Origin of the sequence: Vibrio cincinnatiensis DSM 19608 (assembly GCF_900167345.1) — a bacterium.
Classification (GTDB): Bacteria; Pseudomonadota; Gammaproteobacteria; order Enterobacterales; family Vibrionaceae; genus Vibrio; species Vibrio cincinnatiensis.
On record NZ_FUXB01000015.1, the window covers coordinates 1 to 103,533 of the forward strand.

General features: G+C 45.4%; 95 protein-coding genes. 48 read left to right on the forward strand and 47 right to left on the reverse strand.

The features are described 5' to 3' along the window. From B5D54_RS13525 to frdD, 3 genes are all read left to right on the forward strand, one after another. Window positions 1–373 (forward strand): 4Fe-4S dicluster domain-containing protein (locus B5D54_RS13525; protein ID WP_139364788.1); only part of this gene is annotated, 373 nt, incomplete at its 5' end. Window positions 374–375: 2 nt separating this feature from the next. After that, a complete protein-coding gene (gene frdC, locus B5D54_RS13530) occupies window positions 376–759 on the forward strand; it encodes a fumarate reductase subunit FrdC (protein WP_078927091.1) in 384 nt (127 codons plus the stop codon). A 10-nt stretch (window positions 760–769) separates the two neighbouring features. Then, window positions 770–1,132, forward strand: a complete 363-nt coding sequence (gene frdD, locus B5D54_RS13535) for a fumarate reductase subunit FrdD (RefSeq protein ID WP_078927092.1) — start codon at window positions 770–772, stop codon at window positions 1,130–1,132. 103 nt (window positions 1,133–1,235) lie between these two features. Here frdD and efp read toward each other — a convergent pair whose 3' ends face one another. Next, window positions 1,236–1,802, reverse strand: a complete 567-nt coding sequence (gene efp, locus B5D54_RS13540; RefSeq protein ID WP_078927093.1) for an elongation factor P — start codon at window positions 1,800–1,802, stop codon at window positions 1,236–1,238. 32 nt (window positions 1,803–1,834) lie between these two features. Here efp and epmB point away from each other — a divergent pair, with 32 nt between their 5' ends. Both epmB and B5D54_RS13550 read left to right on the forward strand, forming a co-directional pair. Continuing rightward, window positions 1,835–2,857, forward strand: coding sequence for an EF-P beta-lysylation protein EpmB (gene epmB / locus B5D54_RS13545; protein ID WP_078927094.1), 1,023 nt, complete (start codon window positions 1,835–1,837; stop codon window positions 2,855–2,857). A 123-nt stretch (window positions 2,858–2,980) separates the two neighbouring features. Beyond that, window positions 2,981–3,454 carry an MgtC/SapB family protein gene (locus B5D54_RS13550; protein ID WP_078927095.1) on the forward strand — a complete coding sequence of 158 codons (474 nt, stop codon included), beginning with the start codon at window positions 2,981–2,983 and terminating at the stop codon, window positions 3,452–3,454. A gap of 17 nt (window positions 3,455–3,471) precedes the next feature. On the opposite strand, the gene B5D54_RS13555 is transcribed toward B5D54_RS13550, so the two are convergent. The 3 genes from B5D54_RS13555 to B5D54_RS13565 all read right to left on the reverse strand — a co-directional run bounded on the left by B5D54_RS13555 (window position 3,472) and on the right by B5D54_RS13565 (window position 7,054). After that, a complete protein-coding gene (locus B5D54_RS13555; RefSeq protein ID WP_078927096.1) occupies window positions 3,472–4,947 on the reverse strand; it encodes an ATP-binding cassette domain-containing protein in 1,476 nt (491 codons plus the stop codon). 127 nt (window positions 4,948–5,074) lie between these two features. Continuing rightward, entirely contained in the window at window positions 5,075–6,712 is a 1,638-nt protein-coding gene (gene groL, locus B5D54_RS13560; protein ID WP_078927097.1) for a chaperonin GroEL, read from the reverse strand. A gap of 51 nt (window positions 6,713–6,763) precedes the next feature. Beyond that, window positions 6,764–7,054 (reverse strand): co-chaperone GroES, encoded by a 291-nt coding sequence (locus B5D54_RS13565; RefSeq protein ID WP_078927098.1) that lies wholly within the window; start codon window positions 7,052–7,054, stop codon window positions 6,764–6,766. 243 nt (window positions 7,055–7,297) lie between these two features. On the opposite strand from B5D54_RS13565, the gene B5D54_RS13570 reads away from it, so the two are divergent. Together B5D54_RS13570 and B5D54_RS13575 are read left to right on the forward strand one after the other, a co-directional pair. After that, window positions 7,298–7,930 carry a helix-turn-helix transcriptional regulator gene (locus B5D54_RS13570; RefSeq protein WP_078927099.1) on the forward strand — a complete coding sequence of 211 codons (633 nt, stop codon included), beginning with the start codon at window positions 7,298–7,300 and terminating at the stop codon, window positions 7,928–7,930. Window positions 7,931–8,065: 135 nt separating this feature from the next. Further along, a complete protein-coding gene (locus B5D54_RS13575; RefSeq protein WP_078927100.1) occupies window positions 8,066–8,404 on the forward strand; it encodes a DUF3135 domain-containing protein in 339 nt (112 codons plus the stop codon). Here B5D54_RS13575 and B5D54_RS13580 read toward each other — a convergent pair. Beyond that, entirely contained in the window at window positions 8,401–8,832 is a 432-nt protein-coding gene (locus B5D54_RS13580) for a DUF805 domain-containing protein (RefSeq protein WP_078927101.1), read from the reverse strand. The two genes, B5D54_RS13575 and B5D54_RS13580, sit on opposite strands and share 4 nt — an antisense overlap. Window positions 8,833–8,876: 44 nt before the next feature. Beyond that, window positions 8,877–9,224 carry a 5-carboxymethyl-2-hydroxymuconate Delta-isomerase gene (locus B5D54_RS13585; RefSeq protein ID WP_078927102.1) on the reverse strand — a complete coding sequence of 116 codons (348 nt, stop codon included), beginning with the start codon at window positions 9,222–9,224 and terminating at the stop codon, window positions 8,877–8,879. Window positions 9,225–9,444: 220 nt separating this feature from the next. Here B5D54_RS13585 and tpiA point away from each other — a divergent pair, with 220 nt between their 5' ends. Continuing rightward, window positions 9,445–10,218 (forward strand): triose-phosphate isomerase, encoded by a 774-nt coding sequence (gene tpiA / locus B5D54_RS13590; protein ID WP_078927180.1) that lies wholly within the window; start codon window positions 9,445–9,447, stop codon window positions 10,216–10,218. 170 nt (window positions 10,219–10,388) lie between these two features. Beyond that, window positions 10,389–11,729, forward strand: a complete 1,341-nt coding sequence (locus tag B5D54_RS13595; RefSeq protein WP_078927103.1) for an MATE family efflux transporter — start codon at window positions 10,389–10,391, stop codon at window positions 11,727–11,729. An 80-nt stretch (window positions 11,730–11,809) separates the two neighbouring features. On the opposite strand, the gene rraA is transcribed toward B5D54_RS13595, so the two are convergent. From rraA to priA, 7 genes are all read right to left on the reverse strand, one after another. Continuing rightward, a complete protein-coding gene (rraA, locus tag B5D54_RS13600) occupies window positions 11,810–12,325 on the reverse strand; it encodes a ribonuclease E activity regulator RraA (protein WP_078927104.1) in 516 nt (171 codons plus the stop codon). 75 nt (window positions 12,326–12,400) lie between these two features. Further along, on the reverse strand, window positions 12,401–13,318 hold the full coding sequence (locus B5D54_RS13605; RefSeq protein WP_078927105.1) for a 1,4-dihydroxy-2-naphthoate polyprenyltransferase: 918 nt from the start codon (window positions 13,316–13,318) through the stop codon (window positions 12,401–12,403). A gap of 89 nt (window positions 13,319–13,407) precedes the next feature. Beyond that, window positions 13,408–14,739 carry an ATP-dependent protease ATPase subunit HslU gene (gene hslU / locus B5D54_RS13610; protein ID WP_078927106.1) on the reverse strand — a complete coding sequence of 444 codons (1,332 nt, stop codon included), beginning with the start codon at window positions 14,737–14,739 and terminating at the stop codon, window positions 13,408–13,410. Between the two features lie 38 nt (window positions 14,740–14,777). After that, entirely contained in the window at window positions 14,778–15,332 is a 555-nt protein-coding gene (gene hslV, locus B5D54_RS13615) for an ATP-dependent protease subunit HslV (RefSeq protein WP_078927107.1), read from the reverse strand. A 238-nt stretch (window positions 15,333–15,570) separates the two neighbouring features. Then, window positions 15,571–16,113, reverse strand: a complete 543-nt coding sequence (locus B5D54_RS13620) for an SPOR domain-containing protein (protein ID WP_078927108.1) — start codon at window positions 16,111–16,113, stop codon at window positions 15,571–15,573. A 125-nt stretch (window positions 16,114–16,238) separates the two neighbouring features. Then, window positions 16,239–17,246, reverse strand: a complete 1,008-nt coding sequence (cytR, locus tag B5D54_RS13625) for a DNA-binding transcriptional regulator CytR (RefSeq protein WP_078927109.1) — start codon at window positions 17,244–17,246, stop codon at window positions 16,239–16,241. Between the two features lie 288 nt (window positions 17,247–17,534). Beyond that, a complete protein-coding gene (gene priA, locus B5D54_RS13630) occupies window positions 17,535–19,736 on the reverse strand; it encodes a primosomal protein N' (protein ID WP_078927110.1) in 2,202 nt (733 codons plus the stop codon). Between the two features lie 243 nt (window positions 19,737–19,979). Here priA and rpmE point away from each other — a divergent pair, with 243 nt between their 5' ends. Then, complete coding sequence (rpmE, locus tag B5D54_RS13635) at window positions 19,980–20,198, forward strand: 50S ribosomal protein L31 (protein WP_078927111.1); 219 nt, start codon at window positions 19,980–19,982, stop codon at window positions 20,196–20,198. A gap of 254 nt (window positions 20,199–20,452) precedes the next feature. Next, window positions 20,453–21,730, forward strand: a complete 1,278-nt coding sequence (locus B5D54_RS13640; RefSeq protein ID WP_078927112.1) for a malic enzyme-like NAD(P)-binding protein — start codon at window positions 20,453–20,455, stop codon at window positions 21,728–21,730. Window positions 21,731–21,792: 62 nt separating this feature from the next. Here B5D54_RS13640 and metJ read toward each other — a convergent pair whose 3' ends face one another. Then, on the reverse strand, window positions 21,793–22,110 hold the full coding sequence (gene metJ, locus B5D54_RS13645) for a met regulon transcriptional regulator MetJ (RefSeq protein ID WP_078927113.1): 318 nt from the start codon (window positions 22,108–22,110) through the stop codon (window positions 21,793–21,795). A gap of 247 nt (window positions 22,111–22,357) precedes the next feature. Here metJ and B5D54_RS13650 point away from each other — a divergent pair, with 247 nt between their 5' ends. The 3 genes from B5D54_RS13650 (at window position 22,358) to metF (ending at window position 27,106) form a co-directional block, all read left to right on the forward strand. Then, window positions 22,358–23,524: an O-succinylhomoserine (thiol)-lyase gene (locus B5D54_RS13650; protein ID WP_078927114.1), complete on the forward strand. Its 1,167-nt coding sequence runs from the start codon at window positions 22,358–22,360 to the stop codon at window positions 23,522–23,524. Then, on the forward strand, window positions 23,518–25,929 hold the full coding sequence (locus B5D54_RS13655) for a bifunctional aspartate kinase/homoserine dehydrogenase II (protein WP_115173954.1): 2,412 nt from the start codon (window positions 23,518–23,520) through the stop codon (window positions 25,927–25,929). Before B5D54_RS13650 ends, B5D54_RS13655 begins: the two co-directional genes overlap by 7 nt. A 289-nt stretch (window positions 25,930–26,218) precedes the next feature. Beyond that, entirely contained in the window at window positions 26,219–27,106 is an 888-nt protein-coding gene (gene metF / locus B5D54_RS13660) for a methylenetetrahydrofolate reductase (protein WP_078927116.1), read from the forward strand. 74 nt (window positions 27,107–27,180) lie between these two features. On the opposite strand, the gene zapB is transcribed toward metF, so the two are convergent. Then, entirely contained in the window at window positions 27,181–27,423 is a 243-nt protein-coding gene (zapB, locus tag B5D54_RS13665) for a cell division protein ZapB (RefSeq protein WP_078927117.1), read from the reverse strand. 310 nt (window positions 27,424–27,733) lie between these two features. Here zapB and glpX point away from each other — a divergent pair, with 310 nt between their 5' ends. Further along, complete coding sequence (glpX, locus tag B5D54_RS13670; RefSeq protein ID WP_078927118.1) at window positions 27,734–28,741, forward strand: class II fructose-bisphosphatase; 1,008 nt, start codon at window positions 27,734–27,736, stop codon at window positions 28,739–28,741. A gap of 79 nt (window positions 28,742–28,820) precedes the next feature. Here glpX and pfkA read toward each other — a convergent pair whose 3' ends face one another. The 3 genes from pfkA to B5D54_RS13685 all read right to left on the reverse strand — a co-directional run bounded on the left by pfkA (window position 28,821) and on the right by B5D54_RS13685 (window position 31,677). Further along, complete coding sequence (pfkA, locus tag B5D54_RS13675) at window positions 28,821–29,783, reverse strand: 6-phosphofructokinase (RefSeq protein ID WP_078927119.1); 963 nt, start codon at window positions 29,781–29,783, stop codon at window positions 28,821–28,823. A 261-nt stretch (window positions 29,784–30,044) separates the two neighbouring features. Further along, entirely contained in the window at window positions 30,045–30,953 is a 909-nt protein-coding gene (gene fieF / locus B5D54_RS13680) for a CDF family cation-efflux transporter FieF (protein ID WP_078927120.1), read from the reverse strand. Window positions 30,954–31,143: 190 nt separating this feature from the next. After that, window positions 31,144–31,677 carry a CpxP family protein gene (locus tag B5D54_RS13685; protein WP_078927121.1) on the reverse strand — a complete coding sequence of 178 codons (534 nt, stop codon included), beginning with the start codon at window positions 31,675–31,677 and terminating at the stop codon, window positions 31,144–31,146. 231 nt (window positions 31,678–31,908) lie between these two features. Between B5D54_RS13685 and B5D54_RS13690 the strand changes: the two genes are divergently transcribed. From B5D54_RS13690 to B5D54_RS13700, 3 genes are read left to right on the forward strand one after another with little or no spacing between them, the layout of a single operon-like run. Beyond that, window positions 31,909–32,595 (forward strand): response regulator, encoded by a 687-nt coding sequence (locus B5D54_RS13690; protein ID WP_078927122.1) that lies wholly within the window; start codon window positions 31,909–31,911, stop codon window positions 32,593–32,595. Further along, window positions 32,595–33,974, forward strand: coding sequence for an envelope stress sensor histidine kinase CpxA (cpxA, locus tag B5D54_RS13695; protein WP_078927123.1), 1,380 nt, complete (start codon window positions 32,595–32,597; stop codon window positions 33,972–33,974). Before B5D54_RS13690 ends, cpxA begins: the two co-directional genes overlap by 1 nt. A gap of 42 nt (window positions 33,975–34,016) precedes the next feature. Then, window positions 34,017–34,490, forward strand: coding sequence for a tRNA (cytidine(34)-2'-O)-methyltransferase (locus B5D54_RS13700; RefSeq protein ID WP_078927124.1), 474 nt, complete (start codon window positions 34,017–34,019; stop codon window positions 34,488–34,490). 102 nt (window positions 34,491–34,592) lie between these two features. On the opposite strand, the gene B5D54_RS13705 is transcribed toward B5D54_RS13700, so the two are convergent. Further along, window positions 34,593–34,805: a cold-shock protein gene (locus B5D54_RS13705; protein ID WP_078927125.1), complete on the reverse strand. Its 213-nt coding sequence runs from the start codon at window positions 34,803–34,805 to the stop codon at window positions 34,593–34,595. A gap of 286 nt (window positions 34,806–35,091) precedes the next feature. Further along, window positions 35,092–35,577, reverse strand: coding sequence for an FxsA family protein (locus B5D54_RS13710; RefSeq protein WP_078927182.1), 486 nt, complete (start codon window positions 35,575–35,577; stop codon window positions 35,092–35,094). A gap of 479 nt (window positions 35,578–36,056) precedes the next feature. Between B5D54_RS13710 and aspA the strand changes: the two genes are divergently transcribed. Together aspA and B5D54_RS13720 are read left to right on the forward strand one after the other, a co-directional pair. Further along, complete coding sequence (aspA, locus tag B5D54_RS13715) at window positions 36,057–37,508, forward strand: aspartate ammonia-lyase (RefSeq protein WP_078927126.1); 1,452 nt, start codon at window positions 36,057–36,059, stop codon at window positions 37,506–37,508. 214 nt (window positions 37,509–37,722) lie between these two features. Beyond that, on the forward strand, window positions 37,723–39,036 hold the full coding sequence (locus B5D54_RS13720) for an anaerobic C4-dicarboxylate transporter family protein (protein WP_078927127.1): 1,314 nt from the start codon (window positions 37,723–37,725) through the stop codon (window positions 39,034–39,036). Between the two features lie 84 nt (window positions 39,037–39,120). Here B5D54_RS13720 and pdxY read toward each other — a convergent pair whose 3' ends face one another. Continuing rightward, window positions 39,121–39,993, reverse strand: coding sequence for a pyridoxal kinase PdxY (gene pdxY, locus B5D54_RS13725; RefSeq protein WP_078927128.1), 873 nt, complete (start codon window positions 39,991–39,993; stop codon window positions 39,121–39,123). A 190-nt stretch (window positions 39,994–40,183) separates the two neighbouring features. Here pdxY and B5D54_RS13730 point away from each other — a divergent pair, with 190 nt between their 5' ends. From B5D54_RS13730 to B5D54_RS13740, 3 genes are all read left to right on the forward strand, one after another. After that, the gene (locus tag B5D54_RS13730; RefSeq protein WP_078927129.1) at window positions 40,184–41,944 is read left to right on the forward strand and encodes a protein-disulfide reductase DsbD; all 1,761 of its coding nucleotides are present in this window, start codon (window positions 40,184–40,186) and stop codon (window positions 41,942–41,944) included. A 416-nt stretch (window positions 41,945–42,360) separates the two neighbouring features. Beyond that, window positions 42,361–45,915 (forward strand): pullulanase-type alpha-1,6-glucosidase, encoded by a 3,555-nt coding sequence (gene pulA / locus B5D54_RS13735; RefSeq protein WP_078927130.1) that lies wholly within the window; start codon window positions 42,361–42,363, stop codon window positions 45,913–45,915. 181 nt (window positions 45,916–46,096) lie between these two features. Continuing rightward, window positions 46,097–46,726, forward strand: a complete 630-nt coding sequence (locus B5D54_RS13740) for a response regulator transcription factor (RefSeq protein WP_078927131.1) — start codon at window positions 46,097–46,099, stop codon at window positions 46,724–46,726. Here the strand turns inward: B5D54_RS13740 and B5D54_RS13745 are convergent, their stop codons facing one another. Next, complete coding sequence (locus B5D54_RS13745; RefSeq protein WP_078927132.1) at window positions 46,727–48,472, reverse strand: potassium/proton antiporter; 1,746 nt, start codon at window positions 48,470–48,472, stop codon at window positions 46,727–46,729. 388 nt (window positions 48,473–48,860) lie between these two features. On the opposite strand from B5D54_RS13745, the gene B5D54_RS13750 reads away from it, so the two are divergent. Then, window positions 48,861–49,127, forward strand: a complete 267-nt coding sequence (locus B5D54_RS13750) for a DUF4212 domain-containing protein (RefSeq protein ID WP_078927133.1) — start codon at window positions 48,861–48,863, stop codon at window positions 49,125–49,127. Window positions 49,128–49,141: 14 nt separating this feature from the next. Continuing rightward, window positions 49,142–50,845, forward strand: coding sequence for a sodium:solute symporter family protein (locus tag B5D54_RS13755; RefSeq protein WP_078927134.1), 1,704 nt, complete (start codon window positions 49,142–49,144; stop codon window positions 50,843–50,845). 63 nt (window positions 50,846–50,908) lie between these two features. Here B5D54_RS13755 and B5D54_RS13760 read toward each other — a convergent pair whose 3' ends face one another. Further along, window positions 50,909–51,583, reverse strand: a complete 675-nt coding sequence (locus B5D54_RS13760) for a 7-cyano-7-deazaguanine/7-aminomethyl-7-deazaguanine transporter (protein ID WP_078927135.1) — start codon at window positions 51,581–51,583, stop codon at window positions 50,909–50,911. 354 nt (window positions 51,584–51,937) lie between these two features. Between B5D54_RS13760 and gmk the strand changes: the two genes are divergently transcribed. The 6 genes from gmk to B5D54_RS13790 all read left to right on the forward strand — a co-directional run bounded on the left by gmk (window position 51,938) and on the right by B5D54_RS13790 (window position 59,682). After that, on the forward strand, window positions 51,938–52,561 hold the full coding sequence (gene gmk, locus B5D54_RS13765; RefSeq protein ID WP_078927136.1) for a guanylate kinase: 624 nt from the start codon (window positions 51,938–51,940) through the stop codon (window positions 52,559–52,561). A 102-nt stretch (window positions 52,562–52,663) separates the two neighbouring features. After that, window positions 52,664–52,936, forward strand: coding sequence for a DNA-directed RNA polymerase subunit omega (gene rpoZ, locus B5D54_RS13770; protein WP_078927137.1), 273 nt, complete (start codon window positions 52,664–52,666; stop codon window positions 52,934–52,936). A 38-nt stretch (window positions 52,937–52,974) separates the two neighbouring features. Beyond that, the gene (spoT, locus tag B5D54_RS13775) at window positions 52,975–55,095 is read left to right on the forward strand and encodes a bifunctional GTP diphosphokinase/guanosine-3',5'-bis pyrophosphate 3'-pyrophosphohydrolase (protein WP_078927138.1); all 2,121 of its coding nucleotides are present in this window, start codon (window positions 52,975–52,977) and stop codon (window positions 55,093–55,095) included. A 121-nt stretch (window positions 55,096–55,216) separates the two neighbouring features. Continuing rightward, the gene (trmH, locus tag B5D54_RS13780; protein WP_078927139.1) at window positions 55,217–55,903 is read left to right on the forward strand and encodes a tRNA (guanosine(18)-2'-O)-methyltransferase TrmH; all 687 of its coding nucleotides are present in this window, start codon (window positions 55,217–55,219) and stop codon (window positions 55,901–55,903) included. Window positions 55,904–55,972: 69 nt separating this feature from the next. Next, window positions 55,973–58,051 (forward strand): ATP-dependent DNA helicase RecG, encoded by a 2,079-nt coding sequence (recG, locus tag B5D54_RS13785; RefSeq protein ID WP_078927183.1) that lies wholly within the window; start codon window positions 55,973–55,975, stop codon window positions 58,049–58,051. A 230-nt stretch (window positions 58,052–58,281) separates the two neighbouring features. Next, window positions 58,282–59,682: a uracil-xanthine permease family protein gene (locus B5D54_RS13790; protein ID WP_078927140.1), complete on the forward strand. Its 1,401-nt coding sequence runs from the start codon at window positions 58,282–58,284 to the stop codon at window positions 59,680–59,682. 217 nt (window positions 59,683–59,899) lie between these two features. Here B5D54_RS13790 and envZ read toward each other — a convergent pair whose 3' ends face one another. The 4 genes from envZ to B5D54_RS13810 form a co-directional block, all read right to left on the reverse strand. After that, window positions 59,900–61,201, reverse strand: coding sequence for a two-component system sensor histidine kinase EnvZ (gene envZ, locus B5D54_RS13795; RefSeq protein ID WP_078927141.1), 1,302 nt, complete (start codon window positions 61,199–61,201; stop codon window positions 59,900–59,902). An 85-nt stretch (window positions 61,202–61,286) separates the two neighbouring features. Next, on the reverse strand, window positions 61,287–62,009 hold the full coding sequence (gene ompR / locus B5D54_RS13800; protein WP_078927142.1) for an osmolarity response regulator transcription factor OmpR: 723 nt from the start codon (window positions 62,007–62,009) through the stop codon (window positions 61,287–61,289). A gap of 193 nt (window positions 62,010–62,202) precedes the next feature. Then, window positions 62,203–62,808: a bifunctional 4-hydroxy-2-oxoglutarate aldolase/2-dehydro-3-deoxy-phosphogluconate aldolase gene (locus B5D54_RS13805; RefSeq protein ID WP_172459891.1), complete on the reverse strand. Its 606-nt coding sequence runs from the start codon at window positions 62,806–62,808 to the stop codon at window positions 62,203–62,205. A 12-nt stretch (window positions 62,809–62,820) separates the two neighbouring features. After that, a complete protein-coding gene (locus B5D54_RS13810) occupies window positions 62,821–64,194 on the reverse strand; it encodes a GntP family permease (protein WP_078927144.1) in 1,374 nt (457 codons plus the stop codon). 158 nt (window positions 64,195–64,352) lie between these two features. On the opposite strand from B5D54_RS13810, the gene B5D54_RS13815 reads away from it, so the two are divergent. Beyond that, a complete protein-coding gene (locus B5D54_RS13815) occupies window positions 64,353–64,868 on the forward strand; it encodes a gluconokinase (protein ID WP_078927145.1) in 516 nt (171 codons plus the stop codon). 2 nt (window positions 64,869–64,870) lie between these two features. Continuing rightward, a complete protein-coding gene (gene edd, locus B5D54_RS13820) occupies window positions 64,871–66,682 on the forward strand; it encodes a phosphogluconate dehydratase (RefSeq protein WP_078927146.1) in 1,812 nt (603 codons plus the stop codon). Here the strand turns inward: edd and B5D54_RS13825 are convergent, their stop codons facing one another. Together B5D54_RS13825 and greB are read right to left on the reverse strand one after the other, a co-directional pair. Further along, window positions 66,683–67,681, reverse strand: coding sequence for a LacI family DNA-binding transcriptional regulator (locus B5D54_RS13825; RefSeq protein ID WP_078927147.1), 999 nt, complete (start codon window positions 67,679–67,681; stop codon window positions 66,683–66,685). It lies immediately after the preceding gene. A 34-nt stretch (window positions 67,682–67,715) separates the two neighbouring features. Then, window positions 67,716–68,195, reverse strand: a complete 480-nt coding sequence (gene greB, locus B5D54_RS13830; RefSeq protein WP_078927148.1) for a transcription elongation factor GreB — start codon at window positions 68,193–68,195, stop codon at window positions 67,716–67,718. Window positions 68,196–68,331: 136 nt separating this feature from the next. Between greB and B5D54_RS13835 the strand changes: the two genes are divergently transcribed. Beyond that, window positions 68,332–68,949 (forward strand): hypothetical protein, encoded by a 618-nt coding sequence (locus tag B5D54_RS13835; RefSeq protein ID WP_078927149.1) that lies wholly within the window; start codon window positions 68,332–68,334, stop codon window positions 68,947–68,949. 84 nt (window positions 68,950–69,033) lie between these two features. Continuing rightward, window positions 69,034–71,343, forward strand: coding sequence for a Tex family protein (locus tag B5D54_RS13840; protein ID WP_078927150.1), 2,310 nt, complete (start codon window positions 69,034–69,036; stop codon window positions 71,341–71,343). Window positions 71,344–71,438: 95 nt separating this feature from the next. On the opposite strand, the gene B5D54_RS13845 is transcribed toward B5D54_RS13840, so the two are convergent. Both B5D54_RS13845 and bioH read right to left on the reverse strand, forming a co-directional pair. Beyond that, entirely contained in the window at window positions 71,439–71,909 is a 471-nt protein-coding gene (locus B5D54_RS13845; RefSeq protein ID WP_078927151.1) for an ATP-dependent Lon protease, read from the reverse strand. Window positions 71,910–72,026: 117 nt separating this feature from the next. Next, window positions 72,027–72,809, reverse strand: coding sequence for a pimeloyl-ACP methyl ester esterase BioH (gene bioH / locus B5D54_RS13850; protein ID WP_078927152.1), 783 nt, complete (start codon window positions 72,807–72,809; stop codon window positions 72,027–72,029). 86 nt (window positions 72,810–72,895) lie between these two features. On the opposite strand from bioH, the gene B5D54_RS13855 reads away from it, so the two are divergent. From B5D54_RS13855 to cysQ, 4 genes are all read left to right on the forward strand, one after another. Then, window positions 72,896–73,621, forward strand: a complete 726-nt coding sequence (locus B5D54_RS13855) for a ComF family protein (protein ID WP_078927153.1) — start codon at window positions 72,896–72,898, stop codon at window positions 73,619–73,621. Window positions 73,622–73,696: 75 nt separating this feature from the next. Beyond that, entirely contained in the window at window positions 73,697–74,284 is a 588-nt protein-coding gene (nfuA, locus tag B5D54_RS13860; protein WP_078927154.1) for a Fe-S biogenesis protein NfuA, read from the forward strand. Between the two features lie 105 nt (window positions 74,285–74,389). Continuing rightward, complete coding sequence (gene nudE, locus B5D54_RS13865; protein ID WP_078927155.1) at window positions 74,390–74,953, forward strand: ADP compounds hydrolase NudE; 564 nt, start codon at window positions 74,390–74,392, stop codon at window positions 74,951–74,953. 8 nt (window positions 74,954–74,961) lie between these two features. Next, complete coding sequence (cysQ, locus tag B5D54_RS13870) at window positions 74,962–75,789, forward strand: 3'(2'),5'-bisphosphate nucleotidase CysQ (protein WP_078927156.1); 828 nt, start codon at window positions 74,962–74,964, stop codon at window positions 75,787–75,789. Window positions 75,790–75,817: 28 nt separating this feature from the next. On the opposite strand, the gene B5D54_RS13875 is transcribed toward cysQ, so the two are convergent. From B5D54_RS13875 to gspC, 12 genes are read right to left on the reverse strand one after another with little or no spacing between them, the layout of a single operon-like run. Continuing rightward, on the reverse strand, window positions 75,818–76,576 hold the full coding sequence (locus B5D54_RS13875; protein ID WP_078927157.1) for a type II secretion system protein N: 759 nt from the start codon (window positions 76,574–76,576) through the stop codon (window positions 75,818–75,820). A gap of 1 nt (window position 76,577) precedes the next feature. After that, window positions 76,578–77,072 (reverse strand): type II secretion system protein M, encoded by a 495-nt coding sequence (locus tag B5D54_RS13880; protein ID WP_078927158.1) that lies wholly within the window; start codon window positions 77,070–77,072, stop codon window positions 76,578–76,580. After that, window positions 77,069–78,298: a type II secretion system protein GspL gene (gene gspL, locus B5D54_RS13885; RefSeq protein ID WP_078927159.1), complete on the reverse strand. Its 1,230-nt coding sequence runs from the start codon at window positions 78,296–78,298 to the stop codon at window positions 77,069–77,071. Before gspL ends, B5D54_RS13880 begins: the two co-directional genes overlap by 4 nt. Then, window positions 78,267–79,280: a type II secretion system minor pseudopilin GspK gene (gspK, locus tag B5D54_RS13890; protein ID WP_078927160.1), complete on the reverse strand. Its 1,014-nt coding sequence runs from the start codon at window positions 79,278–79,280 to the stop codon at window positions 78,267–78,269. The genes gspL and gspK overlap by 32 nt, the downstream gene beginning before the upstream one ends. After that, window positions 79,264–79,902: a type II secretion system minor pseudopilin GspJ gene (gspJ, locus tag B5D54_RS13895; RefSeq protein ID WP_078927161.1), complete on the reverse strand. Its 639-nt coding sequence runs from the start codon at window positions 79,900–79,902 to the stop codon at window positions 79,264–79,266. The genes gspK and gspJ overlap by 17 nt, the downstream gene beginning before the upstream one ends. After that, window positions 79,889–80,242, reverse strand: coding sequence for a type II secretion system minor pseudopilin GspI (gspI, locus tag B5D54_RS13900; protein ID WP_172459890.1), 354 nt, complete (start codon window positions 80,240–80,242; stop codon window positions 79,889–79,891). Before gspI ends, gspJ begins: the two co-directional genes overlap by 14 nt. Further along, entirely contained in the window at window positions 80,232–80,813 is a 582-nt protein-coding gene (gene gspH / locus B5D54_RS13905) for a type II secretion system minor pseudopilin GspH (protein ID WP_078927163.1), read from the reverse strand. Before gspH ends, gspI begins: the two co-directional genes overlap by 11 nt. Window positions 80,814–80,866: 53 nt before the next feature. After that, window positions 80,867–81,310, reverse strand: a complete 444-nt coding sequence (gene gspG / locus B5D54_RS16970; protein ID WP_115173952.1) for a type II secretion system major pseudopilin GspG — start codon at window positions 81,308–81,310, stop codon at window positions 80,867–80,869. A 36-nt stretch (window positions 81,311–81,346) separates the two neighbouring features. Beyond that, on the reverse strand, window positions 81,347–82,567 hold the full coding sequence (gene gspF, locus B5D54_RS13910; RefSeq protein ID WP_115173951.1) for a type II secretion system inner membrane protein GspF: 1,221 nt from the start codon (window positions 82,565–82,567) through the stop codon (window positions 81,347–81,349). Then, complete coding sequence (gene gspE / locus B5D54_RS13915) at window positions 82,567–84,069, reverse strand: type II secretion system ATPase GspE (RefSeq protein ID WP_078927164.1); 1,503 nt, start codon at window positions 84,067–84,069, stop codon at window positions 82,567–82,569. The genes gspF and gspE overlap by 1 nt, the downstream gene beginning before the upstream one ends. Continuing rightward, a complete protein-coding gene (gspD, locus tag B5D54_RS13920; RefSeq protein ID WP_078927165.1) occupies window positions 84,066–86,105 on the reverse strand; it encodes a type II secretion system secretin GspD in 2,040 nt (679 codons plus the stop codon). Before gspD ends, gspE begins: the two co-directional genes overlap by 4 nt. Before the next feature lie 35 nt (window positions 86,106–86,140). Beyond that, window positions 86,141–87,019, reverse strand: coding sequence for a type II secretion system protein GspC (gspC, locus tag B5D54_RS13925; protein WP_115173950.1), 879 nt, complete (start codon window positions 87,017–87,019; stop codon window positions 86,141–86,143). A 276-nt stretch (window positions 87,020–87,295) separates the two neighbouring features. Here gspC and hslR point away from each other — a divergent pair, with 276 nt between their 5' ends. The 4 genes from hslR to B5D54_RS13945 all read left to right on the forward strand — a co-directional run bounded on the left by hslR (window position 87,296) and on the right by B5D54_RS13945 (window position 92,565). After that, window positions 87,296–87,682 (forward strand): ribosome-associated heat shock protein Hsp15, encoded by a 387-nt coding sequence (hslR, locus tag B5D54_RS13930; RefSeq protein ID WP_078927167.1) that lies wholly within the window; start codon window positions 87,296–87,298, stop codon window positions 87,680–87,682. 34 nt (window positions 87,683–87,716) lie between these two features. Continuing rightward, window positions 87,717–88,592, forward strand: a complete 876-nt coding sequence (gene hslO, locus B5D54_RS13935) for an Hsp33 family molecular chaperone HslO (protein ID WP_078927184.1) — start codon at window positions 87,717–87,719, stop codon at window positions 88,590–88,592. 339 nt (window positions 88,593–88,931) lie between these two features. After that, window positions 88,932–90,560, forward strand: coding sequence for a phosphoenolpyruvate carboxykinase (ATP) (pckA, locus tag B5D54_RS13940; protein ID WP_078927168.1), 1,629 nt, complete (start codon window positions 88,932–88,934; stop codon window positions 90,558–90,560). A 115-nt stretch (window positions 90,561–90,675) separates the two neighbouring features. Next, window positions 90,676–92,565, forward strand: a complete 1,890-nt coding sequence (locus B5D54_RS13945; RefSeq protein WP_078927169.1) for an AsmA family protein — start codon at window positions 90,676–90,678, stop codon at window positions 92,563–92,565. Here B5D54_RS13945 and B5D54_RS13950 read toward each other — a convergent pair. From B5D54_RS13950 to typA, 4 genes are all read right to left on the reverse strand, one after another. After that, on the reverse strand, window positions 92,555–93,487 hold the full coding sequence (locus B5D54_RS13950) for a bifunctional GNAT family N-acetyltransferase/hotdog fold thioesterase (RefSeq protein ID WP_078927170.1): 933 nt from the start codon (window positions 93,485–93,487) through the stop codon (window positions 92,555–92,557). The genes B5D54_RS13945 and B5D54_RS13950 overlap by 11 nt on opposite strands. A gap of 36 nt (window positions 93,488–93,523) precedes the next feature. After that, a complete protein-coding gene (gene dtd, locus B5D54_RS13955) occupies window positions 93,524–93,958 on the reverse strand; it encodes a D-aminoacyl-tRNA deacylase (RefSeq protein WP_078927171.1) in 435 nt (144 codons plus the stop codon). Continuing rightward, window positions 93,930–94,784 (reverse strand): virulence factor BrkB family protein, encoded by an 855-nt coding sequence (locus B5D54_RS13960; protein WP_407834909.1) that lies wholly within the window; start codon window positions 94,782–94,784, stop codon window positions 93,930–93,932. The genes dtd and B5D54_RS13960 overlap by 29 nt, the downstream gene beginning before the upstream one ends. A 206-nt stretch (window positions 94,785–94,990) precedes the next feature. Next, on the reverse strand, window positions 94,991–96,820 hold the full coding sequence (gene typA / locus B5D54_RS13965) for a translational GTPase TypA (protein ID WP_078927173.1): 1,830 nt from the start codon (window positions 96,818–96,820) through the stop codon (window positions 94,991–94,993). Window positions 96,821–97,323: 503 nt separating this feature from the next. Here typA and glnA point away from each other — a divergent pair. From glnA to add, 5 genes are all read left to right on the forward strand, one after another. Continuing rightward, window positions 97,324–98,733, forward strand: coding sequence for a glutamate--ammonia ligase (gene glnA / locus B5D54_RS13970; RefSeq protein WP_078927175.1), 1,410 nt, complete (start codon window positions 97,324–97,326; stop codon window positions 98,731–98,733). Window positions 98,734–98,909: 176 nt separating this feature from the next. Further along, complete coding sequence (locus tag B5D54_RS13975; protein WP_078927176.1) at window positions 98,910–99,452, forward strand: DUF4124 domain-containing protein; 543 nt, start codon at window positions 98,910–98,912, stop codon at window positions 99,450–99,452. 123 nt (window positions 99,453–99,575) lie between these two features. Continuing rightward, window positions 99,576–100,622, forward strand: coding sequence for a nitrogen regulation protein NR(II) (gene glnL / locus B5D54_RS13980; protein WP_078927177.1), 1,047 nt, complete (start codon window positions 99,576–99,578; stop codon window positions 100,620–100,622). Window positions 100,623–100,662: 40 nt separating this feature from the next. Beyond that, on the forward strand, window positions 100,663–102,066 hold the full coding sequence (gene glnG, locus B5D54_RS13985) for a nitrogen regulation protein NR(I) (RefSeq protein ID WP_078927178.1): 1,404 nt from the start codon (window positions 100,663–100,665) through the stop codon (window positions 102,064–102,066). 133 nt (window positions 102,067–102,199) lie between these two features. Continuing rightward, a complete protein-coding gene (add, locus tag B5D54_RS13990) occupies window positions 102,200–103,204 on the forward strand; it encodes an adenosine deaminase (protein WP_078927179.1) in 1,005 nt (334 codons plus the stop codon). Window positions 103,205–103,533: the final 329 nt, after the last annotated feature.

Below are 103,533 nucleotides of genomic sequence, written 5' to 3' on the forward strand. Positions count from 1 at the left end.
AGACGGGACCAACCTGCAAACCCCAGAGCAGATGGCTCGCTATAAGCAATTTGCTGGCTGTATTAACTGTGGTTTGTGCTATGCCGCGTGTCCTCAGTTTGGCTTAAATCCTGAGTTCATCGGCCCAGCAGCATTAACACTGGCGCACCGTTACAACCTTGATAGCCGTGATAACGGTAAAGCGGAACGTATGGCGCTGATCAATGGTGAAAATGGCGCTTGGGGCTGTACCTTTGTGGGTTACTGCTCAGAAGTGTGTCCAAAACACGTTGACCCCGCCGCTGCGGTTAACCAAGGCAAAGTGGAGTCGTCAATGGACTTTGTGATTGCCATGTTAAAACCTGACGGTTCACCTAAGAAAGTGGAGGCATAAGGATGACTAACCGTAAACCGTATGTACGTGAAATGAAACGTACTTGGTGGAAAGATCACCCGTTCTACCGTTTCTACATGGTGCGTGAAGCGACCGTACTTCCGCTCATTCTCTTTACCTTATTTTTAACCGTAGGCTTGGGCGCTCTGGTCAAAGGGCCAGAAGCTTGGAATGGCTGGCTGGCCTTTATGGCCAACCCACTGGTTGTGGCTATCAATATTGTGGCGCTAGCAGGGAGCCTGTTCCATGCTCAAACCTTCTTCAATATGTTGCCACAAGTGGTGCCGATTCGAATCAAAGGTAAATTGCTGGATAAAAGAATCATCGTTTTGACTCAGTGGGTGGCCGTGGCCGTGATTTCACTGATCGTTCTCATCGTGGTGTAAGGAGCTTATTGTGATTAATACCCATCCAAAACGTTCAGATGAACCTGTATGGTGGAGCCTATTTGGGGCGGGCGGCACTTGGTTTGCTATGATTACCCCGGTCACCATTCTTGTGCTTGGCATTCTTGTTCCTCTGGGGATTATTGATGCAGAAGCCATGAGCTACGAGCGAGTGGCTGAATTTGCCACCAGTATTATTGGTGCACTGTTTATCATTGCGACCCTTTCATTACCGATGTGGCATGCGATGCACCGTTTGCACCATGGCATGCATGACCTAAAATTCCATACTGGGCTTGCGGGTAAAATTGCGTGCTATGCATTTGCAGCATTAATTTCTATCTTATCCGTGGTGTTTATCTTCCTGATTTAACCCAAGTGTTAATGGATAGAAACGAAAAGAGCCAGCGTATGCTGGCTCTTTTTATTATGTCTTCAATCTATCAAGCCCCTATGAGTTATAGAGGCTGATTAGATTATTTTACGCGGCTAACGTATTCACTGCTACGAGTGTCGACTTTGATGACTTCACCAACCGCAATAAAGAGCGGAACACGAACCACAGCACCGGTTGATAATGTCGCGGGTTTACCGCCTGTTCCTTGCGTATCCCCTTTCAAGCCAGGATCGGTTTCCGTCACTTCCAATTCAACGAAGTTTGGTGGTGTTACCGAAATTGGGTTACCATTCCACAGGGTCAATGTACAGGTTGTATTTTCAACCAACCACTTAGCATTATCACCAACCGCTTTAAGGTCTGCTGCAATTTGCTCAAAGGTTTCGTTGTTCATAAAGTGATAGAATTCACCATCGTTGTACAGATAATCAAGATCGATATCGATAACATCTGCAACTTCTACGCTATCACCTGACTTAAAGGTTTTCTCGAGTACTTTGCCAGAAAGTAGTTTACGGATTCGTACTCGGTTGAACGCTTGACCTTTACCTGGTTTAACAAACTCGTTTTCGAGAATGACACAAGGCTCGTTATCAAGCATAATTTTGAGACCGCCTTTAAATTCATTCGTGCTAACAGTAGCCATTATTTCCTCTTACATTCTTCGAGTTAAATTCAATGCCGCACATAATAACCCGAAAAGTCCAATCTGTTGAGCAAAACTGGCTACAACAGCTAGCAAATGGGATATCGGATCCGGGTCAATTACTCACACAGCTTGACATTGATCCCACCCCTTGGCAAGCCGGCTTCCAAGCTCGTGACTTGTTTGCCCAGCGGGTGCCGCTCAGTTTTGTTGAGCGCATGGAGAAGGGCAACCCACACGATCCCCTACTGCGCCAAGTGTTACCGCTCAGTGCCGAGTTTGAGGTGCATGAAGGCTATTCAACCGATCCCTTAGCAGAACAAAAAAATCCGATTCCAGGTTTATTACATAAATACCGTAACCGTTGCTTACTGATCGTCAAAGGCGGTTGTGCGATTAACTGCCGCTACTGTTTTCGTCGCCATTTCCCTTACCAAGAAAACAAAGGTAATAAACATGCCTGGCAGCAAAGCTTAGATTATATTGCTCAGCACTCCGAGTTGAATGAAGTGATCCTCTCTGGCGGCGATCCTTTAATGGCGAAAGATCACGAACTTACTTGGCTGCTCGAACGTATTGCCACCATTCCACATATTAAACGGCTTCGTATTCACTCTCGCTTACCCGTCGTCATTCCTGCACGCATTACCGATGAGTTAGTTGCGCTATTTGCCAACACCACTTTACAAGTGTTATTGGTCACTCACATCAACCATGCTAATGAAATTAACCTTGAACTCAAACAGCAACTGGCTCGATTACGCGCCGTTAATGTCACACTACTCAATCAAGGTGTACTCCTTAAAGGAGTGAACGATTCTATTGAAGCTCAGGTTGCCTTGAGTGAAGCACTGTTTGATGCCGGCATTCTGCCTTACTACTTACACGTACTGGATAAAGTGCAAGGCGCGGCTCATTTCTACGTCAGCGATGAACAAGCAAGATCCATCATGTCAGGCGTTATAGAGCAAGTCTCCGGTTATCTGGTGCCGAAACTGACCCGTGAAATCGGTGGTCGCCCCAGTAAAACACCGTTGGACTTACACCTAGAGTAACGCCCTGTTTTGACCTATCGTCACGCTAAAAATTTTTTATCTTCCCTTATGGGTATTCGCCATTTACATCGTCAATGGCTAAGGCATACTGCTCGCTTCCCTAGTCATTTTCCGGAGAAGAACGTGGTGAGCTTAGATGTATTATTAGACCTTGGCCCTTTTCGTTGGCCAGCCCTCTTTTGCTGTGCGCTGAATGGGTTACTGGTTGGTGTGGAACGGCAAACCCGAGGAAAACCCGTCGGCATTCGAACGTCTATCTTAATCATTTCCGGTACTTACTGTTTTATGGCGATGGCGGTTTCTCTTTCGCCCAATACACTGGATCAAGCTCGCGTACTAGGACAAATCATTACCGGTGTCGGTTTTTTAGGTGCTGGGGTAATGATGACTCAAGATGGAAAAATTCATGGTGTTACCTCTGCGGCGGTGATCTGGGTACTGGCGGCACTAGGATTAATGATTGGCCTAGGTTATTGGAGACAATCGGTCGTCATCACCTTGCTAGCATTAAGTGTGCTCTATGGGGTAGATAAAGTCGAAAATACCTTTCAAAGCCTGCGTCGAGGCGTTCATCAGAGGTTACGTCGTCGTCACTAAGTACGAAGAGCGCGTCTTCATTGACGCGACTCACACGCCCCTGCTGGCGATGCTTGGTGTATCTGGACCTGATAACCGCGTTCATCCGGTCCGACAAAATCAACAAAGTGATGAATGGCCTCTAACGAATCTTCATCATAGTGAGTCACATACAACAACTGACTCAATTGGTTAGAAGCTATTCGATTGAGAGCATGGAAGATCAACTTACGATTAAGATAGTCAAGCCCTTGATAAGGCTCATCAAGAATCAATAATGCAGGCTGTTTGATCAAAGCTCGTCCAATCAGTAATAATCTCTGCTGACCATAATCCAGTTGACGGAAACCGACCTTTTCAAACTCACTCATCTCCAGAATACTCAACCACTCACGCGCCAACAAAATTTCTTTTTTACTGGGTTGTTGATAAAGACCAATTGAGTCATAAAAACCCGACACCAGCACTTCCAGTGCGCTACAGTTAACCCGATATTGGAGATGCAAAGCCGATGAAACGACGCCAATATGCCGTTTTACATCCCAAATGCTTTCTCCGCTGCCCCGTTTCATGCCAAGTACCGTGATATCGTTACTGTAACATTGTGGATGATCCCCCAAGATCAACCCCAATAAAGTACTTTTACCACACCCATTCGGTCCACGAATCTGCCAATGTTGCCCCTGCTCAATCTGCCAACTCACCCCATGAAAAATAGGCGCATCCACATACTCTACAGAAACCTCGTTCATCACCACCAGAGGATTAGGGTATGGATGAGGCGTTTGATGGGCATGAAGTAAGGCTAGCATCGCCTCACTTTTCTCCTGTGACAATGCTTTCATTTGTGCCATCACCGGATGGGTTAACCAAGCATCACGCGTCAGTGTCTGCGTCAGTTTTTGCTCATCAAACAGAGCAACATGGGTAATGAAGGGGGGCAGTTCTTCTTCACGAGAGGTGACGATCAACAGTGACAAAGATTGAGCAAGTTCATTCAGTAACTGGGTAAGTAATCTTCGATGTGCAGCATCCAAACCTGAATAGGGTTCGTCCAAGATCAGCAACTGCGGTTTGCATGCTATGGCCCGTGCTAGCATCACACGACGAGTTTCTCCGGTTGATAATTGACGAAAGCCCCGTCGACGAATCGCCAACAAGTCTGTTTTAGCCAGTAATTCATCAAGAACATCACTCTCACATCCCGCATTCATCACTAACTCTTCTACGGTTGAACCATAATCCATCTGATCCATAAAATCCGTTTCATCGTTCTCTAACTCAAAATCCAGCAAGCGCTGTTGCTCATGAAGAGAAACACAAGCAACCCCCTCCGGAAGCTCCGTTATTTCTCCCTGTTGTGGGGGGATCTCCCCACTGAGTATCTTAACGAGTAAAGAGGCCGCATGACTGTGAGTGGAAAAAATACCCCAATGCTGCCCTGCCGCCAAAGTCCACTGGTCAATACTCAAATCCACCGAGACGGTATGATGTTTAAGTTTTTGAATATGCATGCTATTCCTTCCTTAGATACGTCAATTTAGTGTGCAAAACTTAAGCCCACTTAGCTAGCCATTTTTTTGCCATAAAAAAACCGGAGTAAAAACTCCGGTTTTTTAAGAGGTAGAGGCTAAGCCCGCATCACATCATGCCGCCCATGCCACCCATTCCGCCCATATCAGGCATCGCTGGCGCATCTTTCTTTGGTAGGTCAGTGACCATCGCTTCTGTGGTGATCATCAAGCCAGCAATCGATGCCGCAAATTGTAGCGCGCTACGAGTCACTTTGGTTGGATCCAAAATACCCATATCGATCATGTCGCCGTATTCACCCGTAGCCGCGTTATAACCGTAGTTACCTTCACCCGCTTTTACATTGTTAGCCACGACAGAATCTTCATCACCGGCGTTTTTCGCAATTTGACGAATCGGAGCTTCCATCGCACGCAATGCAACACGAATACCGACGTTTTGCTCTTCGTTATCGCCCGTTAGCTCAGTCAGTTTGGAGGCTGCGCGGATTAATGCTACACCACCACCCGCAACGACACCTTCTTCAACCGCAGCACGCGTTGCATGCAATGCATCTTCTACGCGATCTTTTTTCTCTTTCATTTCAACTTCAGTCGCGGCGCCCACTTTGATAACAGCCACACCGCCAGCCAATTTCGCCACGCGCTCTTGCAGTTTTTCTTTATCGTAGTCAGACGTTGCTTCTTCGATTTGTTGACGAATTTGCGTCACACGACCTTTAATCGCCTCTTCTTCACCGGCACCATCGATAATGGTGGTATTTTCTTTGGTGATCGTGACACGTTTCGCTTGACCAAGATCTTCCAGAGCGGCTTTTTCTAGCTCCAGACCGATCTCTTCAGAGATAACCGTACCACCAGTTAAGACAGCGATATCTTGTAGCATGGCTTTACGGCGGTCACCAAAACCGGGAGCTTTCACTGCCGCAACTTTTACGATACCACGCATGTTGTTGACAACCAGTGTCGCTAAAGCTTCACCTTCCACATCTTCAGCAACGATCAGCAATGGACGAGAGGCTTTGGCCACGCCTTCTAGTACAGGCAGCAGTTCACGGATGTTAGAAACTTTTTTGTCCACCAATAGGATGAATGGGTTTTCTAGATCCACACTTCCAGCTTCTTGGTTGTTAATGAAGTAAGGAGATAAGTAACCACGGTCGAACTGCATACCTTCAACGACATCGAGCTCATCTTGTAACGCTTGACCTTCTTCAACCGTAATAACACCATCACGGCCTACTTTTTCCATCGCTTCAGCAATGATGTTACCCACACTTAAATCTGAGTTTGCTGAGATAGTACCGACCTGAGCAATCGCTTTGGTATCTGCACAGGGAACCGACAGCGCTTTTAGCTCTTCCACAGCGGCTAATACGGCTTTATCAATACCGCGTTTTAGGTCCATTGGGTTCATGCCCGCCGCTACCGCTTTTAGGCCTTCATTGACAATAGATTGCGCCAAAACCGTTGCGGTTGTCGTACCGTCACCCGCAGCATCGTTCGCTTGCGAAGCCACTTCTTTAACCATTTGTGCGCCCATGTTCTGGAATTTATCTTCCAGTTCAATTTCACGAGCCACAGAAACCCCATCTTTGGTGATCACAGGAGCACCAAAAGATTTATCTAATACGACGTTACGACCTTTAGGGCCCAATGTCACTTTTACTGCATCCGCTAGAACGTTAACCCCTTCTAGCATTTTTACTCGAGCGTCATTACCAAATTTTACGTCTTTAGCAGCCATTATGTATTTCCTCTAGAATGCGTTTTTTATCGATTAGTTTGCTGTGAGCAATTACTCAACGATTGCCAAAATGTCATTTTCAGACAAGATTAAAACTTCTTTACCGTCGATTTTTTCGGTCTTAGTACCATAACCTTCGGCAAAAATGACCGTATCACCGATTTTTACATCTAAGGGCAGCACGGTGCCATTTTCCAGAATACGACCTTTGCCTACGGCAAGTACGGTACCGCGAGTGGATTTCTCAGCCGCTGAACCAGTGAGAACAATGCCACCAGCAGATTTTGATTCAACTTCTTGGCGTTCAACGATAACTCGATCATGTAATGGACGAATATTCATCGGTCCTCTCTCCTGAATTGATTTCCGTTTGGTTAATAAAACGCTGATTGACCAGCTTGTGAGTGATATGTGGGGGAGACAATCCCATAACCCAAGGGGGAAACGCAAAAAAAACGTGATCTAATTAACAAATTTATTGGGAAGTTATCTTGAGAAGAGCGAGACGACTCCGTAACAAGATTGTAAATTCTTTGCTTTATTAAACGGTTTAACCATAATAGTCACAGCATTAAGAGGAAGATCATGAAGACCATCGAGCGAATATTACACACCATCAAGCGTGAAGGCGCGGTTACCGCTAAGCAGCTCGCCAACGATTTGGGAATAACCACGATGGGCGCTCGTCAGCATTTGCAAAGCTTAGAACAAGACGGCATTCTCGATTTTTATGATGTGAAGGTAAAAGTCGGACGCCCGACTCGCCACTGGTCACTCACCCAGAAGGGCCATAACCAATTTGCCGATCGCCATGGAGAACTAACCATTCAGGTCATTGAAGCGGTTGAACATCTTTTTGGCCAAGAAGGGTTAGCCCAAGTTACCGCTGAGCGTGAAATACAAACACTCTCTTATTATCGTTCAGCCTTACACGCCTGCCATTCATTAACCAGTAAATTACAAACCTTAGTGAAATTGCGAGAGCAAGAAGGTTATATGGCCGAGTTAGAACATACTGAATCCGGGTTTATGCTGTTTGAAAACCATTGCCCTATCTGTAAAGCAGCAAAACGCTGCCCAGCGTTGTGCCTGTCAGAGCTCAATATTTTCCAACAGCTACTGGGAGAGGACTGTGTGATTGAACGAAGCGAACACATTATCTCGGGGCAACATCGCTGCGCCTATCGAATTACACCACATCCGTTGACCACAAAGTAAATTTCCCCACACAGTTCGACCTTTTCTTATTATTAAGAATATCGATACTCCTTCCAGTTTAAGTCGCCGACCTCACCTATACTCAGATCAATGGTTTCCAGTTTCTACCACGTTATTGATTGCAAGGAGAGAAGGATGACTCCCCCTGACACCTCACAAGCACTTCCCTCATTTGATGAGCTGGTATCGCTTGCACAACAAGACCAACAGGCCTTTGTTCAATTGAAGCAGAGCTTGTGTAACGCCCTCATTGATGCTTCATCTTCCACGATGCAGGATAGGCTTCGAGCACAACAAAGCCATATTGATCGAGTACTCAGTCAATGTAAAAATCCCACCCATGCCAATGTCACATTGATGCGAGAACTCAGATTACAGATGGTTCGATTTCGTGACGTCTTAGAAGGTGAAATGGACGAGAGGCCGAATGCAGATATCATCCCTTTTCGCCCCCGAAGCACGCATTGGCGTTAACGCGACACGGGATTTTTACCAAATCGATTATCCCCTTGTGTCCCCGCAAGAAAGCCACACTCAACTAAAATCCAACTTCCACAGCTAAGCGCAGCTAAAGCAAGAAAGCTATCAAACCAACTGGGTGAAGTCGCAAGGCTTGCCTCTCCCACAGGAACGCTCATTCTGCCTAAAATAAGAGGAAGGTTGAGCAATAGCCACCAACTCGATTTGTCTCTGTCATGCCAACGTTTGGCCGTGACAGCGAGATCAGGTAGCAAGATCATCAACATAACCAAAGGTAATAACGAAGGAGCCCAGTGGGGAAACCAACGGTTTGCCGTTAAAATAAAGATGGCAATAAAGAGGTAGTAGCACCCATTCCAAATCCAAAAAGTTTGGCGACCAATTCGCCCATGAAAAGAAAAAAGGAGTTGCTGTAATGGCATTACGTTTCCTACCTACGATTGATGAAATACAGTGCTTCTATAATCTAATGAGTGATTTTTTGAAAACTCGCTCTGTCCATGTCACGAATATTCACGGTTAAAGAATAGACTTGACTGGCTTGCTCTGAAAGAACGTTAATGAGTTGCTGCGCTAACCGTTGTTTTTGCGACTCCGTTCGCCCATCCAGTAATTCGACATTAAGATGGATAAAATCCGCACTGTTTCCCAGCTCGCCAATGAGCCAATGATGGCAACGTAGCGTGCGAGATTTGACCGAAGATGCTTCAAACAACCCGCTTTGAAGCGCAATTTGATGTATATCTTCCAATAAACCTTGAATATTCACTCGCTCTTCCACCGAGTTCGAATACTCCAATACAAGATTAGGCATCACTGACTCCTTGTTTATTCACCAGCCTTCACTATACCCAAGTGAGACAAAAAGTCAGCGCCTTACACGATGATTCTGTCTAACGAATCACGGCTCAAGCTACGCAATAGAGAAAATAGGATCCTAGAAAGTCATGACCATAGTCATGATCTACGCGATTTTATCTGTTATATTCTTCGCCAGTCGATTTTTTTTATCAATTGAAATTGGAGATATTCCTATGCGTCGTCCTGTAGTGATGGGTAACTGGAAACTAAATGGCAGCAAAGCAATGGTGACTGAGCTGCTCACGGGTCTTAATGCAGAATTAGAAGGTGTGACTGGCGTTGATGTGGCCGTTGCCCCACCAGCACTTTACCTAGATCTTGCTGAGCGCCTAATTAAAGAAGGCGGTAACAAGATGATTCTTGGTGCACAAAACACTGACCTAAACAACAGTGGTGCATTCACAGGTGATATGTCTCCAGCAATGCTGAAAGATTTCGGCGCTTCTCACATCATCATCGGCCACTCTGAGCGTCGTGATTACCACAATGAATCCGATGAGTTCGTTGCGAAAAAATTTGCATTCCTAAAAGAGAATGGCCTAACCCCGGTTTTCTGTATTGGTGAAACCGAAGCGCAAAACGAAGCGGGTGAAACCGAAGCGGTATGTGCTCGCCAAATCAATGCAGTCATCGACGCATGTGGTGTTGAAGCATTCAATGGCGCGATCATCGCTTATGAACCCATCTGGGCAATCGGTACAGGTAAAGCCGCAACCGCAGACGATGCACAACGCATTCACGCCTCTATCCGTGCGCTTATCGCAGCCAAAGATGCCGCAGTCGCAGAGCAAGTGATCATCCAATACGGTGGCAGCGTAAAACCTGAAAATGCGGAAGCGTATTTCTCACAACCAGACATCGATGGTGCCTTGGTTGGTGGTGCATCTCTGGATGCGAAAAGCTTTGCCGCTATCGCTAAAGCAGCAGCAAAAATGAAAAATGCATAAACCGCTTTAGGTTATGGTGAATAAGGCCAGCATTGCTGGCCTTATTATTTCCCCACATCCACCTTCCCAAAGTGCCTCTGGCGTAGAAAGTATGAAAGAGGGTTTCGCCCTAGTCCCCTTTCATAAGATCAAGTATCCTTATCCCTTCATTCTTTACCTTGTTGTCCGCTATGCATGATAAACACGGCTTATTATCCGCTCCTATCCCTCAAGTATTACGTCAGATGACGCTTCCTATGACGGTTGGCATGGTCGCGGTGCTCATGTTTAACCTCGTGGATACTTTTTTTATCTCCCTACTTGGCACTCAATCTTTAGCCGCGATCAGCTATACCTTCCCTGTGACATTCGGCTTGAACTGCATCACCATGGGAATAGGCGTTGGTTTATCAACTTGTATCGGACGAGCCTTAGGCCGAGGAGAGACTCAACAAGCCGCTCGCTTAAGTAGCCACGGGCTCTTGTTAGCCGTGAGCTTAGTGATGTTGGCTGCTATGCTTGGGGTAATCACCATCGATATACTTTTTCCGTTACTCGGCGCACAAACGGAACTTATCCCACTCATCAAGCAATACATGCAAATTTGGTATTTTACGATTCCGTTATTGGTTATCCCCATGGCAGGCAGCAGCGCAATTCGAGCCACAGGAGATACCAAAACTCCAGCTAAAATTATGTTACTCGCCGGAATCATCAATGGGGGGTTAGATCCCTTGCTTATCTTTGGCTATGGGCCAATACCTGCGTTGGGTATTCAGGGAGCAGCTATCGCTAGTGCCTGTTCATGGTTTGGAGCTCTAGTTTGCTCGTTGTATATTTTAGTTAAGCGAGAAAAACTATTAGCTGTCCCCCAATTTGCTCTCATCTACCAAGATTGGTTACAAATCTTACGTATTGCAACTCCCGCCGCATTTTCCAGCGCCATGACCCCCATCAGCGGTGCACTCTTGATGATCATTCTTTCTCAACATGGAACAACCGCAGTTGCAGCCTTTGGAGCGGCTCAGCGTATTGAGTCGATACTACTATTAGTATTGATGTCTCTCACTTCTGCCTTAACTCCATTTATGGCACAAAACTTGGGCGCCAAACAACCTAAACGCAGCTTTGCTGGTTTATTTCTTGGCATGCGTTTTTCCATTCTGTTTCAAATGATGATCTTTATTATGATGGTGCCGCTCAGCATTCCACTGGCAGCGTTATTCTCTCAAGAACAGGCCGTACGTGATTTGCTCTGGCACTATTTGTTAGTCGTGCCAATCAGTTATGGCTTCCAAGGTATTGTCATGATGCTGGTTTCGGCGTTGAATGCCCTGCACTTACCGATTAAAGCCTTTCAGTGGAGTTTTATGCGTCTCTTTATTTTTACTTTGCCCTCCGCTTGGCTTGGCTCACATTGGTATGGCGTCGAGGGGCTGTTTATTGGGATAGCATTAGGGAATGTTTGTGGTGGAACATTGGGCTATCTTTATGCGCTGTGGCTGCGACGACGATATATCATCACACAATAAAAAAAACCAAGCCGAAAAAAACCAAGCCGATGCAGAACATCGGCTTGGTTTCAGTAAACACGCGATTTATGTGGGAAGTATTACAGTTCTTCTAACTCAACATCCACCTCTAAGTCCACATTAAGGGGCTCAGGTGAAAGAATAATGCCCGTGTTGTCTGCATACAGATAATCTTCCGGTAAGAAAGTGACACCAGCAAAGTTTACCGCCACATCCACTTCACCAATACCAAGAGAGATTGCGCCAACAGGTATCGAGGCCAGAGCCTGAATGCCAATGCTCATCTCTTCAAGTTCATCCACTTCACGGACGCTGCCGTAAACGACAATGCCTTCCCATTCGTTTTCTTCAGCTATCGCCGCAAGTTCTGCATCGATTAATGCACGGCGTAAAGAGCCACCACCATCAATCAGTAAAATACGTCCGACACCGTCTTGCTCCAATACTTCGCGGATTAAGCCGTTGTCTTCAAAACATTTAATGGTAGTCACTTGTCCAGCGAAGGATGCGCAGCCTCCAAAATTGCTAAACATGGGTTCTACCACATCAACTTGATCGAGATAGATATCGCATAGCGCAGAGGTGTTGTATTCCATAGCTTTACTCTCTTAACGAACCGTTATCCCACGAGTATATAGTGTCAGTAAGTCAATGCAATGATAGAACGCAAATTAACTGGTGAGAGTTTGAGCTATCACCACTCCAACAAATAAAAGGTTGGTGATCAGAGAACATTTCACCACAACCGGAAGCATCGGAGCTATCTGCGCAGGTTTATTGGTTGCCCATACCGCACGGCCATGTTGCAGAACAACAATGACACTCAACAGGAAGGGTAGACTTATCCAAAGCGGCTTATCTTGCATCAGTAAATAACTGGCAAACGAAAGCACCGCCCCCGACAGCAGTAAGAAATGGTACGTTTTAGCACGTTGTTGCCCCAAACGAACTGGAATCGTACGTTTGCCACATTCCGCATCATTTTCAATGTCGCGCATATTATTAACATTGAGTACGGCTACGGCCAATAAACCACAGCCAAGTGATGGCAAAAAGAGGCTCCACTCAATGTGGCCAGTATGCAGAAAATAACTGCCAGAAACCCCAAGTAAACCAAAAAAGAGGAATACGGAGAGGTCACCCAACCCAACGTAACCATACGGTTTATTACCGACGGTGTAAGCCACAGCCGCCAGCATGGCTAAAATCCCTAAGCCAATAAAAGCAAGAATACTGTGCAAGCTCTCTAGCGAATAAAATACCAACGCCAGACCAGCAAAAATCGTCAACACGATATTGATGACCATCGCCTGTTTCATATCCACCAAAGAGACCGCGCCCGACTGAATCGCCCGCATCGGCCCCAGACGTTTTTCGTTATCGGTCCCTTTTACCGCATCGCCATAATCATTGGCTAAATTCGACAGAATTTGCAGTAACGTCGCCGTTAATAACGCCAACAAAGTCACTGGCACAGAAAAATGCCCAGATGAAAATGCTAAGGCAGTACCAGTAAAAATAGAAACCAGCGCGAGAGGAAGCGTTTTTGGCCTTGCAGCATCCACCCAAATACGTAAAGAATTATTCATAACGATAATATATGACCGAACATGGAGGCCCAGTATACGCGTAAATGAGGCAGATAAAAAAGCCCACCAGATCAAGGTGGGCTAAGAAATTACAAGATAAAGCGGCTTAAATCTTCGTCTTCAACCAATTCACTTAAACGACTGCGAACATAAGCGGCGTCAATCGTGAACTCACTTCCCGACTTTTCTGTTGCATCATAAGAGATGTCATCCATCAAGCGTTCCATCACCGTATGCAAACGACGGGCTCCGATATTCTCCGTACTTTCATTTACTTGCCACGCAGCATCGGCAATTTGTTTAATGCCATCTTCAGTAAAAGCAATTTGCACATTTTCTGTTTTCATCAAGGCGATATATTGCTCAGTCAAAGACGCTTTGGGTTCAGTCAAAATACGTTTGAAATCATTGCTAGAGAGCGCCTCTAACTCAACTCGAATGGGAAGACGCCCTTGTAATTCAGGGATCAGGTCTGAGGGTTTAGCTACTTGGAAAGCCCCAGAAGCAATGAATAAAATGTGATCGGTTTTGACCATACCATGCTTAGTCGAAACGGTGCTGCCTTCAATCAACGGCAGAAGATCACGCTGCACCCCTTCACGAGAAACATCAGGGCCAGAACTTTCACCGCGCTTACAAATTTTGTCGATTTCATCAATAAAGACGATACCATTGTTTTCCACGTTGTAGATGGCCTGATCTTTTAACTCTTCCTGATTGACCAATTTCGCCGCTTCTTCTTCCACTAACGCTTTCAACGCATCTTTAATTTTCAACTTGCGTTTTTTCTTAGTATCACCCGCGAGGTTTTGGAATAAACCTTGTAGCTGGTTGGTCATCTCTTCCATACCGGGAGGAGCCATGATCTCAACCCCCATTTGTGGTACCGCGACATTGATTTCAATCTCTTTATCATCTAGCTTGCCTTCACGCAGTTTTTTTCGAAAAACTTGGCGAGTAGTAGAAGACTCATCACTCTGCTCTGATTGTCCCCAAGCATCACGAGCAGGTGGTAGCAACGCATCGAGCACTCGCTCTTCTGCCAGCTCTTCCGCTCGGAATTTCACTTTTTCCATGGCTTGTTGATGAGTCAGTTTTACGGCAACATCGGTTAAATCACGGATGATGGTTTCCACTTCCTTACCCACATACCCCACTTCGGTAAATTTGGTCGCTTCCACTTTAATAAAAGGGGCATTCGCCAATTTCGCCAGACGGCGAGCAATCTCCGTTTTACCAACCCCAGTTGGGCCAATCATCAAAATATTCTTAGGGGTCACTTCAACACGTAAACTTTCATCAAGCTGCATACGTCGCCAACGGTTACGCAGAGCAATGGCTACCGCACGTTTGGCTTTATCTTGACCGATAATATGACGGTTTAATTCGTGAACAATCTCACGAGGAGTCATTTCTGACATGATCGATTCCTTAACATTCGCTTTCGGTAGGCACCGAATTATTGGTTTTCCTGAGCGATCAACGCTTGAGGAATTTCTAGCTCTTCAATGGTGTGTTGATGGTTGGTAAATACGCAGATATCCCCGGCAATATTGAGTGCCTTTTCAGCAATCGCTCTTGCATCTAGCTCGGTATTTTCTAATAAAGCAATAGCCGCAGCCTGAGCAAAGTTACCGCCTGAGCCAATAGCAATCAAATCGTGTTCTGGCTGAACCACATCACCATTACCAGTAATAATCAACGATGCAGTTTCATCCGCAACGGCCAAAATCGCCTCTAAGCGGCGCAAAGCACGATCACTTCGCCAATCTTTCGCCAGTTCTACCGCAGCTTTGGTCAAATGGCCTTGGTGCATTTGTAATTTGCTTTCAAAGCGTTCAAATAAAGTAAAAGCATCCGCAGTGCCACCAGCGAATCCCGCGAGAACTTTATTGTTGTATAACCGACGGACTTTACGCGCATTGCCTTTCATGACGGTATTGCCCAATGAGACTTGCCCATCTCCGGCAATGACCACTTTATTATTACGACGTACAGATACGATGGTAGTCACGTGAGGACCTCTTTATGCTTTTCACTAGGATGTTAGAGAGTATATGAGGATAAGAAGAAAACATTTCAAGGGAAAAACCTTGTTTCTCATGATGAGATCGAGCCCTTAACGCTGATTGGCAAGCATATGACGGCCGAATCTCAGTGAGATTTAAATAGCCGCAAAGCGCTATTCGACTCTAGGGTGGATAAAAAAGAAGGCATCACCCTAGGGTTTTGCCTTCTCATACTGATTGATTTTATTGCTGTTCTTTCCAAATGGCGCAAGGCTCAATTTTAGCGCGCTGCAATTTATGTCGATCACGTTCTGCCTCACGCTTAAACGTATAAGGCCCTAAAACGACTCGATACCAGCTACTGTCTTCTTTCTTACGAATTTTGCTATTCAAGCCTTGAAAAGCGATATCCAACTTACGTGCTTCTGCCTGTTGCAGCGTCTTATAAGCTCCACACTGCATAATGTATGGAATCTCTGAAACCTCTTGCTCTTTGGCGATCACCTCAATCTCACGATTCGGTAACGACTCAACATAATCCCATTTCTCTGTAGGTGGCGGAGGGATTCTTTCGGTCGGTGTTACCTTCGGTTTGCTTGTCGACACCGCAGTGCTTTTCGGTGCGGCAGGCTCTGGTGCCAAGCTCAACCGATACAAACCGTAGATAAACCCACTCAATAGAATGAGTGCCAGCAACCCACTACGCCAAGGTTTACGGCGGGGAGGAGCTTTTCTGGTCGGCTTTTTTGGGCTACGACCACGCCTTACATAATCTTTATTCGCCACAGACAAATTCAAAGGTTGACAACTTTGCCCACATGGTAATGTAGTTTGCGTGCAGATAACAGCATCAAAATGTCAGCAAAAACGTAAATGTTTGTACAACATTGCAGTAAACCTTAAACCTCTTACTATAAGATTCTTGGTGGTGCCGCACTTTCTCTCACAACTAAATGCGTTTCCAACAAGCGAGAACCTGCTCTCACATCATGCCCACGCAGTAGTTCTAACATCATTAACATGGCTTGACGGCCAATCTCATAACGAGGCTGTGAAATGGTGGTTAGCGGTGGATCGCAATATTGGGCAAACTGAATGTCATCAAATCCCACTACCGATAAATCTTGTGGAACACGTAACCCCAATCGTTTGGCTTCTTGCATGGCACCAATGGCCATTGCATCGTTATGACAGAAAATTGCGGTCGGCGGCTCAGATAAAGCCAATAGCTGACGAACGGCTTTAGCACCAGAATCAAAGGTAAAATCCCCCACCACATGGTAACTAGGATTTTTTGTCAAACCAGCTCGACGTAACGCCTGCTGATATCCTTGCTGACGAAATTCACACAAAACAGCCCCTTCTGGACCACTGATCTGAGCGATACGTTTATGGCCCATTTGAGTTAAATAGTTAACCGCTTCAAACGCAGAGGTCAGGTTATCAATATGCACCGTCGGCAATTCAAGTTCAGGAGCATACTCACATGCCATCACCATGGGGGGCAGATTTTTTTGTTCTGATTTACTGACATCAAAAGGTAAGTCAGCCCCCAGCAATAACATCCCGTCCGCTTGTTTGGTGAACACCAAATTGACAAAGGAACTTTCTCTTTTTCGCTGTTGGCCACTATCTCCCAATAATACGAGGTAACCATGTTCCATCGCGGCATCTTCAATGCCACGGATGATCTCGGTATAATACGGATCGCAAATATCAGGAACAATTGCCACAATGGTTTTGGATTCATTACGTCGCAAATTACGCGCTAAAGAATTAGGGGAATAGCCAGCTTCCAAAACCGCCTCTTCCACTCGTTTACGAGTTGATGTGGAGACTTTTTCTGGGTTCATCAACGCTCGAGATACCGTAGCGGTAGAGACACCAGCAAGCTGGGCAACATCCTTCATTGTCGCCATGTTCAGTTTATCCTCTCTATGTTCTTCATCCTTTGGCCAGCCTTTCGATATTCATTCGTCGCAAGCGTGTAAAATGGCGTTCAGTAACAATAATGATGCTCCGCCATCTCACAAGCTCAGTTTCACAAGGATTCACGAAAACGATTCACTGACACTATCATGCTGATAGTGTATTGTTTTCTGTAGAGAAAGTTACGGCTTAATTAACAAATTTTGCATTACAAGTGTGATACCAGTCACGTTCAAAGAGTTTTCAATTTATCCCAAGATAAGTGATACCGGCTAGCCTCAACTTAAATCCTGAGGTTCAATATCCATACTCCAACGAACTTTACTGGCTAAAGGTAATAACTGAATAGCGGATTTTGAACTGGTCAACAAAGCTTGCATCATGCTGCGGGTTGGCGTTTGTAAGAGCAACTGCCAACGGTATTTCCCCGCTCGCTTCGCCAATGGTGCAGGCGTGGGCCCCAACACGGCCGCACCTTGCGCAAACAGTGGATGGACTTGCAATGTTTCTCGAACTTGCCTTAGAAAAGTTTCAACCATAGCGGATTGGTTCGCTTCTGCACGAAATAGCGTTAAATAGGTGTAAGGGGGAAGCTGAGCCATTTGCCGCTCAGCTAAGGCGGTATGCGCAAAATCGTCATACCCTTTATGCAGCAAAGCTTGCAGCAAGCGATGCTCTGGATGATGCGTTTGTAACACGACTTCCCCTGGTTTGCTGGCGCGCCCTGCACGCCCCGCAACTTGAATAAATAGCTGAGCTAAACGTTCAGCAGCACGAAAATCACTGCTGTAGAGTGAACCATCGACATCCAGTAGAGCGACTAAAGTAACGTTAGGGAAATGATGGCCTTTCGCCAGCATCTGCGTCCCAATCAATATTTGATACTGATTATCACGAATAGCCGTTAAAGCTGACTCTAAACTGCCTTTACGACGCGTGCTGTCTCGGTCAATACGAATGGTTCGATAGTCAGGAAAAACTTGGGCCAGCTGTTGTTCAAGCTGCTCAGTACCTACCCCAACGGTAACAAGGTGAGTGGAACCACAATGCTGACATTGCTGAATAGCCGCTCTTTGCGAACCACAGTGGTGGCAACGAATTTCGTTACTGTATTGATGATAAGTATAGTAAGCGTCGCAACGCTGACAATCCGCAATCCAGCCGCACTCATGACACATGAGTGCGGGGGAAAATCCTCGCCGATTCAAAAACAGCAGGACTTGATTCCCTTGCGATAAGTGACGACGCATTTCAGCAATCAAAGGCGCAGATAAGCCACTTTCTAGATACTCACCTTTAATGTCCAACACTCGGTTTTTCGTCGGCAGTGCCACTCCCGCCCGCTGGGTTAATTGCAGGTGGTGGTATTTACCAATCAACGCATTATGTAATGTTTCCAAGGCCGGAGTAGCGCTCCCTAAAACAATCGCCACTTGCTCAAGGTTTGCCCGCATCACTGCCACATCTCGCGCATGATAGCGCAAGCTATCTTGCTGTTTATAAGAGGTGTCATGCTCTTCATCAACGATGATAATGCCAAGATCCGAAAAAGGCGTCAGCAAGGCAGAGCGCGTACCAATGATGATTCCCGCCGCTTTATCTCGCGCCGACAACCATGCATTAAGACGCTCGGTTTCATTCAGTCCAGAATGAATGACCACAACCGGAACGGTAAAACGCTGACGAAAGCGCTGGATAGTTTGCGGAGTTAGCCCGATTTCGGGAACAAGCACCAACGCTTGTTTACCCTGCTCCAACACAGGCTTAATCAAATTAAGGTAAACTTCCGTTTTGCCCGCTCCCGTTACCCCTTGTAAAAGGTAACAAGCAAACCCCACTTGACTATTGACCGTGGCAATCGCAATCGCCTGTTCTTGATTTAACTGTGGTTTCTCAACGTTCGCTTCAATGTGTTCAGGCCAAGGCTCACATTGTGGTGCTTGCTCTTTAACGTCAATCCACTGCTTGTCCCGCAGAGCATTGAGCGTGTTACTGCTCACCCCTTCATCTAACAACATGTGATGAGAGAGTGGGCCCGCTTGCAGTAAATTCATCACTTGCGCTTGCTTAAACGCACGACCAAACCCTAGCATAAATTGGTTTCGCCCCAGTTCAGTTAAGCGCCACTCTTTGCTAACCGCAAATTCGGCCACTTTCCCTTTGCGCAAAGCGCTCGGCAACGAATTCGCTAACGTTTCGCCAAGCGGGTATTGGTAAAACTGACTGCACCACTGAAGTAGTGCGTACAGCTTATCTGGCCAAAGTGGTTGAACATCCAATACCGATTGAATCGACTTGAGTTGTGTCAGCGGGAAATCGGACTCAGACACCAACGCAGTGACAATTCCCACTAAGGTTTGAGGGCCAAAAGGCACTAACACTCGCCCTCCAACCAATGGAAAGAGGTGGGAAGGGATCAAATAGTCGAATTGCTTATCAAGAGGTACAGGTAAAGCAACACGAGCAATGGTTGGGCGCATAACTATCCGTCAGCTGTCAAAAAGGAGCAGAAAAGACAGTCTACTGGATGACGCAAAGAAATTCGACTAACAAAAGTGGTGAAAATAGCGCCGAAACCTGTTGATCCTACAGCGAGGATTCATTACTATATCGCGCCTTAAAGATGCTTGGTATCTTCTGGCATCTGAACAGTATCATTAACATTACGTGTGGTGTCCGGCAAAGATTCGGATAGCGACACGGCCTACATTTGAGGTTATCCCATGAAAGCTGGTATCCACCCAGAATACAAAGAAGTTAGCGCAACTTGCTCTTGCGGCAACGCTTTCACTTTCCAATCTACTCTTGGCAAAGAAAGCATCTACCTTGACGTTTGTGACAAATGCCACCCATTCTACACTGGTAAACAACGTATCGTTGATACTGGTGGCCGCGTTGATCGCTTCAACAAACGTTTTGGCGCACTATCAAGCAAAAAGTAATCGCTACTTCGAGCAAAGATTACCCAAGGACGCTACGGCGTCCTTTTTGTTCTTATTCTCTACCTTTTTCCTCTTTCACTCCCTCATTCACTACATATCAGTCTATCTAGCCAAACAATCACTGGTTAAAGCTGGTCTTATCAGATGAAATCAAGCAGCCTTTGTTCATTTTGACAACAATCCTGCCTAGGCAGTCTGGCTAACATCCTTTAGAATGAAGCGTTCGTTAACAAAACAATAAGAGAACTGCCCCTATGTCTGAAGACCATCATCAAGACCTTTCTCCGGAAGAAGCGTTCCGTCAGCGTGCCCTTGATTATCACACGTACCCCACACCAGGAAAAATTGCGATAGCATTGACTAAGCCTGCGGATTCAGCGGCCGATCTTGCGCTAGCTTACAGCCCAGGCGTTGCTGAACCCGTACGTGAAATAGCGCAAAATGCTGACAACGTCTACAAATACACCGGAAAAGGCAATATGGTTGCCGTTATCTCAAATGGAACCGCCATCCTTGGTTTAGGTAACCTTGGCCCAATGGCTTCTAAACCGGTTATGGAAGGAAAAGCACTCCTGTTTAAGCGTTTTGCTAATCTAGATTCGATTGATATAGAAGTAAAACACCGCACGATTGATGAGTTTGTCGATACCGTTGCCAATATCGCTGATTCTTTTGGCGGTATTAACTTAGAAGATATTAAAGCACCAGACTGCTTTGAAATTGAACGCCGCCTGATCGAACGTTGTGACGTGCCTGTTTTTCATGATGACCAGCACGGCACGGCAATTGTCACCGCAGCGGGAATGCTCAACGCGATTGAGTTGCAAGGTAAAGCGCTCAAAGATTGTATCATTGTCTGCTTAGGGGCTGGCGCAGCAGCCGTCGCCTGTATGGAACTCTTGATAAAATGCGGCGCCATGCGCGAAAAAATTTATATGTTGGATCGCAAAGGGGTCATTCATACCCGTCGAGATGATCTCAATGAATATAAAGCGTTATTTGCCAACAACACCGATAAGCGTACGCTTGAAGATGTCATTGCGGGTGCCGATTTATTCCTTGGTGTCTCAGGTCCAAACTTATTGCCACCTGAAGCATTAAAATTAATGGCAGACAAACCGGTTATTTTTGCTTGCTCTAACCCCGATCCAGAAATTAAACCAGAATTAGCGCATCAGATTCGTGATGATTTGATCATGGGGACAGGTCGTAGTGATTATCCAAACCAAGTGAATAATGTACTCTGCTTCCCATTTATTTTCCGGGGAGCACTGGATGTGCGAGCCAGCGAAATTAATGATGAGATGAAGCTGGCTGCGGTCGAAGCCATTCGCCAATTAGCGAAAGAACCCGTACCAGAAGCGGTACTGCAAGCGGCGGGGGTAGAAAAACTCAGCTTTAGCGCGGAATACATCATTCCTAAACCGATGGATCCACGCTTATTGTCTCGCGTTGCAAGAGCGGTAGCCCAAGCAGCGGTCGATTCTGGGGTTGCACGTATCGATATGCCAGAAAACTACATGCAAGGCTAAACCTCAACAGGGTTATCTGACCATAATAAAAAACCTAGCGATGCTAGGTTTTTTATTGGTACTTATTCGTCATAGGCTTCGAATTCAATTCCCATCGCCGTCATTAATGCTTTTGCTTCGGTAGGAATATCGTCTGGGCGATCTTTGCGTAAGTCTTCATCGGTTGGTAAAGGTTGACCTGTGTAGGCATGCAAAAAGGCTTCACACAATAACTCACTATTGGTTGCATGGCGTAAGTTATTGATTTGACGACGAGTACGTTCATCTGTTAGTACTTTTAATACCTTTAGCGGAATTGATACCGTGATTTTTTTTACCTGCTCACTTTTTTTCCCATGCTCCGCATATGGGCTAATATATTCGCCATTCCAGTCTGCCATTACGCACCTTCGTTGTTTGAATTCGAGTCTAAATAATCAAAGACCCTAATTTTAGCGGGATTTACTGCCATAAGCAAAGACATATAGACATCTAGAAGTATTGACGTCTCGTTTTTTGATGCGTAAAGTATAAAACTCATCGTTAAGATAAGAAGATAACGTTATTCATAACCACAACTATGAGATAAGTTGCGTGAATTAACGTATTCACTCCCGTATCGGACGTTCATCAGGAAAGGAAACAGTTATGACCATTCGCAAGTCAGCCACCATTGCGGTTCGAACCGGTATTGAATCAGACACTCAATACCACGCCGTTGTTCCCCCTATTTATTTATCAACCAACTATGGCTTTCCTGCATTTGGTGAAGTACCCACTTATGACTATACACGCTCAGGTAACCCAAACCGAGGACTACTTGAACAAGCCTTATCTGAATTAGAATGCGGTGAAGATGCCATCGTAACCAACTGCGGCACATCGGCGATTAACCTGTGGATCTCCACCTTTCTTACCCCTCAAGAGTGGATTATCGCACCGCATGATTGTTATGGTGGCACCTATCGGCTGCTCAACTCTCGAGCAAAAAAAGGCGATTTCAAAGTATTATTCATCGACCAATCCGATCCGCAAGCTTTGACTGATGCATTAGCGCTCAACCCTAAGCTGCTGCTCATCGAAACGCCGTCCAACCCATTAGTTCGGGTGGTTGACATTGCTCACATTTGTCAGCAAACCAAATCAGTGGGTACCTTAGTCGCGGTCGACAATACCTTCCTCACGCCGATTTACCAAAGACCCCTCACTTTAGGGGCAGATTTCGTGATTCACTCCACCACCAAATACCTCAATGGTCATTCAGATGTCATCGGTGGGGTTATTATCAGTAAAACAAGCCAACACGCGCAAGAACTCGCTTGGTGGGGCAACTGCCTCGGCTCCACCGGTACCCCGTTTGATAGTTACATGACACTGCGTGGGTTACGCACTTTGGCAGCAAGAATGCGGGTGCATGAAGAGAGTGCTCAACATATTCTGGCTTATTTACAAAGCCAACCTTTAGTCGCCACCATCTATCATCCCAGTTTAACCTCTCATCCAGGTCATGCTATCGCCAAAAAACAACAAACAGGCTTTGGTTCAATGCTCAGTTTTGATTTTGCAGGCTCATTTGATCAACTCAAAGCTTTCGTCGGTCATCTTGCTCTTTTCTCATTAGCCGAATCACTGGGTGGAGTGGAGAGCTTAGTCTGTCATCCCGCCTCCATGACTCATCGAGCCATGGGTGAAGAAGCATTAGCGAAAGCAGGCGTTTCAGAACAATTATTACGTTTATCGGTTGGCTTAGAAGATGTGGCAGATTTAATTGCGGATCTGGATCAAGCCTTTAAGCAAGTACAGGAGAGCTGTTAATGGAGAGACAACTGCATAAATTTGGAGGAAGTAGCCTCGCCGATGCCGCTTGCTACCAAAGAGTCATCAGTATTCTTAAAACGTATTCACAAGCCGAAGATCTGATTGTTGTCTCAGCCGCAGGAAAAACCACCAACCGATTGATCGCCTTTTTAGAACATCTAGAAACCGATGGCCGCATCGCTCATGAATTATTGCAGTCGTTACGTCAATACCAGAGCAAGCTGATTGAAGACCTACTACCTGAAGATCTGGCAATAACCTTATTGGAAAAACTCCACCATGAGTGTTCAGCACTGGGCGAATTACCCCCCCCTCTTTCTAGTTCAGCACGAGCCGCTGTTCTTGGTCATGGTGAAGTGTGGTCCGCACGCTTATTAGCCGCATTATTAAATCAGCATCAGCTTCCCGCTGTTGCCCAAGATGCCCGCGCTTTTCTACGTGCAGAAAGCGGCCCACAGCCCGAAGTCGACCGATCTCGATCCTACCCATTACTTAAAGAAGTGCTCGCGCAACATGCACAGCACCGCATCGTGATCACCGGATTCATGGCACAAAATACGCAGGGCGACACCGTATTACTCGGACGAAATGGCTCCGACTACTCTGCCACGGTCATCGGCGCTTTAGCGAACGTTTCCCGCGTAACGATTTGGAGTGATGTGGCGGGAGTCTATAGTGCCGACCCCCGAATTGTTGAAAATGCCTGCCTACTGCCACTACTACGCTTAGATGAAGCCAATGAACTGGCACGCCTCGCTGCTCCTGTTTTACATAGTCGAACCTTGCAGCCTGTGGCACAAAGTGCGATGGACTTATACTTACGCTGCAGCTATCAGCCGGAATCGGGATCAACCCATATTGAACGTATTTTGGCTTCGGGACGAGGGGCAAAAATAATTACGTCATTAGATGATGTATTACTGATTGAATTGCAATTACCCTCAGGACAAGGCTTCCAACGCCTCCAACAAGATATTCAAGCGCGGCTACAACGCGCTCAGCTTGAACCTCTGGCTTTTGACATTCAGGCTGACCAACACCAATTGCGCCTTGCCTATACCCGAGAAATGGCCAGTGAAGTCTTTACCTATTTACAAGACTCCGCTTTAGCAACCGAAAGCCGGCTCAAAGAAGGGTATAGCTTGTTGGCTGCGGTCGGAGCCGGTGTTACCCGTAATGCCCAGCACAGCTTTGGTTTTTATCAACAGCTAAAAAATGCGCCCGTCGAGTTTATCAGTGCGGCAGAATCGGAACTCAGCTTGGTCGCCATACTACGCAGTACCCCATTGAATCAACGCGTGATTGAACTACATACCCAACTGTTCCAAGCACAAAAACGCGTGGCGATAGCTTTATGTGGTAAAGGCAATATTGGTTCAAGCTGGTTAACACTGTTTGCAGAACAAAAAATCGAGCTGGAAAAGCGCTACGGTATGAATTTTGAGCTCGTTGCAGTTATTGACAGTCAAACCTATTGGTTTAATGAACAAGGGATAGATGCCAGCAAAGTCCATGATTATTATCAAGATGAAGCCCAACCTAATGATGGACAAACGTGGTTAACACAATTAGGCCACTTATCTGGCTATGATGAAGTCATCGTGCTGGATGTAACCGCCAGTGAAGAGCTTGCTTATCGATATTTAGAGATTGCTCAACAAGGGCTGCACCTGATCTCAGCCAATAAAGTCGCGGGTTCAGCCAATAGCGAATACTACCAACAAGTCAAAGATGCCTTTAGCAAAATTGGTCGTCATTGGCTTTATAATGCAACCGTCGGGGCGGGTTTGCCGATCAATCATACCGTGCGAGATCTACGCGAAAGTGGGGATGAAATCACCGCACTTTCGGGGATTTTCTCAGGCACTCTCTCTTGGTTATTTCAACAATATGACGGATCGGTTCCTTTTCATGAATTAGTCGATCTAGCTTGGCAACAAGGGCTAACGGAGCCCGATCCTCGTCATGATCTCGATGGTTCGGATGTGATGCGTAAATTGGTGATTTTAGCGAGGGAATCCGGGCTGGACATTGAACCTCAGCACATCAAAGTAGAATCTCTGGTTCCAGAGAATCTACAACCACTATCACTGGATGATTTTTTAGATCAAAGCCAGCAGCTCAATCAAAACCTAGCCGAACGTCTCGCTCGTGCGCAGCGAGAAGAGAAAGTACTGCGTTATGTGGCAAGGCTAGAGAAAAATGGCAAAGCCACGGTTGGAGTCGAAGCTTTAGAACGCGAACATCCTTTAGCCAACCTGCTGCCTTGTGACAACATTTTTGCGATTGAAAGTAAGTGGTATCGAGATAATCCACTGGTGATTCGAGGCCCAGGAGCCGGACGAGAAGTCACCGCAGGGGCCATTCAATCTGATATCAACTTGCTGGCAAGCTTGCTCTAGCACCTTTTACAGTCCGATAACCTTTAAGCTCACGAATCATAGTGAGCTTTTTTCTTTTTTAAACACAGAGACAAACTCGTCACTCCACGCTAAGTTAGACTCATTATGCCTTCATGAATGATCGAATTACGGATTCACTCCGCTTGAAATAACCTCACGATCAAGATGAATAATCTTCATGATGCTAATGTTGACATTAAAATCAATTCAATACATCCTACAGACATATGGACGTCTATACGCAAATTATTACTGTTCGCGTTGGGGCATTGGCCACAGGGAGAGAAAAATGGGATACACACACGCCAGTCATATCGACTCTTTAAATCAGAGCATTGCTGAAGTTTCAGACATCAATGTCTCTTTTGAATTTTTTCCGCCCAGCTCACCGCAAATGGAAGAAACCTTGTGGAACTCTGTTCATCGACTAAAAAATCTGAAACCGAAATTTGTCTCTGTGACTTATGGTGCCAACTCTGGTGAGCGAGATAGAACGCATTCCATTATTAAAACCATTAAAGAGCAAACCGGGCTCATTGCTGCCCCTCACCTTACCTGTATTGATGCCACTCGAGATGAGCTCGTTGCCATTGCCGATGACTATTGGCGCAATGGTATCCAAAGTATTGTTGCCCTTCGTGGCGATATTCCTCCTGGGGGAGGGAAACCGGAAATGTATGCCTCGGATCTGGTTACTCTGCTCAAATCTCGTCATGATTTTGATATCTCCGTTGCGGCCTTTCCAGAAGTGCACCCTGAAGCAAAAAGTGCCCAAGCCGATCTTCTCAACCTAAAACGAAAAGTCGAAGCCGGCGCAAACCGAGCCATCACTCAGTTCTTCTTTGATGTAGAAAGCTATTTACGATTTAGAGATCGCTGTGTCGCCGCTGGCATTGATGTAGAAATTGTACCGGGTATTTTACCCGTTTCGAATTTTAAGCAAGCCTCTCGCTTTGCCGCGCAAAACCATGTCAAAGTACCGCAGTGGATGGCGAAACAATTTGATGGTTTGGATGACGATCCTGTCACTCGTCAATTAGTTGGAGCTAGCCAAGCCATCGATATGATTCGCATTCTGAGCCGTGAAGGGGTGAAAGATTTCCACTTCTATACCCTAAACCGCGCCGAAATGACTTATGCACTTTGCCACACGCTCGGCGTTCGCCCTACTCTATAAATTCTCGATATAAAAAACGCCGCTCTTAGATGCGGCGTTTTTTATTGATTCAGTCTGTTAAAGTCAAAGTGACCTTACTCAACCTCTTCCATTTTACCCAGTAGGCTGCGAATGCGCTCTTGCCACTGTGCATGTTCTTGTTCCATTTGCTGCGCTTTCTGTTCTAGAGCTTCGCGGCTTGATTTTAGCTCATTCGCTTCTTCCGCTAATTTTTGTTTTTCTTCTTTTAGCTCTTCAACTTCCATTTGCAGTAAGGCGATTGTATCAACCGCCGTTTGAATTTTTGCTTCTAGTTGCTCTAGTACTTCAAAAGACATGGCACTTACCCTTTATTGATTCAGTTGAGTGAAGGATCTTCACTTTATCGCTCCATTCTACTCAGCCAAGCGCAGAGAAACACTCACTATATTCGATCTTTCTCACCATTTGGTTAAAAAAAAGACATAATTTTACAAGATACGCACATTCATGCCTTTCCGTGACAAAAAAACTTGGGACAGGGATTTTTTATACTTGAATTTGATCCAATGCAACTCTCAGCCTTCGTAAATAGCAAACGTTTTCTTATTAGTATGCTAAAATTCGCGCAAATTTTTCCCCTCTTTCTAATCTCTGCTTGGAGTGATCATGAAACGCGATTTAGCAATGGCCTTTTCTCGAGTAACCGAAGGCGCGGCTTTAGCTGGCTATAAATGGCTTGGCCGTGGTGATAAAAATACCGCCGATGGTGCCGCCGTTGAGGTCATGCGGGCCTTACTGAATAAAACCGAAATCAAAGGTGAAATTGTTATTGGGGAAGGTGAAATTGATGAAGCCCCAATGCTCTATATTGGTGAGAAAGTAGGGCTAGGTGGCGATGAAGTAGATATTGCTGTTGATCCTATTGAAGGTACCCGAATGACAGCAATGGGGCAATCCAATGCTCTAGCGGTTCTGGCCGCTGGAGAAAAAGACAGCTTTTTAAAAGCCCCTGACATGTATATGGAAAAGCTAGTGGTGGGCCCTGGCGCGAAAGGCTGTATTGACTTAAATAAACCGCTGGCTGAAAACCTGACCAATATTGCCAGTGCTCTGAATAAACCTCTCAATCAGCTAACCGTCATTACCTTAGCAAAACCTCGCCATGACCAAGTGATCAGAGACATGCAAAACATGGGGGTTCGAGTGTTTGCTGTGCCAGATGGTGATGTGGCCGCATCCATCCTCACTTGTATGCCAGACAGCGAAGTCGATGCGATGTATTGTATCGGTGGTGCACCAGAAGGGGTTGTCTCTGCGGCGGCTATCCGCGCTTTAGACGGTGATATGCATGGCCGTCTCCTACCTCGTCACCAAGTTAAAGGGGAAACGGAAGATAACCGTATTTGGGGTGCAAAAGAACTGGCTCGTTGCCAAGAAATGGGCGTTGAGGCAAATAAGGTACTCTGCTTAGAAGAGATGGCACGCAGTGATAATGTTATTTTTGCCGCCACAGGGATCACCAAAGGAGATCTACTGGAAGGGATCACTCGTCAAGGTAACATAGCCACCACCGAAACCTTGTTGATTCGTGGTCGCTGCCGCACGATTCGCCGCATCAAATCCACGCACTACTTAGAGCGAAAAGATCCGGAAGTCCGAGAAATCATTTTGTAATATAACAAGGTTGCCCAACAGGTATAAAAAAGACCGCGGCGGCGGTCTTTTTCGATTCATCACACATAAAGAGTGTTAATTAGAACAACTCTTCTGCAACTTTGAATAGATCTTGGCGCACAGGGCGTTTCATGGTTTCAATCGCTTCAATGATATCGTGGTGAACCAGTTCTTCTTTTTGAATACCGACACAGCGACCGCCATGCCCATCGAGTAATAAATGAACCGCGTAGTTACCCATACGAGAAGCAAGAATACGGTCAAATGCGGTTGGGCGACCACCACGTTGAATATGGCCTAAAACGGTGGCACGAGTCTCACGACCAGTCGCTTTCTCAATCTCTTTCGCCAACTGGCTTGCATCGGTCATTAGCTCAGTGAGCGCAATGATTGCGTGTTTTTTGCCTTTAGTGATCCCATCTTGAATATTGGAGATCAATTGCTGCATGTCCAAACCCGTTTCCGGTGTAATCACATATTCACAGCCACCTGCAATCGCAGACATCAGAGTCAGATCACCACAATGACGACCCATGATTTCTACAATCGAAATACGCTGGTGAGAAGAAGAGGTGTCACGTAGGCGGTCAATCGCATCAATCACAGTATTGATCGCAGAAAGATAGCCAATGGTGTAATCCGTACCAGCAATATCGTTATCGATCGTACCCGGTACACCCACACATGGGAAACCCATTTCAGTCAGCTTTTTAGCTCCCATATAAGAGCCATCACCACCGATCACGACCAGAGCATCGATGTTGTGTTTCTTTAGATTCTCAATGGCTTTTTTACGAACTTCTTCATCACGAAACTCAGGGAAACGAGCCGAACCTAAGAAAGTTCCCCCTTTATTGATCACATCTGAAACACTGTAGCGGTCTAGCTGTTTGATATTATCTTGGTATAAGCCAAGATAACCATCATAAATGCCATAAACACCCAAGCCAGCACCTAATGCCGTACGAACAACGCCGCGAATTGCAGCATTCATGCCTGGTGCATCACCACCACTTGTCAAAACACCGATATTCTTAATCATGCTCACCCTCGATTTTTTGAGAATTTAATACTCATTTTTAACGTTGCTCACTAACGACAAGAAGAGCAACAAAATCTGTTTAAACTGTGCGTTATGTTACCTTGCCCAAGCAGGAATACTACTGTTATTTGAGCCTATTTTGTAACTTTACTACTTCTGTAAGAGTATTACAGTTTTGAAAAAAGGCTTTGTTGATTCACATCAGGATCGTGTTTTTTAGTTTTATTGAATAAAAGATAGTCAAACTCCGGCTATCTTTCCTTACCAACTGTGATGTTTTTGTTTTTTCTCCATCTCCAATACCACAGAATAAGGATCTTGATGAATCAAGACATCGGCACCGGGAAACGTTTTACGTAGTTTTTCTTCTACTTGATCGGAAATGTGGTGAGCCTCAATCAGAGGAATTCGATCTTCTAACTCAAGGTGCAGTTGGATAAATCGAACTGGCCCTGCCATTCGGGTACGCAGTTGATGCACCCCTAATACCCCGTCAACGGATAGAGAAACCGTATGAATCTGAGCCAACTCCTCATCGGGCAGTTTTCTATCCAACAAGGTTTGCACAGCCTGATACGCCATATGAAAAGCGCTATAAAGAATGTAAACACCGATACCGATAGCAAAGATAGCATCCGCTTGTTTGAGCCCAAACCAGCTTAACCCTAACGCCACAATGATGGCCGCATTCATGTAAAGATCGGTTTGATAGTGAAGTGAGTCCGCGGCGATGGCTTGGCTTGCCGTTTTTTTCACTACGTAGCGCTGAAACATCACTAAACCTAAAGTGACCAACATAGCAAACAAACTGACATAAATACCGTATTCCGGTGACTGCAAATCATGGGGCCGGAAAAAACGCTCAACACCATTCAAAATTAAGAAGCAGGCAGAGCCTGAGATAAACATCGCTTGAGCTAACGCCGCCAATGACTCCGCTTTACCATGCCCAAAAGCATGTTCTCGATCAGCAGGTTGCAGGGCATAACGAACCACAATTAAATTGACGGCTGAAGCGGCAATATCGAGCAAAGAATCGACCACGGAGGCCAATAAACTAACCGAACCAGTAACCCACCAAGCGGCTATTTTTACCAGCAATAAGAAACTCGCAACAATGGTTGCCGTCCAGGCCGCGAGTGTCACTAAACGTGCGTATTCCTTTTTCATTGCTTCTCACCGTCACAAAATACAAAAGGCCAATTATACACATTAAGTAACGTAAACAGCAGATTTCCCCTTCCCCAAATGAAACCAAGCAAGAGCGATGAACGGCAAAAATACCCACTGAGCAGAACAGAATAGACAAAGGCAGCACACTAAGTGCTGCCTTTGTTAAATCAACTCGGCTTTCTCTTAATTAAGAACGACCTTTACCTTTTGCACCATCATTATTGCCACGAGGCCCCTCACCGCTTCCTCTTGGGCCTTTCTGCCAGTTTTCATCCATACATTCTTGCTGCAATGTTTGTAGTTGTTCTTTCTGATCATCCGTCAAAATATTCATCATCTGATGACGATGTTTCATCATTTCAACCCGACGCTCAACTTGCATGTCCACCATCTGTTTTGCCAATTCCGTCGCGGCGGCCTGATCAAAATCTGGGGCAAGCATCAAGTTACGTTCTTGGTCACGTAACGAACGCATGTCATCTCGAGGGCCAGATTTTCGCTTTTCTTGCATGGCTTGACGATGCTGATCACGCAGTGTTTTCATTTGCTCTTGCTGCTCTGGCGTTAACTTAAGCTCTCTTGCCATCGCACGGTCATTATGCATACCACACATACCATCGTGGTTAGGTTTACCTTTACCACCATAGGCAAAAGCACTGGCAGTACCGAATACTAACGGGAATACCGCCGCCGCTAACACCATTTTTCTTGTCATATTCATCATCATTTCCTCTATTACTGATTATCGTCCTGCCATTTCATTACTCATCTCGTAAGAAAACCAGGCACGATAAGAAGGTCTGCTTATGTCGTCGTTAAGTGTAGAATAGACCCTGATAGGTAAAGTGGTGTTTAGAGAGCGTAAAGAATCGTAAAGAGTGACCTCTCTGCTGCTGCTTTCTTTACTTTCACAGTAAACTATCGCTAATCCAAGACCAATAAAGAGGCGGTTATGGCACATATTCTTCTGATTGATGACGATACAGAACTGACCAGTTTGCTTAAAGAAGTGCTGAGCTATGAAGGGTTCGAAGTATCAGAAGCCAATGATGGGCTCTCTGGACTTGAAGTGCTCGATGACAGTATCGACCTGATTTTGCTTGATGTCATGATGCCAAAATTAAATGGTATGGAAACACTGAAAAGACTGCGTGAGCATTGGCAGACTCCGGTGCTTATGCTCACGGCAAAAGGGGAAGAAATTGATAGGGTGATCGGTTTAGAATTGGGCGCCGATGACTATCTCCCTAAACCCTTTAGTGACAGAGAACTGCTTGCCCGTATTCGCGCTATTTTACGCCGGACACAAACTTCGTTAACCAATAAATCGTCTGATGTTATCGAATGCCAAGACTTACAGCTTTACCCTGGAAAACAAGAAGCCTATTGCCAGGGGCAGTTATTAGATTTAACCAGTACGGAATTTGCCCTACTGGCCCATTTTGTACAGCACCCAGGCGAAACAGTCACTAAAGAAGCACTCAGTCTTGATGTATTAGGTAAACGTCTCGCGGCCTTTGACCGAGCCATTGATATGCATGTCTCAAATTTACGTAAAAAGCTGCCTGAACGAGCGGATAATAAACCACGAATCAAAACGTTACGGGGGCGAGGTTACTTAATGGTGCAGGAGGATTAATGCGTCTCCCTAGACTAAATAATTTATATGGCCGTATTTTTGCTATTTTCTGGCTAACCATGCTACTGGTGATTATCGCCGTTCTCTCCTTGCCACATCTCGATCCCAGAAAATCTCGAGATTTACCCGCGAGCACCCATCAGCGAATGCTCAATTCTAAACAGCTCATTGAAGAGCGTTTTCGCCATCAAACCCAATTATCTCGTATCATTGCCCAGCTTGAACCAATGGGAAATCTGCATAATGATACTCGCCCTCGGTTTTTTATCGCCGATCAAGAGGGGAATATCCTCACCACTAAGCGGCATGAAGATTTTAAACTCAAGGCGCTAAGAAATTTCACAACAAGCATTGAATCGGTAGATAAACCTCAACAGCGTTTATATGGACGGTATATGATTTCAGGCCCGGTCCCTATTCAACTCGCACAGCAAGATTTATTGCTCTATATGGGGTTACGTTGGGATGAGCCGCCACCTTTCTTGCTGCGTTTATTTGATAAACCGTTGCACCTTTTACTGTCTGTGATGCTAATCAGTACCCCATTATTACTTTGGCTCGCTTGGGCGTTAAGCCAACCAGCCCAGCGTTTTGCTTCTGCGGCACAACGTGTCGCCAGAGGAGAGTTTGTTGTCGATCCAGATCTCGAACGCGGAACGACCGAATTTCGTCAGGCAGGACGCAGCTTTAACCAAATGGTGGAAGCGGTCAATCTCATCATTTCCGGTCAACAACGACTACTCTCAGACATTTCCCATGAGTTGCGTTCGCCTTTAACTCGCCTACGCATGGCCAACGCATTAGCAGTCAGAAAACAAGGGCAAAGCAGTGAGTTGGAACGCATTGACACCGAAGCGCAGCGGCTAGAATGCATGATAGGTGAGCTACTTGAACTTTCTCGAACACAAACAAATAGTCACCTTAGCCGAGAGATACAGCCATTAAGCAGCTTATGGGAAGAAATCTTAGACGATGCACAATTTGAAGCAGAACAAATGCACAAAACGCTCCTTCGAAATCCTATACCTGAACGGCTCATCTCTGGAAGCCCCAAATTATTGATGAGCGCTTTGGAAAATATAGTTCGAAATGCCATTAGCTACAGTACTGATCTCATTGAAGTGCGTTTTACCGCCACCTCTCAACAACTCACTATCACCGTTGAAGACAATGGCCCGGGTGTTCCTGATGAGGAACTCAAGGATATTTTCCGCCCCTTCTACCGAGTGTCAACCGCTCGAGATAGGCACAGTGGTGGTACAGGATTAGGCTTAACCATTACCGAAAACGCCATTCGCCAGCACAGCGGCCAAGTGATCGCCAGCCGTAGCCAACTCGGAGGGCTGAAAGTTAAAGTGACATTACCGCTCCAACCTTGAGTCAGGTATAATCATCGACTCCACTTAAAAAAGTAGTACACCATGTTTGATATTGCTCTTTATGAACCAGAAATTGCTCCCAATACCGGTAACATCATCCGATTATCGGCTAACTGTGGGGCGAATTTACATCTGATTGAACCTTTAGGCTTCGATTTGGAAGAGAAAAAAGTTCGCCGAGCTGGGTTGGACTATCATGATTTAACGAGAGTGACGCGCCATAAAAACTATCAAGCGTTTCTCGATTATCTCGCAACACGAGGCAGTTATCGTATTTTTGCGTGCACCACAAAAACGACTGGGCATCATGTTGATGCACAGTTTCAAGCTGGGGATGTCTTGCTGTTTGGCCCAGAAACGCGAGGGTTACCTGCCGATCTGATTGAAAGCCTGCCTATGAAACAACGTATTCGTATTCCGATGATGCCTGAAGCTCGAAGCCTCAATTTATCTAACGCTGTGGCGATCATTGCTTTTGAAGCATGGCGACAAATGGGGTTTACCGGCGCTCAATAATGCGCCTGAGTCATCAACATTTATACACAAACTAGAGAAACATGAGAAAAGCAAAAAGGTCGCCTAAGCGACCTTTTATATATTCTGATAAGTATCAGTCTATTATAGAGTTACAACTTGAGCAGCTTGTAAACCTTTTTGACCATTTTCAACGATGAAAGATACTTTTTGGCCTTCAATAAGAGTTTTAAAACCTTCAGAAGCGATAGCATTGAAATGTACGAATACATCTGCGCCGCCGTTGTCTTGAGATAGGAAACCAAAACCTTTAGTTTCGTTAAACCATTTTACTGTGCCAGTTGCTTTGTTAGACATAATTTGTCCCTTATTTTATAAAATTCATTGAATGATGCGCTGATGCGCCAATTCGCTTTAGCATGAATTATTTAATGTAACGAATCAGGTAAGGGAAATATTAGAACAACAACTTTTACGATGGGATACTAAGAATTTACTTTTACTTTTGATTTCATTAATAACTCTTAACTATAGAGCCAGAACACTATAGGGGCTTATCCAGTAATAAGCAAATGTTTTCTTCTGAAACTGAAAAATAATTTTCAGTGATGCATTCTTTGCTTATCCACTACCAATAAGAGCGCTAATGAAGCCGTGGCGAGGAATCATCATCCTTGTCATCTTTACGCTGAAACTCACCTTCAAAGGTTTTACCTTGCTGAGTATGATGAAAGGCTGAGTTCGAATGAGAAAAAGAGGTGCTGTTCATCTGGCTGACGATTACCTTGCTCATCAAATAGGTAGCGAATCGTGCGCGAGGAATCGGTAGCAGTAACACCAAACCCAGTGTATCCGTCACAAAGCCCGGCGTGATCAGCAATAACCCCGCCACAGCAAGCATAACGCCTTCCATGATCTGTTGTGCAGGAAGCTCACCTTGTTCCATACGCCGTTGCACTGCCGCTAAGGTTAAGATTCCCTGACTACGAACCAATGAAGCACCCACCACCGCGGTTAACAGCACAAAAGCGATGGTCGGCCACAGCCCAATAACGCTGCCCAATTGAATAAATACGGCAATTTCAATAATCGGCAAAGTAATAAATGCCACCAGCAAAATAGGAAACACCATCGCTCCTTAACTCAAATACTCGACACCTAAACGGTTAACTCGACAGGCAAAAAAGAGACCACCACGTGAAGTCACATCAACCATGATGGATCAACCTTATCGCAGAATCTGCAACGGTAACGTGATGCAAGAAGGAGTGCAACTTTTCCATTTTATTTGTCTTATACGCTCACCTATCGCCTTGAAGATCGCCGACAATCATTAAGGCGAATCATTCATATTTTCAATCGATTAGCGAACATATTTTCCCTTTCATGCACAGACTGAGACCAGCGAGGAATATCCGGTAAATCTTTTCACTTTATTAGTAAAAAAAGTGATCCAGTTCCTATTTTTTATATACCACTCAAGTATTATGCCTCGAAGAAGTCAGGACCGATTTTTTCAGCCCCAAATTCTGATGAATGGATTCTTAAGGCAGATGTGGCTAAGTATTATCACTCTAAAGTTAGAATTATTATCTTAAGGATCCTGTTATGGCTACCCTATCTGATGCCTCTATTACCACCTCTAAAGCAACGCGAATTGAAGAAGATTTATTAGGTCAACGTCATGTTCCTGCGGATGCTTACTATGGCATCCATACACTACGTGCAATTGAAAACTTTAACATTTCTAATGTCACTATTTCCGATGTCCCTGAATTTGTACGCGGTATGGTGATGACCAAAAAAGCCGCAGCATTAGCCAACAAAGAGCTAGGGGTTATTCCCAAAGAGGTAGCAAACTACATCATCCAAGCGTGTGATCTGATTTTAGACACCGGAAAATGTATGGATCAATTCCCATCAGACGTCTTCCAAGGTGGCGCTGGTACTTCTGTTAACATGAATACCAACGAAGTGATTGCGAACGTTGCATTAGAACTGATGGGCAAAGAAAAAGGCCAATACGAGTTCATTAACCCAAATGATCACGTCAATAAAAGCCAGTCAACCAACTGTGCTTATCCAACTGGCTTCCGAATTGCCGTTTATAACAGCGTACTTAAACTGATTGAATCGGTTGAGTATATTAAAGGGGCTTTCGAACTCAAAGCCGCAGAGTACAAAGATGTACTTAAAATGGGTCGTACCCAATTACAAGATGCGGTTCCGATGACGGTTGGTCAAGAGTTCCACGCTTGGGCTGTCACGCTTAATGAAGAAATTCGTGCTTTGCAATACACCTCAAAATTGCTACTGGAAGTGAACCTTGGTGCAACAGCGATTGGTACTGGCTTAAATACAGCGCCGGGCTATCAAGCAGCATCAGTGAAACACTTAGCGGCCGTAACCGGCCTTGAGGTCGTTCCTGCAGAAGATTTAATCGAAGCGACGTCTGACTGTGGAGCATATGTAATGACCCATGGTGCACTGAAACGCCTAGCCATGAAACTGTCTAAAATCTGTAATGATTTACGTCTGCTTTCTTCCGGCCCACGCGCTGGCTTAAATGAAATCAACTTGCCAGAATTGCAAGCGGGTTCTTCTATCATGCCAGCAAAAGTTAACCCTGTGATTCCTGAAGTGGTTAACCAAGTGTGCTTTAAAGTCTTTGGTAACGACAACACGATTACTTATGCAGCAGAAGCGGGCCAATTACAGCTAAACGTTATGGAACCTGTCATTGCACAAGCTATGTTTGAATCCATTTCTTTACTTTCTAATGCTTGCGTGAACTTACGCGACAAGTGTGTGGATGGTATTACGGTCAATAAAGAGATCTGTGAAAATTATGTCTTCAACTCTATCGGTATCGTGACCTATCTAAACCCTTATATCGGCCACCATGAAGGCGATATCGTCGGTAAGATCTGTGCTGAAACCGGTAAGAGTGTTCGTGAAGTGGTTCTTGAACGTGGGTTGCTCAGCGCAGAAGAATTAGATGATATCTTCTCTGTTGAAAACCTAATGCATCCTCAATATAAAGCAAAACGCTACGAATAATCGTAAGTGATACCCGAAGGCTCTGATTCACAGAGCCTTCTTACTTTCTGACGGTTAAAAAATGAGAAAAAATTATCCTATATCATGGCATAATCATTTTTTTCGCTGTCGTTAATGAGTTTCCCTTGGTCATGATGGTGAGTTGCAACAACGACACTCGCTAGTAAGCCAATATAAGGGAGTAGGAATTAATCATAATCTTTAGGAGTATAAGATGTTCATAATTGAGTTCCTTATCGTATTAGGATGTATCCTAATTGGTGCAAGGATTGGTGGTATCGGACTTGGTGTGATGGGGGGAATTGGTCTCGCTATTCTCAGCTTCGTATTTGGTTTACGTCCAACCAGTCCCCCCATTGATGTGATGCTAATGATCATGGCAGTGGTTGCTGCCGCAGCCTCAATGCAAGCAGCAGGCGGCCTTGATTATTTGATCAAAATTGCTAGCAACATTCTGCGTAAAAACCCTCGCCAAATCACGTTTATCGCTCCTTTGGTCACCTACTTCTTTACGATGATGGCAGGCACAGGACACGTGGCATACTCAGTATTACCCGTTATCGCTGAAGTCAGCCGTCGTAGTGGTATTCGCCCTGAGCGTCCATTAGGTATGGCCGTTATCGCATCTCAGTTTGCAATTGTCGCCAGCCCAATCGCTGCGGCGGTCGTTGCTTTGGTTGCGTTTTTGGAACCCCAAGGCATTACCTTAGGTGATGTACTCATGGTGACCATTCCAAGTACTTTCCTTGGCTTGGCTTGTGCCTATATCTTTGTCAACAAGATCGGTAAAGAGCTAAAAGATGATCCAGAATATCAACGCCGTCTACAAGATCCTGAATTCCGTGCTGAAATGGAACAAGAAGTCAAAGTAGAAGACATTGAAATTACCCCACAAGCGAAAAAATCGGTCTCACTTTTCCTATTTGGCGCGATCATCGTTGTGTTTATGGGAGCAATTCCAAGCTTACGTCCTCATTTTGATGGTTCACCTATGGGTATGGCCCATACGATTGAAATCGTGATGCTGTCAATTGCTGCTCTTATTATCTTAACCTGTAAACCTGATGGAAATGCGATTAGCCAAGGCTCTGTATTCCACGCGGGGATGCGGGCTATCGTAGCGATTTTCGGGATTGCTTGGCTCGGTGATACCTTTATTGCGGGTCACAGCGATATGGTCAAAGAAGCCGTATCAGGCTTGGTTGAAGTCGCTCCATGGACATTTGCCTTCGCTCTGTTTGCTCTTTCTGTGATGGTCAACAGCCAAGGTGCAACCACCGCCGTGTTAGTACCGGTTGCGATTACACTTGGCCTGCCACCTGCAATCATCATTGCTGTGTTTGTTGCAGTTAACGGTTATTTCTTTATTCCAAACTACGGTCCCATCATTGCGTCGATTGACTTTGACCGGACCGGCACCACTCGGATCGGTAAGTACATCTTTAACCACAGCTTTATGATGCCGGGCTTATTAAGCATGGTATTTAGTATTGGTTTCGGTCTACTCCTTTCCAATATTTTGCTCTAATGAGTCGGTCATACTGGTAAAAAAGCCGCGTGGGTTCACCCCCACGCGGCTTTTTTATGCTCAGGATATGGACTGATTTACCCATTAAGCAGCATTGACCTGCCTAATTTCTTCCAAGGGCAAATGTCGACTGGGTTGTACAAATTCTTGCTGGGCAGCGATGGTTTGTAGCTCCCATTCTTCGGCCTGATAAGTAGCCGCCAATATTCCATAACAAGCATCATGACAATGCTGAAAAGCCTGTTTAGGACTCCAACCTTTGAGTAACCCTGCGGTAAACACCGCAGAGATCAAATCCCCGACGCCCACCGGTGATCGAGAAAATTCAAATTGAGGCCGTTTGGCTAAAAAGAACCCCTCATGCGTTGCTAACAACATATGAAACTCAGTGTCTGATAAACAGTATAAATGTTTCACTAACACCATGTTCGGTCCTTTGGCCAACGCTCGTTGACAAGCAAGCAGCGCATCATCCAAGCTTTGAATTTCCGTCTCAGCAAACTGACTCAGCTCAAACTGATTAGGAACAATGACATCGGCCATCGGCATCAACCGGGTCAATAGGTATTCACTAATCCCAGGCGCGACGATGCACCCTTTATCTGGCGCAGACATCACGGGATCGCAAACATACAATGCCTCCCGATTGGCTTGTTTAACTTGCTGAACGGTCTCTTCTACCGCTAAACACTGTTCTGCACTACCTTGGTAGCCCGTCAGTACCGCTTGGCATTTTTCTAACGCGCCAATATTGGCTAACCCACGCACTAATTCTCGAATATCATCGGCTGTGAACGCTCGTCCGGTCCAGCCTTGTGGATACTGCGTATGGTTAGAAAACTGTACGGTGTGAATCGGCCACACTTCAAACCCCATCCGTTGCATGGGAAAAACAGCACTGCTGTTACCCGCATGGCCAAAAGAAACATGTGACTGGATAGTGAGGATACCTTGCATCGTTCCTAACCTTTTTATTATCAATAGTTCAAAGAAAGCGACCTGCGTAAAATCGCAAAACGAACAGTGTATCTGACAATCGGTTATTTTCTAACTAATTTGTAAGAAAATATTAAGATAAGCCCTTGGCTGTATCTTGAGCGAGACCTCGTATATAGTAACGTTTTTGACCGACTCAATCTGTGTGATGATGCGTTTATTTCTTTCTCTGTTATTCGTGTTAACCAGCCTCACAAGCTCTCCTTTGTTTGCTGCATTGAATGCCAAAAGTAGCTTCGACTTGAATAATCCCAACCGCTTTGTCTCGGTTGATCATGCCTTTCCATTTGCCTATTTTCAGCAAAACAATCAGCTGTTTCTCGATTGGCAAATAAAAGAGGGGTATTACCTCTATCAAGAGAGATTGAGCATTCACGTTGAAAAAGCACAATTGGGAGAATACTCCTTACCTGAGGGCCTGCCTTATCAGGACGAGTTTTTTGGCGATGTGATCATTTATGACTCTCCGCTCTCTCTTGTCCTGCCATTAAGCGATTATCAAGCTGGGGCACAATTAATTATCGAATACCAAGGCTGCGCCAAAGCGGGGTTCTGCTATCCGCCAGAAACTCGAATCGTTCGAATTGAACCTTTCGACCATCAAGAGGCCACCCAACCCCTTCCCACAGCAGCGTCAAAAAGCGCCGTTTCAGGCTCTTCATCCCGATCGCTGACTGAGCAGTTAGCTCACAGTCGTTGGACTCCGCTGCTGTTTTTATTATTAGGAATTGGTCTTGCTTTTACCCCTTGTGTATTGCCGATGTATCCTATTCTGACCAGTATTGTACTCGGGGGGGGAGCGCTCTCCCATCGTCGAGCTTTATGGCTAAGTTTTGTTTACGTACAAGGGATGGCGGTCACTTACACTCTGCTGGGGTTAGTTGTGGCCTCTGCGGGATTACAATTTCAGGCAGCACTTCAACACCCTTATGTTCTCTCTATATTGAGCCTGCTTTTTATCTTCCTCGCCCTCTCGATGTTTGGCTTATATAACTTACAACTTCCTAGCTCACTGCAAACCAAGCTCAACCAAATCAGCCAGCAGCAACAAGGCGGACGATTAAGTGGTGTCTTTCTTATGGGAGTGATTTCTGGTCTCGTCTGCTCACCGTGTACCACAGCCCCCCTGTCAGGAGCATTGCTGTACGTTGCACAGAGTGGTGATCTCATAACAGGAGCTCTCGCTCTCTATGCCTTGGCATTAGGAATGGGCATTCCACTAATATTGGTTGCGGTATTTGGAAATAGACTGCTTCCCAAAGCCGGGGAATGGATGAATCGAGTCAAGGTACTGTTTGGCTTTGTCTTACTAGCCGCCCCGATTTTTTTACTAGAGCGTATTCTCCCCTCCTTTTGGTCAACCATGCTATGGTCCTTACTCGGCTTAGCCGCTTTTGGCTGGTTATATCACATCAAAAACACCCTTACTTTTGCCGGATGGAAACAGAGTTTGCTGGGTATTGTCGCTATTCTCGGTTTGTTGGCTTCCGCTCAACCGTTGCTCAACCACTGGTTTAACCCTGCTGGGCAACCCACACAGCAAACAGCCTCTCTGTTTCAACGTATTCATAATATTGAAGAGTTAGAAGCACAACTGGCATTGGCAAAAGCCGCCGGAAAACCCGTTATGTTAGATTTTTATGCCGACTGGTGCGTGGCATGTAAAGAGTTTGAAAAATATACCTTTCATCAGCCTACGGTTGAAAGCAAACTACAAAGCTTTGTCTTACTGCAAGCGGATGTGACGAAAAATCAATCTCAAGATATTGAGCTATTACAGGAACTCCAAGTGCTGGGGCTCCCCACGATTGATTTTTGGGATGCACAAGGTCAAAGAATACCTCAAGCGAGAATCAGTGGCTTTATGCCTGAAGATCGCTTTCTTACACACTTAAAGCAATTTCAACTTTAATTTCGTTGGCAGATAAGTCTCGTTCTGTTTATCTGCCCCCTTTATTTCCCTCGTTAAATATCTCTTCTTTTTTTGTGACACAGCATCTGGTTTACTGTAACCATAAGAAACCCCTGCTCATTACCAAGAAAACATATTTTCTACAAATAAGATAACTCCCCCCAATATATCCTTGCTCCTCCCCCCTTCTCATCCTGCAAAATGTGCGCTTTTTCAAGACCATTCAACCTACCAATCGTGACCATGAATCCTAGATTGTGATTTTTATCGTTCTAAAAAATCTTTACCGCCACGGCTCACATTTTGTACAGGTTGCTTGTCCCTAGCATACGGAGTGGATTTACACATTCGCTAATAAGATGATGTTTTCAATTAAAAACCTTCACTAATTAGATATAAAATCAGGGACTTAGAACGTGAACAAACCTAACCTTTCAGCATTAAGCAAAGCAATGCTACCCATTTTGGCAGGTAGCCTACTGGTCGGATGTAATTCCTCATCCGACGATACCGCATCAACAGAAACACAAACCGTCACCGTTTTTTATAAAGCCGATCCCACACTCAGCAACCAAAGCAGCGATAGTGACCTCTATCAAGGACTCACTCTACATGTATGGAATGGAGGAAGTTGCCTTGCATATGGAGGGAATGATACCGACTGGAATGATGGGCTCATTCCTAATGGCATTGATGCGACCTACGGTGCTTACTGGCAGCTACCCTATACTCAAGATGCGTCACAATGTATCAATATGATCCCTCACTTTGGTAACGATAAACCCTTGGGCGATTTCGATGCCAAAATTGACCTAACTCAGTTAGGAGAGGATTCTTCCGTCTATACCCAACAAGGCGTCGCTGCCGTTTACCCTGAGTTAATCGCTAAAGATGATCTACCCACCAATACCGTGCGTATTTACCTTAGTAGCAAACAAGATGGTGATGAACATGATTTTTCACTGTATGTTTGGAATAATGACTCGTGTACAAGCTATGCAGGCGCACCTGTGAACTGGGAGACGGCTCTCAAACCCACCGCTTACAGTAATACCTATGGTGCCTATTGGGATATAGAAACGAATGGCAATGATGACTGTATCAATATAATCCCTAAAAATTCCGTCGGTTATCAAACCGCTGATCTAAAATTTGAATTTGCCAAACAAGGTGCCATTGGCCCTATTGGTATGGTGTTTAAAGGCACTAACAAAGTCTTTTATCAGCCACTGGCAAACTTACCCCAAAATCAAGTTGAACTTAGCGGGGCGAGCGCTATTTTTTCCGATAGCAATACCTTATTAATTGGAAATAAAGAGGCAACCTCAGTCGCACTCTACTACTCAGAACAAGGGACACTCAGCTTTGATTCAACCACCAAAACCGTCTCAGGTTTTGACAAAGAGTTCACCTCAGACAGCGCCGCTTCCACAAACTGGCAGACGAAGAAACCTCACCTAAAAGACAACTTTGTTGGCTTTAGCTTTGACTACACCGAATCAGAACTCCAGCAATTACTAAAAGGACAACTCTGGTTAGTCGCTAGCGATAGTAGTGGGGCCATTCAAGCGACCGAAGTCCAACTGGCCAGTGCTTTAGATTCACTCTATGCCGATGCTGCCAGTCAGCTAGCATATGGGGCATTAATCAATGGTAACACAACCACATTCCGCCTCTGGGCTCCGACTGCGCAATCCGTCAAGTTGATCCCCTATAGTGCGGATAAACAAGCGCAAACCGCCATTTCGATGAGTTTTGATACCGCTTCAGGTAGCTGGTCAGCGATTGATACCGATCTAAAACACGGGGATTTCTATCGTTATCAAGTCACGGTTTATCACCCTGCAACCAATACCGTAGAAACCTATGAAGTCACTGACCCTTACTCACTGAGCTTAGCCATCAACTCGGAATACAGCCAAGTGGTGGACCTTTCTCACTCAGAGGTAACCCCTAGTGGCTGGGAGAGCCTTAATGCCCCCCATCAGCAAGATAACCCAGCTCAATTCGTCTTGTATGAAGCTCATGTGCGTGATTTTTCGGCATTAGATGATAGCACGACCAATAAAGGCAAATTCTTAGCTTTCACCGAGTCAGATTCGGTTCCCGTCAAGCACCTGAAAGCATTAGCAGAGTCAGGTGTGACCCATCTACACTTACTCCCAGTGTTTGATATTGCCACGATCAATGAAGATAAAGATAAAGTCGCCGATATTGATCAACCCTTTAGCAAACTCTGCACATTACAACCTAATGTGAAAAATGATGTGGCCTTTGGCAGTTACTGCTCAAGCGGTGACACCATTTCGGCGGTCTTTAAGGCCTTGCAAAGTGATGATAAGCAGACTCAAGCCGTACAACGTTTGAATGGGTTTGTCCGTGATGTGGATAGTTTTAACTGGGGGTACGATCCATTCCATTACACGGTGCCTGAAGGTTCTTATTCGACCGATCCAGATGGTTTAACCCGTATTAAAGAGTTTCGTGAAATGGTGATGGCAATCAAAAACGACATCGGAATGAATGTTGTCGTTGATGTCGTGTATAACCATACTAACGAAGCGGGAGTATCAGATAAGTCGGTGCTAGACCGTATCGTCCCTTGGTACTATCAACGACTCAATGAATTTTCAGGACAAGTCGAAAATTCGACCTGCTGCTCCAATACCGCGCCAGAAAACCGTATGTTTGCCAAGCTGATTGATGACTCCATTAAAACTTGGACAAAAGAGTACAAAATTGATGCTTTCCGCTGGGACTTAATGGGGCACCATCCTTTAGATCAAATGCTTAACACCTTAGAGGTAGCGAAAAGTATTAACCCTGACGTTTACTTCTATGGGGAAGGCTGGGACTTTGGCGAAGTAGCGAGCGATCGCATGTTCATTCAAGCCTCCCAATCGAACTTAGCTGGAACAGGTATTGGTTCATTCTCTGACCGTCTACGAGATGCGGTACGCGGTGGGGGACCATTTGATGGTGGAGACGACTTACGTAGCAAACAAGGTTTTGGTAATGGGATTTTTGTTCAGCCTAACGATAAAGCATCAACACCCAACCGTGCTGATGCTTTACACCTTGCCGATTTAGTTCGCTTAGGCATGGCGGGGAACTTAAAAGCGTTTGAATTTACCGATAGCAAAGGCAACCTCATCAAAGGTTCTGAGCTTAATTATAACGGACAAGATGCGGGTTATGCACAAGATGCGTGGGAGATTCAAAACTACGTATCCAAACACGATAACCAAACGCTGTGGGATAATAACCAATATAAAATTGATTATTCTGTTCCGGTTGATACTCGAGTTCGTATGCAAGCGGTGAGTTTATCCACCGCGATGCTCGGGCAAGGGGTTCCTTTCATCCATATGGGCAGTGAGCTACTGCGTTCTAAATCGATGCAACGAGATTCTTATGACTCCGGTGACTGGTATAACCGCGTTGACTTCACCATGGACAGTCACAACTGGGATATTGGCTTACCTCGTCAGGATAAAGATGGCGATAACTGGAATATTATTAAGGAAGTCATTGCTGGATCCGATACCAATGCCAAACCAGCGAAAGAACAGATTGAAGCCATGAATCGTTATTTTCATGAACTGGCTCAACTGCGTGCCTCTTCTGGTCTATTTACGCTAGGTAAAGGCTCAGAAATCATTTCACGAGTGAAATTCCATAATACCGGTGTCGATCAGATTGCAGGCGTTATCGTGATGAGCATCGATAATAGCGACTCGCTGTTTGATGCCACTATTGACGAAAAACGCGAAGGAATAGTGGTAGTCATTAATGCTTCACCTGATGATTTAACTAACTTTGCTCACTTCGATGCTAGCGGTTATACACTTCACACTGTTCAGGCAAATGCGAACACTGACTCTATTGGTTATAACGCAGAGATTACCAGTGACAAACTCTCTGTTCCTGCTTGGTCTGTTGCGGTATTTGAAAAACTGACTGCTCAATAGTCCTTTACAATAGAGAAAATAAATTCAGCGCCAAATGGGTATTAGCCGATTTGGCGCTGCTGTTTTACCGTGAATAACGAAAAAGAGGGATACAGTTCAGAGTTTTTATGTCTAGCGATTGTCCCTGTGGTTAAAGAGGACAATAATTTCCATAACTAAATATTTAAAAGTGTTTAACATTATGGACTCAACCTACACCATTATTATTGCTGATGATCATCCGTTATTTCGTAATGCATTATTTCAGTCGGTGCATATGGCCGTCAGTGGAGCCAACTTGCTAGAAGCCGATAGCCTTGATGCCTTGCTCACTCTACTCAGCAAACAAAATGAGCCCGACTTGTTGCTACTGGATTTGAAAATGCCTGGCGCCAATGGGATGTCTGGCCTCATTCAACTACGTTCAGAATATCCAGAATTACCTATCGTCGTCATTTCCGCTAATGAAGAACCCACCATCGTTTCACAAGTAAAAACTCATGGTGCTTTTGGCTTTATTCCTAAATCCAGCGATATGCGCACGCTAATCAGTGCTCTTAATCAAGTTCTCAATGGTGATCCCTATTTCCCAGAAGGCTTGATTGTGAATCATGCCGCCTGTGATGATGTTGCTGAGAAAATAGCCGCCTTAACACCGCAACAGTATAAAGTGTTAGGCATGTTATCCGACGGGCTGCTCAATAAACAAATTGCCTACGAACTTCACGTTTCAGAAGCCACCATAAAAGCGCATATGACGGCCATTTTCCGTAAACTTGGGGTAAAAAATCGCACTCAAGCAGTGATTTTACTCAAACAAGTCCATGAATAATTAATGCGCCTCAGGCTCCTTTTGCTCTTCAGGCGGTAAACGTAAACCAACTTTGGTCACCTGCCAGTCAACCACATCGGCGACAATCCAATGTAAGCCATAACACTCAAACTGGTCACCTAATACTGGGGTTCCCCCTAAATGCTCAGTGACCAACTCTTTCAACGTCATATTTTGATCTATCGCGCTAAGATCTAAGCCATAAAGTGGAGCAATATCCATTAATTGAGCGTCAACATCTAAGAAGAAATCGCCAAAGAAACGCGCTAAAGAAGCTTTTTCTGGTGCTTCACTAAACAGCTGACTCAACGCTTGGAGATCTTTTTCCTGACCTAATACACAAAGAATATCCCCTTCTTGCAACTGAGTGCTACCTGACGGGTGTAAGAGTTGCTGCTGACGAAAAACGGCAGCGATCCGAGTCCCTTCTGGCATAAATAAATTCCGCAACGGCTCACCAATACACCACTTATCTTGCTTTAACGTATAAACAAAAAGTTCCCATTCACTGGTCGGAAAAGCTTCCACCCCCGTACGGTAAATGGGTTCCGGTTTCGGTGGAAGCTCGACTTTCGCTAAACTCATGGCTTTTGTCAGCGTTCCGCCCTGCACCACCAGAGAAACCATGACCACGAAAAAAGCTAGGTTAAAATAGAGCTGCGCTTCTGGCAGCCCCGCCATCATTGGAAATACAGCTAAAATAATCGGAACGGCTCCTCTTAACCCAACCCAAGAGGTAAACCATTTCTCACGAGCAGTGAAGCTTTTAAAAGGTAATAAGCCAATCCAAACCGAGATGGGACGAGCAAAGAAAATCATGCCAAATGCCAACGCTAACCCCGGAAGCATAATGTCCATTAAGTTAGAAGGAGTAACCAATAATCCGAGAACTAAGAACATACCGATTTGAGCAAGCCATGTCATACCATCCAACACGTTAAGAATGGAATGGCGGCTACGCGTTGGGCGATTCCCCAGCAGAAGCCCCACCATGTAGATAGACAGAATACCACTTCCCCCTAAGGTATTAGAAAGCGCAAAAATAATCAGCCCACCACTCACAGTAAGAATAGAATAGAGCCCCTCTGGAAGCTGAGTTTTATTAATCAGTTTCCAGAGCAGCCAGCCCCCAACTAATCCAAGCAATGCCCCAATACCAAATTGCTGAAGAAAACTCATCGCTAAGAAACCCGCGCTCAGATCCACGCCTTGATTGCCCAGCACACTGATCAAAGTGACCGTCAAAAACACTGCCATCGGGTCATTGGTTCCCGATTCAATTTCGAGTGTAGAACCCACGCGTTCGTTTAAGTTACGACCTTTAAGCAAAGAGAAAACCGCCGCCGCATCGGTTGAACCGACAATCGCTCCCACTAATATTCCTTGTAACAGGGATAATTCAAACAGCAACGTCGCCATTAATCCCGTTAAAATCGTGGTTAGCGCCACACCCAAGGTTGCCAACGATATGGAAGGCCAGAAAGCCACACGGAAACTCGCAACGCGAGTGCGCATGCCCCCATCCAATAAAATAATGGCAAGGGCAAGGTTACTAACCAAATAAGCGAGCGGATAATTATCAAAAATAATACCACCAATCCCATCTTCTCCCGCTAACATGCCAACAGCCAGAAACATTAATAGAATCGGAATGCCCAATTTAGAAGAAACGGGACTTAGCAACACACTTAATGCGATCAGTAATGCACCAACCAGAAAAAAGCTGTTAATTGTTATTGCGTCCACTCACCCTCCCTATTCTTCTGTGCACAAGCTCACTATGTTAGTAAACATGTTAATATGATTTAACGATGTATTGTGCACTAATTCATAGCATCTTAACGAAAACTTTATGTAAACAATTCCTGACTTTCCTCCTTTTCCCCTCCAACAAGATGAAGGCAGTCGTGATCTGACTGACTCTTCACTCCTAGGTAGTTATTATACTTTTGGCTAAATTAACAAATACACAACAACCAAGAAAAGCAAAACAAAACCTCAATCAATTGAAAATTAAAGCAATATTAATTACACCCGCCAGACTAAAGTTGCACAGATCCCACATTGAAACCCTGCTAACCTAATCGAGTAACAATTATTTAACACAAACATCGCAATAGCGAAGGAGAAGGCCATGGCGTTCGAATCAACGAAACATGCACAAGCCTATTGGAAAGAGAACTTAACCATTATGGGATCACTGCTTGCTGCATGGTTTCTCGTCTCTTACGGTGCCGGTATTTTATTTGTTGATGCTCTCAATAATATTCAATTCGGCGGTTTTAAACTGGGATTTTGGTTTGCACAACAAGGATCAATCTACACCTTTGTCGCCTTAATCTTTATTTACGTCTGGCGCATGAACGCGCTTGATAAAAAATACCAAGTACAGGAAGACTAAGAAGGGTAGATAATATGGATATTCAAACTTGGACCTTTATTCTGGTCGGTATTACTTTTGCGTTGTATATCGGCATCGCAATCTGGGCGAGAGCAGGATCAACCAGTGAATTTTACGTTGCTGGAGGCGGTGTCCACCCTGTAGCCAATGGTATGGCAACCGCGGCGGACTGGATGTCTGCGGCCTCATTTATCTCCATGGCGGGAATCATCTCTTTTGTCGGCTATGACGGAACGGTCTATCTAATGGGCTGGACGGGCGGCTATGTTTTACTTGCGCTTTGTCTTGCCCCTTACCTTCGTAAATTTGGTAAGTTCACGGTACCCGATTTTATTGGTGATCGTTACTATTCTCGCACCGCCAGAATGGTGGCGGTATTCTGTGCTATTTTTGTCTCCTTCACCTATGTGGCGGGTCAAATGCGAGGAGTCGGTGTCGTTTTTGCTCGTTTCTTAGAGGTTGATATTAACTTAGGTATTATCATCGGGATGGCGATTGTCTTTTTCTACGCCGTCATGGGGGGAATGAAAGGCATTACCTATACCCAAGTTGCTCAATATTGTGTCTTAATTTTTGCCTTTATGGTGCCAGCCATTTTTACCTCACTGATGATGACGAGCAACCCTATCCCACAACTCGGTTTTGGCTCAACCCTCTCTGGCAGTGATGAGTACTTACTCACTCGCTTAGACGGACTCACCCAAGAGCTAGGATTTACCGCCTATACTGACGGCACTAAGAGTATGGTTGATGTTTTCTTCATTTGTGCGGCCTTAATGGTCGGAACGGCAGGGCTTCCTCATGTGATCATCCGCTTTTTTACCGTGCCTAAAGTTTCCGATGCGCGGATTTCTGCCGGTTGGGCACTGCTGTTTATCGCCTTTTTATATACCACGGCTCCGGCTGTCGCCGCCTTTGCGCGAGTCAACATGATAGACACCATCAATGGCCCAGACATGCAAGGGGTTCCTGCGGCAGAAGCACCCAGTTGGTATCACAACTGGGAAAGTACGGGATTAGTCCATTGGGAAGATAAAAACGGTGATGGCAAAATGTTTTATTCTGGAGATGAACGTAATGAAATGCGAATCAGTCCTGACATTATTGTTCTCGCCTCACCAGAGCTCGCTAAACTCCCTAACTGGGTTGTCGCTCTACTGGCGGCAGGGGGCTTGGCTGCTGCACTGTCAACCGCAGCAGGGCTACTGTTAGTCATATCTACAGCGATATCTCATGACTTACTCAAAAAAGGCTTTAAACCCAACATGACGGATAAACAAGAACTGCTGGCTGCGCGACTTGCCTCAGCCGTCGCCATTGTGGGGGCCGGTTATCTGGGCATCAATCCACCGGGCTTTGTCGCCGAAGTGGTGGCCTTTGCCTTTGGCTTAGCGGCCGCCTCGTTCTTCCCTGCCATTATATTAGGAATCTTCTATAAGAAGATGAATAAAGAGGGAGCAGTGAGTGGCATGATTGTGGGGGTTATTTTTACTGCCGCCTATATTATTTACTTCAAATTCATCAACCCAGCCGCTAGCACGCCGGATAATTGGTGGTTTGGGATCAGCCCCGAAGGGATTGGTACACTCGGTATGTGCCTCAACTTCGTGGTAGCAATTGTGGTTAATAAATTTACGGCTGAAGTTCCTAATGATGTGCAAGAAATGGTAGAGTCCATTCGCTATCCTAAAGGGGCGGGGGCGGCGCATAATCACTAAAGATATCGTCGTTTTACAACCCAAAAGCCCAGAAACCCTCTGGGCTTTTTGATTATTTCGACTTTAGTTACTGGGCACTTGCTGTGATGATAATGCCGGGGTCACTAAGGTCAGTTTACCAATCAGGTAATTTAGCAGCACCCCATACATAGGCACAAACAAACCTAAGCTAATGATCAGTTTAAAGCTGTAATCCACCAGCGCAATCTCTGTCCAGTGCTGCGCCATAAAGGGATCCGGGCTTTGATAAAAAGCAATAGCAAAAAAAGCCACCGTATCTAACGCATTACCTAATAAGGTAGAAGCAGTCGGCGCGACCCACCACTGTTTCATCTGTCGTAAACGGTTAAACACATGGACATCCATGATCTGGCCTAATAAATAAGCCATAAAACTGGCGGCGGCGATTCGAGCAACAAACAAGTTGAAATCGCTCAGTGGCGCAACACCTTGAAATTGCCCTTCAAAGAACACCACAGAAAGCAGATAAGAAACGACTAAAGCTGGCAGCATCACCCAAAAAATAATTTTTCGAGCCAGTCCCGCACCAAAAATTCGCACCGTTAAATCCGTTGCCAAAAAAATGAATGGGAAAGTAAAAGCCCCCCACGTGGTATGAAAACCAGCGATAGTAAAGGGAAGCTGTACTAAGTAATTACTGGAAGCAATAATCACTAAATGGAAGAGAACTAAACAAGTAAGGGCTTTGCGCTGCTGCGCTGGGGTAAATTGACTCATATTGAACCTTTTTAGTTTGGTTTGGGGGTGAGGGAACCCAAATCGAAGCCGAAGCTGTCACTGATTAATCACACAGGAGATCGAGAACATCTCCATCAAGGGCGGCGATTATACCTTAACCCAATCCCCCTGCAAGCCCTTAAGTTAACGCAAACGTTTGACTCTTATTTCAGCAACACAGCAATATACTCAGCTTTTACTTGAGAAGATCCTGAAGATCATGCTAACCTTCGCCTCCATTTTTCTGACCAAAATAACCACTTTCTGTGTCAATATCACTTGGTCAGTGCTAGCTTTAGCGTAGTGGAAGCGTAGTTTTTCACTTATCTCCCAACCAAAAGTGGAATCAAACACATGGGTAAAGGTACTCTTTATATTGTCTCTGCACCAAGTGGCGCAGGAAAATCGAGCCTGATCGCGGCGTTATTGGAACAAAATCCCACCTACGCCATGAAGGTTTCGATCTCCCACACCACACGCAATATGCGCCCGGGTGAGCAAGACGGTGTACACTACCATTTTGTGGAAAAAGCCCATTTTGAAACCCTGATTGAAAAAGGCGAATTTCTTGAGTATGCCGAAGTTTTTGGCAACTACTATGGGACGTCTCGAGTGTGGATTGAAGAGATGCTCAGTAAAGGCATTGATGTTTTCCTAGATATTGATTGGCAAGGCGCTCGCCAAATCCGAGAGCAAATGCCACAAGCCAGAAGCGTATTTATTCTTCCGCCTTCAAAAGAAGAACTAGAACGCAGGCTAAACACTCGCGGTCAAGATAGTGAAGAGATCATCGCTAAACGAATGAGTGAAGCTCGTTCAGAAATATCCCACTACCGCGAATACGATTATGTCATTATCAATGATGATTTCGATGCAGCGTTGGTCGATTTTAAAGCCATCTTGCGTGCGGAAAGATTGAAGCAAGATAAGCAAGCTGCTAAATATAGCAGTATGCTCACCGCTCTTTTAGCGGAGTAATTCTGTAATAATACATTAGTCATCGCCTGTCGCTAGTATCTATTAGCGTTAGGTTGTATACTTTCTCGTCAATCATATTTTAGTTAACTATTTGGAGTTCTCATGGCACGCGTAACTGTTCAAGACGCTGTTGAAAAAGTTGGCAACCGTTTCGACTTAGTTCTGATTGCGGCTCGCCGCGCTCGTCAAATGCAAACTGGCGGTAAAGACTCTCTAGTGCCAGAAGAGAACGATAAAGCCACGGTTATCGCCCTACGCGAAATCGAAGAAGGCCTTATCACGAAAGACGTACTGGATGCTCGTGAACGCCAAGAGCAACAAGAGCAAGAAGCCGCAGAATTAGCTGCCGTTAGCAGCATCGTGCATAGCCGCTGATTCTGTATCAGGAATGACTCAACATTCGGGCCTGAAATTTGTATCTATTCGATAGCCTCAAAGATGTTGCCCAGGAATATCTCTCAGAGCCTCAAATAGAGGCTCTTCGCCAATCTTATATCGTGGCAAGAGATGCCCATGAAGGGCAAACCCGCTCCAGCGGGGAACCTTATATTATCCACCCGGTTGCCGTTGCTCGAATTCTGGCAGAAATGCGTTTGGATTTAGAAACGCTACAAGCCGCCCTTCTCCACGATGTCATTGAAGACACACCAGCCACCAAAGAAGAACTAGAAATCAAATTTGGCACAGCTGTCGCTGAATTGGTTGATGGTGTTTCGAAGCTGGATAAACTTAAATTTCGTGATCGTAAAGAAGCGCAAGCGGAAAACTTTCGAAAAATGGTGCTTGCCATGGTGCAAGACATTCGCGTTATTTTAATCAAGCTCTCTGACCGTACACATAATATGCGCACCTTAGGGGCACTGCGCCCTGATAAAAAGCGTCGGATAGCTCGGGAAACGTTAGAAATCTACGCCCCACTGGCCCACCGGTTAGGCATCCACAATATCAAAACTGAGCTGGAAGAGCTGGGGTTTGAAGCTTTATATCCCAACCGCTATCGCGTTCTGAAAGAAGTGGTCAAAGCAGCACGAGGCAACCGCAAAGAGATGATTCAACGAATCCATAGTGAAATCGAAGGTCGTCTGCATGAAGTTGGGTTGCCTGCACGAGTGGTTGGGCGTGAAAAAAATCTCTACTCCATTTACAACAAGATGAAAACCAAAGAGCAGCGTTTTCATACCATTATGGATATTTATGCGTTTCGGGTCATCGTGGATACCGCCGATACGTGTTATCGAGTATTAGGCCAAGTACACAGTTTGTATAAGCCTCGCCCGAATCGAGTTAAAGATTATATTGCCGTCCCCAAGGCCAATGGCTATCAATCTCTGCATACTTCCATGGTTGGGCCGCATGGCGTTCCCGTTGAAGTTCAGATCCGTACCGAAGATATGGATCAAATGGCAGACAAAGGGGTCGCGGCACACTGGTCTTATAAAAGCAACGGTGAGCGCGGCGGCACAACAGCGCAAGTCAAAGCACAACGTTGGATGCAAAGCTTGTTGGAACTGCAACAAAGTGCCGGTAATTCTTTTGAATTTATTGAAAATGTAAAATCCGATCTCTTCCCTGATGAGATCTATGTTTTCACCCCCAAAGGACGTATTGTTGAGCTGCCTGTTGGAGCAACCGCGGTCGACTTTGCCTATGCCGTTCATACCGATGTGGGCAATACCTGCGTTGGTGCACGTGTAGATCGCACTCCGTACCCTCTCAGTAAGTCCCTAAAAAATGGTCAAACGGTCGAAATCATCAGTGCACCAGGGGCAAGGCCAAATGCCGCTTGGCTAAACTATGTGGTGACATCAAGAGCCAGAACTAAAATTCGCCAAGTGTTAAAAACCATGCGGAGAGAAGAATCGATCACTTTAGGTCGTCGCTTACTCAATCACGCTTTAGGCGATCTCTCTCTGAGCGATATTAGCCAAGAAAATATCGAGCATGTTTTAACGGATCTTAAACTCACGAGTGAGAATGACTTGCTTGCCGCCATCGGGTTAGGTGAGTTAATGAGTATTGTCATCGCCCGTCGTTTATTAGGCGATGCGGATGAATTAACTGAGAGCACCAATAAAGATAGTACACCGAAGAAAAAACTACCGATTCGTGGTGCAGAAGGCATTTTATTAACCTTTGCCAACTGTTGTCATCCGATTCCTGATGATTCCATTATCGCTCATGTCTCCCCTGGACGTGGATTGGTCGTGCACCGAGAAACCTGCCCTAATGTTCGCGGGTATCAAAAAGAACCCGATAAATACATGGCGGTCGAGTGGACGAAAGATTACGAACAAGAGTTCATTACCGAGTTAAGAGTGGATATGAATAACCGCCAAGGTGCCTTGGCAGATTTGACCAATGTGATTTCTAATACTGGTTCCAATATTCATGGCCTATCGACGGAAGAACGAGATGGACGTTTATATACGGTTACGGTATTGCTCACCACCAAAGATCGCGTTCATTTAGCGGGGATTATGCGGAAAATTCGTGTGATGCCTAATACGCTCAAAGTGCGGCGCAGAAAGTACTAACCCGACTACAGATGGAGCCCTTGACTAGCGCAAGGGCTTTTTTATTGACCCATGTGTCAAAGTACCACCCAAGTGGTTAAGTTCGCTTTGAGACAGAGAAAATAGATGATGCAAACTTACTATGAATTTAGACCGTTACCAACGTATTCAAGAGGTGCTTAAAGCTCGCCAACCCGATTTAACCGTCTGTTTGGAAGAGGTCCATAAACCGAATAATGTTTCTGCCGTCATTCGAACCGCAGATGCGGTCGGGCTACATCAGATCCACGCAATCTGGCCTAATGAACAAATGCGAACTCTCACCCATACGTCAGCCGGTGCTCGCAATTGGGTGGAAGTAGAAACCCACAATAGTACTCAAGAGGCCATTACCCACCTAAAAGCACAAGGCATGCAAGTATTGGTCACCAATCTGTCTGAATATGCCGTAGATTTTCGAGAAATTGACTATACCCAACCCACCGCCATCGTTGTCGGGAGTGAAAAAACGGGCATTTCTCAACAAGCATTAGCCCTAGCCGATCAAGAGATTGTGATACCCATGGTCGGGATGGTGCAGTCGCTCAACGTATCGGTCGCCTGTGCGCTCATTTTGTATGAAGCACAACGGCAACGGCAACAAACCGGAATGTATCAACGTGAACAAAGCCCGCTCCCAGAGCAGACTATTCAGCGCATTTTATTTGAGCGAGGCCATCCAGTATTAGCGAAAGTCGCCAAGCGCAAAGGGCTTCCCTATCCCACCTTAGATGAACAAGGTCAGATTATCGCCGACCTAAATTGGTGGAACGCGATGCAACGCGGATAATTTCCCTGTACAAATACACAGCTCAATGGTTGAATAAAGCCCATTGAGCCTAACTCTGTGGTTGATCTTATGTCACAACTTCTTTCAGCAATTCCATTAACGTCACTCTCTGGTGTCGGCGCTAAAGTCGCTGAAAAATTGGCTAAAGTTGGATTAAACACAGTACAAGATCTGCTTTTCCATCTACCACTGCGTTATGAAGATCGCACTCGTATTTATCCCATCATCAAACTCCATCCCGGCTTATGGGCAGCAGTACAAGGCAAGGTGATGACGGTGGATACCCATTTTGGTCGCCGAAAGATGCTTACGGTCAAAATCAGTGATGGAAATGGCACGCTCACCTTACGCTTCTTTAACTTCACGGCAGCGATGAAAAATAACTTTACTGAAGGCAAACCGATTTATGCCTACGGTGAAATTAAGCGAGGTAATCAGGGATTAGAAATTATCCATCCCGACTACCAATTTTTTGCCTCCACTCAAGAGAGCGTAACAGAAACCCACTTAACCCCCGTATACCCCACGACGGAAGGATTACGACAAACCACTCTGCGTAATCTTACTGACCAAGCATTAAGTTTGCTCGATAAAGCGGCCGTGAACGATCTATTACCCTCGGGGTTGTACCCCAATCAACTGACTCTCGCCCAAGCGCTGCACACCATTCATCGACCTTCGGCAGGCATTGATCTCACACTCTTTGATGAGGGACGCCACCCTGCCCAGCTTCGGTTAATTATGGAAGAATTATTAGCACAAAATTTATCCATGCTAGCAGTACGCAGTAAAGGACAGCAGGATGTCGCCCTCCCCTTAGCGGAATGTCATCAATTAAAACATCAACTATTGGCACTGCTGCCGTTTAGCCCAACACACGCTCAGTCTCGGGTAGTCAGTGAAATAGAAGCGGATCTCGCTAAACCGCATCCAATGATGCGGTTAGTACAAGGGGATGTCGGTTCAGGAAAAACCTTAGTCGCCGCCTTAGCCGCTGTCAGAGCCATTGAACACGGCTATCAGGTCGCACTCATGGCTCCGACCGAACTGCTGGCGGAACAACATGCTCTGAACTTTAGTCAGTGGTTTGAATCGATGGGAATATCTGTTGGTTGGCTGGCGGGGAAACTCAAAGGCAAGGCAAAACAAGCGGAACTGGCCCGTATTGCTAGTGGAGAAGCGAAAATGGTGGTGGGTACGCACGCGCTCTTTCAAGAGCAGGTCGAGTTCCATCACCTCGCCTTAGTCATCATTGATGAACAACACCGCTTTGGCGTCCACCAACGCCTTGAGCTGCGAGAAAAAGGGGCTAAACAAGGTGCTTATCCACATCAGCTGATCATGACAGCGACACCGATTCCACGCACCTTAGCCATGACGGCCTATGCGGATTTAGAAACCTCTGTCATTGATGAACTGCCTCCCGGGCGAACCCCCATTCAAACGGTGGCCATTCCTGATACCAAACGAGCAGACATCATTGAGCGAGTGCGCCACGCTTGCCTTAATGAACAGAAGCAAGCGTATTGGGTTTGTACCTTAATCGACGAATCAGAAGTGCTAGAAGCCCAAGCGGCCGCTGACACCGCACAAGAGTTACAACAACAATTACCCGAACTTAACATAGGGCTAGTGCATGGGCGAATGAAACCCACAGAAAAACAGCAAGTGATGCAAGCCTTTAAAGATAACCAATTGCACCTGTTGGTCGCCACCACGGTTATCGAGGTCGGGGTCGACGTCCCCAATGCCAGCTTAATGATCATTGAAAACCCTGAACGTTTAGGTTTGGCACAACTGCATCAGCTACGCGGCCGAGTCGGGCGAGGATCTGTCGCCAGTCACTGCGTTTTGCTCTACCATGCGCCACTCTCAAAAACAGCCCAAAAACGCCTTGGGGTATTGCGAGAAAGTAATGATGGATTTGTTATCGCACAACGTGACTTAGAAATCCGAGGTCCCGGCGAACTGCTTGGCACTAAACAGACTGGTTTGGCCGATTTTAAAATTGCTGATTTAGTCCGCGATCAACGGCTAATTCCAGAAGTACAACGTCTTGCTCGTCATATTCACGATCACTACCCCGTCAATGCTAAAGCGATCATTGAGCGCTGGTTAGGAGAACGCGACGTTTACGCTAAAGCTTAATCTTTCCCTAAGCCACTCTTCTCTTTTATTTATGAGTACAAAAAAGTCATTTCCCAGCATGGGCAATCGTTTGCTTTTTTGATAAAAACCTCTATAATCGCCGCCCAAAATAACCTTATGGTTATCAGCATTTAGAGTTGAGCCTGACTAACAGCAATCACAGGTAAACACTCAACTCGATGGTTACTGCCCATTCAGCGCACTCAGCCAGACATTATTAGGAAATCAACATGAGTCAGCCACACGCTTCGCGTCAACCGGATTTAATCTATCAGTTAAACGATCGACCACCTCTACCTCAAACGCTTTTTGCAGCATTACAGCACTTACTCGCTATGTTTGTTGCAGTTATCACGCCATCATTGATCATCTGTCAATCACTAGGAGTGCCAGCCGATCAAACCAACACCATCATTAGTATGTCGCTGTTTGCTTCTGGTCTATCTTCTTTTATTCAAATCCGAACCTTCGGTCCGATTGGCTCAGGTTTACTCTCTATTCAAGGCACCAGTTTTAACTTCTTAGGCCCCATTATTGGTGCAGGCTTAGCGTTAAAGGCGGGAGGAGCGGATATCTCCACCATGATGGCAGCCATTTTTGGCACTATTCTGGTTGCCTCCTTTGCTGAAATCTTACTCTCTCGCGTCCTTGAATTTGCACAACGCATTATTACCCCGTTGGTATCCGGAATTGTGGTGACCTTAATTGGCTTAACCTTAGTGCAAGTCGGCCTTGTTTCTATGGGTGGCGGTTACGCCGCCTTAAACGATGGCTCTTTCGGTAGCTTAGATAAATTGGCACTAGCAGGAACCGTCTTAGCTCTGATCGTGATCCTAAACCGTGCCCGAAACCCTTACGTCCGTGTCGCCTCAATTGTGATCGCTATGGTGGTGGGGTATGTGATGGCCTATTTGATGGGAATGGTGGATACCAGCCAAAAACCGCAGAGCGGTTTGATCGCGCTTCCGATCCCGATGCAATATGGTTTGAGCTTTGACTGGTCTTTATTTATTCCTCTGGTACTGATTTTCCTTATTACGGCGTTAGAAGCCATTGGAGACATTACCGCCACCTCAGAAGTCTCTGGTGAACCCGTTAAAGGCCCCGTCTATATGAAACGGATTAAGGGTGGCGTATTGGCGGATGGCCTGAACTCTGCACTGGCCGCCGTGTTTAACAGTTTTCCCAATTCGACCTTCAGCCAAAATAACGGCGTGATTTTGCTGACCGGTGTCGCCAGCCGTTATGTGGGTTACTTTATTGCTGGCATGCTGATCCTGCTTGGCTTATTCCCCGGCGTGGCGAGTTTTGTACAACTCATTCCTGAGCCTGTACTCGGCGGTGCAACCATCGTTATGTTTGGCACCATTGCCGCCGCAGGGGTAAGAATTATTTCTCGCGTTGAGCTAGACAGACGAGCCATTTTAATTATGGCATTGTCATTTTCAATGGGTCTAGGGATTGCCCAAAAACCAGAAATTCTTCAGTTTATGCCTGAATTTATTAAGAGTATTTTCTCATCGGGTGTTGCTGCCGGAGGCATTACTGCAATTCTTCTGAATTTACTATTACCAGAGCATCGCTCAATGCATGAAGAAGAAACCACTGAGCAGGTATTAGAAAGAGAATAAGGGTAAAACCAACACTCGCTATTATCTTCTCTTTATGCTTCGTCATCCTTTTGTTACGCATCCAGCTTTACTACTGGTTATCCCCACGCAGGTGCAATGCTGATCGTTCAAGTTATTCATTTTCCTTAAACGAACAGCATTGCGTCTACACGGGAATGACGGTTTTCAAAACGGCGGAAAGCAGAGATAAATTCCCACACCCAGTAGAAGAGTAGCGTTATCTTGTTGGAAAACTGATTTGAATTTTCAATCCGCCTTCTGCACGATTATTGAGCACAACGGAACCATGATGCTGACTCACAATCCGCTTGACGATGGCAAGCCCTAGCCCGGTACCTTCACTTCCGCGAGCCGTATCTCCACGAATAAAGGGTTCAAACACTTTATTGACTTGGCTCGGCTCTATCCCCGGTCCATTATCTTCAACACAGACCCACACCATACTTTTATCCGCCGTAATCCCCGTGGTCATTTTCACCCAGCCATTACCATAGCGAAGTGCATTAACCACTAAATTCGTTACCGCCCGTTTAATCGCAATAGGATTACCAAAAGCCGGCTCAATTAATGGCTGTAATTCAACCTCGATCTTAACTTCATATCCCCCTTCCGAAGAGGCAATGTCGCTGGCGATTTCATTCAAGTTGACATGCTGAAAGGTTTGCTTATCTACCGGTTTCAAATAATCCATAAACTGACTGATTATCTCATTACACTCTTCAGTATCACCGATGATCCCCTCAGCTAAATAGCTGTCTTCCGGAGACATCATTTCCGTTGCTAAGCGAATGCGGGTCAATGGTGTTCGTAAATCATGACTAATGCCAGCCATTAATAGGGCACGATCTTCTTCTAATGCTTGGATTCCTTGCGACATCTGATTAAAAGCACGAGTTACCGCTCGAATTTCACTCGCGCCTTTTTCGGGAATAGGAGGAGGAATCTCACCTCGCCCAACCGATAAGGCCGCTTTTTCTAACGTGCTCAACGGACGATTTTGTAAGCGAATAAAGAGCCAGCCCCCCACCAAGATTAGAATTGCCATCACAATGCTATTACGAAATAGCGGTGCAAAATCTTCTTCTCGCAATTCAGAAAGGGGGATGCGTAATATTTTCCCCGGCAACAATTCAATCTTCATCCATAAGAGATAACTTTCTTCCCCAACCCCCATACGCACTTCGGTAACAGAGCCAAGTTCTTCGGTCATCTCTTCGCTCATCAAATCAATACTGATCGCTCGCTGAAATTCTTCCCCGGCAGGCCCCTCTTCATTAAATAACTCTACTCCCAACTTTTCGAGTACCCGTAAACGCATCGAGGTGCCCAGCTCATTTTCCACATGCGCAAAGGAATCATCCAACATCAAGCTGATTTCATGGCTGAGGATTTTATTAAACTGCTGCAAACTAGGAATAATGGCATAGTTAATTAATGCGTAATAGGAATAGGCTTGGCTAGCAATCAGTAGAGTAAAAAAGAGTAAAATAGTTTGGGTAAAGGAGCTGCGAATGCGCATGGTGCACCTACATCAAGAAGGTAAACGAGGAAAAAGGTTGAAGCATAAGCCAGCCATCATACTATGATTCACTGGCTTTCATCATTTAACTGGCAGCCTTTCCATCTGGAACAAAGACGTAACCTAAACCCCAGACGGTTTGAATGTAACGAGGTTTACTCGGATCGATTTCCAGCATCCGTCGTAAACGAGAGATCTGTACATCAATGGAACGCTCCATAGCAGAATACTCTCGGCCACGCGCCATATTCATCAATTTATCTCGAGACAGCGGCTCACGAGCATTGGTCACCAACGCTTTGAGAACGGCAAACTCCCCCGAAGTTAACGGCATGGGCTCTTCACCACGAAACATTTCCCGTGTACCTAAATTCAGACGAAACTCACCAAATTCAACGATGGTGTCATCAGCACTAGGCGCTCCCGGAGCTTCAACCACTTGGCGACGCAAGACAGCTTTAATACGAGCCAATAATTCACGTGGATTAAACGGTTTTGGCAAGTAATCATCGGCTCCCACTTCTAAACCAACGATACGATCAATTTCATCCCCTTTCGCAGTGAGCATCAAAATAGGAATTGAATTGTTGGCATTTCTCAAGCGGCGACAAATAGAAAGGCCATCTTCACCCGGCAGCATTAGGTCTAACACCATCAAATGAAACGTTTCACGCGTGAGTAAGCGATCCATCTGTTCACTATTTGCCACACTGCGGACTTGGAAACCTTGCTCAGATAAGTAACGCTCCAACAGTGCACGTAATCGTGCATCATCATCAACCACTAATATTTTATAGTTTTCTTGCATGTTCACAGATCCCACGAAAAAGAGAAGACACCCAAACAGGGAAATCCATCAAAATGTAACACCGTTCCTCGGTGAACAATTCAAAGAATTGTTAGCATTTATTACTTATCAATATCATAGCGTAGATTATTTAGTAAAAAAGCTTTCAACGTAGCAGAAAGCAAAAAGCCAACCTTTTCGGTTGGCTTCACTGTTATAGTTCACGTATCAGCGTTGCTAAAGAATCCCAGTCCCCTTTATCCATAAGATCGCTGGGAACCATCCAAGTTCCCCCGCAGGCAATCACAGATTTTAGGGCGAGGTAATCTTGCACATTACCCGGATGAATCCCTCCCGTTGGCATAAATTTGACAGGGTAAACCGCAGACAGTGATTTTAACATCGCCACCCCACCGGAAGGTTCTGCGGGGAAGAATTTCACGGTTTTGAGACCCATTTCCATGGCCTGTTCAACTAAACTAGGGTTATTTATGCCTGGTACAATCGCCACACCTCGCTGTTGGCAATACTTTACGATCGTGGGATTAAAGCCTGGGCTCACAATGAAATCCGCTCCTGCTTTTATCGCTTTATCCACCTGTTCTGTCGTCAAGACAGTTCCCGCACCAATCAGCATTTCTGGGTAGGCTTCGCGCATCAGACGAATCGATTCTTCTGCGGCTTCAGTACGGAAAGTGACTTCAGCGCAAGGCAAGCCATTCTCTACCAACACGTTGGCTAATGGAACCGCCTGTTGGGTATCGTTAATTGCAATGACTGGGACAATTTTTATCTCAGTAAGTCGTTGTTCTAATGTCATCATAGATAAACCTTACAAAATAAAGCTTAGTGTCGCTACAATAATAAAGGCGATACTACCAAGCAGAGTTTCCATTACTGTCCATGTTTTGAGCGTGGTTTTCTCATCCATCTCAAGTAAGCGAGAGACGAGCCAGAATCCTGAGTCGTTAAAGTGTGACAATACCGTTGCACCACCAGCAATCGCAATCACGATAAAACATAAGTCGAGTTCAGACAAACCTGTGGTTTGCGATACGATAGGAGCCATCAGCGCGGCCGTCGTGGTCAGAGCGACAGTGGCAGAACCTTGCGCAACGCGCAAACACGTTGAGATAACAAAAGCAGCCACAATCACTGGCATCCCGGTATGGGCAAGAACATCCGCCAACGCTTGACCGATACCACTCGAACGCAAAACGCCACCAAACATACCGCCCGCCCCGGTCACCAAAATAACCGCGCAAATAGGGGCTAGGGCATCGGTACACAGTTTTTCCAATTTACCCATACCGTACTTGCCTGCAAAGGTAAATAAGCAAACCAATAACGTAATAAGCAGCGCTATCGGAGTTTTACCCAACATACGTAAAAATTCGACAACAGGATGTTGACCATCAATCATCCCTGCCACGGCCAAGGTATTAAGGCCTGTATCCATAAAAATTAATAATACCGGTAAAACTAAAATCAGCAGTACGGTCGAGAATTTCGGCAGATCTGATTTATCTTTAAACATCACCTCCGTGTTTAAAAACGCTTTTGAGAGTGGAATGTTGAATTTTTCGCCGCAATATAAACCAAACAGATAAGCGCCTAAGTACCAAGTAGGAATAGCGACCAGCAAACCAATCACAAGCAATAAACCAATGTCTGCCCCAAGTAGCTCAGCAGCAGCAACGGGGCCTGGATGAGGGGGTACGAAAGCGTGCATGACGGCAAATGCCCCAGCCGCTGGTAAAGCATACTTAAGTGGTGAGCCACCAAACCGTTTAGCAACACTAAACAAAATCGGCATCATAACGATTAAGCCAGCATCAAAAAAAATGGGGAAGCCGAATAGCAGTGAGGCAACGCCAAGTGCCAATGGCGCTTTCTGCTCACCAAACCGGCCAATTAACGTATCAGCGAGCACTTTTGCTCCACCGGTGACTTCTAAAATTTTACCAATCATGGCACCAAGGCCAACCAATAAAGCAACCGAGGCTAACGTGCCGCCAAATCCCGACATCATACTGGGGACCACTTTTTCAGCTGGAATGCCCGTCGCTAGGGCAGTACCAAAGCTAACTAAAGTCAGCGAGGCAAAAGCGTGGACTTTTAACTTCATAATGAGCACCAACAAAGCAAGGATGGCGCAGGCAGCTATCAATAATAGATAGGTAGGGCTATGTGCGAGTTGTTCCATTTTGTTCACCTTTATCAAGGATAGGATGTTTGTGTCTTAGTTCACAAATCTAAAAGTTACGGGTAACATGTTACCGATAACAGCACTAAGATAAAGTCAATTCTTACGGCAAAGTTCAAAATTGAGATCTGGCTCAGATCTCGTATTAAGGAGTCGCTATGACGGGTAATAGCATTATTGTAATGGGTGTCAGTGGATGCGGGAAAAGTACCATTGGTGCGTTGATCGCCCAATGCCTTGGTGCCAAATTTATTGATGGTGATGATCTCCATCCTCGCGCCAATATTGAAAAAATGCGCCATGGTGAGCCATTGAATGATCATGACCGGGCTCCTTGGCTAGAACGTATCCGAGACGCGGCATTCAGTTTAGAAAATAAAAGTGAACAAGGCATCATCGTCTGCTCTGCACTCAAAAAAGCATATCGAGATCAGATCCGAGACGGCAATCAAAATGTCACCTTCCTCTTTCTCGATGGAGATAAAGATCTCATCATCGAACGAATGAGAGCACGTCAGGGGCATTTTATGAAAATTGATATGTTAGAGAGCCAGTTTGCCACCTTACAACGTCCTAGTGCAGAAGAAACCGATGTTCTCACTATCAGTATTGCCGGTGATATTGACCATGTCGTTGAACGGGCGATCTCCGCGCTACAACAACGGGAGGCCTAGCCATGATAGATAAAACGGTGCTAGAGGTTACAGACCGAATCGCGGCTCGAAGCCAAACATTACGCCATGAATTTTTAACTCGCACAGAGCAGCAACGAGCACAAGGTAAAGGAAAAGCAAGCCTATCTTGTGGCAATTTGGCCCATGCTATTGCCGCCTCCTGCCAAAGTGAAAAGTCCCATATTCTTGATCTAACCAAATCCAACGTGGCGATCATCACCGCCTATAATGATATGCTCAGCGCCCATCAAGTCTATCTGGACTATCCTGAGCGAATTAAAACAGCGCTCAACACTTGTGGCCACACGGCACAGGTCGCGGGCGGCGTCCCCGCCATGTGCGATGGCGTAACCCAAGGTCAACCGGGCATGGATATGTCACTGTTTTCCCGCGATCTGATTGCTCAAGCAACCGCGATGTCACTTAGCCACAATATGTTTGATGGTACTCTGCTCCTCGGGATCTGTGACAAAATTGCTCCAGGGCAATTGATGGGAGCGCTCAGTTACGCGCACCTTCCCACCGCCTTTATTCCTGCGGGTCCGATGTCAACCGGGATCAGCAATGAAGAGAAAGTCGATATTCGACAAAAATACAGCGCAGGACAAGTCGGCCGAGAAGCCTTACTTAACATGGAGTGCAGCTCTTATCACTCACCGGGTACCTGCACCTTTTATGGCACGGCCAACACCAATCAATTAGTCTTTGAAGCGATGGGATTAATGCTCCCTGGGTCAGCGTTTGTGCCACCCAATACTCCGCTTCGCCACGCGCTAACCGACTATGCCGCCAAAATGATTGCGACAATGGCTCCGGGAACGCCTAACTATCGCCCTCTCAGCCACGTCGTGACAGAAAAAAGCGTCGTCAACGGGTTAGTCGCTCTATTAGCTTCTGGAGGCAGCACTAACCACACGATTCATTTGGTAGCACTCGCCCGTGCCGCTGGCTTGATTCTCACTTGGCAAGACATCAGTGATTTATCTCAAGTGGTTCCTCTGCTTGCCAATGTGTACCCGAACGGCAGCGCAGATATCAATGCCTTCGAACAAGCAGGCGGCGTTCCTATGCTAATGACGCGTTTACATGAACGGCATCTATTACACACTGATGCAACACCTGCCTTTGGTCAATTTAGTGATCAATTAACACGCCCGACTCTGATTGATGGACAGCTACACTGGCAAGCCTGCCAAGATAGCCAAGACCCACAAGTGATCGCGGCGCAAAATCATCGGTTTCAAACCAGCGGTGGGATCAAGGTACTAAAAGGAAATCTTGGGCAAGCGGTGATTAAGATTTCAGCAGTCAAAAGCGATCATCACTATATTGAAGCGCCCGCTAAAGTGTTTGATTCACAACATGATGTCGAAGCCGCGTATCAGGCCGGAAAGCTGAATCAAGACTGCATTGTCGTGGTTCGTTATAGTGGTCCCGCCGCCAATGGTATGCCAGAGCTGCATAAATTAATGCCGATTCTCGGTAACGTACAAAAAGCCGGTTATAAAGTTGCGTTAGTGACCGATGGACGTTTATCTGGCGCTTCAGGAAAAATTCCGGCAGCGATACATGTCTCTCCAGAAGCGTTACGTGGCGGTGCTATCGGGCTGCTCCGCAACGGTGATCGATTACGGTTAGATGCTCAGCATGGGGAGTTGATCTGTTTAGAAGAGTTAGCAGGCCGTCAACCTAGCGCTCCATTCACGGAGCAAGAACAGCAGAGCTGGGGGCGTGAACTGTTTACGATTGCCCGTCAACACGTGACCCCCGCCGATCAAGGAGCCACCTTCCTCTTTGCTCCACTCAAGCCTTGATTACCAGCTTTCACCAGGAGTCAGTCGATAACCTAAATCATAGACTTTGGGTTCAACCGTTTGACCAGAAAGTGCCGCTAGCAATAGCTCGGCACTTTTTTTACCAATGGCAAAACGAGGGGTTTCAACACTGGTTAATTTAGGAATAATCGCCTGACCAATATCCAGCGCATTATATCCCACCACCGCAATTTGCTGGGGCACCGCAATACCATGATGAGAACAGTACATCATGGCACCAATCGCTAAATCATCATTGGTACAGAAAATCGCATCCATATCTGGGTATTGCTCCAGCGCCTGCTGTAATAGCTCCCCGCCCAAAGTAAAGCTCGAGTGTTCCCCAGTGGAGACCTGAATAGGCAATAGCTCCGCTTCTTCCATCGCTCGCCGATAGCCTTGCATCCGTAACTGGGTTCGAGTATCTAATCGCGCCCCAAGATAAATAATTTTTTGCCGGCCGCGAGCGATCATTTTCTGTATCACTTCATAGGAGATCTGTTCATGATCCAGTCCAACCGCCATATCAATGGGGCTCGCCGGAATCTCCATCGTCTCCACGACCGGAATTCCCGCTGATTTGAGCATCTGTAAAGAACGTTCAGTATGGTTGGTTTCCGTTAAAATCAACGCATCCACCCGATAAGAAAGAAAAGCGGCAATTTTTTCTTCCTCCGCTTGCGCATTATACCCAGTATGAGCAATCAAGGTATCGTAGCCCGCCGCTTGAGTCACTTCTTCGATGCCTTGCACCAGATGAGCAAACACCTGATTCGACAGTGAAGGAAGAATAATACCAATCGCCCGACTGGAAGACTTAGACATAATGGACGGAACTCGATTATGGATATAGCCCAGTTGTTCAATCACTTGTGCGATTTTTTTTTGCGTCTTTTCAGCCACCGAACTGGGATCACGTAAATAACGCGATACGGTCATCTTGGTAATACCAACCTGATCGGCAATGTCTTGCAAGGTAGGTCTTATTTTCTTTTGCATACACTTCCTAGCCCCAGCTCATATCATTGGCTGATTAGCTCTTTTCATAACGAATAGCATTAATAAACCAGAGTTTATCACCAGTTGGGGTTTTTACGGTGACTTCTTCATCTACTTGCTTTTTTAATAACGCCCGAGCCATCGGAGAATCAATAGAAATATACCCTTTCGCTTCACCATAAATCTCTTCAGGGCCAACAATGCGTAAGGTTTTTGTTTCTCCCGCTTCATTCTCTATTTCAACCCAAGCCCCAAAGAAGACTCGACCTTCCTGCTGAGGAGAGTAATCCACTATCGTCAACTCTGGCAATAATTTACGTAAGTAACGGACTCGACGATCAATTTGGCGCAATAAACGCTTATTAAACGTGTAATCCGCATTTTCTGAACGATCACCCAGGCTGGCCGCCCACGTCACAATCTTGGTAACTTCAGGGCGTTTTTCATGCCATAAATGGTCATGTTCCTGCTTAAGTTGCTGGTAACCAGCACGCGTAATAAGCTTAGTTTTCACTATCTACCTCAATGACAAGATAATTACAAAAATTAAAATAATTTATTTTCGTGATAAGAGTCACACAAAAACTTGAAATTAAAAACAGCGTTCATATAATAATCAATCACTTTTCCCCCATAACTAGGATATCCCAATGAGACAGCTTACCGCTTGGCAGACGGTTCAACGACATATTCTCGAAGCTCTATTACTGACTTTCTTAACGTTACTGGCTCCCATCATGGTCTATGTGGATCTCAACATTTTCCAACACGGTGTACCAGAAATTGGAGCGACCGAAATTACCCAAGAACTGTTTGCTCTAATCAGTGCACTATTATTTACAAAACTGGCCTACAAGTTACCACAAGCCCGTGGTTTCTATACCCTTGTGGCAGGTTTTTTCTTATGCATTGTGATTCGTGAACTTGACCAGTTTTTTGATCTTCTTTGGCATGGCTTTTGGGTTATTCCCGCATTATTTTGTGCACTATTCTCCATCGGTTATGCCAAATTTCGTTGCCAAGGTACAGTACTGAAACCGATGGCCGATTTTACTCAAACCAAAGCCTATCCCTTTTTGTTAATTGGCCTGTTAATTCTGCTTATCTTTAGCCGAGTGTTTGGCAGTGGCAGTCTATTTTGGATCGGAATCATGGGGGATGCCTATGAGCACGGCTTCAAAAATGCCCTACAAGAAGGGTTAGAGCTTCTGGGTTACGGCTTTATTTTTTACTCCGCTTGTCTGAGTTTCGTTAAAAATCGTTCGTAATACTAAGCAATGGCATAAAAGACGTTGCAGCAGATAATTGGCTACGTACAATCCGTATATCATTGATAGACAGAGAGACTACGGATGAGCCAAGCTATCTGCCAACAAATTGCGGAGGAGTTGAATGTTCGCTCCGAACAAGTGATCGCCGCTGTAACCCTAATTGATGACGGTAATACCGTTCCCTTTATCGCCCGTTACCGTAAAGAGGTAACGGGCGGTTTAGATGACACGCAACTGCGTCATTTAGATAGCCGGCTTACTTACTTACGAGAGATGGATGATCGTCGCCAATCCATCCTCAAATCCATTCAAGAACAAGGCAAATTAACAACCCAATTAGAACAAGCGATTCTCACTGCAGATAGTAAAACGCGCTTAGAAGATCTCTACCTCCCTTATAAACCCAAGCGCCGAACCAAAGGACAAATTGCTATTGAAGCTGGGCTTGAACCTTTGGCCGACCGTTTATGGCAACAAGCCGATGTCGACCCCGATCAAGAAGCAAACCGTTACTTATCCCCAGATAAAGGTATCACCGATACCAAAGCCGCTCTTGATGGTGCACGGGCTATCATTATGGAGCGAATTGCCGAAGATGCCGACCTACTGGCCAAAATACGTCAATACCTTCAGCGCTACGCAGAAATTGTTTCATTGGTTGTCAGTGGTAAAGAGCAAGAGGGAGAGAAGTTTAAAGATTATTTTGCGCATCGAGAGCCGATCAGCAAAGTGCCTTCCCATCGAGCATTAGCCATGCTGCGCGGTCGCAATGAAGGCTTTTTAACGCTAAGCCTCAATGCTGACCCAGAACAAGAAGAGACGCTTCGCCACTCCTATTGTGAAACCTTGATTGCGGAGCATTATGGTTTACCACTTAGCCAAGCACCGGCGGATTCTTGGCGTAAACAAGTGATCAGTTGGGCATGGCGAATTAAAGTTTCTATGCATATGGAAACCGAATTGATGGGAGCGATGAAAGAGCGAGCGGAAATCGAAGCCATAGAGGTTTTTGCCACCAACCTTAAAGACCTATTAATGGCGGCGCCTGCTGGCCCTAGAGCAACGCTGGGGCTCGATCCTGGGCTACGTACCGGCTGTAAAGTCGCCGTTGTTGATGCAACAGGAAAAGTACTCGCCACCGATACCATTTATCCGCATCAGCCACAAAATCAATACGATCGCGCCATGCAAACGGTCGCCGCATTGGTCAAAAAACATCACGTTGATTTGATCGCCATCGGAAATGGTACGGCTTCAAGAGAGACGGACAGTTTTGCGGCTGATTTAATCAAACGTGGAAATCTCAACGTTCAAAAAATCATGGTCAGCGAAGCCGGAGCCTCCGTTTATTCCGCCTCAGAACTGGCGGCAAAAGAATTCCCTAATATGGATGTCTCACTACGAGGTGCCGTCTCCATTGCTCGCCGCCTGCAAGATCCCTTAGCTGAGTTAGTCAAAATTGATCCTAAATCCATTGGGGTAGGTCAATATCAACATGATGTGAGTCAAGCATTGTTGGCAAAACGCCTCGATGCCGTAGTGGAAGATTGTGTGAACGCCGTTGGTGTTGATGTCAATACAGCATCGGCAGCACTATTGACTCGTGTCGCGGGGCTATCAACCACCTTAGCTCAGAATATCGTTGATTATCGTGATGACAATGGTCGCTTTGATAGCCGTAGCACCTTGAAAAAAGTGCCTCGTCTTGGGCCGAAAGCCTTTGAGCAATGCGCAGGATTCTTACGTATTATGGATGGGAAAAACCCACTAGATGCTTCCGCTGTGCACCCTGAAGCTTATCCGGTAGTCAAAGCCATTGCAGAAAAAAACAGCCAAGAGATCAAATCGCTAATCGGTAATAGTGAATTCTTACGTTCTCTACGTGCCGTGGATTACACCAACGATCTTTTCGGTATTCCCACCATTACTGACATCATTAAAGAGCTGGATAAACCGGGGCGAGACCCTCGTCCTGAATTTAAAACGGCAACCTTTGCAGAGGGTGTCAACAGTGTGGCAGATCTAGAAGTTGGGATGGTGCTCGAAGGGGTCGTCTCCAATGTCGCCAACTTTGGTGCTTTTGTGGATATTGGTGTTCATCAAGATGGATTGGTTCATATTTCAGCGCTGACGGATCGATTTATCTCCGACCCAAGAGAAGTAGTAAAAGCGGGCGATATCGTCAAAGTGAAAGTGATGGAAGTCGATACACAGCGTAAGCGAATTGCCCTTTCTATGCGCTTAACCGATGAACCTGGGCAAAGTGCAGCACGCTCTGCTCGTCTTTCATCTCCGCGACCGGAAAAAATGGCACGTCGCCATGAAGAGAGTCATCAAAGTGGCGCAATGAGCGGTGCCTTTGCTGCCGCTTTTGCAAAAGCGAAGAAATAGCGGCATACAGAAACGCCGTTAGACAAAAAAGAAAATCCCCACAGACGTTGGTCTGTGGGGATTTTTGTCTTTTATCATCACAAGCTTGATGATAACTACAAGACCGCTATCACATCTGATGGCGTATTGGGTGCGACAGCGTGCCCGTAATAGAATTTGATCACGGTACGCCGACGAGCCATTCTGCCCTCAGCTATCGCAGCATCAATGATTCGCTTTGGCAATCGAAAGCGCATCGCATAACCTTTACCTTGCTCTTCGCTATAAGAGGCTAAGGCGAGTAAATCAAACAATCGATCTAACTCACTACGCGATTCCTCACGTAACAACGCCATCGCCTCTTGTTCACTTTCCTTCTCATAGCCAGGATGTTCCGCAGGATCCCAAGCCGATTGTTTACGCCGCTTATCGTCTGCTTTGATGTTACGCTCAGCCTGAGATTTGGTCAGCTCTACGGTTGCCGTCACAGGCGCACGAATACGATTATCTCTCGACGCTTGCTCTGTCTGCACATTCACTGATGGGGCGATAAGTGGCACACTCACATTTGCTGGTGACACGATCATAGCCGAAACCTCCTCAGCATCGCCCGTCCCTCATGCGCTTTAACGCTTTCGGGTTAGCTTAACTATCGGCCAACCAAAGAAAAAATTTAGGGCTAATTTACGGGTTGGAAACAAAATTTACACATTATTTGCAAACTGAATGATTTGCTGACAGAAATCATCCAGCTCGGTCAAAAATGGGGCGTGGGCTGAGAGTGGAAAAATATGCACGCCACTTTCTGGCATCAAGTCGTTTAATTCTTGCGCAATTTTAACGGGGACTAAGCCATCCAATCGCCCATATAATCGCAAAGTAGGCGTCGAAAGCTGGGCCAGTTGTGGGCGCAAATCCGTATTGGCTAAGATTTTTAACCCAGACAATAACGCGGTGGGATTGGGGGCAGGACGAGATAAAATCGCTTGCTTTAATCGCTTAATATCTTGCCGTGCCGAAGGGCTACCCATTGCTTGTAGGGCTAAAAAGCGTTCTACTGTCGGATGAAAATCGGTCAATAGTTGCTCAGTAAAAGCCGTGAGCACATGAGGTTTAATTCCTCGCCACGTGGGATATTCTTGCTCTGCTGCCGCAAATTTGGGAGAAGAGGCAACGGTAATCAGCTTGACCACATAATCTGGGTAGTTCAGTGCCATATAAGTAGCGACCAATCCCCCTAATGACCAGCCCACCCAAACCGCTTTTCGAGGTGCTTGCTTCACTAATGCCTGCGCTATCTGAGCGAGATCGTCAGCACAAAACTCTGCACTGTGCCCATAACCAGGAAGATCCACCATATGAACTCGAAATTTATCCTGTAATTGCTCACAGGCTTGTTCCCACACCGCTCCATTCATTCCCCAACCATGAACAAGCACCAGATCGGGTCCTTCACCTTTGACTTGCCAATAGAGATCTGTTGTCATGCTCACCTTTTCTCCTACCAAAACCAGCCTTGTTCACCCACTAAAACGGCAAAATAGAGATGGTTTCCCCTCTTTAAGGCCAACGAATGCCCCCTTATTTTATCGCTTCTCTTAAGAAAATAAGCACTTGGTTAGCTCCAGCCTGTACTTTATGTCACCTTCCTTTAGATCATCAAGCGCAATATGGTGTCTGCTCCGCTTGCCAATCTTGGTTTTCTCCCATACAGCGCTGCCCACGCTGTGGACTTCCCAGTGTAACCGCCACTGATGTATGCGGCCACTGTTTACACTCTTCCCCTCCTTGGCAGCGTCTCTTTTGCATTGGTGACTATCAATTTCCGCTCAGCCACACCATTCACCAATTCAAATATCAACGCCAATTCTGGCAAGCACGTCACCTCGCCGCCCGCCTTGCTCAGCAAATACAACACCCCGCCCCTTTAATCACCTCTGTTCCGCTTCACTGGCGCCGCCAATGGTACAGAGGCTTTAATCAAAGTGAGTTATTAGCGCAAGGATTAGCAAAGCAACTCGGCTGTCATTTTTCCCCAACGATCTTTGCGCGCCGGTTAGCAACACCCGCCCAACAATCATTGACCAAGCAACAACGAGAACATAATTTAAAAGCCGCATTTCAGATTAAACAGCTTCCTGAACATTCACATATTGCGATTGTCGATGATGTAGTCACCACAGGCAGTACCATGCGACAATTATGCTATTTACTACTTGAAGTCGGCATCGAAAGGATTGATATTTACTGTCTATGCCGCACTCCTGAGCCGAGCGATCCCTTAATACCTCGATCATAAAAAAGGGCTGGATCCTCTGCGTGACAGGAGTAGAATGGTGACTAAATAGCCTACAAAATTACTCAGGTATTCGTCGTGTCAAATACTATTACTATTACAGAATCTGCCCAATCCCACTTCGCTAAACTTCTGGCTCAGCAGCCTGAAGGAACGAATATTCGTGTGTTTGTGGTTAATCCAGGAACACAGAATGCAGAATGTGGCGTCTCTTACTGCCCACCAGAAGCGGTAGAAGCTACCGATACGGAAATCGCCTTTAGCGGTTTTTCAGCCTATGTTGATGAACTCAGCCTTCCTTTTCTTGAAGAGGCAGAAATTGATTTTGTTACCGACAAAATGGGATCGCAACTCACGCTTAAAGCCCCTAACGCTAAAATGCGTAAAGTCGCGGATGATGCTCCTCTCATGGCCCGTGTTGAATACGCGATTCAGACACAAGTTAACCCTCAACTTGCCGGACATGGTGGCCATGTTAGTTTGATCGATATTACCGATGATGGCATTGCCTTAGTGCAGTTTGGCGGCGGTTGTAATGGTTGTTCAATGGTTGATGTCACGCTAAAAGAAGGGATTGAAAAAGAACTGCTTGCTCAATTTGAAGGGGAGCTCACGGCTGTACGAGACTCTACTGAACATGACCGAGGTGAGCACTCTTATTACTAATACGAGTTTTGCCGATAAGCTGATGCCTAGCATCAGCTTTTTTTATTCTCACAGGCCTTTTTTTCTCATATATTAAGAAAGAGTTGTCTATGAAGGAGTTCGCCGATGTCCTCTAAAACCCCACCGGAGATTTTGATGCAGCGCACCGTTGCTCAATCTCAGCTTTTTTCGATAGAGTCGCTCGATCTCCGCTTCTCAAATGGGGAAGAACGAACCTATGAGCGCATGAAACCCAGTGGGCGAAATGCCGTTATGATGGTTCCAATTACTGAACAAGGGGATATTTTATTAGTTCGGGAATACGCCGTCGGGACAGAGCAGTATGAACTCGGCTTTCCCAAAGGTTTAATCGACCCCGGAGAATCACCGACCGAAGCGGCAAATCGTGAATTAAAAGAAGAAATCGGCATGGGAGCGACCCAACTCACACCATTAAAAGAAGTTGTTCTGGCACCGTCTTATTTTTCCAGTCGAATGACCCTTTTTATTGCTCAGGGGCTATACTCAGAACAGTTAGAGGGTGACGAGCCGGAACCATTAGATATCGTACGCTGGCCTTTAGCTCAAGCAGAAGATTTACTGACTCACCTTGATTTTAGTGAGGCTCGCAGTATTAGTGCACTCCTGCTTACTCTCCGTTGTTTATCTGCCCCTCACATTCAGCGATAGGAAAGCGTATGCCAACGGTCAAAGATCTTGCTCATTTATTACCTGAAGTGATCAGCATTGCGCGCTCTGCAGGCCAGCTTATTCTGGATATTTATGAAAATAAATCCTATGAAGCCTTTACAAAAATAGACGATACGCCGGTCACCAGTGCCGATCTTGCAGCACACAAACTGGTGACAGAGCGGTTAAAAGAGCTCACCCCCGATATTCCCGTGTTATCAGAAGAAGCGGCTGATATCAGTTTAACCACCCGTGAAACTTGGCAACGATACTGGTTAGTCGACCCTTTAGATGGTACCCAAGAGTTTATTGCTCGCAGCGGTGACTTTGCCACCGTCATTGCTCTAGTTGAACACCATCAACCCGTCATGGGCGTGGTCTATGGACCTGTTTCTGGCGTGACCTACTACGCCTACAAAGGCAAAGGGGCATGGAAAATTCCAGACATGTCAGAAAGCTTGAGAATTCATAGCCATAAACATGAGCTTCCCGGTCAATCTATCGCTATTGCGATTAGCCGCCGACAAGATATTAACCAAATCACGCAATGTTTGAGTGCACAGTGGAACTATGAGTTAGTCCCCCTTGGTTCAGCAGCACTCAAAGCCTGCTTAGTGGCAGAAGGGGCCGTTGACTGTTACCTAAGGCTGGGCCCAACCGGTGAATGGGATACCGCAGCAACACAATGTATTGTGGAGGAAGCCGGAGGACGAATTCTCGATACTCAGCTCGACCCTCTCTCTTATAATGAACGGGATACACTAGAAAACCCCAATTTCATTGTTCTGGGGGATGCGGATTTACCTTGGCATGAAATCTTAACGGGTAAAAATTGACTGAAGCAGGGCATCTCGCCCTGCCCTACTAGAAACGCCCTTGCTGATTAAATGAATAGCGACCTAACCCATCAGGGGTCGGTAAATATTTCAACTGTTGTTCCAAGCTTGTGGGAAAATCAACACCCGGTTTAAACCAAGCTTGAGCACTGAAACGATGATCGTCTTGTATCTTGGCCGAGAATTCACTGCTCATCTGCGTATTCTGTTGACTACCGTGTATCTTCAGCACATTTTCCTGGCAGGAAATATCAGCCATAACAGGCCCCAACGCCAATGCTCCCAATGGCGTCCCGATTTCACTTTCCGTCCAAGCCAGTACGCCTTCCCCCTGAACACACCAAGGAGACTGATAGCGGTAATCTCGTAGTGTAAGCTCTATTTGCCCTTGTAAAGTCACGGGGACAGGAAGCGTTAAGTAAGGCTGCACCTGCTTAATGGGTAGAGAAACCACCATATTCTGAACAAATGGGCCAGAAAAATCGTATCCCACCACCCCTTTTCCTTGCACGTTTTGATCGCTTCCTCGCCCAAAACGCACATGAAGCTGCGCTTTCGCCTTTAACAAAGCAGCCCCTTCCCATTGCCACTTTACCTCTCCCCAATTTTTCTGCTGCCAATGAACCTGCTTTGCACTGCCATTCCATACCGTTCCGCTTACCCCTTGTACGGACAGATGCGAGGGAAGAGGAAGATGCGACAAAGCAATCTGAGCAGGTAAATGCACGACCGCACTGACGAGCATCACCAATATAAATAAACTGATATAACCCACGATTGGTTTCATTTCATCCTACCCGTTTGAACTGCAAACGCCTAACTTCAACCACGCCTGAAACTTTTCCCCGTTCAAGATCCATAAACTCAACATCAATCCCTTGCCGCTCTTTCAAATGCGCCAACCACGCAATCAATTGAGAGAAAGGGACCGGTTGAATCCAAACTTGCATTCGATCACCACGCGGTTGAACTCTAACCAGCTCAATCTTAAACTGTCCCGTCGACGAAGCGATAACCTGATTTAAAGGCTGGGTTGAGTAAACGCCCCCCCCTTGCTGACGCAAACTCACGATTTGATCGGCAGTACTCTCTACCCACTGAAGCAGTTGCTTTTCACTATTCATGTGCACTTTAGCTGCCGCACTCTGCTGACTCAGCGGAGCAAAAATCCCCCAGTAAAGCAAACCGAGCAATACTGCCCCCCCTCCAATTAACAAGAGTTGCTGCTCACGCAGACTAATGCCCTGCCACCAGAGTACGAAAGATGTTAGTTTCTGTTTCATTCATCATGCCCTGACACTGGTTTAAGTACAAATGACCCTAATACTCGTTCTGCATTCCGACTTAATTGTCCCTGTTCAACAGAAAAATGGGGGGTCAATGTCACTCTGGCCTGCTCAAAAGTTTGAAAATCTGGGCCACTCACTTCCACTCGAAGCTCTCCACGATTGGCATCGAAACGTAAGCTTTGAATCTCCATACCTTTAACTTGCCCGATACTTGCGGGCAACAGGTTAAGCCAGTTGAGTACCGTTTCCCCTTGCTTTCCACCAGATAGCCTATTTACTTCATCACTCATTTGTCGCTTTAAATAGCTCACCGTAGGGATACGTTGTTTATCCGGGAAGAGGGTTCTGAAAATACGTTCGCTTTCACTACGATAAACTTGTGCGGTAAGACTATCTTGGTGAATTTTTAATCCTTGTGTCGCCATAACAATCATCAGCAAGACAACAGCAGAAATCATGGTTTTTCGCCAGATAAGCCCATACTTGAGCCATGAGGATTTAGGTTTAAAACTTCCGGTCAACACATTGATTTTATGACGGAAAATCTCTTTACACAGCAGCGAGTTCAAGGGATGTTCAAGATTCTCCCCCCAAGCTTGATCTTCAACTAAAGGCACCTTCGGTAAAGGCGTATAAGCGATCAGAGAAAGCGGTTTATCCGTTCCTTTCACCCACTCAGTATGACAAAACCACGTTAACCACTCTTTATCTATGCCAACACCCGCATACTCTCCTTTGCGAATCAGCCAATGCTGCCCCATCTGCAACGCACTCAATCCTTCATGATTAACGGGGATGGAAAAAACATCAGGGACAACACGTTTTACCGAAAAACCGCATTGCTCAAGGCGATCTAATATCGATTGTAGCCAAAGTCGATCCATGACCGCGACAAAAGCGTGATCACCTTGTTTATCCAAGAGAGAAAAATGCAACTCGTCCACATCCTGAGCTAATTCATCCTCCAGTAAATAAGGCAAAATAGATGAAAATTGGCGGCTAGCTCCAGATGGAATCGTCACTTCGGTTAATAGCACATCACTGCTCGCTAATAAAACCACGGTTGAACGCTGTGCCGCCTTCGGGGCCAACTGTTCAAGTTGTTGCCAACTAGCCAGTTCTCCATACTCTAGCACTTCCTGCTGTGAAGAAGACCAGATAAACCACGGAATGGTCACATGTTGTTGACTACTCAGCCGAACGATTAAGCTCTCGCTCACTGACTCCTCCATAGCGACGGCGTATCACCGTTGCATCCTTTTTATTACTACTATAAAACAGGCTACGAATTCGTACTTGTGACGAATCCACCTTTACCTGCGCATCCAATTCAAAATACTGGCTATCCACAGCTAAGTAAGCTCGAGCTTCTTCACGACGAGCCTTTTCGACTGCCGCAATGGGTGACTCGGCTAAAAAACTGTCTACGCTTTCCCACCCATCAAAAGGGCGAGATTCTAATACATCTTTGGCATTTGATTCATTCAAGTACGGGCTAAACATCGCAACCAGTAATTTAGCTTGCTCTGGCGCAAGGGTATTGATATTGAGCCGCCAATCTTGATTGGGGAGCGCACACACATAAGAAGTAAGTTGAGACATCACGTCACCACTCACCTGATAGACTGCTCTCAATTCACTGCTATCCACTAATAACCCATTCGGAGCCAAATAAGCAGGAGCCATAGATTCATATAACGCATCTTCCGCTCCATTGGTTCGATTCACCAGATCATCGGCATCAATAAAATCCCATGTTGCATCGGCTATCGTTTCAGCCTGGTGATTTTCAACGTCTAACTCATCGAGCAAAGATCGCCAAACTCGATAGACATACGGCGGAGCACTATCATTACTCGGTGGAAGCCCAGAAAAAACATTCACATTAAAGCAGGCTTGTTTATCGATGAGATGCCCCGTAACTTGTCCATAATCGAGCGGGTACGTCCGTTGGCTTTGTGCCCAAGGCTGATTCAAGTTAATGGTATCGTTGTCTTTGTAACTCTGTTCAATCGCCACTTTTGCCAATGCTTCAACCCCAATCGAATACCAATAGGCTTGTTGATAACCCACTTGATGATTAGCGCGTTGAAACTGGCTGAACATCCGTTGCGACATGGTTGCCGCAATAGAAACCATAACAGCCAATAGCAATAAAACGATGATGAGTGCCACACCACGCTGGTTATAATGACAACGCATTCGCCTCTCCCAATGCACCGCCCGTTAACAAATAAATACGCTCAATTTTTCCATAATCCTTTAAGGTTAAACCGACTGAAATGGCTTGAGGCAGAGCTTGTTCGGCTTCCCATGTTTCAGACCATTGCCCATTGAGATAAAAGCGGATCGACCACGCTTCAACATCACGTAATAAAGGTGCGATGATGGGCTCTTGACCCGCAGGTGTATCAGGATAGCGCCACCATACCCGTTCTAATCGTTGATCTTTTATCCGATAGCCGACCTTCAACACTTCTCCGCGTGGAAATTGTTGCTGAGGGTTATGCCAACCAAGGCGTGTAAAACGAAGACCTTTGGTATCTGAATCCAGAAGATAATCCTGCCACTGCAACAGTTGGGCAGAGGCCGATTCCCCTTGGCTACGAAAAGCACGCAACGCCATTTGACGAAAATCTGTATCCATAATAACCATTGCGCGCTGTAACTCGCTCAATCGAGCCTCTCGCTGGGCTGAGACTTGATTGCTTTGCTGCACTTGATACAGCACCTGATAAGCAGCCACACTCAGGCTGGCAAAAATAGCCATAGCGACCAAAACTTCAATTAAGGTAAAACCGCCTTGTGCTTTACTTCGCCACATAGCTTCTTACCGTGATAATCGGGGAGGTTTTTGCCTCCGCAGCAACACTGACATCAAAAGCGGCCAAAATAGTATTCGATGTTTTGACCGGTGATACTCGCCAATACCAAGTTCTCCCTGCCAATTCTTCGTGCCCCTCACTCTGGGCAGCCAACTTTGCGTTCAGGTGTACTTTCGCCATCTGGTTATCAGCAACCATGGCAGCAAACGTTTTCTCTTCTAAATAGCTGATGGTATTGATATGTTGAGTCACGGCCCGAATCACACTGATTGCTGCCGTGGAAAAAATAGCGAGGGCAATTAAGACCTCCAATAAAGTAAACCCAAATTTATGCTTTATCATCTGACTCTCCCGGTGCAAGTAAATGAATTTGTCCATTTTCTTCCACCACAACTTGCCAGCCACTCGCCATACTTTGCTGGAGAGGATAAACAGAGAGATGAAACGGCGTTACCTCACCACTCGATAAAATAAAAACTTGGGGAGTTGGCGGCGCTTTTTGTTCTTGGTATTCCGCAAACATTTGTTCATCAAATAAAGATCCGGGAATAAATAGCCTGTCTTTGTCCTGCCAAGCACCACCACCAACCGAAAATTGGAGGCCGAGTCGGTCATCTAACGGTAACTGCGCAGCAAAACCAATTTTGTCTATTGGTTGCCACCCTTTTTGCGTAAATTGCAAAAAGGTAAGACGGTGATTTTTTTCATCTACTCGCAATCCAAAATCTAAACCGCTTAATAACGCTTCTTCATTCAGTAACTGCAAACGTTGAAAAAGACTTTGCGCACTTTTCTCTGCTTCACTATGTTGAGTGGTGGGTAAAGTCGCAATCACAACAACGGCACTGAGTGAGAGCAGCACTAACACCAGCATAATTTCGAGTAACGTAAAACCGCGTTGCCATCTCATTCCACATCACCCAATACCATTGTCATCAAGATCCATCTGTTTGTTCACAACGTTTACTGAAAATCTTGTAGATTCCAGTTACCAATGTCGGCATTTGCTCCCTCACCCCCTTCTTGGCCATCAGCACCTAAGGTAAAGACATCAACACGACCATGCTCACCAGGGCTTAAATATTGGTAATCATTTCCCCATGGATCTTTGGGTAACCGACGAATGTAGCCATCAGCACGGTAATTTCTCGGTTCAGGATTAGAGGGTTTACTCACTAAGGCTTCTAACCCTTGATCCGTCGTTGGGTAGACACTGTTATCCAACCGATACATGTCCAACGCATTTTCTAGCGCCACAATATCGGTAATGGCTTTTTGCTGATCGGCTTTATCTTTATTTCCCAGTAGATTAGGAACAACCACACTGGCAAGAATTCCTAAAATCACCACCACAACCATCACTTCCAGCAGAGTAAAGCCTGATTGTCTATTTGCTCTTTTCTTCATAGTTACTCCCATCTTGCTCTTTTCATCATTCACCGACTAACGGCTCATTAAATTATTCATTTCTAAGATTGGCATTAACGTGGCCATCACAATAAATAAAACTAAGCCCGCCATTAACGCAATCAACACTGGCGTAAAAATACCTAATGCAATATTGATGGTGGACTCAAAACTTGCATCTTGGTTATCGGCCGCCCGTGTAAGCATGCTTTCGAGCTCACCACTTTGCTCACCACTGGCGATCATATGCAACATCATCGGTGGAAACAGCTTGGTTTGAGTCAGTGCTTTACGCAGGCTAGAGCCTTCTCGAACATTATCGACCGCCAGTAATACTTGCTGTTTGACATACTGATTAGTCATCACATCCACCGCAACACGCATTCCCTCAAGAATGGGAATAGCACTTGAGGTACAAATGGATAACGTCCGAGCAAAACGTGAGGTATTCAAGCCTCGTGCTATTTTCCCCACCATGGGGAGATGAAGTAGTTTTTGATGCCAATAGAGACGAATGCTGGGTTTGCTAAGCAACCATTTGATGAAATAGATCAGTACCAATATCAGCAGTAACACAGTCACTCCCCACTGCTGGATAAAATCACTTGCTGAGAGTAAAAATTGCGTCGACGCAGGTAAGGCTTGGCCCATTTGTACAAATTGGCCGATAATCTTCGGCACCACCGCCGCCAGCAAAAAGGCAACAATACCGATGGCAAAGACCACTAAGACAATCGGATACAGCAAGGCTTGCAGCAATTTCGAACGCATCTTTTGGCGATTTTCAGCATAATCAGCCAGCCGCTGTAAAATGGCATCGAGATGCCCAGACTTCTCTCCCGCCGCCACCATAGAGCGAAAGAGATCATCGAAGATATGCGGGTAGTCAGCTAAACTATCAGCCAAGGTATACCCTTCCGTCACTTTGGATCGAACCGCCGCCATCATATTGCGAATTTTAGGTTTCTCAGATTGCTCTGAAACGGCTCTCAAACACTCTTCGAGTGGCATACCTGATTGTACTAAGGTGGAAAGTTGGCGAGTGAGTAAAGCGAGATCTGGCGTGCTGATCCCTCTTGGTTTTACCCAACTGGTTTGTCTATTTTTGGCTGACTTAGCTTGGGTTTCCTGCACTTCAACAGGAATCATTCCTTGCTCTTTTAATCGCTGACGTACCTGGCGAGCATGATCGCCCTCCATAATGCCTTTCTTTTGTTTGCCTTTTGCATCCAGTGCCTTGTACTCAAATGCCGCCATTAGGACTCCTTAGTCACACGCATCACCTCTTCCAAAGAAGTGATGCCTTGGCGAACTTTATCTAAACCATCTTCACGGATACTGGGCGTTTTACTGCGAATGGCTTGTTCAATAGCTTGCTCGCCGGCCTCCCGATGAATTAATGCTTGAACCTCTTCATCCACCAACATGAGCTCATGGATCCCCGTACGCCCGCGGTAGCCTTTAAAATTACATTTTTCACACCCATGAGCACGATACAGCGTCAATGGCTCTTTTTTCCCCAACTTAAACCATTTCTTCTGCTCTTTATCTGCCTCGTAAGGCTGTTTGCAATCGGGACATAACGTACGCACCAAACGCTGAGCAAGAACGCCTAATAATGAAGAGGAAATAAGAAAGGGTTCGATCCCCATATCACGTAGACGAGTTACCGCACCAATCGCGGTGTTGGTATGCAAGGTGGACATCACTAAGTGCCCGGTTAGCGAAGCTTGGACTGCAATTTGAGCGGTTTCGAGATCACGAATCTCGCCGACCATCACCACATCTGGGTCTTGACGGAGAATGGCTCGCAAACCACGAGCAAAAGTCATATCCACTTTGGTGTTCACCTGCGTCTGGCCAATACCATCAATATCAAACTCAATAGGATCCTCAACCGTGAGAATGTTGCGCTCACTACTGTTAAGTTCTTGTAAACCAGCATATAACGTGGTTGATTTCCCTGATCCCGTTGGTCCGGTAACCAGCAAAATACCATGAGGGCGTTCAATTAAATGACGGAAATTTTTCTGGTTTTGTGTCGTCATGCCTAAACTGTGTAACTCTAGCCGTGTGGCATTTTTATCCAGCAAACGCATCACAACACGCTCACCATGGGAAGACGGCATGGTTGAGACACGAACATCGACAGAGCGCCCCCCAATACGTAATGAGATTCGCCCATCTTGTGGTACTCGCTTTTCAGCAATATCGAGCTTAGCCATGACTTTGACACGAGAAACCAACAAGGGAGAGAGTTTACGGCTAGGTGATAACACTTCTCGTAAAACCCCATCGACTCGAAAACGAATCGAGAGTGTTTTTTCAAAGGTTTCAATGTGAATATCCGATGCACCTTCTTTGATCGCTTCCCCTAACATGGCATTGATCAATTTAATGATGGGGGCATCATCTTCAGATTCCAGTAGATCTTCGCTTTGTGGGAGCTCTTCTGCCAAGGAAAAGAAATCGTCACTATCGGCGCCAATATCTTCCATCAACTGACGCGCTTCTGAAGAATCTCGTTGGTAGACTTCGGTCAATTTGGCATCAAACACAGCGTCATTTAACTCGACCAAGGTCAATGGGCTTCTTAACACCCGTTGAACCTCAACTAAGGCCATGAATGCGATAGGTGTAACGTAGTAAAGCGTTGCTTGCTCTTGCGCGCGATCCCATTCCAGCACCAGTTTATGACGATTTGCAAAACTAAAAGGCAATCGACGGGTTGTCAGCGTCTCGGGGACATCGATACTCATTGCTGTATGCCCATTTGATCCAAAAAGGCTTGAATTTCTGGGGCATGACGACGCTCTTCACCAAATTGAGGCAACACAGGAATATGGCTATTATCCATCAACTTCAACCCTTGATCGGCTTTAAACAGTTGCTCGGCACGGATATAGTTATATTTGCGTTGAGTAATACCATCGGCCGTCATACCATCACGAATAATGGTTGGTTTGATAAAGACCATTAAGTTTTTCTTTTCTACTTGAGTACTGGTTGAGCGGAAAAGATACCCTAAAAGGGGAATATCGCCCAGCAGTGGTACTTTGGATTCACTTTCTGCAGTGCGTTCATCAATTAACCCCCCAAGTACCAACATCTGCCCATCTTGTACCATTACCGATGTATTGAGCTGACGCTTGGCAAAGCGTACATCAACTGCGCCATTCGCCCCCAAGACATTCGACACTTCTTGTTCTATCGATAGTTGAACAGAATCCCCTTCATTGATTTGAGGCACCACTTTTAATTTAATACCTACCTCTTTACGTTCTACCGTTTGGAAGGGGTTGTCATTATTTGAGCCTGCAGTGGAACCAGTGAGAACAGGAACTTCTTCACCAACAATAAATGAGGCTTCACCGTTATCCATCACGGTAATACTGGGTGAGGAAAGAATATTGGTGCTAGAGGTGCTTGATACGGCACTAATCAGCGCCGTCCAGTCTCCCATCATAATGCCAACGGCTGCGCCATTAATGCCCGATAGCGCCGATGCAAGTGTAGAGTAGCTTCCTGATGTGGTACTGGTGATAGGACGAGTTTGAATATTGCCATTCGCATCCGTATAAGTATAAGTACTCGTGGTCGTGGTATCTTTCGTTTCCTCTAATCCCACCATCACCTGACCAATCTGAGCACCCGTATTGCCGTATTGAATTACAGTACCATCTTTGAGTGATCCCCATTGAACCCCAAGATTAATGCCATCGCCTTCTGCCATTTCAACGATTAAAGCTTCAATTAATACTTGAGCACGGCGGATATCCAATTGCGCTATCACATCCAATAAAGCACTCATAATGTCTTGAGGTGCAGTAATGACAATCGAATTGGTATCGGCGTGAGCCGCAATCACAACATTTCCGCTGGGTGATGAAGTGCTCCTTTGGCCCGTTTGCTTATCCGATTGCAGATTATCTGAAACGCCTTTCAGTACACTCACTAAATTTTCAGCTTTTGCATATTTTAAATAGACAACGCGGTTGTTGCCTCGTGTCGCCATCTCAACATCAAGCTGGCGAATTAAACGCCTCATGCGCTCTCGAACTTTGGGATCGCCTGAAATTAAAATAGAGTTTGTTCGCTCATCAGCAACAAATTTCGGCTGTAAAAATTCAGGGGTATTTTTAGCGTCACTGGCTTTACTCAGTGCTTCAACAATGCGAACCATCTCTGAGGCAGACGCATTTTTCAGCTCTACAATTTCAATATCTTTATCACCCGCTTGATCAACTCGGCGAATGATATCGGCTAAACGATTCACCACCGCCGCACGTCCCGTGATCAAAATAATATTGGCCGGATCATAGTGAACCACGTTACCTGCCCCAGCGTTATCGATCAATTGACGCAGTAGCGGCGATAATTCACGTACCGAGACATTTTTAACTGTCACCACTTGAGTAATCACATGGTCGCCATTCGCCCGGTCGTCATTCCCTAAAACGGGGATGGCTGAAGTTTTAGCATCTTTAGCCCGAATCACCTTCAAGACGCCGTTATCCATCTCAACCACAGCAAAACCATAAACTTCCAACACATTCAAAAAGAAGCTGTAATATTGTTCACCACTTAATGTGTCATAGCTACGAACATCAATCTTTCCTCGCACTGACGGATCAACGATGATGGTTTTCTCAAGATTTCGACCAACAATATTAATAAATTCTTGAATATCTGTGCCTTTAAAACTGGCACTAAATGCTTCATTTGCGAAAGCGATGGGTGAAGCAAGTAAACTTCCAACTAGCAGCCATGCACTTTTATTAAGCCAATGCTTCACACAACACTCCCTGATTAATTACTGCCACTTGGCTATTAAAATTGAATATAGATATCATGTGATTGTCCATCACGCTCTACCGTAAGGTTAAGTTCTGTCAGATCCGATACCGATTCAAATACCTGAGTCATGACACTAGGATCGGTTAAATCTAATCCATTCAGTTGAATGGCAATATCACCGGCTTGCAACCCAACGGCTTCAAATAATGCAGGGTCTTTCCCTGGGCTTACCCGATAGCCAATGACGCTCTCGTCCTGTTTGACCTGTGATAGAGAAACATATTTAAAGACTTCTTGAGGGCTACGGTTAATTTCATCTCGAATAGCAGTCAGTTTGTCTTCCACCGATGAATTAACCGCCACGGGACGCTCTAGCGTCTGAATCGTAGAGGTTTGATAGTCTCGGCCTTCAAGCATCAAGGTTTCATCTCGCCCTGAATTATCAATAATCACTCGGTCAACAAACACCGCTTTTAATACTGCTCGAGTTCCCTCAATTTCCTCATTCAAGCCATAAGTATTCTGCTGCCCTCGATTAGCGATCACCGCAAGGCTACGTGGTTGATCCGTACTGGCAACCACGCCCACCAATGTTAAGTTAAGACGAGTCGGCGGTGCATCTACTTTTACTACGGTTGTGACCGGAGAAGCAGTTTGTACAGTATAACGACCAAATAGCTCACTATTTTGTAGCGACTGAATATTAAGACGAGAAGGGGATGATACCGGGGGAACGGCTGTCGAGGCCCATAAAGTAAGGCTAGGTTTAGGCTGTAAAATCAACCAGATACTCTGACCAACCAACCAAGCTGATAATACAATTCCGACGATCGTTAATGCCTGACTTAATGGTGACTGCCAACGTAAGAATAAGGACCAACTTCCATTTACGCTCCATCGGTTCAAGTCCATTCGTTTCACCCTGTATCCCTAATGATGTTTCATTAATATAAATGACGCTACGGTATAACTTTTAATTCAAACAGTTAATATACATGAGCACGATAATCGGTGCGACAGATGCCTGAATTTTCTTGTGATAAGTGTGGCAATTCACTTGAAAAAAGACGAAATGGTCACCATTGTGTTGAAAACCCTGCGTCTCTCTCATCTTCGCAAATCGATCATTGACTGCAAGCAAAAAAGAGAACCGAGCGCAGCTAGAACCATTAGAGGTAGTTTTTCAATATGAGTTCCCCTTCCCCAGTGATTCGACTGGATAAATGGCTATGGGCCGCAAGATTTTATAAAACTCGCTCGGTGGCGCGAAATATGGTTGATGGCGGGAAAGTCCACTATAATGGACAACGCAGCAAACCCAGTAAAATCGTTGAAATTGGAGCGACCATTACCCTGCGTCAAGGCAATGAAGAAAAAACCATTATCGTGGAACAACTATCAGAGCAAAGACGAGGAGCCCCTGAAGCTCAAACCCTTTATCGAGAAACCAATGAAAGTATCGCTAAACGTGAACGTCAAGCACTGGTTCGTAAACTTAATGCTCATAACCCGAGCCCTGAACGACGTCCAGATAAGAAACAGCGCCGCGATCTTCTCAAGTTCAAACATCAATAAATTAGCCGGATAACTCCTTATGACAACACAAACCATGGCCAATAACCAATTACACCGCTATCTATTTGAAGATTTGTCAGTGCGTGGTGAACTGGTTCAATTGGATGACGTATTCCAACAGATCATCACCAGCCAAGCCTATCCTAAACCAATACAAACCCTGCTTGGTGAGTTGTTGGTTGCAACAACTCTATTGACTGCAACATTGAAATTTGAAGGTTCCATCACCTTACAACTGCAAGGTGATGGCCCAGTTTCTCTCGTTGTTATCAACGGTGATAACCAACAGAAAGTCCGAGGTGTGGCTCGCTGGCAAGGAGAAATTGAAGAAGAGGCCAACTTCCATCAATTAATGGGGAAAGGGCATTTAGTCATTACCATTGAACCGAAAAAAGGTGAGCGTTACCAAGGGGTCGTGGGATTAGAAGGCGATAGCCTCGCTCAAGTTCTAGAAGGCTATTTTTTACGTTCTGAACAGTTGAACACTCGTTTATGGATTCGAACGGGAGAGCATGCAGGAAAACCTCATGCTGCAGGCATGTTACTGCAAGTGATGCCGGATGGTACGGGCACAGAAAATGATTTCGAACACTTAGAACAACTCACCAACACCGTGAAAGATGAAGAGCTATTTAGTCTAGCCGCCAATGAACTGTTATACCGCCTCTATAACCAAGAAAAGGTTCAGTTGTTCACGCCACAAGCCGTTGAATTCAAATGTGGTTGTTCTCGTGATCGCAGTGCTTCTGCAATTATCGCTATCGATAAAGAGCAAATAAACACCATTTTAGCGGAAGAAGGCGTTGTGGCTTTGCACTGTGACTATTGCGGAACAACCTACTCTTTTGATAGTGCTCAAGTAGCAGAATTGTTTGAAAACCAATCATCCGATCGACCAACGCTCCATTAATTTTCTCAGCTTAACAAGCACGAAAAAACCTCCTTACAGCCAGCGCATCACTGGCTGTTTTTTCACTCTAAAATCCAGAAAAATCAACAATTACCAACACCGTACGCCATACTTATTTTCTTGCTAATATTAATCTTTGGGTCTAGCACAAGGCTTTGTGCACGAGATAGAATAGAGAAGCTAATATCTGTGACGGGTTACATAAAACCTCAAACAAAGCATGGACAATCTTTGAACTAGCTCCCTGTTTTTTACCGACCCCGTTGCTAGCATGGTGAGCAGATAACAATTACAAACATTTATACAAAATCCCTACAAAATTCTTATTAAGGAGCACCTATGACCGTTATGGAACAAAACAAGGCTGCACAATTAGATCTTACCCAATATGGCATTACTGATGCGGTAGACATTATCCGCAACCCCAGTTATGACTTGTTATACGCAGAAGAAACTCGCACAGATTTAGAAGGCTACGAAAAAGGCGTCGTCACTGAACTGGGTGCAGTTGCTGTGGATACTGGTATTTTTACCGGTCGCTCACCAAAAGATAAATTTATTGTTAAAGATGATACCACTCGTGACACCCTATGGTGGACATCTGAACAAGCGAAAAACGACAACAAACCGATCACCCAAGCGGTCTGGAATGAACTAAAGTCACTGGTAGGTAAACAACTATCAAACAAACGTTTATTTGTCGTTGATGGCTACTGTGGCGCTAACGCAGATACTCGCTTATGCGTACGGTTTATTACTGAAGTGGCATGGCAAGCTCACTTTGTAAAAAACATGTTTATTCGTCCATCAGAAGAGGAATTAGCCAACTTTATCCCTGACTTTGTCGTCATGAATGGGGCAAAATGCACCAATGACAAGTGGCAAGAACAAGGGCTGAATTCCGAGAACTTCACTGTCTTTAACCTGACAGAAAAAATGCAACTGATTGGTGGAACTTGGTATGGCGGCGAAATGAAGAAAGGAATGTTCGCAATGATGAACTACTTCCTGCCATTACAAGGGATTGCCTCTATGCACTGTTCAGCCAATATGGGCAAAGACGGCGATGTGGCGATTTTCTTCGGTTTGTCTGGTACAGGGAAAACGACGCTTTCCACCGATCCCAAACGCGCCTTGATTGGTGATGATGAGCATGGCTGGGATGATGACGGTGTCTTTAACTTTGAAGGTGGCTGCTACGCAAAAACCATCAAACTTTCTAAAGAAGCAGAACCCGATATTTATAATGCTATCCGCCGTGATGCACTACTAGAAAACGTCACCGTTCGTGGTGATGGTTCGATTGACTTTGATGACGGTTCGAAAACCGAAAATACACGTGTCTCTTACCCGATTTATCATATCGAAAATATCGTGAAACCCGTGTCTAAAGGCGGACATGCGAACAAAGTGATCTTCCTATCTGCGGACGCTTTTGGCGTATTACCCCCCGTTTCTAAGCTCACGGCAGAGCAGACGAAGTATCACTTCCTATCAGGCTTTACAGCCAAATTGGCAGGGACTGAACGAGGTATTACCGAGCCAACACCAACCTTCTCAGCGTGTTTTGGCGCTGCATTCTTGACCCTGCACCCCACACAGTATGCAGAAGTGTTAGTGAAGCGTATGGAAGCTGTGGGAGCTGAAGCTTATCTGGTCAATACCGGCTGGAATGGTTCAGGTAAACGTATCTCAATCAAAGATACCCGAGGTATCATCGATGCGATTCTCGATGGTTCTATTGAGCAGGCCGAAACGAAACAAATTCCAATCTTTAATTTGGAAATTCCTACCTCTTTACCTGGGGTTGATCCGGCGATTCTTGACCCTCGTGACACGTATGTGGATCCACTACAGTGGGAAAGCAAAGCCAAAGATCTCGCGTCTCGTTTCATCAACAACTTTGAGAAATATACTGACAACGCAGAAGGTAAAGCTCTGGTTGCAGCAGGACCACAATTAGATTAATTGTGATAACTCACCAGCAAAGCCCCTCATTGAGGGGCTTTTTTAGTTGAAGCAAAATGCGATTTGCTCCAAGCTGGTTGCGGATCTGTCTAGGTGAAATAAATATTAGGGAAAAATGAAAAAATTCGTCGCCTTAGGGATAGGATGCTGCACATTACTATTGATGGTTATGTTACTCACGGTGGCTCTATTGCATACTCGATATTTAACGCCAAGCGCTCAGTGGTTAACTGCTCGTCTATGGCCCGAATTCTTTACTTTTAGCCAAGTTGAATACCACTACCCTCTACATTTTCGTTTTTCTAACCCAACCATTATGCTGGATAAAAAGACGCTTCCCCTTCAACAACTCGATATTTGGTTAAACCCTCGATTCATCAAACATGGGAAGTGGCAAGTTGATAGCCTATTAATTGATGGTGGAAATTTTGCTTCTGGATTGCCAGATTATCCCCTTCCAACACAATGGGAAATTGCTCACCTTGCTCTACATAATATTGATTTTGCTCATCATGGTTTGATCGCCCGTGGTGTCAATGTACAAATTCATCGGCCGCTATGGCTCGAAAAAGAACAATGGCTTCCTTATGGTGAAATACAACTCAGTGCAGAACAATTTTATTGGCAAGGCGAGGCCATCAATTCACTGCTCATTGATGCAAACTATCAACCGCAAGACAGCACCCTTTATGGCGCTTCATTTGAATGGAATGGAGCTCAAATTTCAGGGCAAGCAGAGCAATACTCTACGGGTTGGTCACTGATCAACACAACCATCAGCCAGCTCAACGTGACGGAAAAAACCGTTGATTCTCTACATTCTTGGTGGCCAATGATTGAGCCATATCTACAGCATATTAATAGCTTGGATGTCTTACAGAGCCATCTCTCTTTCCATGACATAGTGATGGAAAACATTAGCCTATCTATTGAGAATGTGAACTTGCACTACTCAGTATGGCAGCAAGAAGGGGCTTATCTGTCACTGAACGCCGATAAAATCGAATGGCAACAACTCGCTTGGATAGAACCCGCTCTTCAGCTCACTTTAGCCCAACAGCAAGCGACTATCCATAGCTTTAACTCACAACTACTCCAAGGCTATGTACACTTTGCAGGGCGGTTTTCTCCCACCCACCTCAACGTTGATCAACTCACACTCAGCGGGATTAAGTGGCTTGATGAACCCGTTCCCACTCCGACATGGCCAACCATATTCAATCAGATTCAAGGTATTACCTTCAATCAACTCCGAGCTCATAATCTACAGATCATTCAACTGACGACGCCCCCGGTTTGGCAACTATCGGGACTGAATATTGAAGGGCATCAGTTGGAAGTGATGAAGCAAGGCCACTGGGGGTTATGGAATGGCCAGTTAAACCTCAGTGCCAATAGTGCCAGTGTGGCGGATCTGATTGCGACACAAGGCATCATAGAAATGCAAAGTCAACAAGGAGACTGGCAGTTAAAGCGCGCTTTCTTCCCTTTAGCGCAAGGCTATATCGACCTCGTTGCCGGTTGGAATTTTACTCAACCCAGCGCTCCATGGTACATCGACCTTCACACAGACAGCCTACCATTAAAGCCTCTTAATGCTTGGCTAACACTACCTTTTAAGGTCGAGGGCTTAGCGGATATAGAACTACGACTTCGAGGTTTAACTCGTGATTATGCCATGCTGAGTCACTCTTTAACTGGTGATATGCAGGCAAGCTTACACTCTGGGCTACTCTCTTTTCAGCAACACGATACTCTCACGATTCAGCCCTTTCAGCTTGATGATCTCCGGCTCCAAGCCGACCGAGGTCGAATCACACTCCCTGAATCGACATTACAGGGGCCAGCCTTATCAGCAACACTCTCCGGTACTTTAGATTTACTCACCCCCCAGCAAGGAAAGTTAGAGCTTAACCTAATGCAAAAGTGCCAACATATCTTGTTTGATTTGTGGCGTAATCAGCAACAAAATAAAGTAGATCACCGCTGTTCTATTATCCAATAAGACGAGCCTGCTCAATAATATTGAGATAGTCGGGGATCAACATATAGGTGCCAATAAACTCCACCGCTTCGGTATCTCCACTGTGAATATCCACCTTCACCACAATACGAGCTTTACGCCCAGCCGCTAATCGATCTAAATCCCCGCTCATCCCATCTAGGGACGTTGACGCCACCGGATTATGAACCACAGGATGACGGTAACGAATCCGACTATCAACCAGTACAATGTCACCATGTAGATCTCGCTCCCGCATCAGCAGCCAAGCCATCCCCCAGCCAGTTAAGGTCGCTAATGTGAACGCAGAGCCTGCAAACAGCGTATTATGAGGATTTAAATTAGGGTTAAGCTGAGCACTACACTGAAACTGATATCCAGTGTATTGCTGTACTTTAATACCCATTTTTTCACTAATCGGAATATGAGTCGCCCAGCGCTCCTGTAACTCACTACACCATTCTGGTTTGCGAATCACATTCGCCATCGGATCGAGCGGTTTAACCATTTGTTGATGACGTACCGGCCCACGTTCATCGGTTAGAGCTCCACGTCGTTCAAAGCCATTTTTCGCATAAAATGCGATCGCATCTTCACGAGAATTACAGACGAGCCGTTTTGCCCCATCTTGTCGAGCGAGCGATTCCAGTGCAATTAATAATAATGATCCCATCCCTTTATTACGACGGCTTGATTTCACCGCCATATAACGAATTTGCCCCTCACAATCTGGAGTGATATATAAACGGCCAATCGCCATGGGTCGCCCTCTCCCATCAACGATCATGCGGTGATGACTCATGGAATCATATTCATCTCGTTCTGAACCAATCGGCATCTGCCAAGGTTCACGTAGCATCTGCCAACGAAAATAGTAATACTTATTGAGCTGATTCTCCGTCTTCGGCGTAATAAGTTTGAACATAGATTCCCTTCCAAAAAGTACGAAATTACGTACCTATTAGGCCTGTAACCAAAAAGTAACCGGGCCATCATTAATGAGTGACACTTTCATATCTTGCGCAAAACGTCCACACTCCGTGGGTAATATCGTTGCACATAAATCCGAAAAATAATTATACAGATACTCCGCTTGCTGAGGGGATGCACCTCGAGAAAAACCGGCCCTTGTTCCTTTTTTCGTATCCGCTGGCAAGGTAAATTGAGAAACCACGAGCAGGCTTCCACCGATATCTTTCACGCTTAGATTCATTTTTCCTGCATCATCTTCAAACACTCGATAACGACTCACCCGTTCAACGAGACGTTTAGCTTTCGCTTCAGTGTCGTCTCGCTCAACACCGAGTAAAACTAATAAGCCCCGCTCAATTTGCCCAACAACTTGCCCATCAACCTTCACAGAGGCTTCACTTACTCGTTGAATCAACGCGATCACTGTCGCTCTCTCCTTGCTTTTTTTCTAATTTGATAGAAGAGTCTATCACGTTCAACGTTCGCCTCCACTGTTCACTTTCACCAAGAGCGGCGGTGACTTCAGCTCCAATTAAAACAATTAACCAACATAAATAAACCCAAACAAACAAAATCGGGATCGCCGCTAAGGCACCATAGATCAACTGATAAGAGGGAAATTGAGTAATGTAAAATGCAAAGGCTTTTTTACTTAACTCAAATAAAATGGCCGCAACAAACGCACCGGATAAGGCATGAACAAAACGAACCTTTTTATTGGGGACTAAGACATAAAGCCCAATAAAAGCAAACAAAGAAAGAAGAAAAGGGAGCCTACGTAAGAAAAAATTAAAAGCTCCGCTCAGCGCTTCGCTATCCAGCACTTTTAACGATGTAATATAAGAGGTAACAGCAATGCTAGTGCCAACCAATATTGGGCCTAAAGTTAAGATCATCCAATACATGGAGAAAGAAAAGACAGGTCGCCGTTTATTTCGCACACGCCAAATGTAGTTCAAGTTTTTATCAATGTTAGAGATGAGCATCAATGCAGCAATAAATAAAAAAGCACCACCAACGGCCGTCATTTTTCCTGTATTGGTGACAAACTCAAGTAATGCTTGGCTGACGGCATCTCCAGCAGCGGGTACAAAATGAGTGATCACAAAATCCTGGATCACCTCCCCCACATTATCAAAAATGGTAAATGAGGAAAGAATGGACAATAGCACCGTCAGCATCGGCACAAGCGATAACAGAGTAATATAAGCCAGATACCCTGCATTAATATTGATTCGGTCATGCGCCATTCGATTGAATAAGTAGCGAATAAAGCTCAGGCTACATTTAATAAAAGGCTCTAATTGCAAACGTTCTCCCCCTTTGATTCCTCATCCGTCTAATAATTCTACTGAAAAAATGACAAAAACACCTAATCAAGATAATTTTGCTTTTCTTAAAAAATAAAAAAGCCCTTAACCATTACAGCTAAGGGCGGAATAATCCAGTTTAATGATTATTTATTATCGCGTGCCGCACGTTTACGATCGTTTTCTGTTAGATGTTTCTTACGAATACGAATACTCTTTGGCGTGACTTCAACCAGTTCATCATCATCGATAAACTCTAAAGCTTGCTCAAGAGTATATTTAATCGGCGGAGTTAAGACTTGCGCTTCATCCGTACCAGAAGCTCGAACGTTAGTCAGTTGCTTGCCTTTCAGACAGTTAACCGTTAAATCATTTGAACGGTTATGAATCCCCACGATCTGGCCTTCATACACTTCATCCGCATGCTCGGTAAACAGACGGCCACGCTCTTGCAGATTAAACAGAGCGTAAGTCAGAGCTTTACCCGTAGCATTTGAGATTAAAACACCATTCATACGCTGACCAATATCACCACCTTTATGTGGGCCATAGTGATCAAACGTATGATAAAGCAGACCGGAACCAGACGTCAGAGTCATAAACTCGGTTTGGAAACCAATCAAACCACGTGAAGGCATAACGAAATCAAGACGTACACGACCTTTACCATCTGGAGACATATCTTTCAGTTCACCTTTACGCAAACCGATTTTCTCCATAATGCCACCTTGGTGCTCTTCCATTACATCAATAGTCACGGTTTCAAACGGTTCCATCAGTTGACCATTTTCTTCCTTCAAAATAACTTCAGGACGAGAAACCGCCAGTTCGAAACCTTCACGACGCATATTTTCAATCAAGATAGAAAGATGCAGTTCACCACGGCCAGAAACACGGAATTTATCCGGATCATCAGTTTGTTCTACACGCAGCGCCACGTTGTGTACTAATTCTTTTTCTAGACGCTCAAGAATATTACGTGAAGTAACAAATTTACCTTCTTTACCGGCAAAGGGTGAAGTATTCACTTGGAATGTCATGGTCACAGTCGGTTCATCAACACTCAGTGGTTTCAGCGCTTCAACGGCATTGACATCACAGATGGTATCAGAGATTTTCAACTCACCAAGACCTGTAATCGCAACGATATCACCCGCTGTTGCTTGCTCAGTTTCTGAACGTTGTAGACCTAGATAACCCAGTACCGTTCCAACCTTACCATTACGTTTTTTGCCATCGGCAGAAATAATGCTGACTTGTTGGTTTGCTTTCACCGTACCACGCGTAACACGGCCCACACCAATAACACCAACGTATGAGCTGTAATCAAGCTGAGAAATTTGCATCTGTAGTGGGCCATCAAGATCAACTTGTGGAGGCTCAACATTATCGACGATAGCTTGGAACAGCGGTTCCATGTTTTCGCCCGTGGTACCTTCTTCCAGCGTTGCCCAACCGTTCAGAGCTGATGCATAAACGACTTGGAAATCCAGTTGCTCATCACTGGCTCCTAGGTTATCAAATAAGTCAAATACTTGATCCATAACCCAATCAGGACGAGCACCCGGGCGGTCGATTTTGTTAATAACTACAATCGGTTTCAGACCGTGAGCAAAGGCTTTTTGCGTCACGAAACGCGTTTGTGGCATTGGGCCATCAACCGCGTCAACAATTAAGCACACACAGTCCACCATAGACATGATACGCTCAACCTCACCACCGAAATCAGCGTGTCCTGGGGTATCTACGATGTTAATGCGGTAGTCATTCCAGTTAATGGCAGTATTTTTCGCCAAGATGGTGATGCCACGCTCTTTTTCTATATCGTTCGAGTCCATGACTCGCTCTTCGAGATCACCGCGAGACTCTAATGTACCCGACTGCTGGAGTAGTTTATCCACCAAGGTCGTTTTACCGTGGTCAACGTGCGCGATGATCGCAATATTTCTTAGTTTTTCAATCTGTGGAGTAGCCATGGAGTTTTGCTTCACTTATTACACAAAGAGCCCATTTTTGCGGGAGTGCAAAAACGTAGCCTAAATTTTAGTTAAAAAAATGGTCAATAATGTACCAGATTTTGAAGAAAAACCTAGAAAAATGTGATCTATCCCGCCCAATTTCCTCTTAATTACAGACTAGTCGGTGATTTCATTGAATACAAACCTTAATCACAAATAGAAAATGCAGATTGACAAGATCCAAAATAGTCGGCTGAATGAAGCCTCTTTGCGAGAAGCTGGTGCATACAAAAGGCGCAAAAGCACCAGATTGGTGCACTGAGTGATCATTTTGGTGCAATCGAAAGCACCAAAATAAAACAAGGCAATGTAATTCATTGAATTTATGGACATTAATAAGTTGGCACGATTATCGCTGTAAAGAAATAGCATCGATTAAGTCACAGTAAAGCCATTAATCTATGCTGGTTTCATTTTGATTCGAGCCCAAACCGCTTTATTAACACTGGAGGTTATCCAAGATGTCAGTAGAAAACGTACTATCGCTGATCCAAGAAAACGAAGTTAAGTTTGTTGACCTACGCTTCACAGACACAAAAGGTAAAGAGCAGCATATCTCCATTCCTGCTCACCAAATCGATGCCGACTTCTTCGAAGAAGGAAAAATGTTCGATGGTTCATCCGTTGCTGGCTGGAAAGGTATCAATGAATCAGACATGGTAATGATGCCTGACGCGTCATCTGCTGTGCTTGACCCATTCACAGAAGACGCAACTCTCAACATCCGCTGTGACATTCTAGAGCCAGCAACGATGCAAGGTTATGATCGTGACCCACGTTCTATCGCAAAACGTGCTGAAGATTACATGCGTTCTACCGGTATTGCGGATACCGTTCTTGTTGGGCCAGAACCTGAATTCTTCCTATTTGATGATGTAAAATTTTCAACAGATATGTCGGGCTCTTTCTTCAAAATTGATGATGTCGAAGCTGCTTGGAACACAGGTTCCGACTATGAAGAAGGCAACAAAGGTCACCGTCCTGGCGTAAAAGGGGGTTATTTCCCAGTCGCACCCGTTGACTCTTCTCAGGATATCCGTTCAGCCATGTGTTTGATCATGGAAGAAATGGGACTAGTTGTTGAAGCACATCACCACGAGGTCGCTACAGCAGGCCAGAATGAAATCGCAACACGTTTCAATACATTGACAGCCAAAGCAGACGAAATTCAGATCTACAAATATGTCGTTCATAACGTTGCTCATGCATTTGGCAAGACAGCAACCTTCATGCCTAAACCACTGGTTGGCGATAACGGTAGTGGTATGCACGTCCACCAATCTCTTGCAAAAGATGGTGTCAACTTATTTGCAGGCGACAAATACGGCGGTTTGTCTGAAACAGCACTTTACTATATCGGTGGTGTGATCAAACACGCTCGCGCACTGAATGCTTTCACCAACCCATCTACAAACTCTTATAAGCGCTTAGTTCCTGGATTTGAAGCTCCAGTAATGCTTGCCTACTCGGCTCGTAACCGTAGCGCCTCTATCCGTATTCCTATCGTACCCAGTGCTAAAGCTCGTCGTGTTGAAGTCCGCTTCCCCGATCCAGCCGCAAACCCATACCTAGCTTTCGCCGCTCTACTAATGGCTGGCCTTGATGGAATCAAGAATAAGATTCACCCTGGAGATGCGATGGATAAAGATCTATACGACCTTCCAGCAGAAGAAGCGGCAGAAATCCCAACCGTTTCTGAGTCTCTACAACAAGCTCTGCAGAACCTGAATGAAGATCGTGAGTTCCTCACCGCTGGTGGTGTTTTCTCTGATGATTTCATCGATTCTTACATTAAGTTGAAGTCAAAAGACGTTGAACGTGTCAATATGGCCGTTCATCCGTTAGAGTTTGAACTGTATTACTCGGTATAAGTCTCACTTCGTGTAAAACACCCACTTTTTGCACAATAATTTTAGGCTCGCCTCGCAGGCGGGCCTTTTCTCTATTGGTGTTTAGCTCCTCTTCAATTTAACATGATGATTACATATTAGGACTCTCTCCCGTCTTATTTCTCCCCTGACTTAACGTGCTCATATTGAGGTGAGTTATGAAATGGTTTCCCATAATCTCGATGTTGCTGACTTCCCTGTATAACTGTAATCTTTATGCTAGTAATGCGTATATCTGGGAAGATGAAAATGGTGTTATCCACTTTAGTGATTTTCCACAAAGCCCAGTCGCTCAATCAGTCTCCCTCCCTGATCATAATGCTTCAGCACCAGCCCCCAAATTTGAAGAACCAGAACCTATCGATCCCCCATCAACACAACTTGCAACCAAGAATAATAAGGCCCCTTTGCCCGATTTAAACATCGATATTATCCATCCAACTCAGGAACAAACCATTCGAAGTAACAAAGGGGAAATTCATATAGTGAGTCGATTGAATCGAAACTTACAGGTCAGTGAGCACTTACAGTTATTCGTCAATGGTAAACCTTATGGCGCTCCAACCACTCTTCCAGAATGGGAACTCAAAAATATTGATAGAGGCACGCATCTCTTTATGATTCAAGCGGTAGTAAACGGCAAGGTTATTGCATTATCAAAACCAGTAACGGTACATTTACATCGAGCCTCAGTAAATTAGCAAGTTAAGCGAGAAAATCCTCGCTAATTGGCAATCACACTTTGTCTTTATGCCCCGTTGCGCCATACTGGTTTAAGGTTATGCACCAAATAGGTGCAATCATAAATAAGAGCAAGGTGCCTTGTGACTGCTGAATTAAGTGCCACGATATTAAACAATATTGTAACCGCCACTTTAATGCTGGATGAAACATTATGCGTGCGTTACGCCAACCCCGCGGCTGAACAACTTTTTGCTCAAAGTGCGAAACGCATTATTGATCAACCCTTATCCAAACTTGTTCAGCATGCCTCGATGGATTTAGCACTCTTATCTCAGCCATTACAAAGCGGGCAGAGCATTACCGACAGTGATGTCACTTTTGTCGTCGATGGTAAGCCATTAATGTTAGAAGTGACGGTCAGCCCATTATCATGGAAGAAAGAGTTAATGCTGTTGGTTGAAATGCGAAAAGTTGGCCAGCAGCGCCGCCTTACCCAAGAGCTCAACCAGCACGCACAACAACAAGCTGCGAAGCTATTGGTACGAAGCCTTGCCCATGAAATAAAAAATCCTCTGGGTGGCTTACGCGGTGCCGCTCAACTACTTGAACGGACGCTACCAGACCAAAGTTTGACAGAATATACTCAAATCATTATCGAACAAGCTGATCGATTGAGAACACTCGTCGACCGCCTACTTGGTCCGCAAAAACCAGGTAAGAAGAAACGAGAAAACTTGCACGTCATCTTAGAAAAAGTTCGCCAACTCGTAGAGCTTGACACCAAGAACACGTTATTTATTGAACGGGATTATGACCCAAGCCTACCTGAGTTAATGATCGATACCGATCAAATAGAACAAGCGCTACTCAATATCGTCAGTAATGCTGCACAAATTTTATCTCAGCAGCCTCAGGGGCAAATCACACTACGCACCAGAACAGTGCACCAAGCTAACATTCATGGTCATCGCCATAAATTAGTCGCCAGAATTGAAATTATTGATAATGGACCCGGTATTCCAGTCGAGCTACAAGATACGCTCTTTTATCCTATGGTGAGTGGTCGAGAAGGTGGTACTGGGCTTGGGTTGTCCATTTCACAAAACCTAATAGACCAACACAATGGAAAAATTGAGGTAGAAAGCTGGCCTGGAAGAACAACATTCACCATTTATTTGCCAATTTGATCACCGCTAAAAGAATCGGCTGCAGTTAGGAGAGGAAAGAATGAGTAAAGGATATGTCTGGGTTGTCGATGATGACAGCTCCATACGTTGGGTGATGGAAAAGACCTTATCATCAGCCAACATAAAATGTGAAACCTTTACCGATGCTGAAAGCGTTCTCATGGCGTTAGAACGAGAAACTCCCGATGTGTTAATTTCTGATATTCGCATGCCCGGTATTGATGGTATTGAGCTACTCAATCAAGTCCATTCACGTACACCTGAGCTTCCCGTCATCATCATGACCGCTCATTCAGACCTTGATGCAGCCGTCAATGCCTATCAAAAAGGGGCTTTTGAGTACTTAGCCAAACCGTTTGATGTGGATGAAGCCGTCGCTTTAGCTGAACGGGCCATTGCCCATGGACAAGAACAACGTAAAGAACAATCAAAACAGCAGCTACCTCCCTATAACTCACCAGAAATCATAGGGGAAGCACCAGCAATGCAAGAGGTTTTCCGAGCCATTGGCCGTCTGTCTCGCTCCTCCATTTCGGTATTAATTAATGGTGAATCGGGAACAGGGAAAGAACTGGTTGCCCATGCTTTACATCGGCATAGCCCAAGAGCTCAAAAACCTTTCATTGCGTTAAATATGGCAGCAATTCCCAAAGACTTAATTGAGTCTGAACTGTTTGGTCACGAGAAAGGAGCATTTACGGGAGCGAATAGTGTTCGACAAGGTCGATTTGAGCAAGCAAACGGTGGCACACTTTTCTTAGATGAAATCGGTGATATGCCGCTTGATATACAAACCCGCTTACTTCGTGTTTTAGCTGATGGTCAATTCTATCGTGTGGGTGGTCATTCAGCGATAAAAGTCGATGTCCGTATTGTCGCCGCCACACACCAACATCTTGAGAAACTCGTTCATCAAGGTAAGTTTCGTGAAGATCTCTTTCATCGCCTCAATGTTATTCGCATTCAAATTCCGGCACTTCGAGAACGTCGTCAAGACATTGAAAAATTGACGAAACACTTCCTCGCACTCGCAGCAAAAGAGCTTGGGGTTGAGATGAAAACCTTACACCCAAAAAGTATTGAGATACTGAACCGTTTAGAATGGCCGGGAAATGTCAGACAACTAGAAAATATGTGCCGCTGGCTAACGGTCATGGCAAGTGGCACAGAAGTGTTACCGAGTGATTTTCCTCCTGAACTGTTAAATGAAAGAAAACCGTTTGAGACGGAGAATGTCGTTAGCTGGAAAAAACAGTTAGAAAGTTGGGCAAAAACAGCACTAGAAGCAGGTGAAACGGAGCTCCTTACTCATGCTCAGCCCGAATTTGAACGTATTTTGTTAGAAGCCGCTTTAAATCATACCAATGGTCATAAACAAGATGCGGCAAAAGTTTTAGGTTGGGGACGTAATACACTAACTCGTAAACTCAAAGAACTTTATTGATGTAATATTCATCAACATAATCCGTAATGAGTAAAAAGAGAGCGGTCAAATAGTGCCATTTATCGATAACTCATACTGACAGGGCGAATTTTGATTTTTATACTTAATACCGATTTCGACTTGGAAGAAGATAATGATAACGAAAAATATCCCATTGACTGATCTACATCGCCATCTAGATGGAAACATCCGGACCCAAACTATTCTCGAGTTAGGTAAAGAATTCAATATAGCCCTGCCAGCTGATAATATCGAGGCATTAACACCTTACGTGCAAATAGTAGAAGCCGAACCCTCATTGGTTGCCTTTCTTGCTAAACTCGATTGGGGAGTCGCTGTATTAGGCGATCTTAATGCCTGTCGACGTGTTGCCTATGAAAATGTAGAAGATTTAGTTAACGCTCAAATCGATTATGCAGAATTACGCTTCTCTCCCTACTATATGGCGATGAAACATCAACTACCTCTTCATGGTGTCGTTGAAGCCGTTATTGATGGCGTTAAAGCTGGTATCCGCGATTTTGGTGTTTCAGTGAATTTGATCGGCATTATGAGCCGAACATTTGGCTTCCAAGCTTGTCAACACGAACTCGATGCTATCCTTAGCCAAAAGGAACACTTTGTCGCTGTAGACCTTGCTGGTGATGAGTTAGGACAACCAGGCGATCGCTTTATCGAACATTTTACACAAGTCCGAAATGCCAATTTACACGTCACCGTTCATGCTGGAGAAGCGGCAGGTCCAGAAAGTATGTGGCAAGCAATACAAGAGCTAGGAGCAACCCGTATAGGGCATGGAGTAAAAGCCATCCACGACCCAAAACTAATGGATTATTTAGCGAAGCATCGTATTGGTATTGAGTCATGCCTAACCTCCAACATTCAAACCAGTACGGTAGAAAGCTTGGTACAGCATCCTCTCAAGCGTTTTTTAGAGCATGGTGTAGTGGCCTGCCTCAATACCGACGATCCTGCGGTAGAGGGCATTGAGCTTCCTTACGAGTATGAAGTCGCCGCACCTCAAGCAGGGTTGAGCCAAGAGCAGATCCATCAGGCGCAGATCAATGGTCTGGAACTGGCCTTCCTATCTGATGCAGACAAACAGGCCTTAAAAGCCAAAGTCGCTCAGTACGTATAGTTTAAAGAACCGCTCATTTTCAGAGCCGATGCCTAGCATCGGCTTTTTTATTACCGGTCACCCTATAGCCACTTCGTCGCCAATCGCAAAACTTCATAATCGCCGTCTAAAATGACCTCTACCCCTCAAATAACAAAGCAAAAAAGCACAGAAAAGCCAAGAGAATAAGAGAAAGAGCTAGAATGAACGTCGTACGTAGAATAGATAAATAAGATAGTTCTGAGATGAATAATGATCCAGTGGAGAATTTTTCCCTCAGACAGCAAAAAATCCCTAGTATCGCTACTAGGGATTCATGTCAGTGGCGGAGCGGACGGGACTCGAACCCG

What these genes read in the sequence shown, in the direction of transcription:
- B5D54_RS13880 (WP_078927158.1), bottom strand. Translation starts at nt 77,072, where the DNA reads ATGAAACAGAAACTAACATCTTTCGTACTCTGGTGGCAGGGCATTAGT.
- tpiA (WP_078927180.1), top strand. Translation starts at nt 9,445, where the DNA reads ATGCGTCGTCCTGTAGTGATGGGTAACTGGAAACTAAATGGCAGCAAA.
- gspC (WP_115173950.1), bottom strand. Translation starts at nt 87,019, where the DNA reads ATGGACTTGAACCGATGGAGCGTAAATGGAAGTTGGTCCTTATTCTTA.
- edd (WP_078927146.1), top strand. Translation starts at nt 64,871, where the DNA reads ATGATAGATAAAACGGTGCTAGAGGTTACAGACCGAATCGCGGCTCGA.
- B5D54_RS13720 (WP_078927127.1), top strand. Translation starts at nt 37,723, where the DNA reads ATGTTCATAATTGAGTTCCTTATCGTATTAGGATGTATCCTAATTGGT.
- bioH (WP_078927152.1), bottom strand. Translation starts at nt 72,809, where the DNA reads ATGACAACAGATCTCTATTGGCAAGTCAAAGGTGAAGGACCCGATCTG.
- metJ (WP_078927113.1), bottom strand. Translation starts at nt 22,110, where the DNA reads ATGGCAGACTGGAATGGCGAATATATTAGCCCATATGCGGAGCATGGG.
- B5D54_RS13755 (WP_078927134.1), top strand. Translation starts at nt 49,142, where the DNA reads ATGGATATTCAAACTTGGACCTTTATTCTGGTCGGTATTACTTTTGCG.
- B5D54_RS13740 (WP_078927131.1), top strand. Translation starts at nt 46,097, where the DNA reads ATGGACTCAACCTACACCATTATTATTGCTGATGATCATCCGTTATTT.
- B5D54_RS13790 (WP_078927140.1), top strand. Translation starts at nt 58,282, where the DNA reads ATGAGTCAGCCACACGCTTCGCGTCAACCGGATTTAATCTATCAGTTA.
- pdxY (WP_078927128.1), bottom strand. Translation starts at nt 39,993, where the DNA reads ATGCAAGGTATCCTCACTATCCAGTCACATGTTTCTTTTGGCCATGCG.
- glnG (WP_078927178.1), top strand. Translation starts at nt 100,663, where the DNA reads ATGAGTAAAGGATATGTCTGGGTTGTCGATGATGACAGCTCCATACGT.
- B5D54_RS13650 (WP_078927114.1), top strand. Translation starts at nt 22,358, where the DNA reads ATGACCATTCGCAAGTCAGCCACCATTGCGGTTCGAACCGGTATTGAA.
- B5D54_RS13875 (WP_078927157.1), bottom strand. Translation starts at nt 76,576, where the DNA reads ATGAAACCAATCGTGGGTTATATCAGTTTATTTATATTGGTGATGCTC.
- B5D54_RS13580 (WP_078927101.1), bottom strand. Translation starts at nt 8,832, where the DNA reads ATGCCATTACAGCAACTCCTTTTTTCTTTTCATGGGCGAATTGGTCGC.
- B5D54_RS13945 (WP_078927169.1), top strand. Translation starts at nt 90,676, where the DNA reads ATGAAAAAATTCGTCGCCTTAGGGATAGGATGCTGCACATTACTATTG.
- B5D54_RS13835 (WP_078927149.1), top strand. Translation starts at nt 68,332, where the DNA reads ATGAGACAGCTTACCGCTTGGCAGACGGTTCAACGACATATTCTCGAA.
- B5D54_RS13700 (WP_078927124.1), top strand. Translation starts at nt 34,017, where the DNA reads ATGTTTGATATTGCTCTTTATGAACCAGAAATTGCTCCCAATACCGGT.
- groL (WP_078927097.1), bottom strand. Translation starts at nt 6,712, where the DNA reads ATGGCTGCTAAAGACGTAAAATTTGGTAATGACGCTCGAGTAAAAATG.
- pckA (WP_078927168.1), top strand. Translation starts at nt 88,932, where the DNA reads ATGACCGTTATGGAACAAAACAAGGCTGCACAATTAGATCTTACCCAA.
- B5D54_RS13595 (WP_078927103.1), top strand. Translation starts at nt 10,389, where the DNA reads ATGCATGATAAACACGGCTTATTATCCGCTCCTATCCCTCAAGTATTA.
- rpmE (WP_078927111.1), top strand. Translation starts at nt 19,980, where the DNA reads ATGAAAGCTGGTATCCACCCAGAATACAAAGAAGTTAGCGCAACTTGC.
- B5D54_RS13565 (WP_078927098.1), bottom strand. Translation starts at nt 7,054, where the DNA reads ATGAATATTCGTCCATTACATGATCGAGTTATCGTTGAACGCCAAGAA.
- trmH (WP_078927139.1), top strand. Translation starts at nt 55,217, where the DNA reads ATGAATTTAGACCGTTACCAACGTATTCAAGAGGTGCTTAAAGCTCGC.
- glnA (WP_078927175.1), top strand. Translation starts at nt 97,324, where the DNA reads ATGTCAGTAGAAAACGTACTATCGCTGATCCAAGAAAACGAAGTTAAG.
- hslR (WP_078927167.1), top strand. Translation starts at nt 87,296, where the DNA reads ATGAGTTCCCCTTCCCCAGTGATTCGACTGGATAAATGGCTATGGGCC.
- typA (WP_078927173.1), bottom strand. Translation starts at nt 96,820, where the DNA reads ATGGCTACTCCACAGATTGAAAAACTAAGAAATATTGCGATCATCGCG.
- frdC (WP_078927091.1), top strand. Translation starts at nt 376, where the DNA reads ATGACTAACCGTAAACCGTATGTACGTGAAATGAAACGTACTTGGTGG.
- aspA (WP_078927126.1), top strand. Translation starts at nt 36,057, where the DNA reads ATGGCTACCCTATCTGATGCCTCTATTACCACCTCTAAAGCAACGCGA.
- B5D54_RS13605 (WP_078927105.1), bottom strand. Translation starts at nt 13,318, where the DNA reads ATGAATAATTCTTTACGTATTTGGGTGGATGCTGCAAGGCCAAAAACG.
- B5D54_RS13815 (WP_078927145.1), top strand. Translation starts at nt 64,353, where the DNA reads ATGACGGGTAATAGCATTATTGTAATGGGTGTCAGTGGATGCGGGAAA.
- ompR (WP_078927142.1), bottom strand. Translation starts at nt 62,009, where the DNA reads ATGCAAGAAAACTATAAAATATTAGTGGTTGATGATGATGCACGATTA.
- efp (WP_078927093.1), bottom strand. Translation starts at nt 1,802, where the DNA reads ATGGCTACTGTTAGCACGAATGAATTTAAAGGCGGTCTCAAAATTATG.
- add (WP_078927179.1), top strand. Translation starts at nt 102,200, where the DNA reads ATGATAACGAAAAATATCCCATTGACTGATCTACATCGCCATCTAGAT.
- zapB (WP_078927117.1), bottom strand. Translation starts at nt 27,423, where the DNA reads ATGTCTTTTGAAGTACTAGAGCAACTAGAAGCAAAAATTCAAACGGCG.
- envZ (WP_078927141.1), bottom strand. Translation starts at nt 61,201, where the DNA reads ATGCGCATTCGCAGCTCCTTTACCCAAACTATTTTACTCTTTTTTACT.
- B5D54_RS13805 (WP_172459891.1), bottom strand. Translation starts at nt 62,808, where the DNA reads ATGACATTAGAACAACGACTTACTGAGATAAAAATTGTCCCAGTCATT.
- gspE (WP_078927164.1), bottom strand. Translation starts at nt 84,069, where the DNA reads ATGAGTATCGATGTCCCCGAGACGCTGACAACCCGTCGATTGCCTTTT.
- B5D54_RS13640 (WP_078927112.1), top strand. Translation starts at nt 20,453, where the DNA reads ATGTCTGAAGACCATCATCAAGACCTTTCTCCGGAAGAAGCGTTCCGT.
- rpoZ (WP_078927137.1), top strand. Translation starts at nt 52,664, where the DNA reads ATGGCACGCGTAACTGTTCAAGACGCTGTTGAAAAAGTTGGCAACCGT.
- cpxA (WP_078927123.1), top strand. Translation starts at nt 32,595, where the DNA reads ATGCGTCTCCCTAGACTAAATAATTTATATGGCCGTATTTTTGCTATT.
- B5D54_RS13570 (WP_078927099.1), top strand. Translation starts at nt 7,298, where the DNA reads ATGAAGACCATCGAGCGAATATTACACACCATCAAGCGTGAAGGCGCG.
- B5D54_RS13810 (WP_078927144.1), bottom strand. Translation starts at nt 64,194, where the DNA reads ATGGAACAACTCGCACATAGCCCTACCTATCTATTATTGATAGCTGCC.
- B5D54_RS13975 (WP_078927176.1), top strand. Translation starts at nt 98,910, where the DNA reads ATGAAATGGTTTCCCATAATCTCGATGTTGCTGACTTCCCTGTATAAC.
- gspF (WP_115173951.1), bottom strand. Translation starts at nt 82,567, where the DNA reads ATGGCGGCATTTGAGTACAAGGCACTGGATGCAAAAGGCAAACAAAAG.
- B5D54_RS13555 (WP_078927096.1), bottom strand. Translation starts at nt 4,947, where the DNA reads ATGCATATTCAAAAACTTAAACATCATACCGTCTCGGTGGATTTGAGT.
- B5D54_RS13840 (WP_078927150.1), top strand. Translation starts at nt 69,034, where the DNA reads ATGAGCCAAGCTATCTGCCAACAAATTGCGGAGGAGTTGAATGTTCGC.
- rraA (WP_078927104.1), bottom strand. Translation starts at nt 12,325, where the DNA reads ATGGAATACAACACCTCTGCGCTATGCGATATCTATCTCGATCAAGTT.
- hslO (WP_078927184.1), top strand. Translation starts at nt 87,717, where the DNA reads ATGGCCAATAACCAATTACACCGCTATCTATTTGAAGATTTGTCAGTG.
- B5D54_RS13575 (WP_078927100.1), top strand. Translation starts at nt 8,066, where the DNA reads ATGACTCCCCCTGACACCTCACAAGCACTTCCCTCATTTGATGAGCTG.
- B5D54_RS13690 (WP_078927122.1), top strand. Translation starts at nt 31,909, where the DNA reads ATGGCACATATTCTTCTGATTGATGACGATACAGAACTGACCAGTTTG.
- glpX (WP_078927118.1), top strand. Translation starts at nt 27,734, where the DNA reads ATGAAACGCGATTTAGCAATGGCCTTTTCTCGAGTAACCGAAGGCGCG.
- B5D54_RS13950 (WP_078927170.1), bottom strand. Translation starts at nt 93,487, where the DNA reads ATGTTCAAACTTATTACGCCGAAGACGGAGAATCAGCTCAATAAGTAT.
- epmB (WP_078927094.1), top strand. Translation starts at nt 1,835, where the DNA reads ATGCCGCACATAATAACCCGAAAAGTCCAATCTGTTGAGCAAAACTGG.
- cysQ (WP_078927156.1), top strand. Translation starts at nt 74,962, where the DNA reads ATGCCAACGGTCAAAGATCTTGCTCATTTATTACCTGAAGTGATCAGC.
- B5D54_RS13730 (WP_078927129.1), top strand. Translation starts at nt 40,184, where the DNA reads ATGCGTTTATTTCTTTCTCTGTTATTCGTGTTAACCAGCCTCACAAGC.
- pfkA (WP_078927119.1), bottom strand. Translation starts at nt 29,783, where the DNA reads ATGATTAAGAATATCGGTGTTTTGACAAGTGGTGGTGATGCACCAGGC.
- B5D54_RS13750 (WP_078927133.1), top strand. Translation starts at nt 48,861, where the DNA reads ATGGCGTTCGAATCAACGAAACATGCACAAGCCTATTGGAAAGAGAAC.
- fieF (WP_078927120.1), bottom strand. Translation starts at nt 30,953, where the DNA reads ATGAAAAAGGAATACGCACGTTTAGTGACACTCGCGGCCTGGACGGCA.
- B5D54_RS13585 (WP_078927102.1), bottom strand. Translation starts at nt 9,224, where the DNA reads ATGCCTAATCTTGTATTGGAGTATTCGAACTCGGTGGAAGAGCGAGTG.
- recG (WP_078927183.1), top strand. Translation starts at nt 55,973, where the DNA reads ATGTCACAACTTCTTTCAGCAATTCCATTAACGTCACTCTCTGGTGTC.
- gspK (WP_078927160.1), bottom strand. Translation starts at nt 79,280, where the DNA reads ATGCGTTGTCATTATAACCAGCGTGGTGTGGCACTCATCATCGTTTTA.
- gspG (WP_115173952.1), bottom strand. Translation starts at nt 81,310, where the DNA reads ATGAAGAAAAGAGCAAATAGACAATCAGGCTTTACTCTGCTGGAAGTG.
- B5D54_RS13685 (WP_078927121.1), bottom strand. Translation starts at nt 31,677, where the DNA reads ATGAATATGACAAGAAAAATGGTGTTAGCGGCGGCGGTATTCCCGTTA.
- gmk (WP_078927136.1), top strand. Translation starts at nt 51,938, where the DNA reads ATGGGTAAAGGTACTCTTTATATTGTCTCTGCACCAAGTGGCGCAGGA.
- B5D54_RS13760 (WP_078927135.1), bottom strand. Translation starts at nt 51,583, where the DNA reads ATGAGTCAATTTACCCCAGCGCAGCAGCGCAAAGCCCTTACTTGTTTA.
- B5D54_RS13705 (WP_078927125.1), bottom strand. Translation starts at nt 34,805, where the DNA reads ATGTCTAACAAAGCAACTGGCACAGTAAAATGGTTTAACGAAACTAAA.
- priA (WP_078927110.1), bottom strand. Translation starts at nt 19,736, where the DNA reads ATGCGCCCAACCATTGCTCGTGTTGCTTTACCTGTACCTCTTGATAAG.
- nudE (WP_078927155.1), top strand. Translation starts at nt 74,390, where the DNA reads ATGTCCTCTAAAACCCCACCGGAGATTTTGATGCAGCGCACCGTTGCT.
- B5D54_RS13960 (WP_407834909.1), bottom strand. Translation starts at nt 94,784, where the DNA reads ATGGCGCATGACCGAATCAATATTAATGCAGGGTATCTGGCTTATATT.
- B5D54_RS13855 (WP_078927153.1), top strand. Translation starts at nt 72,896, where the DNA reads ATGCCCCCTTATTTTATCGCTTCTCTTAAGAAAATAAGCACTTGGTTA.
- hslU (WP_078927106.1), bottom strand. Translation starts at nt 14,739, where the DNA reads ATGTCAGAAATGACTCCTCGTGAGATTGTTCACGAATTAAACCGTCAT.
- gspH (WP_078927163.1), bottom strand. Translation starts at nt 80,813, where the DNA reads ATGAGATGGCAACGCGGTTTTACGTTACTCGAAATTATGCTGGTGTTA.
- metF (WP_078927116.1), top strand. Translation starts at nt 26,219, where the DNA reads ATGGGATACACACACGCCAGTCATATCGACTCTTTAAATCAGAGCATT.
- gspJ (WP_078927161.1), bottom strand. Translation starts at nt 79,902, where the DNA reads ATGTGGCGAAGTAAAGCACAAGGCGGTTTTACCTTAATTGAAGTTTTG.
- B5D54_RS13845 (WP_078927151.1), bottom strand. Translation starts at nt 71,909, where the DNA reads ATGATCGTGTCACCAGCAAATGTGAGTGTGCCACTTATCGCCCCATCA.
- cytR (WP_078927109.1), bottom strand. Translation starts at nt 17,246, where the DNA reads ATGGCGACAATGAAGGATGTTGCCCAGCTTGCTGGTGTCTCTACCGCT.
- B5D54_RS13825 (WP_078927147.1), bottom strand. Translation starts at nt 67,681, where the DNA reads ATGCAAAAGAAAATAAGACCTACCTTGCAAGACATTGCCGATCAGGTT.